Raw genomic sequence first — 114936 nt, 5'->3', positions numbered from 1 at the left:
GTCATCTGCACCGACCCGCGCCACAAGCAGCGCCAGGGCTGATCCACGCCCGCCGGCCGGCGACGAGCCGGTGTGGCGGGGGAGTAGGTCCGGGCCGCAGATCCCGTACAACAACACAAGCTCGTCCCAGCCGCGAGCAGCGAGATCGCCAAGCGAGAACGCGTCGTGGCCCACCCCCGGTCGGAGGCCGGGGCCCGCAGGTTTGGGCAGGCGGGGTGGGGCGGGTCCAGACCTCCGTGAACACTTTCGAGGAGTACGCCCGCACATGGCACGGCTAGCCGGCGTCGATCTTCCCCGCGAGAAGCGGCTGGAGATCGCGCTCACCTACATTTTCGGGGTCGGTCGGACCCGCGCGGCGGAGACGCTCGCCGCCACCGGCATCTCCCCCGACAAGCGCGCCAAGGACCTCACGGACGAGGAGCTGGTCCAGCTCCGGAACCACATCGAGGCCAACTACAAGGTAGAAGGCGACCTGCGCCGCGAGGTCGCCGCTGACATCCGCCGCAAGGTCGAGATCGGCTGCTACGCGGGTATCCGGCACCGCCGGGGTCTGCCCGTCCGTGGTCAGCGGACCCGTACCAACGCGCGGACCCGGAAGGGCCCGAAGCGGACCGTCGCCGGCAAGAAGAAGCCCGGCAAGAAGTAGAACTGAACCGGAAGCCGGGTCGGCGTCCGCCGAGGTGGGCCGGACTCCGACCCGCACCGGAAAGTTCTCCGGAATCCGGGTCGGCGTCCGCCGAGGTCAGGCCGGACTCCAACCCGCACCGACGAGTTACCCGGGTGACCGGCCGGTTCTGTCGAACAGAGCCCCCCGGTCCGGAAATGTCAACTAGGAGCGCACAGACTCATGCCACCGAAGGCTCGCGCCGGAGCCGCCGTCAAGAAGGTCCGGCGCAAGGAACGCAAGAACGTCGCCCACGGGCAGGCGCATATCAAGAGCACGTTCAACAACACGATCGTCTCCATCACGGACCCGACCGGTGCCGTCATCTCCTGGGCCTCCGCCGGCCAGGTGGGCTTCAAGGGTTCCCGTAAGTCGACTCCGTTCGCCGCGCAGCTCGCCGCCGAGGCCGCCGCGCGCCGGGCGATGGAGCACGGCATGCGCAAGGTCGACGTGTTCGTCAAGGGTCCCGGCTCCGGCCGGGAGACCGCGATCCGTTCGCTGCAGGCCGTCGGCCTCGAGGTCGGCCAGATCGCCGACGTCACGCCGCAGCCGCACAACGGGTGCCGTCCGCCGAAGCGTCGTCGGGTCTGAGAGGTAGACGAAGAACATGGCTCGTTACACCGGTCCCGACTGCCGCCGTTGCCGTCGGGAGAAGATGAAGCTGTTCCTCAAGGGCAGCAAGTGCGATGGCCCGAAGTGCCCGTTCGAGTCCCGGCCGTTCCCGCCCGGACAGCACGGCCGCGGCCGCACCAAGGAGACCGAGTACCTGCTCCAGCTCCGGGAGAAGCAGAAGGCCCGCCGGGTCTACGGCGTCCTGGAGAAGCAGTTCCGGGGGTACTACGAGGAGGCCGTCGCCAAGAAGGGCAAGACCGGCGAGATCCTCCTGCAGATCCTCGAGTCCCGGCTCGACAACGTCGTCTACCGGGCCGGCCTGGCGAAGTCGCGGGACCACGCGCGGCAGCTCGTCAAGCACGGCCACCTGACGGTGAACGGCCGCAAGGTCGACATCCCGTCGTACCGGGTGAAGGAGCACGACATCGTCGAGGTCCGGGCCAAGTCCAAGGAGATGACGCCGTTCATCGTGGCGCAGGCCGAGGCCGGCTCGAAGACGGTGCCGGCCTGGCTGGAGGCGATCCCCAGCCAGATGAAGGTGCTGATCCACACGCTTCCGGCCCGGGGTGTCATCGACACCCAGGTCCAGGAGCAGCTGATCGTCGAGCTCTACTCGAAGTAGCGGTTCCTGGCGCTCCCGCGCCGACTGCCGGCCCTGCCGCCGGAAGTCGGCGCGGAGCGCCGGACACCTACCGGCGCCGCCGAGCGCCGGAGGAGAAGTTTGGGCATCAAATAGCGGGTGCCCCGAACGAAAAGGAAACAACATGCTCATCACCCAGCGGCCGACCCTCACCGAGGAGTCGATCAGCGAGACCCGGTCCCGGTTCACCATCGAGCCACTGGAGCCGGGCTTCGGGTACACCCTGGGCAACTCGCTCCGGCGGACCCTGCTCTCCTCCATCCCGGGCGCGGCGGTCACCTCGATCAAGGTCGACGGTGTGCTGCACGAGTTCACCACCATCCCGGGCGTCAAGGAGGACGTGGTCGAACTCGTCATGAACGTCAAGGAGCTCTGCGTCAGCTCCGACCACGACGAGCCGGTCAGCATGTACCTGCGCAAGCAGGGCCCCGGCGACGTCACCGCCGGCGACATCCAGCCGCCGGCCGGTGTCTCCGTGCACAACGCCGACCTCAAGCTCGCCACCCTGAACGGCAAGGGCCGGCTCGACATGGAGCTGACCGTCGAGCGGGGTCGCGGCTACGTCACCGCCGCGCAGAACAAGCAGGCCGGTGCCGAGATCGGCCGGATCCCGGTCGACTCGATCTACTCGCCGGTGCTGAAGGTGACGTACCGCGTCGAGGCGACCCGGGTCGAGCAGCGTACCGACTTCGACCGGCTGATTATCGATGTCGAGACCAAGGCGTCGATCGGGCCGCGTACCGCGCTGGCCTCGGCCGGCTCCACCCTGGTCGAGCTCTTCGGCCTGGCCCGGGAGCTGGACGAGAGCGCCGAGGGCATCGACATCGGCCCGTCGCCGCAGGACGCGCAGCTCGCCGCCGACCTGGCGCTGCCGATCGAGGAGCTGGACCTCACCGTCCGGTCCTACAACTGCCTCAAGCGCGAGGGCATCAACACGGTCGGCGAGCTGATCGGGCGTACCGAGGCCGATCTGCTGGACATCCGCAACTTCGGTCAGAAGTCGATCGACGAGGTCAAGATGAAGCTCGCCGGCATGGGGCTGGGGCTGAAGGACTCGGCACCCAACTTCGACCCGGCGCACGTCGTCGACTCCTTCGGCGAGGCCGACTACGACACCGACGACTACCGCGAGACCGAGCAGCTTTAGTCCGGGGCTAGCCGGATTTCCGGCCACCCACTGGAAATCCGGCCACCCACTATCGAGGAGCACCAAGAATGCCCACGCCCACCAAGGGCCCCCGCCTCGGCGGTAGCCCCGCGCACGAGCGGATGATCCTGGCCAACCTGGCCACCGCGCTGTTCCAGCACGGCCGCATCACCACCACCCAGACCAAGGCCAAGCGGCTCCGCCCGCTCGCGGAGCAGCTCATCACCAAGGCCAAGCGGGGAGACCTGGCCTCCCGGCGTCGGGTGCTGACCGTCGTACGGGACAAGGACGTGGTCTTCACCCTGTTCGACCAGATCGCGCCCCGGTTCGCCAACCGCCCCGGCGGCTACACCCGGATCGTGAAGACGGTCCCGCGCAAGGGTGACAACGCGCCGATGGCCATCATCGAGCTGGTCGAGGAACTGGTCGAGGCCCCGGCGGCACCGGCCAGGAAGACCGCCGCCCGCAAGGCGGCGCAGCAGGACAAGGTCGAGGCGCTCGCCCCGGACGAGGAGACCCCGCGCTCCTCCTCGTCGGACGACCAGGATGCCGAGGCGCCGGAGTCGCGATCCGGCGACACCCCGGCCGCCCGGGAGGACACCGACGAGGCCGACACCAACGAGGCCGGCACCAAGTCGGACAACAAGTAACACCGAGGAACGACGCCGGCCCGGCATCCCCGTGGGGGTGCCGGGCCGCGGCATATCGGGAGCTGGTCGTGGAGTACGAGGTGGATGAGGAACGGACCCGGGTACGCCTGGACGTCGCCTACGACGGCGGGGACTTCTCCGGCTGGGCGGTCCAGCCCGGTCGGCGTACCGTCGCCGGAGTGCTGGTCGAGGCGCTGACCAGGATCGTCGGGCCGGACCGGGTCAGCGGGCTGACCGTTGCCGGGCGTACCGACGCCGGGGTGCACGCCAGCGGTCAGGTCTGTCACCTCGACCTGCCGGGCCCGGTGTGGCGGCAGTCCGCCGGAACCCTGCTGCGCCGGCTCGCCGCCGTGCTTCCGCCGGACGTGCGGGTACGCGCCGTGACCGAGGTACCGGTCGAGTTCGACGCCCGGTTCTCGGCCACCTTCCGGCGCTACGAGTACCGGGTCACCGACGCCCCCCACGGCGCCGAGCCGCTGCGCCGGCACGACGTGCTGGCCTGGCCGCGCCCGCTCGACCTGGCGGCGCTGAACGGGGCCGCCGCCGGGCTGGTCGGCGAGCACGACTTCGCGGCGTACTGCCGGCGCAAGGAGAACGCCACGACGGTGCGCGAGCTGACCCGGCTGGACTGGCGGCGGGAGCCGGACGGCGTGCTTGTCGCCACGGTGCAGGCCGACGCGTTCTGCCAGTCGATGGTGCGCAGCCTGGTCGGGGCGATGCTGGTGGCCGGGGACGGGCGGCGCCCGGTCGACTGGCCCGGTGGCCTGCTGGGGCGCCGGGAGCGGGCCAGCGAGGTGAGCGTGGCACCCCCGCACGGGCTGATCCTGGTCGCTGTCGGCTATCCCGCCGACCCCGCCGGGTACGCCAGCCGCGCGCAGCGTACCCGCCGGCTCCGGGTGACCGCCTCCTCTGCCTGAACGGCGCCGACGAGCCCTACTGGCCGGGGCTCGGCTGCCCGGAGGGGGCGATGATGCGCTGGTCCAGCACCTTGCCGCGCAGGTACACCTCGATCATGTCGGAGAGGATCTGCCGGGCGAAGAGGTCCTCCTCGCCGATGGTCTTGCCGTCGCTCTTCGCCACGACGCAGTAGATCAGGAAGTGGCCGCGGACGTGCCAGCCGGCCTGCGCCGAGGCGGCCGTGACAGCTTCGGTGCCGCGTCCGGCGGCCAGTCCCAGGAACCGCCCCTTCCGACCGTCCACGATCGGTTTGATCTTCTCCCGGGCGGCGGTCGCGGCTGCCTCGTCGGTCAGGTTGACGATGCCGGCGGTGGCGACGTAGAGGCCGGTCGGGGAGCGTACGGTGCCACGGACGAACTGGCTGCACCCCGCGTCCCGCAGCACGGTGGCGATCTGGCCGTCGGCGGCGAGGTCGCAGTCCTCCGCCTCCTGGGTCTTGAGCAGCTCGTACGGCGTCTGCTCCGGGTCGACCTGCACCTCCTTGCCCGGGAAGACCTCCTTGACGGTCAGCGGCACCGGGTCGACGGCCCGGGAGCTGATGTCCCGGGGCGCGGCGGCCGCACCGACCCCGTCGGCGGCCCGGGAGTCCCGACCGACGGGTTCGTCGACCATGAAGAAGTACGAGCTGAGCCCGCAGATGCCGAGCATCAGCAGTACGCCCAGCGAGCCGATGATCAACTGCCAGGTGCGCTTGGCGCTGCGCGGCGGTGGGCTGCTGGCCTTGTCGGACGTAGCCGGGAGGGTGGCGACCGACGAGCCGGCGGTCGGCTTACCTGGTGACTTGACCGGCTTTGGCCCGACCGGCTTTCCGGCCGGGGCGGTCGGCTTTCCGCCCGGCGTTGCCGCCGGGGCGGAGACGGGCGGGGCGCTCACGGCCGACCGGGGTGCCCGTTCCGCAGCCGGGACACGGGCCGGAGAGACCGGGGCGGCGCCGCCCGCCGGCCTGGTACGCCCACCCTGCGCCGACGGCCCCGACCGGCCCGTACCGACTGGTCCGGGCCGCCCGGCGCCGGGCGGCCCGGAACGTGGTGCGGCGGGTGAGCCCGCAGCCCGGTCGTGTGGTGGCCCGGAGCGCGGGCCGGCAGGTGATCGTGGTGCGCCCTCGGGTGCCGGTCCGGGGCGGGAGCCGGAGGCCGGGCCCGGGGTACGGTCCACGGGCGCGCCACCCGGCGACCGGCCGGGCGGCCCGGCCGGCGACCGTGGTGCGCCCTCGGACGCCGGTCCGGAGCGAGGGCCGGCTGATGAGCCCGGAGTGCGGTTCCCAGGTGGCCCGGACCGGGGGGCGACGAGTGGCCCGGACCGGGGCGCGATCGGTGGCCCGGATCGGGGGTCTACGGGTGGGCCGGATCGGGGGCCGGTGGCTGGGCCGGAGAGCCGGTCGCCGCGTGGGCCGGGGACCCGGTCGCCGGGTGGGCCGGAAAGAGGGCCGGCCGGTGAGCCGGGTACCGGTCCGCCGGGCCGGGAGCGGCCCGGGGGGCCGTCCGGCCCGCGCCTGCCCGGCTCGGTGCCGGGTCGGCGAGCGGCGTCCGCACCCGGATCTCCCGGTCGGGGGCGAGGCGACACCGTGGACGCACCGCCGGGCCCGGATGGCTGGCCGGGGCGGCGGGTACCGGGTCGGCCGGCGGGTGGTTCCGCAGCGGGTCCGCCCGGCCGTCGGGCGGCCGGATCCTCCGGTCCCGGCCGGGAGGGCATGACGCGGTCCAACGGTGCCCGACTCCGGTCACCCCGACGCTCCGCCGGGATCTCGTCCGGTCGGTCGGCGGGTCTGCGCCGCCCACCGGGTCCGGCGGCAGGGTCGGGGAGGCCGGTCCGGGACGGCTCCTGGTCGGCGGAGGAAGCGCGTCGTTGGCGGGGCACCGGGGCGGACCGTGGTGCGCCGGGCGGTCCCTCCCCGGGGACCGGCCGGTACGGTCCGCCGGGATCGGCAACGGGATCGGGCTGGGCGCGGCGGCGCCCGCTCGGGGTACGGTCCCGCGAGTCCGTCTCCGGGGACGCGGCCGGCCCGGACGCGTCGTGTGCTGGCCCGGACACGCTGTGTGCTGGCCCGAACGGTCCGGGACCGGCCGGCACCGGTCGGCCCCGGGCGGCCGGACGATCCGAGCGGCCGGGTGGGCCCGGCCAGCCAACGGATCCGGGCGGATCCTCGGCGGGCATCCGGGTGCCGGGTGCCGGTCGGCTGCCCGGGGCCATCCGGTCGCGGGGCCCGGGGCGGCCACCGGCAGCCAGGCCGGCCGGTCCCGGCAGGTCGTCGGCGGGCATCCGGCCACGGGAGCCGGTCCGGTCGCTGTCGCCCGGTCGTCCGTCGCCCCGTCGTCCACCGGCCGGTCGTCCGTCGCCCGGTCCCGGTCGGGTGCCAGGGGCGGCCGGCATGCCTGCGCCGGGAAGTCTTGCGTCGGTGCCGGGAAACCTTGTGCCGGCTCCGGAAGGTCTGTCGTCGGGAGCGGCCAGGTGGCGACCGCCATCGGACGGGCGTGGCGTCCGCACCGGGCCGCCCGGAGGAAGCCGGTCCTGGGCGGGACGGTCCGGCGAGATCCGGTCACCGGTCCGGCCGCCGCCGGAGCGGCCGGGCAGGTCAGTGGCCGGCCCGCCCACCGGCGGGTAGCCGGCGTCCGGCCCGGGGGCGTCGAACTCGGCGGCGCCGTGTCGGGCTCGACGGGACCGACCCGGGGTGTCCACGGAACGCGACGGGCGGTCCGGCGCATGCCCGGACGGCTCTTCCGGGTACCTGCCGCCCGGTCCGTCCGCGTGCCGGCTGCCGCCCGGTCCGCCCGGGTGCCGGTTGCCGAGTGGTCCGTCCGCGTGCCGGCTGCCGCCCGGGTGCCGGTCGCCGAGCGGTTCGCCCGGGTACCTGCCGCCTGCTCCGTCCGGGTGGCGGTCACCGGAAGGTCCGTCCCGGTATCTGTCCTCCGACCCGGCTGGGAATCTGCCGCCCGGTCCGGCCGGGTATCTGTCCTCCGACCCGGCCGGGAATCTGCCGCCCGGTCCGGCCGGGTGCCGGTCACCGCCCGGTCCGGCGGGACGCCGGCTGCTCCGGGGACCGTCACCGGGTCGGCCGGCGGGCCCGTCCACGGGCCGTTCCGCTGCGTTCCGGTACCGGCCGGGGTCGTCGGGGGAGTACCCGGAAGCCGCCGAGTGGCCCGGAACTGCCGAATGCTCTGGGGTTGCCAGCTGGCCCGGATGGTCGGTCGGGCGTCCGGGCCCGTCGCCGGGCCGGCCGAACGAAGGGCCGGGGCCGGTGGATTCCTCCATGGACGGTCGGAAGCGGGCGGCCGCCGGTAACCCCTCCGGCCGGTCGGCTCCGGCCCGGCGTCGACCGGCCCGTCCCGGCGGCTGACCGGCCGCCGAGTCCGTACCGGCGGGAGGCTGGTCGGCGGGATCTCGTCGGGACCGCGGCGGTCCACCGCCCGGCCCGGGTCCACGCCCATAAACCATGTCGCACAGCGTAACGGAAATGCGGATCGGCGCGCCGCCGTGCCGGAGTCACAGTTTGGTGAGAGAGTAGCCATTTGCCCGGAACCCGGGCAGGGTCCGGGACGCGGCCACCGGCGAGGGCACCGCAGCGGTAGGCGAGAATGCGTGACGTGACCGGCGACCACTACTTCAGCACCGAGCCCGCGACCAGCGCCGACCGGCGTACGGTGGTGTTCTCCGTCGACGGGTACGACTACTCGCTGACCTCTTCGGCCGGAGTCTTCTCAGCCGACCGGCTCGATCCGGGCACCGCCGTACTGCTGCGCAAGGCCGAGCTGCCCGGACCGGGGACCGGTGGAGTGCTGCTCGACCTGGGCTGCGGTTACGGGCCGATAACCTGCGTACTCGCCAGCCGGGCGAGTACGGCCACGGTCTGGGCCGTCGACGTCAACGCCAGGGCCCGGGAACTCACCGGCGAGAACGCCCGGCAACTCGGCCTCGCCGACCGGGTACGCGTCGCCGCGCCGGACGAGGTGCCGGCCGACCTCACCGTCGACCAGATCTGGTCCAACCCGCCGATCCGGGTCGGCAAGGAGGAACTGCACGGCATGCTGCGGCGCTGGCTGCCGAGGCTGGCACCGGACGGCGTGGCCTGGCTGGTGGTGGCCCGGCACCTCGGCGGCGACTCGCTCCAGCGCTGGCTGGTCGAGTCTGGCTGGCGGGTGGAGCGGCACGCCAGCCAGAAGGGCTACCGGATACTCCGGGTGACCCGCTGAGTACCCCGCATCGGTCGAGGGGGAGCCGACTGAAACCCGGTGTCGGTGGACCGGGTGGTTGGGGCAGTATGCCGACGTGGGATACGTGGACGTCGCCGGAGTCGGGCACATCCTGCCGGACGGGCGGCAGCTCTTCGCCGACGTCTCCTTCCGGGTCGGCGAGGGTGCCAAGGTCGCCCTGGTCGGGCCGAACGGTGCGGGCAAGACCACCCTGCTGAGGATGGTCGCCGGCGACCTGCCGACCCGCGCCGGAGTCGTCGCCCGCTCCGGCGGGCTGGGCGTGATGCGCCAGTTCATCGGCATGATCGGCGACGAGTCCACGCTGCACGACCTCGTACTGTCGCTCTCGCCGCCGCCGGTGCGCGCGGCCGGGCAGCGGCTGGCGGCGGCCGAGGCGGCCCTGCACGCCGCCGAGGTGCGCGGCAAGTTCAGCAGCGCCGCCGGCAGGGCCCAACTGGCGTACGCGGAGGCGCTGGCCGGCTGGGGCGAGGCCGGAGGCTACGAGGCGGAGGTGCTCTTCGACACCGTCGCCACGATCGTCCTCGACCTGCCCTGGGAGAAGGCCCGGGACCGGCCGGTTCGCACCCTCTCCGGTGGACAGCAGAAGCGGTTCGCGCTGGAACTGCTGCTGCGCGGCGTGGACGAGGTGCTGCTGCTCGACGAGCCGGACAACTTCCTCGACGTGCCGGGCAAGCGCTGGCTGGAGGGGCGGCTGCGGGAGTCGGCGAAGTCGGTGCTCTACGTCTCGCACGACCGGGAGCTGCTGGCGCGCACCGCCGACCGGGTGGTCGCGGTGGAGGGCGGCAGCGCCTGGGTGCACCCGGGCGGCTTCGACAGCTGGCACGAGGCGCGGCTGGCCCGGCACGACCGGCTGGAGGAGCAGCGCCGCCGCTGGGACGAGGAGCACCAGAAGCTGCGCGAGCTGATGCTGATGTACAAGCAGAAGGCGGCGTACAACGACGGGATGGCCTCCCGCTACCAGGCCGCGCAGACCCGGCTGCGCAAGTTCGAGGAGGCCGGGCCGCCGCCCGTACCGCCGAAGGACCAGGACATCCGGATGCGGCTGACCGGCGGGCGTACCGGCAAGCGGGCCGTCGTCTGCGAGCAGGTCGAACTGGACGACCTGACGTTCCCGTTCGACCTGGAGGTCTGGTACGGCGACCGGGTCGCCGTGCTCGGCGCGAACGGCACCGGCAAGTCGCACTTCCTCCGCCTGCTGGCCAGGGGCGGCACCGACCCGGATCCGGCGAACGGCCCGGTCGACGGCGGGCCCGCCCTGGCGCCGGTCCGGCACGCCGGGGTGGCCCGGTTGGGCGCGCGGGTCCGGCCCGGCCACTTCTCGCAGACCCACGACCGGCCGGAGCTGCTCGACCGGACCCTGGTCGAGGTGTTGTGGCGCGGCGACGACCACCGGGCCGGAATGGACCGGCACACCGCGATGAAGGCACTGAACCGCTACGAGCTGGCCGGCCAGGGCGACCAGCGGTTCGGCACCCTCTCCGGTGGACAGCAGGCCCGCTTTCTGGTGCTGCTGCTGGAACTCTCCGGCGCGACCCTGCTGTTGCTCGACGAGCCGACCGACAACCTGGACCTGGCCTCGGCCGAGGCGCTGGAGGCCGGGTTGCGGGCCTTCGAGGGTACGGTGCTGGCGGTCACCCACGACCGCTGGTTCACCCGGTCCTTCGACCGCTTCCTGCTCTTCCGGGGCGACGGTGAGGTGGTCGAGACCCCGGAACCGGTCTGGGACGTGGGCTGAACGACCTCGACCGACGCCGCGTGGCTCTGCGGATCGGGTGAGTCACCCAGAGTATCGTCCGTGTCGTGGTGCCGCCCGGGACAGGCAGTTGGCGCCTGGCCGGGCGAGCCGTCCAGGTGGCCCTGACCGGGGCTCTGCTCGGCCTGGTCGGCTGGTCGGTGGCACGGCGCTGGGACGAGGTGCCCGGCGTACTCGACGAACTGTCCGGGCCGGGACTGCTGCTGGCCGGCCTGGCCGCCGTCGCGGGTGGACTCGGCGGCTGCCTGGCCTGGCGGGCCATCCTGGCCGACTTCGGCGCCGTGCTTCCACTGCGCGGCGCGGCGCGGATCTTCTTCGTCGGACAGTTGGCGAAGTACCTGCCCGGCAAGGTCTGGCCGATCGTGGTCCAGGCCCGGCTGGGGCAGGCGTACGGGGTGCCGGGGCGGGCATCGGCGGCGGCGGCGTTACTGGCGATGCTCGTCACGCTCGGCACCGGCCTGCTGCTCACCGCCGCCGCCCTGCCGGTGCTCGGCGACCGGGCGGTGCGAAACTACTGGTGGATCCTGCTCGCCGTACCGCCCGCGCTGCTGCTGCTCTGGCCCCCGCTGGTCAACCGGGTGCTCGGCGGGCTGCTCCGGCTGACCCGCCGCGAGCCGATGCCCCGGCCGCTCTCCGCGCGCGGCATCGCCGGAGCCGTCGGCTGGTCGCTGGTGACCTGGCTCGGCTACGGTACGCACCTCTGGCTGCTCCTGGTCGACGCCGGCGCGGGCGGCGGCCCGGAACTGCTGCTCGGCGCGATCGGCGCCTTCGCCGGCTCCTGGTCGGTCGGGTTCCTGCTGGCGGTGGCGCCGGCCGGGCTGGGTCCCCGGGAGGCGGCACTGCCGCTGCTGCTCGGTCCGACCGTCGCCGGACCGGCCGCGCTGGTCGCCACCGTGCTGTCCCGGCTGCTGCTGACCCTGGTGGACCTGCTGCTCCCGGCGGTCGCGATCACGCTGACGTCGCGGTGGTCGCCCCGGCTTCCGTGCCGGTGGTCGCCCCCGTTTCCGTTCCGGCTTCCGCTCCGGTGGTCGTCAGGTCGGCTGCCCCGGCAGTCGACACCGGCCGGGTCGTCGTCGACGCCGGGCCAGTCGGCCGGCTCCGCGACGCGCCAGTCGTGACGACGCAACGTGGCGAAGGGCGTACGAGGGGTTACGCTGCTGCTCGTGCGCTGGCTGGTCTTCGGCAGCTACGACGTACGCCGACATCCCCGGGTCGGCGTACTCGTCGAAGGGCTGCGGGCAGCCGGTGACGAGGTGACCGAGCTGAACGTACCGCTGGACCTGGACACCGCCGGCCGGATAGCCGTTCTCCGGCAGCCGTGGCGGCTCCCGCTGCTCGCCGGCAAGCTGGCCCGCTGCTGGACCCTGCTGGTCATGCGAACATCGCGCACCCTGCGGCAGCGGCGGGCCACCGGCAGCGGCCCGGTCGACGCCGTGCTCGTCGGCTATCTCGGGCACTTCGACGTGCACCTGGCCCGGCTGCTTTTCCGCCGTACGCCCATCGTGCTCGACCATCTCGTCTCCGCCGCCGGCACCGCCCGGGACCGGGGACTCGCCGGTGCCGGAGGTCTCCGGGACTCGCTGATGCGGGCGATCGACGCCGCCGCGCTGCGCCGGGCCGACACCGTACTCGTGGACACCGCCGAACACCTCGACACACTGCCGGCGGCGGCCCGGGAACGGGGGATCGTGGTACCCGTCGGAGCCGGCGCGGACTGGTTCGCCGCTGGTGCGCGTACCGCCGGGAAGTGCTGGACCGGCGAACGGGCCGGCGGCGGCCGGCGGCGGCTGCGGGTCGTCTTCGTCGGACTGTTCACCCCGCTGCACGGCACCCGGACCCTCGGCGCGGCACTGGCCGCACTCGCCGACGACGACTCGGTCGAGGTGACAGTGGTCGGCACCGGCCAGGACCATCCGGCCTGCCGCCAGGCCGCCGCCGGCAACCCCCGGGTGACCTGGTACGACTGGTTCCCGGCCGGAGAGCTGCCCGCGCTGGTCGCCCGGCACCAAGTGTCGCTGGGCATCTTCGGCGAGACGACGAAGGCCCGTCGGGTGGTGCCGACGAAGGTGTTCCAGGGCGCCGCCGCCGGCTGCGCCATCGTCACCTCCGACACCGCACCGCAACGCCGGGCGCTCGGCGAGGCGGCCGTCTTCGTGCCGGCCGGCGACCCGCTCGCCCTGGCCGGCGCGCTGCGCGAGCTGGCCCGGGACCCGGACCGGCTCGCCGGACTCCGGTCGGCCGCCCGGCACCGGGCCGCCGAACACTTCTGGCCGGCGACCGTCGTCACACCGATCCGGCACCGGATCAGCCGTCCCGGCCAGCCGAACTCCGCGGCACCCACCCCGCCGCCGGACGGGTCCGGTGCCTCGACGCCGGCCGGCGGCACGCTGGGGTCCACTCCGACGCCGGCCGGCGGCACGCTGGGGTCCACTCCGACGCCGGCCGGCGGCACGCTGGGGTCCACTCCGACGCCGGCCGGCGGCACGGTGGGGTCCACTCCGACGAGGCGGCGCGGATGACCGCGTTGATGGCCGACCCGGCGCTGCCGCCCCGGGCGGCGCTGCGCTGGCACGTGGTGCGCCCGATCGTCGCGCGGTGCCAGCCGGGGACCATCCTGGAACTCGGCTGCGGGCTCGGCTCCGTCGGCACCCGGCTGGCCCGGCTGGCCAGCTACACCGCGGCCGAACCCGACCCGGGCAGCTTCCGGACCGCGCACGACCGGATCACCCCGCTGGGCGGGACGGTGCTGAACGGGGACCACCGGCAGGTGCCGGCCGGCGCGGGCTACGACCTGGTCTGCGCGTTCGAGGTGCTGGAACACATCGCCGACGACCTGCCGGTGCTGGCGGAGTGGCTGACCCTGGTCCGGCCCGGTGGCCGGCTCCTGCTGTCGGTCCCCGCCGATCCGGAGCGGTTCGGCGCCTGGGACACCCTGGTCGGGCACTACCGGCGGTATTCCGCCGGGCAGCTTCGGCAACTGTTGCTCGACGCCGGTGCCGTCGACGTCACCCTGGTGCACTACGGCTGGCCGCTCGGCTACCTGCTGGACTCGGTACGCGACCGCTGGGCGGCCCGTCCGGCCGAACCGACCGGCGGGACGGCGGAGGAGCGGACCTCGACCTCGGGGCGGATCCTGCAACCGCGCGGAGCACTCGCCGGCGAGATGATCCGGGTGGCGGTCTCGCCCTTCGCGCTCCTCCAGCGGATGCGCCCGGATCGGGGCCCGGGGCTCGTCGCCGTCGCCACCCGCCCCTGAGCTGAGCTGGGCGCATCGGGCTCAGCCGGCAGCGGCGGCGTCGAGTGCGGCGACCGGTTCGTGAGCTGGGCCGGGCGGGGCTCAGGAGCCGGTGAGGGCGTCGAGTGCGGCGACCGGTTCGCGAGCTGGCCGGGCGGGGCTCAGGAGCCGGTGAGGGCGTCGAGTGCGGCGACCGGTTCGCGAGCTGGGCGGGCGGGGCTCAGGAGCCGGTGACGGCGTCGAGTGCGGCGACCGGGACGAGCGCGTACGGGCCGTCCTGCGCCACGGCCGTCGACCCGATCGACCCGGGGAGCCACTCCGGGCGCTTGTCGAGGTTGACCAGGACCAGGTCCCCGGGACGGGTCGGTGCGGTGCGCAGGTTCGCGGCGGTGAGCTGCTGCGGCTTGAGCCGCCAGTAGTAGGCGAGCCAGCGGGCACTGGTCGCACTCTCGCCGGCGATCCAGGCATACTGCTGCCCGGCCGGCGGCGGGTGTCCGGAGACGAGCCTGCCGGCGCGGGCGGGCTCGTCGACCAGACGCTGCCGGTCCGGGCCGGCGACCAGCACCCCCAGGTACGCCGCCAGCGCCGTCCCGGCCAGTACCGCCGACGCCACCCGAACCGGCCGCCGTGCCAGCCGCTGCGCCGGCCACTGTGGCGCGGTGCTCAGCAGCAGGTCGGTGAGCCGGTCCAGCAGTACGCCCGCGCCGACCAGCCCGACCACCAGGACGGGATAGGACCAGTACGAGTGCACGAAGGCGCCGTTGCTGAATCCGAGGATCCAGGCGACGGTGAAGCCGGCCGCCACCGCCAGGTAGACCCGGGTACGCCGGTCCCGCAGCCCGGCCAGCACACCGGGCGGCAGTGCGGCGAGATACCAGACCGGCAGCAGTTCGGACACGTGCCCCCACTGCCGGCGGAGGAACTGCGGCACCGTGTACCCACCTCCGGCGCTGCGCAGCTCGGCCTGCCCGCCGAGCAGGGCCAGCCCGGTCACCCCGACCACGTAGCCGAGGCTGATCGCGACCCCGGTGAGCATGCTCGCCCCGACCAGTACCGTCACCCGGTCGAGCCGGCGGGCCGCCAGCAGCCACAGCCCGAGTACGGCAGCGAAGCCCACCCCGGGCCAGGAGACCAGGGTGCTGAGCAGCGCGGCGACGCAGGCGGCGGCGACAAGTCGGCGGCCCGGATCCGGCCGGGCGCGCAGCCGTACCACCAGGGCGGAGAGTGCCAGGATCGGGCCCAGGTCGAACATCAGCGGGCTGTACACCCAGTAGAACGGGGTGGCGACCGTCAGGCCGAGCGCCAGCAGCGTCGCCGACCAGCGCAGGCCGAGCCCGCGCAGCAGTGCGGCGCCGGCCGGGATGATCAGCAGGGCCAGCAGGTACGCCGGCAGCCACACCTGGTGTTCACCGTCGCCCGGCAGCAGGCCGGTCAGCGCGGTGAGCAGGTTGAACAATGGCGGGTGGTGCGCGTACGGCGTCGCGGCGTACGGCAGCCAGTCGGCACCGAAGTGCGAGCCGAGGACACCCTGCTCCTGGAGGTTCCGCAGGTGCAGGGCGTACCGGCCGACGATCCGGCCCAGGTGGTTGTCGCCGTACGGCATGCGCAACAGCGGGAGCCAGGTCAGCGCCACGACGCCGGTGATCGCGGCGACAGCTGCCCAGCCCCGCCGCTCGACCCGGCGAGTCGCCGCGTCAGCTACCTGAGCGGTTGTCTCGGGTACCTGGGCGGTTGTGTCGGGTACCTGGGCGGTTGTCTCGGGTACCCGGGCGGAAGTGTCGGGTACCCGGGCGGAAGTGTCGGGTACCCGGGTGGAAGTGTCGGGTACCCGGGCGACGGTGGACTGGAGGTCCAGGCCGCTGTCCCGGAACCGCAGCAGCGCGGCGGCGGTCGGCACCGCCCATCTCACGAGCGGTTTCCTGGTGGCCAGTCGATCCTGGACCGCACGATCAGGTCGGCGAGCAGCGCCACCGCGCCGACGATCAGGCCGGCGCAGAGCAGCAGCACGGTGTTCGTGGCGATCCGGACCGGATGCGCGACCAGGTCGTAGACGATTTTGCCGGTGCCGACCGTGAGCAGCAGCAACGACGGCGGCATCAGCACCTTGAGCGGGTTGAAGTACATCACCATCCGGAGCACCTGGAGGAGATAGCGGTAGGCGTCCCGGACGAAGTGGAACTTCGACGAGCCCGACCGGCGGGCGTAGGAGATCGGCACGTAGCGCACGTCGTGCTGGTTGTGCAGGAACGCCATCGTGATGGTGGTCACGCAGGAGAAGCCGGGCGGGAGCAGCCGAAGATAGGGCAGCGACACGTCCCGGCGGAAGGCGCGCAGCCCCGAGTTGAGGTCCGGGATGCGGGTGCCGGCCAACCACTCGGCGACCTTGCGGATGAACCACTTCGCGGGTACCCGGAGGAGCTTGTGGCTGCCCTGCTCGCTCGTCCGGGCGCCGACGACCTGGTCGACGTGCGGGTCCCGGAGCAGCAGCCGGACGAACTCGGGAATCCGCTCGTTCGGATAGGTCATGTCCGCGTCCGTCCACACCACGATGGAACCGCGCGCCTGTTCGGTGCCGATCCGGCGGGCGGTGCCGGAACCGCCGTTGCGGTGGAACGCCAGCAGGCGCAGGCGGGGGAATCGGCCGGCGGCTCCGCGTAGGACCTCCAACGTGTCGTCGGTGGAGGCGTCGTCGATCGCCAACAGTTCGTAATTCAGGCCGCTGGTGTCCAGCGCCGCGCAGATGCGTTCGATCTCCGCCAGTACGTGAGACTGCTCGTTGTAACAGGGTAGTACGACGGTCACCTCGACCGGTGCGTTGCTCTCCCTGCTGACCTGGGCGGGTACGACCGAGACCTCCGTGCCCGGCCGGTCGAATCGGCCGTTCACCGCCATGTGAGCCCGCCTTCCGCCGCCTTGTCGCGACGACCGTGAACGGCGCGGAAATCGCACGGGTCGCCGTATCCGTGCTCACGGTATAGCAGTTTCCGGCCTGCGCACGCGACGCGCCATAACGCCGGTCGACTTTACGGATGTGAATCGGCGCCGAATCCTTTTCTCGAATGAGGGTGTCGAACGGAGGTACCGTATGGACCGGTGGAATTGACCCGTCGATTGGACCCGTCGATTGGACCCGTCGAATGGGCGTGGCGCTGCGGGTGGGCGTACCGCTGCGGGTGGGCGGAGTGCGGTGTGGGCACCGGGCCGCTGCCGGCGGCATAGGGTTGATCTCGTGACTGAGATGACCTACCGCCGGCTGGGCGAATCCGGGCTCGTGGTGTCCGTCGTCGGGATCGGCTGCAACAACTTCGGCCGCAAGCTCGACGCCGCCGGCACCCGCGCCGTGGTCGACGCCGCTCTCGAGGCCGGGATCAACTTCTTCGACACCGCCGACATCTACGGCGAACCGCACGGCGGGTCGGAGGAGCAGCTCGGCGCCGCGCTGCGCGGCCGGCGGGACGACGTCGTGCTGGCCACCAAGTTCGGCATGAGCATGTCCGGGATGAACGGGCCGGACCACGGCGCCCGGGGCGCCCGTCGCTACGTCGCCCGAGCCGTCGAGGCGTCGCTGCGCCGGCTCGGCACCGACTACATCGACCTCTACCAGATGCACGAGCCCGACCCGGGTACGCCGATCGAGGAGACCTTGGGTGCGCTCGACGACCTGGTCCGGGCCGGCAAGGTCCGCTACCTCGGCAACTCCAACTTCGCCGGCTGGCAGATCGCCGACGCCGCCTGGACGGCGCGTACCCGGGGCTGGACGCCGTTCGTCAGCGCGCAGAACGAGTACAGCCTGCTGCACCGGGCGGTGGAGACCGAGGTGGTGCCGGCCGCCCGGCACTTCGGGCTCGGCCTGCTGCCGTTCTTCCCGCTCGCCGACGGGCTGCTCACCGGCAAGTACAAGCGGGGCGCGCAGCCGCCGTCGGACAGCCGGCTCGCCGGCACGAGCCCGAGGTACGCCGCCCGGCTGGCATCCGCGCCGTGGGACACCATCGAGGCACTGGAGAAGTACGCCGCCGAGCGCGGGCGCAGCCTGCTCGACGTGGCGATCGGTGGCCTGGCCGCCCAGCCGGCGGTGACCTCGGTGATCGCCGGTGCCACCACCCCCGACCAGGTACGCGCCAACGCCGCCGCCGGCCGCTGGCAGCCCACCCCCGACGACCTCCGCACCCTCCGCACCCTCCTCTGACCCATCCCCCCCCGGCCCTTGGCACGCCGTCGCCCCTCGTCGCGCCGCCGTGCCCCGGCGTGCCGCCGTGCCCCGGCGTGCCGCCGTCCCTTTGTCGGGGCCTCCGTCGACCTGGACAACAGAGGCGTTACGACGCCCGGATAACGCCTCTGTTGTCCAGGTGAGTGGGTTGCCGCATGCCGGCCGGGCCGAACCTTCCGTGTGTTGCACCGGGTCGGTGAGAACGGCGGGGCGTGGCTCAGCGCGGGCGGGGGGAACGCTCCCGGATCGCCTGGGTGACCTGGGCGAGCAGGCGGGTGGGGTGACGCAGGACGTCGTCGGCGGTGAATCGGAGCACGACCCAGCCGGCGGCACGCAACTCGTTGTACCGGGAGACGTCCTGGCGGAAGTGTGCCCGCTCGCGGTGGTGGTCACCCTCGTACTCCAGAGCGATCCGCAGTCCCGGGTACGCCAGGTCGACCCGGGCGACGAAACGCCCCCGGCCGTCGTACACCTCGTACTGGGCGGTCGGGGGCGGCAGTCCGGCGTCGACGATCAGCAGCCGCAGGCGGGTCTCCATCGGTGACTCGCTGAGCGGTTCGGCCAGGCCGAGCACCTCGCGCAACAGGGGCACGCGGGGCCAGCCGGGGCGCACGGCAAGACAGTCGGCGAGTGCGGCGGGCTTCACCAGCCGGCGGTACAGCAGTGCGTCAACGGCCACCACCGCCTCGGTGCGCGGTGCCCTACGCCCCAGGTCGAACGCCGTCCGCAGCGGCGTGGTGACCGGCAGCCCGGCGAATCTGGTCACGTCACCGGCGGGCAGGTTGGCGAGGGCGTAGCGCACCCGTGGCCGGGCGCGGGGTCGGTTGGCACCCGGCACCAGCACGCTGACCGGAGCGTCCCGGGGCAGCAGGTCGACGCCCCACAGGTAGGCGGCGCTCAGCCCGCCGATCGCGGCGCCCGGCGGCAGGGCCAGAGCGACGGCGTCACACCACATCCGGTGGTCACCGGGCCGGAAGCCGTCGCGGTGTACGTAGATGTCGGGGAGTAGCCGACGCCAGGCCGGTCCCCGCAGCATGCTCCGGGTCAGCAGCCCTTCCGCCACGGCCGTCCGGGCGGAGAACGGAAGGAACGCCAGCTGCGCCGGAACGCGAGGCGGACGAGGCATCGAGCCAGCTTGCCGCACTGCACCGACGCTCGCTGCCCCGCATTCCACCGACGTTCACTGCTCCCCACCACCGACGTTCACTGCTCCGCACCACCGACGCCCGCCACCCACCGCCCGGCGCCCACCCTCGCCGCCGGGCCGCCGCGCCGCCGGGTCGCCGCGCCGCCGGGTCGCCGCGCCGCCGGGCCGCCGGGCCGCCGGGCCGCCGCGCCGCCGGGCCGCCGCGCCGCCGGGCCGCCGCGCCGCCGGGCCGCCGCTTGACCGCCGACCTGGACAACAGAGGCGTTATCCGAGCGGGGTAGCGCCTCTGTTGTCCAGGTGAGCAGGGTGCTGGCCATGCGGAGACGGTGGTCACGGTGAAAATGGCACCGGGGCAGTGGCGGGGCGGGCGCGGTGGCGCGGTGGCGGTGGCGCACAGCGGTGGCGGTGGCGCACAGCGGTGGCGGTGGCGCACAGCGGTGGCGGGGCGGGGCGGGGCGGTGGCGCGCAGCGGTGGCGCGGTGGGGCGGTGGTGCAGCGGCGCGGGTGTCAGGGTTGGCGGGGGCGGCGGATGCGTACCAGGAGGGCGCCGAGGGTGGCGACGGCGGCGAGGGCCACCGCGGTGCCGGCCACCCACCACAGCCAGGTGGTGCCGGCAGAATCCGATCCACCGGCCGGGGCTGGCGCGGGTACCGGTGGGGCGGCCTGGGCGGCCCGGGCCTGCACGACGACGCGTACCTCGGCCGGGGTCGGCTTGGGTGCGCTGACGGTGACCTGCCAGGATCCGGGCGTGAGGATCGGTCCGGTGCTGTAGAAGCCCTTGCCCTCGCCGGCCGGGCTGAGCTGGACCGGGCCGACGCTCCGGCCACCCTCGCCGGTGGCGGTCAGCACCAGTCGTACGCCGGTCTCCACCGGATGCCCGTCCTGGTAGCTGGCCTGCACGGTCACTCCGGTGGACCCGTCGCCGGCGACCAACAGCTTGATCTTGTCGCCGTGCGCGGCGGCCGGGGCCGCCGGCACCAGCCCGGCGGCGAGGAAGAGGGCACCGAACAGCAGCGGTACGAGCGCCCGGACCCCGGAAATCCGCCGGAGGGCTCGCACGGGTCGACGTCGCATTCGGGTACTCCTTCCCGGCGGACACGCCCGCCGGAGTTGTCCCGGCGGACACGCCCGCCGGGGTTGTCCCGGCGGACACGCCCGCCGGGGTTGTCGCGGCAGGCTCGCCTGCCGGACTCTTGCCGACGAGCGAGCCTGCCAATCTTGTCCGGCAGCGAGCCTGCCGGACGGGTGCGGGGGCGGTCGCCTGTCGGTGACCGCCCCCGCGCTTACCTGACGTGCCGGAGGTTCCGGCTCAGAGCCGGCTGCCCCGCTTCACCCGGGTCGGGTCCTCGACCAGCCGGCCGGTGCCCTGCACCGACTTGCCGTCGTTGGCCCTGACCCCGGCGGCGCTGGGGTCGCCACCGAGCCGCACGATCATCGCGTCGGCGTCCCGGATCATCACGTCCCGGATCTCCGCCTCGGCGACCAGCCCGGTGTCCGCGGCGAGCGCCTTGAACTGGCCGAGCTGCTTGATCGCCTTGTTGTCGTTGCCGTTCGCCTCGGCCTGGCGGACCGTGTCGAGCTTGTTCGACAACTGCTTGTGCCCCTTGGCCGAGAGCCGACCCGTCGCCTTGAACCGGTCCAGCAACTGTTGCATGTCCCGGAACGAGGTGGTGACGAAGAACCGTACGGTCGAGGTCGTCGTGTTGCCGGCCTTGTCCGTCGCGGTCACGGTCAGCTCGTGCAGGCCGAGCGTCAGCTCGTACATCGCCTGCAGGGTGTTCGGCTGGTAGGGGCGGCCGTCGAGGGTGCCGACCGTCGCCTTGATCCCGGAGGTCGGGTCGACGGCCGACCAGTTCACCCGGACGTCCTGGCTGTCCCCGTAGAGCTGGCCGTCGGCCAGCCCGGAGACCAGTACGGTCGGCTTGTCGCCGTCGATCTTCAGGATCGCCGACTTGAGCGTCTCGACGTTGCCGGCGGCGTCGGTGGCCCGGTAGAGCAGCTCGTGCTGCCCGTTTCCGGTCACGTTCACCGGCTCGGTGTACGCCGTCCAGGGGCCGCCGTCCAGCGACCACTCCAGCTTGGCCACTCCGGACCCGGCGTCGGTCGACGACAGCGTCACCGGGATGGTGCCGCTGTGCCAGCCGTCGTCGGTCGGCGGGGCGAACTCGGCGGTGCTGACCGGCGCGGTGGCGTCGATCTTCACCTCGACCGACTTCGTCTCCTCGACGTTGCCGGCCTCGTCCACCGACCGGAACCGGACGGTGTGCGTGCCGTCCCCAGCGACCGGAACCGGCTCCGAGTAGGCCGTCCAGGTCGTCGCGGTGTCGAGCTGGTACTCGGTGCGGGCCACCCCGCTGCCGCCGGCGTTGTCGGTGGCGGCCAGGGTCACCGTCACCGGGCCGGTGTACCAGCCGCCGGTCGGGGTCCCCGACACGGTGGCGGTGGTCACCGGGGCCACCTCGTCGGCCGCCTCCGTGCTGAGCCGGAAGTAGTCGAACGAGACGGTCTTCGACGCGGTCTGCGCCCCACCGAGGCTGAACAGCCCGATCCGCGGCGTGGCGCCGACGGCGGCGTTGGTGAGCGACTCGAACTCCGTCCAGGTCGTCCCGTCCGCCGAGTACGACGCCGTGTAGGTGTCACCCGACTTTGCCAGTCGCAGCTGCCACACCGAGTCGGTGAGGTCGGTGACCTGCGGCTGCGGGTCCTGCACGGTGGCGTCGATCTCGCTGCGGAACTCGATCCGCCGGCTGACCGGCTGACCCACCTGGTTGTCGGCGATGAAGTCGAGCTTCAGGTAGTTGTCGTCGTCGCCGTAGACGAGCAGACCGGCCTGCTGGTACTGCTCGTCCAGCTTGCTGCCGTCGACCTTCGTCTCGATCGTCCAGTCACCCTCGGGAGCGGTCTGGAGTACGAAGTTCGTCGGCCCGGTGTTGTTGCCGGTGTAGATGTCGCCGTTCGGCACGTCGACGTGCAGCGCGCCGTCGGCGACCCGGTACGCCGCCGGGTCCTCCCGGACGATCCCGTCCCACCGGCACTTGTCGAGGGTGGTCCCGGTGAACTCGTCGTTCGGGGTCACCTCGCCGGCCGGCTCGTCCGGGCTGACCTGGAACCAGTCGAAGCTGGCGTCCACCACGGGTGCGGTGGTGCCGCCGTTCAGCGCGAACAGCCCCACCTTCGGGTCGGTGATGCCGGCCAGCGCCGCCGACCGGCCGACCGGGGTGAAGGTCTGCCCGTCGGCCGAGAAGGCCGCGGTCAGATTCACCCCGTCGCTGGTCAGCCGCAGGTAGACCGAATCACCGGCCGGTGCGGGCGCCGAGTCGCCGCTCTCGTTGCGCGGGGTTCCGGCGGTCTCCCTGATGAACTCGACCACCCGGCTGCCGTTGTACAGCAGGTCCAGTTTGGCGTAGTTGTCGTCGTCGCCGTACACGATCAGGCCGGCCTGCTGGTAGTTCTCCGCCACCGTCAGGCTGAGCTTGGTGGTGGCCTGCCAGCTGCCGTCCGGCGCCGGTTGCAGGACGACGTTCGTGGCGTCGTTGCGGGTGCCGTACAGGTCGCCGGAGGCGGTGGGCAGCACGAGGGAGCCGTCCCGCACACCGTAGAGCTGGTTCTCCCGGAGCACCGTCGACCAGCGGGCCTTGTCCAGCTCGCTGCCGTCGAAGTCGTCCGAGCGGGCCCCGAAGCACGAGTTGTTCGGTGCCTCCACCCGCACCGGCACCGTGGCGTACGCGGCGGCGCCGCGCGAGTCCGTCACGGTAAGGGTCGCGGTGAAGTTGCCCGGGGCGGTGTACGTGTGCGTGGCGTCCAGGGTGTCCGCCGTGCCCCCGTCCCCGAAGTCCCAGGCGTACGTGAGCGGCTCGTCGCCCTCGGCGTCGCTGGCGGTGCCGTCGAAGCTCACCGCGACCGGCGCGGTGCCGGTGCTCGGGGTGGCGGTGGCGGTCACCGTCGGCGGCGCGTTGTCGGTGACGCCACGACCGACGAACTCGACCCAGTTGACGTTGACGATCGCACCCGTGCCGGTGGCCCCGACCGGGTTCCTGGCCACGAAGTACAGCGGCCCGCTCGTCGTGCTGGGGGTCGCCAGCTCGGCGGTGGCGTTCGTGAAGGCCTGCCAGCCGCCGGTGTCCGGCACCGTGGCGGTGGCCAGCACCGGGCCGTCGGCCGCGCCGGACCGTACCTCGATCCGGGCGCCGCCGCCGGCCGAGGAGGCCCGGAACCGGAACCCGGTGATGTTGGTCAGGTTCGTCGGGTCGAAGGTCCAGTAGTCGCCGTCCTCGACGAACGCGATGTTCTGGAAGCCGCCCTCGACGTCGGAGGTGGTCTCGGTCTGCACGCCCGGGTCACCGCCGCCGACGCCGTCCGGCGCCCGGCCGGTCGCCGAGAAGTACTCGGCCTGCTTCCGCTTCGGCTGCAACTGCTCGATCGCCCGGCCGGTCAGCGCGTTCGACCCGCCGGCTCCGCCGCCGTCGGTGTAGCTGGCCTCGAAGACCGCGAAGACGTCGGCGTCGGCGCCGTGCCCGGAGGCGAGCGAGGTCTGCACCGTGCCGGTGCAGCCGGTCTGGTCGTCGAGCGGGTGGGCGTGCTCGTCGTGGCCCAGGTAGTACTGCAGGACCACCCGGTCGCAGTCGATCTCCCCGTCCTCCGGGTCGGTCACCTTGACCGTGTACTTCACCTGGTCGCCCCAGTCGAAGAAGCCGCCGTCCGGCGGGAACTCGATGGTCACCGTCGGGGCGGTGTTGCCGACCGTCACCGGTACGTTCGCCACCGCCGTCCGGCCGGTGTCGCCGGTGACGGTGAGCTGGGCGGTGTAGTTGCCGGCCGCCGCGTAGGTGTGCGTCGGGTTCGGCTCGGTCGAGGTGCCGCCGTCGCCGAACGCCCAGGCGTAGGTGATCGGGCCACCGTCCGGGTCCCGGGAGCCCTCGCTGGAGAACGCCACGGTCAGCGGGGCCGGGCCGGAGGTCGGCTCGGCGCTGGCGACCGCGATCGGTGCCCGGTCGCCGGCGATGTAGTCGATCCGGTAGACCCCGGAGTTGTCGTTGTTGCCGCCGAAGCCGCTGCCCCACTCGATGAGGTAGAGCGCGCCGTCCGGGCCGAACTCGAAGTCCATCGGCCGGAGGAAGGTCATCCCGGTGAGCATCTGGTTGATGTCGACCAGGGACTTTCCGTCCGCGGCGACCTGGAAGGCGTACATCTTGTTCTGGTTCCACTCACCGAACATCGCCTTGCCGTCGTAGTACGCCGGCCACTTGCGGTCGGAGGTGTTCGCCGGGTCGTACCGGTAGACCGGGCCGCCCATCGGGGCACCGCCGCCGCCGATCTCCGGGAAGAGCGGGTTGCCGCTGTAGTCGTAGTCGACGGTGGCCGGGATCGCCGGCGGCAGGTTGGTCAGGCCGGTGTTGTTCGGCGAGTCGTTCACCGGGGCGGCACAGTCGAACTTCGCCCCGCTCGGCCCGGACGGGAACTGGTAGTCGTTGTAGGCGTAGTTCGCCCCGTGGCAGTACGGCCAGCCGTAGTTGCCGGCCTCGGCGACGATGTTCCACTCCACCGTCCCCTCCGGACCGCGGTTCGGGTTCGCCGCTCCGGCGTCCGGGCCGTAGTCGGCCACGTAGAGGGTGTCGGTCTCGGGGTCGATGCCGATCCGGAACGGGTTCCGGAAGCCCATCCCGTAGATCTCCGGCCGGGTCTTCTCGGTGCCCGGCGCGAAGAGGTTGCCCTCCGGGATGGTGTACGTCCCGTCGTCCTCGGGGTGGATCCGGATCACCTTGCCGCGCAGGTCGTTCGTGTTGCCGGCGCTGCGCTGCGCGTCGTAGTCCTGCCGGCCCGGCCGCTCGTCGATCGGGGTGAAGGAGTTTGACTCGAACGGGTTGGTGTTGTCGCCGGTGGCCAGATAGAGGTTGCCGGCGCTGTCGAAGGTCATGCTGCCGCCCGCGTGGCAGCAGGTGTTCCGCTGCGTCGTCACCTCCAGCACGATCTTCTCGCTGGCCAGGTCGATGGTGTCACCGGCGACCGTGAACCGGGAGAGGTAGTTGCGCGGGCCGCCGCCGTTCGGGGCGTAGTAGAGGTACACCCACTTGTTGCTGGCGAAGTCCGGGTCGAGCCGGAGGCCGATCAGCCCGTCCTCGTTGCCGGTGAAGACGTCGAGGTCGGCGGCGGTGACCGTGGTGCCGGTGTCCGGCTTGACGATCTGGACCCGGCCGTCCCGCTCGATGTAGAAGACCCGGCCGTCGGGGGCGACGTCCAGCTCCATCGGGTTGTTCGTGTTGCTGTCCAGCGTGATCTTTTCGAAGCTGCTGGTGAGCGAGGCGGAGCAGTCGGCCTCGACGGCACCGGCCGCGGTCTGGATGCCGCCGAGCAGGTGGTCCAGGAACTCCGGCTCGGCGTACGACTGCTGGGTGTGGCCGCCGGCCGTGTACCAGGCCCGGCCGCCGTCGTAGTCCTGGCACCAGGCGAACGGGTGGTCCGCGCCCATCGCCCCGGCACCCGGGGTGTAGCTGCGCTCGTCGAGCGAGGCGAGTACGTGCACGTCGCCGCGCGGGTTCTCGCGGAAGTTGTACCACTCGTCGTAGCGGGACCACTGCGCCGGCAGGTCGTTCGTGGACTCGTGCGCGGGGTCCTCGACCTTGATGGTGGCCTGCTGGTTGGCCGGGTGCGAGGCGAAGTACGCCCCGACCAGGTCGCCGTACCAGGGCCAGTCGTACTCGGTGTCGGAGGCGGCGTGGATGCCGACGTACCCGCCGCCGGCCTGGACGTACCGCTCGAACGCGCCCTGCTGTTCCGCGTTGAGTACGTCGCCGGTGGTGGAGAGCCAGATCACCGCCTGGTACCTGTCGAGGTTGGCGTCGGTGAACGCGGCGGAGTCCTCCGTGGCGTCGACGGTGAAGCCGTTGTCGGCACCGAGCTGCTGGATCGCGGCGATGCCGGCCGGGATGGAGTCGTGCCGGAAGCCGGCCGTCTTGGAGAAGACAAGCACGCTGAACGGCTCGGCGGCGATCGCGGGTGCGTTCCGCGCCGGAGCCTGCGGAAGCGCCGCCGGGGCGGCTGAGGCCGGGGTCGGGGCCAGCGCCGTGGTGCCGAGCAGTACGGCCGCGGTGGCGCCGACCAGGCGACGGAAGAGTCTCGGGCCGTGCGGGCCGGAAGCGAGTCTGCGGTGGGGGTGCGGGGGGTGCGAGGTGCCGCCGGGGCGGCCGGGAGTGGACACGGAGGATCTCCTTGGTCCGGGAAGGACAGAGGGATCCCGCGCGGACGCCGAAGCCGCCACGGGGGTGGTGGTACGCCCGGCGCTCGCCGAAGCACCGGCCGTCGAGGTCTTGCCTGTGGTCAGGGCCTGCCTTGTGGTCGAGGGCTTGCCTGTGGTCGGGGGTTTTGCCTTGTGGTCGAATTTTGCCTTGTGATTGAACAAATTAGGGCCGGGTGCTGGCCGGTCGGAATACGACGGTGAGGTTAATTCGGGTAACGGTTGTGTAACGGGGCGGAATCATCCGGATAGGACAGACAAATCCCTCCGCTGCCGCTCAGCCGCTGCGGAACGGCGGCACGTGCTTCGATGTCGGCCCTGTGCGCTAGGTCACGGCTCTTTACGGATCCGTGACCGCCGACGTACGCTCGCCGACAAGTAACCCACGGGAGCCCGGTGGACCGGGCTGAGAGGGGGGCTGCGAGCCCCCGACCGTCGAACCTGATCCGGGTAATGCCGGCGCAGGGAGGAGTGTTGCCGTGCTATCCATCGGACGACTTCACCTCATCACCGACACCCGGCCGGGGCGGGACCCGCTCGCCGTGGTCGACGCGGCCCTGGCGGTCGCCGGCCCCGAGCTGGTCGTGCAGGTCCGGGTGGAGGACGACGCCGACGACCGGACCGGGTACGAACTGGCCGCCGAGGTCACCGGCCGGTGCGCCGCGGTCGGGGCGACCTGCCTGGTGAACGACCGGCTGCACCTGGCCCTGGCGGTCGGGGCGGCGGGCGGGCACGTCGGCGCCCGGGACCTGCCGGTCGACGTCGCCCGCCGGGTGCTCGGCCCGGACGCCGTGCTCGGCGCGACCGCCCGGGACCCGGAGACCGGCGCGGCGGCGGTCGCGGCCGGTGCCAGTTACCTCGGCGTCGGCCCCTGCCACGCCACCTCCACCAAGGACGGCCTGCCCGCCCCGATCGGCCCGGACGGCATCCGCCGGGTCGCCTCGGCGGTCCCGGTACCGGTGATCGCGATCGGCGGGATCACCGCCGAGCGGGTACCCGCGCTGCTGGCCGCCGGGGCGTACGGGGTGGCCGTGGTCGGTGCCGTCGCCAACGCCGCCGACCCGTCCAGAGCCGTCGCCGAACTGCTGACCGCACTCGCCACCGTTGCGCCCCCACCCCTGCCGGACCGGGGACCGTCGCCGGGGTGGGACCCCCGGCGGGGATCCCCGACCTCCGCCCGGGGTGCGGGGGCGGCGGGATGGTAGGCACCGGCCGGGCGGACGTCGCCGTGGTGGGCGGCGGGCCGATCGGGCTCGCCGTCGCCTGGCGCTGCGCCGCCCGGGGCATGCGGGTCGAGGTGTACGACGACGACCCCGGCTCGGGCGCCTCCGACGTGGCGGCCGGCATGCTCGCCCCGGTCGCCGAGACGTACTTCGGCGAACGGGTGCTGACCGGACTGCTCGTCGCCTCGGCGGACCGCTGGCCGGGATTCGCCGCCGAACTCGGCGAGTACACCGGGATGGACCTCGGCTATCGGACCGAGGGGACGCTCACCGTCGCGCTCACCTCGGATGACCTGGCCGAGGCGGAGCGGCTCTGGACGTACCAGCGGGATCTCGGACTGCCGGTCACCCCGCTGCGCCCGGCGGAGCTGCGCAAGCGCGAACCGTTGCTCGCCACCCGGCTGCGCGGCGGCGCGTTCGCCCCCGGTGACCACCAGGTCGACCCGCGCCGGCTGGTCGCCGCGCTGCGGGTCGCCGCCGAGCGCGCCGGGGTGAACCTGGTGCCCCGGCCGGTCCGGCAGCTCGCCGAGCTGGACGCGGCGGCCACGGTCGTCGCGGCCGGCTGCGGCACGGCGGCGCTGACCGGCCTGCCGGTCCGGCCGGTGAAGGGGCAGATCCTGCGGCTGCGCGCCCCCGGCGGCGCGACACCCGGCTTCCGGCACGTGATCCGGGGCCACGCCGACGGCCGGGGCGTCTACCTGGTGCCCCGGACCGACGGCGAGGTGGTGGTCGGGGCCACCGTCGAGGAGCGCGCCGACCTGGCGGTCACCGCCGGGGCGGTGTTCGAGCTGCTCCGGGCGGCCACCGAGGTGATCCCGGAACTGACCGAGTACGAGCTGGTGGAGGCGCGCTCCGGGCTGCGCCCCGGTACGCCGGACAACGCGCCGCTGCTCGGCCCGCTGCCGGACCGGCCCGACGTGCTGGTGGCGGCCGGGCACTTCCGGCACGGCATCGTGCTCACCCCGCTCACCGCCGACCTGGTGGCCGACCTGCTGACCACCGGGGTACCGGACCCGGCGCTCGCGCCGCTGTCACCGGCCCGGTTCGCCGAGGTTCCGCCGCCCGCGGCGCGAGCGGGTGGGGTGGGCCCGGAGGTTCCGCTGCCGGCGGTGCGAGCGGGTGGGGTGGGCCCGGAGGTTCCGTCGCCGGCAGCGCGAGCGGGAGGGCCGGGCGCGGCGGTGCCGCCGACCCGGGTGGACGAGGAAGACGGGACGAGCAGGGGTGGGAGGACGCGGTGGAGCTGACCGTTAACGGCGTCGCGCAGCGGCTGCCCGGCGAACTGACCGTGGCGGACCTGGTGCGGCGGATCACCGGCGCGCACCGGGGAGTGGCGGTGGCGGTGAACGGCGAGGTGGTGCCCCGGGGTGGCTGGCCGGCCCGGCACCTGCGCGACGGCGACCGGGTCGAGGTGCTGACCGCGGCACAGGGCGGGTGACCGGCATGACCCACGGACTCACCGAACGCGGACCCGCCGTCGATTCCGGTGCCGATTCCGAACCCGACACCGGTGTGCGGCGCGACGCCGGGTTCGTGCTCGCGGGGGAGCGGTTCGGCTCCCGGCTGATCCTCGGCACCGGCGGCGCGACCAGCCCGTACGTGCTGGAGCAGACGATCCGGGCCAGCGGCAGTGAACTGGTCACCGTGTCGCTGCGCCGGATCGACAGCAGCGCCACCATGGGCGGCGGAATCCTGGAGGTGCTCTCCCGGTGCGGCGTACGGCTGCTGCCGAACACCGCCGGGTGCCGCACCGCCGCCGAGGCGGTCACCGTGGCGCAACTCGCCCGGGAGGCGTTCGAGACGTCGTGGGTCAAGCTGGAGGTGATCGGGGACGACCGCACCCTGTTGCCGGACGCGGTCGAGCTGGTCACCGCCGCCGAGCGGCTGGTCGACGACGGTTTCACGGTGCTGCCGTACGTCACCGACGACCCCGTGCTGGCCCGCCGGATGGTGGACCTCGGCTGCCCGGCGGTGATGCCGGCGGGTGCCCCGATCGGTTCCGGGCTGGGCATCACCAACCCGCACAACCTGCGGCTGCTGCGGCAGAACGTGGACGTACCGGTGATCCTGGACGCCGGTGTCGGCACCGCCTCGGACGCGGCCCTGGCGATGGAGCTCGGCTGCGACGCGGTGATGCTGGCCAGCGCGGTGACCCGGGCGGCCGACCCGGTGCGGATGGCCACCGCCATGCGGTACGCGATCGAGGCGGGCCGGCTGGCCGCCGGTGCCGGGCGGATTCCCCGGCGCTTCCACGCACTCGCCTCCACCCCGGACGAGGGGCGGCCCGAGCTGTGACCGGGCCACGCGGGATCGTGCTGGTCACCGACAGGTGGCAGGCGAACCGGCCGCTCGACGAGGTGGTCGGGGCGGCGGTCGACGGCGGGATCCGGTGGGTGTTGCTGCGCGAGCGGGACCTGCCCCGACCGGAGCGGCTCGACCTGGCCCGGCGGTTGCGGGCGCTGCTCGCCCCGGTGCACGGCACCCTGCTGGTCGCCGGGCCGGACCCGCTGGACGGCACCGCGGTGCACCTGCCGGCCGCCGGTCCCTACCCGCCGCCCGCCCTGCCGCTGGTCGGCCGCTCCTGTCACGACCTGGCCGAGCTGGGCCGGATCTCCACCGAGGACTACGTGACGATCTCGCCGGTCCTTCCGAGCCCGTCCAAGCCGGGATACGGCCCGCCGCTCGGGACCGCCGGTCTGGCCGGGCTGGTCGCCGACAGCCCGGTCCCGGTGCTCGCGCTCGGCGGCCTGGCCACCCCCGACCAGGTCGCCGCCTGCCTGGCGGCGGGCGCGGTCGGGGTGGCGGTGATGGGTGCGCTGATGCGCGCGGACGATCCGGCCGGCCTGTCCCGGGAACTGTGCGCGGTCGCCTCCGTCGAGCCTGGCATTCCGACGGCTGCGCCGGGCGATCCGGCGGTTGCGCTGGGCGTTCCGGCGGTTGCGCTGGGCGTTCCGGCGGTTGCGCTGGGCGTTCCGGCGGTTGCACCCGGCGTTCCGGCGGCCACCTCCGTCGGGGTCGGTGCTTCGGCGGTGCGCACCGCCGGAACGGGGTGGTTTCGGTGACGCCGCCGGTGGTGTTGACGGTCGCCGGGTCCGACTCCGGGGCTGGTGCGGGCATCCAGGCCGACCTGAAGGTCTTCGCCGCGCTCGGCGTGTACGGCACGTCGGTGATCACGGCGGTCACCGCGCAGAACACCGGCGAGGTACGGGCGGTCTTCCCGGTGACCGCCGAGATGGTGACCGCCCAGCTGCGCACCCTGGCCGAGGACCTGCCGCCGCTGGCGGTCAAGACCGGCATGCTCGGCGAACCCGAGGTGGCGGACGCGGTGGCCGAGGCTGCCCGGGACGGGCTGCTGCCGAACCTGGTGGTCGACCCGGTGCTCGTCGCCACCAGCGGAGCCCGGCTCGGCGTGGTCGGGGCGATCGAGCGGCTGCTGCCGTACGCCCTGGTGGCGACGCCGAACCGGGCGGAGGCGGCGGCGATCCTCGGCCGTGCGGTCTCCGGTCCGGACGAGATGGCGCAGGCGGCCCGGCAGCTCGCCGCGGGCGGTCCCCGGTACGTGGTGGTGACCGGCGGCGACAGCGACGACTCCGGGGCCGCGACCGGCGGCGGGATGGAGTTCGGCGGCGCGGTCGACGCGCTCTGGACCGGTACCGAGGTGCGGCTGCTGCGCCGGCCGTGGGTGCCGACCCGGAACACCCACGGCACCGGCTGCTCCTTCTCGGCCGCGATCGCCGCCCGGCTGGCGCTCGGCGACCCGGTGCCGGACGCGGTGGCCTTCGCCAAGGAGTACGTGACAGGTGCGCTGCTCGGCGCCCGTGCCTGGTCGCTGGGCAGCGGACACGGGCCGCTGGACCACTTCGGCTGGTCCGCCCCGACGGCGCCCGACCGTGACTCCGGTTCGTCCGGCGGCTCCGGATCCTCCGGCGGCTCCGGTCCATCCAACACAGGGAGGTTGTTGTCATGAACGCTCGGCGCAAGGTGTACGTGACGGGGGCACGACCGGACGTCCGGGTGCCGTTCGCGGAGGTCGAGCTGACCGGCGACGAACCACCGGTACGGCTCTACGACACCTCCGGCCCCGGCTCGGATCCGTCCGTCGGGCTGCCGGCACTGCGCGGGGCGTGGATCGCGGAGCGCGGTGACGTGGCCCCGGTACGCGGCGCCGGCACCCCGCTGGCCGGCCGGGACGGCGCCCGGCCCACCCAGCTGGAGTACGCCCGGGCCGGGATCGTCACCCCGGAGATGGAGTTCGTGGCGATCCGGGAGGGGATGCCGGCCGAGGTGGTCCGGGACGAGATCGCCAGCGGCCGGGCGGTGCTGCCGCTGAACGTGAACCACCCGGAGTGCGAGCCGGCGATCATCGGCAAGCGGTTCCTGGTGAAGGTCAACGCCAACATCGGTACGTCCGCGGTCACCTCGTCGATCGCCGAGGAGGTGGAGAAGCTCACCTGGGCGACCCGGTGGGGCGCGGACACCGTGATGGACCTCTCGACCGGCAAGCGGATCCACGAGACCCGGGAGGCGATCGTCCGCAACTCACCGGTGCCGATCGGGACCGTCCCGATCTACCAGGCGCTGGAGAAGGTCGGCGGCGACCCGGTGAAGCTTTCCTGGGACGTCTTCCGGGAGACCGTGATCGAGCAGGCCGAGCAGGGCGTCGACTACATGACGGTGCATGCCGGGGTACGCCTCGGCTACGTGCCGCTGGCGGTCAACCGGGTCACCGGGATCGTCTCGCGGGGCGGCTCGATCATGGCGGCCTGGTGCCTGGCGCACCACCAGGAGAACTTCCTCTACACCAACTTCGCCGAACTCTGCGAGATCCTCGCCCGATACGACGTCACGTTCTCGCTCGGCGACGGACTGCGGCCCGGCTCGATCGCGGACGCGAACGACGAGGCACAGTTCGCCGAGCTGCGTACCCTCGGGGAGTTGACCTCGGTGGCCTGGGAGCACGGCGTACAGGTGATGATCGAGGGGCCGGGGCACGTGCCGATGCACAAGATCAAGGAGAACGTGGACCTCCAGCAGGAGCTCTGCCACGAAGCCCCGTTCTACACGCTAGGGCCGCTGACCACGGACATCGCTCCGGCGTACGACCACATCACGTCGGCGATCGGCGCCGCGATGATCGGCATGTTCGGCACCGCCATGCTCTGCTACGTCACCCCGAAGGAACACCTGGGTCTGCCCGACCGGGACGACGTCAAGGCCGGGGTGATCGCGTACAAGATCGCGGCACACGCGGCCGACCTGGCCAAGGGGCACCCCGGGGCGCAGGCCTGGGACGACGCGCTCTCCAAGGCGCGGTTCGAGTTCCGCTGGGAGGACCAGTTCAACCTGTCGCTGGATCCGGAGACCGCGCGGGCGTACCACGACGCAACCCTGCCGGCCACGCCCGCCAAGACGGCGCACTTCTGCTCGATGTGCGGCCCGAAGTTCTGCTCCATGAAGATCACCCAGGAGCTCAGGGAGTACGCGGCGCAGGGCATGCAGGAGAAGTCGACCGAGTTCCTGGCCTCGGGTGGCAAGGTCTACCTGCCACTCGCCTGAACCGTCCGACCTGGACATCGGAGGCGTTACCGGCGGGAAGCGCCTCCAGTGTCCGGGTCAGTCGGCGTGGTGGCGGCCGGTCGAGCGCAGCGAGCGTCGTACGCTCCGGTCCGGGCCCACGTCGTCGGCGCTCGGGTCGGGTTCGCTGAGCCCGCTGACCCAGTCGACGTACTCCGCGTCGCGGGCCGGGACCGGTTCCTCCGTACGGTTCCGGCCCTTCGCGTCGCGCTGCTTCGGCTCGCCCTTCTCGGTCTCGGTGGTGTCGGTCTGCTCGGGGTCGCCACCGCCCCGGTTGCGCCGGAACAGACCGCGACGGATCCGTCCGGTCCGTCGCTCCGCGTCCCCGGATCCGGTCTCGGCCCCGGCCGCCACTCCAGCTCCGGTTCCGGCGCCGGGGGCTCCGGTCTCGGTCCCGTCGGCTTCGGTCCCGTCGGCTTCGGTTCCGATGGCTCCGGTCTCGGACTTCGTCCTGGTCTCAGGGGCGGTCCTGGCCTTGGCGTTGCTCTCGGTCTTGGCGTTGCTCTCGGTCTTGGCGTTGCTCTCGGTCTTGGCGTTGCTCTCGGTCTTGGCGTTGCCCTCGGTCTTGGCGTTGCTCTCGGCCTTGGCCTTGCTCTCGGCCTTGGGCTCGGGCTCCGTCGTGGTCCCGCTCGTCGTCCCGGCGTCGGCGGTGGTCCAGGTGTGGGGCTGACCCCCGGGCCGAACCGCTGACCTGGCGCCGGTGGTGGGCTCGGCCGGGGTCTCGAACCTGACGTCGATCCCGGGCTCGGCCCAGGTCTCGGGCTGGCCCCCGGTCGCGGCTCGGGGTCCGGGACGGTACGTCGTCTCTGCCGTCTTACCCGGGTCGGATTCGGCCGTGGACGTGCCACGATCCGACGTCGCCGGCATCGGAGGGTCGGTCGCCGGGACCGGAGAGTCACCGGAGACCACCGGGATGGGCAGGATCCGCCCGGTCCGGTTCGTGTCCGCCGAGGTAGCGCCCTGACCCGGCTGGTTGACGGGATCCGTCGCTGCCTCGCGACGGTCTTCGGAGCGAGGCCGGAGCACCGGCGCGAAGGCGTCCCAGGTGGCGCCGCCAGGGGCCGGTCTGACGACCGGTGGCGGCGTGACGGGCGCGGGCGGCACCGGAGGCGGCAGCACCGGTTCCGGCGTGGGTCTGGTCGTCGACTGTGCCGGAACCACCGGCCGGGCGGAAGTCGACGGCGGCGCCGGAGCCCGCGGTGCCGCAGGTGGCGGAGGAGCTTGCGATACCGCGTGTTGCGGCGCCGGAGCTTGCGGCACCGCGGGCGGCGCCGCTCCGGCCGGAGGCTCCGGGGCCGTCGGTGTGTTCACCGCCGCAGAAGTGCCCGCTGCCGTTCCCGAGGACGGCGACGGCGTGGTCGGCCAGAAGTCTTCGGTACGTGGTCGGCGCGATCCCGCCCAACCGGCCGGAAATCCGGCATCCTCCGACGCCGTACCCGTTCCGCTACCCGCACCGCCGTCGGCCGGGCTGGTCGGTTCTGCGCTGCTGCTCCATCGGCCGGTGTCGGGGGCGGCGGCCGAGTCGGACGGACCGAACCGCTCGGTGTGCCTGGAGGAGTACTCGGTCGGGACGCGCGGTGTGGGGATCGAGATGTCGAACGACCAGGTGCTCGGGCTCGACTCCGGCTCCCGGGACGGTCCCGGCGACTCGTCGCCCGGCTGCCTCCCGGCCACCGGACCGGATGGCCAACTGCCTGCCGGGGTCGTTCCGGTGCTCCGGTCACCGCCGGTTCCGCTTCCGGTGCCGACCGTCGGAGACCCGCTACTCGGCAGGTCCAACCGCCAGGTCTGCTCGGCCGGGGGAACGGCGGCACCAGTCCTGCTGGTCGGACGGCCGTCGCTCGGCGCGTTCCCCGTCGGCAGGATCTCGGTCGGCGAGTCCGACGCCGGCAGGGTCGCGGCCGGCGTGCTTCCCGTCGGCAGGATCGCAGTAGGTGCGTCCCCCGTCGCCAGGCTCGCGGTTGGCGCGTCACCGGAGTCGTTGCCGGCCGCCCTCGGTCCGGTTCCGCTGCTGATCGGGCTCGGTCCGCTGCCGGACGGGCCGGTTCCGCTGCCGCTGCCGGACGGGTCGGTTCCGCTGCCGCTGCCGGATGGGTCGGCTCCGACCGTGGACGCGACCCCGGAGGTCGAACCGGCCTCGGCGCTCTGCGCCGGAGTGGGCGTGGTCAGCGGCCAGCGGGCCCAGGCTGCCAGCGCCGAGCCCAGCGCACCGGTGGCCACGGCGATCAGGGCTCCCCAGTACGGTGCCGCCTGGTAGGCGTCGGCGGAGTCGCCGCGGCCGGCGACGACGTACGCCAGGGCGAGCGTCGCCGGACCGGCGGCTCCGCAACTGGCGACCGCCGGCAGCGGCAGGTGGCGGGACCGGGCGAGCGCACCCGTGAGGGCGCCCGCGACCAGGGCCAGCGCCGGCAGAACGACGAAGGCCAGCCGTTGGCTCGTGCCGGCGCCCAGCCAGCTCGGATCGAGCCCGCCGAGCCGGACGGCGGGCAGCGGATCGGTGGGACCGAGCGAGGGCAGCACGGAGAGTACGGCGAGGAACCAGGCTGCCCCGGTCAGCGCCGTGACGTTCCAGGCCACCGGGCGTTGGCTGAGCGCGGCGAGGGCGGCGAGGAAACCGACCCCGGCACCGACCACCGCGGCGACGCCGGTCAGGGCCACCGGGTCGCCCGAGGCCAGTTGGGCCGCGCGGGCGGGCTGCATGCAGAGCGGAGCGACCGCGAGTGCGCCGAGGGCGGCGAGTGCGGAGACGGCCGCCCGGGTGCCGAGCGTGCCGGGCAGGGCGAACCTGCGGGCGAGCCGGTCCGCCAGCAGTGCGCCGAGCACGGCCGCGACCGTGGCGAACCAGCCGACCCAGGCGAGCTGGGCGGGCCACTGGTTCACCTCGCCGGCGACGAAGCCACGGTCGAAGCGGACGAGGCCGAGCCCGTACGCGATCCCCAGCTGGCCGGCGCCGCTGACTATCCCGCCGACGAGTGCGGCGAGCAGCACCCTGCCCCAGGTCCGGTAGGCCATGCCGGGCACGTTACGCACCCCCATCCGCGCTCGCCACTCTGGGCTGGACGCCGGGCGTCGGTGGGGTGGTCGACCGGCTACCTGCGGTGACTGACCGTCGGATCAGTGCTGTTGTTCGCCCTGGCCGCTGCCGCTCAGGGCCAGGCCGGGGCCGTTGCCCGGATGGTCGAGCAGGAGTTCGTGCAACTCGGCGCTGGTCCGGGCGACGTCCTCGAAGTGCGCGTTGCGGCCCAGCGAGCGCGGGCGCGGGATGTCGATGCCGAGCACCTTGCGGATCCGCCCGGGTCGGGGGCTGAGCACGACCACCCGGTCGGCGAGCAGCACCGCCTCGTCGATCGAGTGGGTGACGAAGAGGATCGTCGCCGAGTGCTCCATGTGGATCCGCTGGAGTTCGACCGACAGCTCCTCCCGGGTCAGCGCGTCGAGCGCGGAGAACGGCTCGTCCATCAGCAGCACCTTCGGCTGCTGGATCAGGGCCCGGCAGAGCGACACCCGCTGCTGCATGCCGCCGGAGAGTTCGTGCGGGAGCCGCTTCTCGAAATCGCTCAGCCCGACCATCGAGAGCAGGTCGCGGGCCCGGTCGCGGTGTGCGGCCTTGCCCCAGCCGAAGATCTCGGTGGGCAGCAGTACGTTGTCCAGCACCGACCGCCAGGGCAGCAGCGCGGGGCGCTGGAAGACCATGGCGATGTCCCGACGCGGTCGGGTGACCACCTCGCCGGCCACCTGGATCTCGCCCTCGGTCACCGGCAGCAGCCCGGCGACCAGGCGGAGCAGGGTCGACTTGCCGCAGCCGGAGCGGCCCACAACGGCGAGGAACTCGCCCTCGGCGATGTCGAGGTCGATGCCCCGCAGCGCCTCGACGGAACCGGACCGGCCACCGAAGGTCCGGGACACTCCGGAGAGTCGGATCATCGCTTGGCCACCTCATTCGACAGGCCGACAGTGTCGACAGGCTATCCCGGACGCCCGCCGGCGGCGAGAACTCGTTTCCCGCCGCCGGGTCGGCTCGTTTCCCAGCGGGCCGGCCGGCGGTCAGCCCGCCGGCGGTCAGCCCGCCAGGCGCCAGCGGCCGCCGCGGGCGACCAGCAGGCTCAGCGCCTGGGGCATCAGGCCGGAGTGGTTCTCCGGAGTCATCCGGATCGGGCCGGAGAGGCCGTCGGTCTCGGCGGTCTCCAGCAGGCTGCGGATGCGGGCCCGGTCCGGCTCGCCGCTCTTGCCGCCGGCCCGTACCGCCGCGTCGACGAGCAGTTGCAGCGCGTCGGCGGCGAACGAGGAGTACCCGTAGTAGCCGCCGAACCGGGCGGTGTAGTCCCGGAACCACTGCTTGCTCGCCGCCTTGGCCGGGGTGGTCGCGATCACGTCGTCGATCACCATCGTCTGGGTGAACACCATCGTGGTGTTCTCCGCCGCCCGGCCGCTGTTGCCGATGAAGAGGTCGCCGGCGGCGACCGCGTCGAAGAAGACCTGGCCCTTGAAGCCCTCGGAGCGCAGGCTGCCGATGGCCAGGTTGGCCTGGTCGGCAGGGGTCCACACGATTATCGCGTCGGGCTCCTCCTCGACCAGCGCGCCGACCGCCTGGCTGACGTCGGTGTCGGTGACCTTCACCGACCGCTTCGCCAGGATCGGGATGTCGGTCGCGTCCTCCTCGGGTCCGACGAGTTCGTTCGACAGGGTCGCCGCGCCCTCTTCGCCGTATTTGTCGGCGGTGTGCAGCAGTGCCACTGTCTCGATCTGTCGGGTACGCAGTTCGGCGGCGATCGCACCGACGTTGTCCCGGGCGTTCGGACCGAGTTTGAACATGTATTCCCGATCCGCACCGGCAGCCACGTCACCGGCCGGAGCGAGCGCGATCGTCGGTACCTGCTTGCTCTTCACCGTCTTCGCCGCACCGATGGCACACTCGTTGCAACTGCCCATGATGATGCCGCTGATCGCCGGATCGGCGGTGAAATCGCCGATGTTGGTCGCCGAGATGCTCGGGTCGAACTTGTTGTCCCGGACGTCCAGCCGGACCCGGCGACCGCCGAGCGCACCGGACTCGTTCAGTTGTTCGACCTTGAGTTCCAGCGCCCGCTGGTAGGCCTTACCCACCTGCGGGGCGGCGCCGGACAGCTCCAGGTCGGCGCCGATCACGATCTCCCCTGACTCCTCCTCCGGCGCGCCGAACTGGCAGCCGGTCAGCGAAGTTGCCAGGATGGCCGACGCGAGCAGCGCGGGTATCGCGGAGCGGATGGGCCTCAACTCAGTCCTCCAGGTATGGCGCGGGCGGGGGGCTTGCCCGGCCGCCGATCTAGTCGTCCACAATGGATGGGCAACGATCTGCCGTACGGTTCACACGAAGCCTTCAAACCCGCAAAACCTTGCCAATGCCAGCCGCCCGGGTCAAGCGCGGGATAGCCGGCCGGTTTCGGGATGACGGGTCTCACATAGTGATAAGAGGGGGTACGGGTGCGGGATAACTTTCCAGATGCAAGTGACCACTCTAGAGATATATGTGCTGATCAGAGACTTGCAGATTCATCGATCTCGTGGACCCGAGGGTAGTCGACGGCCCATGATGGACCTTTGCTTCCCTCCCGTCGCTTCCCAAAGCGGCCTTCTTCTGATGAAATCGCGGCCGTGCCGCGTGCGGCTCGATCCGCTGCAGCAGGCATCGGTCGACGGGTCACGTATCGAAACGACGGAGGCGATGTCGTGAGCACCGGACCTACGACCCTGCCCGCGAAAGGTTTGCGGGCGGGCGCCGTACCGCGCCGCTGGCTTCCCCGGCTGAGGGACACCCGGATCCGGTCCAAGCTCGCGCTCCTGCTGGTCGTCCCGGTCGCCGCGGTCCTCGCGCTCGCCACGATCCGACTCGTCGACATCGGACAGGGCGCCTACCAGGCCGGTGTGCTCCGGTCGCTCACCGAGCTCTCCGCCGACGTCTCGGCGCTCACCCAGGACGTGCACAAGGAGCGGATCGCCGCCGCCCGGCTGCTGGCCAAGTCGAAGGAGACGACGCCCGAGGTCTACGACGCGTACGTGCAGCGGACCGATGCCCGGATCGCCGCGTACAACGACCGGCGGGCGCAGGTGAGTGACGTACCGGCCTCGGTGGAGGACCGGTTGCGGGTCATCGACGACCGGCTGGCCACCCTCAACGGGACCCGGCAGGAGGTGCTGGAACGCCCGCAGATGCCCCCCGGCGAGGCGACCCTCCGGTACGGCATGATCATCGGTGAACTCGTGGCGTACGGCGAGGCGCTCGGCCAGATCTCCGGCGAGAGCGCGGTCGGCGACAGCCTGCGTACCCTCTCCGCGCTCGCCCAGGCCAAGGAGGCGGTGGCCGAGGAGGAGGCGGTGGTCTACAGCGCCCTGGCCGTCGGCGGGGTGCTCGACCAGGAGCAGTTCTCCGCCTTCATCGCGACCCTGACCAGCCAGCAGGAGGCGCTGCTGGCCTTCGGCGCCTCCGCCAACTCCCGGCAGGAGTCGGTGGTCAACGGCGCCGTCACCGGCGACGCGGTGATCCTCGCCGACAAGGTTGCCCGGGACCTGACCCGGTCGGTCGGCCAACGGTCCCCGGTCAGCGCCAGCTCGGCGGCGATCGCGATCGGCTCGATCAACGACCTGATGCGCTGGGCCGAGACCCTGCTCGAACGCGACCTGCTGGACCAGGCCGAGGCGGCCCGGGCCGAGGTCGTCCAGCAGGCGATCGTCGAGTCGGTCGTGGTACTCCTCACACTGATCATCGCGCTGGCCCTCGCCGTGGTGCTGGCCCGGTCGCTCAACCAGTCGCTGCGCCGGCTCCGCGAGGGCGCGCTCTCGGTGGCCAACCACGACCTGCCGGAGGCGGTCCGCAGGCTCCGTGACGTCGGCACCATCGGCGAGGGCGGCGTCGACGAGATCGTCCGGCAGGTGCGGGACCCGATCCGCCTGAACAACAAGGACGAGGTGGGTCAGGTCGCCCTGGCGTTCAACGTCGTACACAAGGAAGCGGTCCGGATCGCGGCCGAGCAGGCCGCCCTGCGGACCAGCGTCTCGGCGATGTTCCTCAGCCTGGCCCGGCGAAGCCAGACCCTGGTCGACCGGATGATCGGCGAACTCGACGCGATCGAGCGGGGCGAGGAGGACCCGAAGCGGCTGGCCCAGCTCTTCGAGCTCGACCACCTGGCCACCCGGATGCGCCGCAACGACGAGAACCTGCTGGTGCTGGCCGGCGCCGACTCGACGGCGCCGCGCCGGGACGACGCGCTGCTGATCGACGTGCTGCGGGCCGCGCAGTCCGAGGTGGAGCTCTACAACCGGATCGAGTTCGGCACCGTCGACCCGGACATCTCCGTCGCCGCGCACGCGGTGAACGACGTGGTCCGGCTGGTGGCCGAGCTGCTCGACAACGCCACCCGGTTCTCGCCGCCGCACACCACCGTGGTCGCCGACGCCCGCCGGATCCGCGACTACGTGCTGATCCAGGTCGAGGACCGGGGGCTCGGGCTCAGCGAAGAGCAGATGGACGCGCTCAACCGCCGGCTGGCGGAACTGCCGGCCGTCGACGTGGCGGCCTTCCGGCTGATGGGTCTCGCCGTCGTCGGTCGGCTGGCGCACCGGCACGAGATCCGGGTCGACCTGCGCCGCAACGTCGAGGGTGGCACGGTGGCCCAGGTCACCCTGCCGGCCAGCACGGTGGTGCTGCCCGGTCCGCGTGGCCGTGACCAGATGCTCGCCCGGCAGCGGCAGCCGCTCGCCGTCGAGCCGGGACCGGTCGGGACCCGCCCGCAGGCGGGGGCGGCCTGGCAGGAGACGCTCTCCCCGGTCGGCGCGGCGCGGTCCGGCGGCACCCTGACCGACCAGTGGCGCAGCGCGGGCAACCAGTGGCAGACCGCCGGTGACCCGACCGGCGCGATGCCGGCCGGTGCCCCGGGCGGCAACAACCACCTGGCCGGTGCCCCGGTCAACAGCCACCTGGCCGGGGGGCAGCTGCCGGCCACGCCCACCCCGGGCTACCAGCAGCACATGACGCCGAGCTACCAGACCCCGGCGTCCACCGCACCGCCCGCGCAGACCGGGCTGGCCGGCGCGGGGATGAGCTCGCCGACCGTGCAGTACCCGACGGTCGCGTCGTCGCTGCCGCAACGCGGCGCGGCGGGCTCCGGCCCGGCCTCGACGCACGCCGTGACCCCCTCGGCGGGGGCACCGCCCGGCCTGCCCTCCGGCCCGGTGGCCGGTGCGCCGGTCAACGCCGCCTCGGCGGTCGCGCCCCGGGTGGAGGACACCGGCGAGGCGCCGATCTTCCGGGAGATGGAGGCGGTCTGGTTCCGTTCGCACGGATCCGACTCGACCGCGATCTTCACCGTGCCGCCGGGCGGCTACCAGACACCGCCGACCGGCTACCAGGCGTCGCCGACCGGCTACCAGGCGCCGCCGAGCGCGGCGCCGTCCCCGGCGGCGACTCCGGGCCGTACCCCGCTGACCCCCCGCACTCCGGGACGGTCCGCGCCGCCGCCGGCCCCCTACACCCCACCGACACCGCCGCCCGCTCCCGTGCCGGCACCCGCTGCCGCACCACCGCCGGTGCCGGCGCCCGCGCCGGCCGCCACCCCGGCACCGGCCGCGCCGGCCGGGACCGAGGGATCCTGGCAGACGGCGGCGGACGAGGGCTGGGCCCGGGCCAGCCGGGCGGCGGAGCCGGCCAGCGGCGGTACGACCCGGTCCGGCCTGCCCAAGCGGGTACCCCAGGCACAACTGGTGCCCGGCGGCGTCGAGACCAGGAGCGGGCGTGAGCGGAGCAGGCGTACCCCGGACGAGGTGCGCGGTCTCTTGTCGGCCTACCACCGTGGCGTACAGCGCGGTCGGACGGCCGGTTCCGAGCAGAACGGCATGATCTCAACCAAGGAGACGAGCGGATGAACAGGCCAGCAGCGATGCAGGACATGGGTTGGCTGCTCAGTAACTTCGCCGACAGCGTCGCCGGCATCGCACACGTCGTCGCGGTCTCGGCGGACGGCCTGCTCCTCGCCTCCTCCCGGGACCTGCCGCCGGACCGGGCCGACCAGCTCGCCGCGATCACCTCCGGCGTGGTCAGCCTGACCGACGGCGCGTCCCGGATGTTCAGCGCCGGCGGGGTGCTGCAGACGGTGATCGAGATGGACAGTGGTTACCTGTTCCTGATGTCCATCAGCGACGGTTCGTCGATGGCCGTGCTTGCCGCCCGCAGTTGTGACGTGGGCCAGGTCGGCTACGAGATGGCGTTGCTCGTCGAACGGGTCGGCGCGGCCCTGGTGCCGTTGCCGCGCGAGGCCGTCTCGCGTCCCTGACCCGGCAGACCAAGGATGGCATCGGTGCGGCCGCGACCCGAACCTGAGGAGGTGACCACGGTATGGATGGACGACGCGATGACCCGCGTGGCGCGCTCGTCCGACCGTACGCGGTCACCCGCGGCCGTACCGAGCCTCGCCAGGACATCGCGCTCGAGGCGGTGCTCGTGGCGAGTCCGGCCGCGGTCGTCGAGTCCCGGTTCGCCGGCCACGACAAACACCGCATCGCCACGATCTGCGAGGGCCGGGCGCAGTCGCTGGCGGAGATCGCCGCGTACACCCGGCTGCCGTTGGGTGTCGCCCGGGTGCTGGTCGCCGACATGGTGGCGGACAGCCTGCTGACGCTGCACAATGCCGCTCCACCGTCTGAGGCGTACGAGGAGCGGATGGAACTGCTTGAGAGGGTGCTAAGTGGACTTCGCAGGCTATGACCCGGCCAGGCCGCGTCGCGGCGGTGGCGGCGGTGGCGGCGGTGGTGGAGGCGGTGGTGGCGGGATCACCTCCGCGAAGATCGTCATTGCCGGCGGCTTCGGGGTCGGCAAGACGACGCTCGTGGGTGCGGTCTCGGAGATCACTCCGCTGACCACCGAGGCGGTGATGACCGCCGCGGGGGTGGGCATCGACGACCCGTCGAAGGTGCCGGGCAAGGAGACCACCACGGTCGCCATGGACTTCGGCCGGATCACCATGGCCCAGGACCTGATCCTCTATCTGTTCGGTACCCCCGGGCAGACCCGGTTCTGGTTCATGTGGGACGAGATCATCCGGGGTGCGGTCGGCGCGGCGGTGCTCGTCGACACCCGGCGGATCACCGACGCGTTCGCCCCGCTGGACTACTTCGAGAACCGGCACCTGCCGTACGTGGTGGCGTTGAACTGCTTCGACGGCGCCCCGCAGTACGAGCCGGAGGAGGTACGCGAGGCGCTGGCCATCTCCCCGCACGTGCCGCTGGTGATGTGCGACGCCCGGCAGCGCGAGTCGGTCAAGCACGTGCTGGTGAACGTGGTACAGCACGCGATGGAGACGCTGCGCGCGGAGCACGGCCGGGGGCAGCCCACCCCGGTCGGCTGACCCTCAGCGGTTGAGCAGGCTTGCCGGGCCCGGGGAGGCTCCGCGGTTCAATCCTGCACAACGAGAGGGACGGACATGCCACAGCACGATGGCCCCGATGGCGGCTGCGTGGTCGTCATCGGGGGTACCTCCGGCCTGGGCCGGGACGTGGCCGAGTACTACGCGAAGCGGGGACGCGAGGTCGTCGTCACCGGCCGGGACACGGCCCGGACCGTGGCGGTCGCCGCCGAGATCGGCGGCCGGACGACGGGGGTGGCGGTCGACCTCGCCAAGCCCGACTCCATCGCCGCCGCCCTCGCCGGGATCGGCGAGGTCGAACACCTGGTCCTCTCCGCCTTCGTCCGGGACGTGAACAAGGTCTCGGACTACCAGATCGACCGGGCGGTCAGCCTGGTCACGGTCAAGCTGGTCGGCTACACCGAGGTGGCGCACACCCTGGCGGGGCGGCTCTCGCCGACCGGTTCGGTGCTGCTCTTCGGCGGCGGCTCCAAGGACCGGCCGTTCCCCGGCTCGGCGACCGTCTCCACGGTGAACGCCGGGGTGGTCGGCCTGGTGAACGTGCTCGCCTCCGAGCTGCGGCCGGTCCGGGTCAACGCCCTGCACCCGGGGATCGTCGCCGACAGCCCGTTCTGGGCGAAGCAGCCGGCGCAGGTGCACGAGACCTACCGGGGGCGTACCCCGACCGGCCGGCTGACCACGATGGCCGACGTCACCGACGCCGCCGTGTTCCTGCTGGAGAACCCGTCCGTCAACGCGGTGAACCTCGACCTCAACGGCGGCGCCGGGCTCGCCTGACCCACTGCAAGGAAGGGCCCCTTCTTTTTGAGAAAGCGATAAGAAGGGGCCCCTTCCTTGCACCGGGGTCAGGCGGAGATCTTGCGGGCCCAGGGCACCACGAGGCGTTCGGCCAGCACCACGGCGTAGAAGACGCTGATCCCGATCACCCCGGTCAGGGTGATCGCGGCGAACGCCAGCGGGGTGTCGAAGGTCTGCTGCGTGCTGTAGATGATCGCGCCGAGGCCGCTGTTCAGGGTCTGCAACTCGGCCACCACCGCGCCGATCAGCGAGAGCGTGATGCCGAGCTTCAGCCCGACGAAGACCTGGGGCAGCGCCCACGGCAGGCGTACCTTCAGATAGGTCTTCAACCGGGAGGCCGAGAGCGACCGGGTCAGCTCGTAGAGGTCCGCCGGGGTCGAGGTGAGGCCAGCCATGGTGGCCACCATGATCGGGAAGAACGCGATGAGTACGACCAGGGCCAGCTTGGTCCGCGAGTCGTAGCCGATCCAGAGGATCAGCAGCGGGACGAGCGAGACCTTCGGCACCGCGTTGAACGCGACGATCATCGGCAGGGTGGCCTGCTCGAGCAGGCGTGAGCTGGTCAGCAGCAGCGCCGCGACCATCCCGCCGAGCGCGGCGATGCCGAAGCCGACGAGCGTGCCCCAGAGCGTCGACCAGGCGCCCTCGAAGAGGTACTCGGGCTGCTTTCCGAAGGCGTCGACGACCTCCGGCGGGGAGGGCAGGAAGAGGGTCTCGACGTCGAAGACGATGGTCACCAGCCACCACAGGGCGACCGCGACGACGGTGCCGACGACCGGCAGCGCGATCCGGGTGCCGGTGGAGAGGTTCCGCCGCCGGTTCATCGGTGCCGCCGGGCCGGATGTGCGGGGCCGGCGGGATCGGTGCGCCGGCGGGGCGGGTCGGGCAGGTCCCGGACGTCGCCGGCCGGACGGGTACGGACGCGCAAAGTGGTTTCCTCCTCTGTCGTGTTCGGCGTTCAGCTCGGCGGCGTGCGTCGAAAAGGGGACGGCGAGTGGCTCTCCACTCGCCGTCCCCGGGGCGTCCCGCCGTAGCTCAGGCCTTCGGCGCGACGGAGAAGTCGATGACCTTGTCCGGGGTGAGACCGGCCGGGATCAGCTCGGCGCCCTGCAGGATCGCGATGGCCCGGGCGGCCCGCTGCTCGTCGAGCGCGCCGACGACGCTGCCCGGCGCCGAGGTGACGTACGGCGTCATCAGCTTGATCTCGGCCGCCGCGCCCTGCTCGTTCACGTTCGGGTTGTTCGCCTTCATGATCTTCGCGGCCTCTTCGGGGTTCTCCACCGTGTACTTGAGGCCCTTCATCGCCGCGTCCTTGAACCGCTTGACGATGTCCGGGTTCTCCTGGGCGTACTTGGCGGTGGTGGTGAGCCCGGTGCCGAGCAGGTCCCGCAGGTAGTCGGTGAGCGGCATGACCGTCATCTGCTGCTTGGTCACCGTCTCCACGGTGTTGCGGGTGATGACGAAGGTGCTCAGCACGTCGACCCGCTTGCCGACCAGCAGGCCGACCAGGTTCTGCGGGGTGGCCTCGACGAACTGGAGCTTGCTGGCGTCGAAGCCGGCCAGCTTGCCGTACGCCGGGAGCAGGGTCTTGGTGATCGAGCCCTGCGCGACGCCGACCCGCTTGCCCTCCAGGTCCTTCGGCTTGGTCACGCCGGACCCGGGCGGCGCGAAGATCGCGACCAGGGTGCTCTGGTGCACCGCCGCGATCACCCGCATGTCGGTGACCTGGCCCTTGCCGGTCTGGATCATCAGCTGGGTCACGTCGCTGTAGGTGAACTGGGCCTTGCCGGAGAGCAGACCCTGGTTGTTGGTTGCCGGGGCGCCCTGCTGGATGGTGACGTCGAGCCCCGCCTCCTTGAAGAAGCCCTTGTCCTTCGCCACCCACGCGAATGCGTCGTGGCCACCGGTGCCGAACCCGGTGAGGTATGTCACCTTGTCCGGGTTCTTGCTGCCGGCGTCACCGCCGTCGGAGTCGTCCGAACCGGAGCAGCCGGCGGTGACCAGCATGGCTGTGGCCATTGCCGCGGCGGCCAGCACGCGTATACGCCTCGTCATTCCTACCTGTCCTTCGAGGAGAATCCATTGAGGATGTGGATCGGTCGCCCGGTTCAGGATCGGCCGCGTCCCGCTGGTGGCGCCACGGGTGCTGATGATGCCGGCCGGCTCGCCATGGCCGGTGCCCGTCATGATCGTAATGCCTTGCCCGATGTTCCCGGCAGTCCTCCTGACGCGTTCGCGAGCAGGGTGTGACGCGATCCGAAATGTTTCCGCCAGGGCGACGAGGCGCCTCCACCTGTCCCCTGTGCACAGACCCGGAGGGCAGTTTACGGGCGCTTCCGGGACGTTGCGGCCTTACCCTGCCAACCGGCTGTCCGGCAGTCAAGGGATCAAACCGAGCCGATACCCAAGCTTCATGCGGACCGGCCCCAGCTCAGTCCGGGTCAGGTGAGGAGCTCCGGAACGTGCTCAGTCGACCGGGAGCCGGTAGCCGCGTTTGACGACCGTCTGCACCACCCCGGGGGTACGCAGTCCGGCCCGCAGCCGGGCCACCGCCATCTCCACGGCGTGCTCGTCGGCGCCCCGGGGCAGGGTGCGCAGCAGGGCGGCCCGGGACATCACCCGGCCGGGCGTACTGGCCAGGGCGCGGAGCACCGCCATCGGGGCGGGTGCGAGTGGACGCAGCTCACCGTCCAGGATGGCCGCGTGCCCGCGCAGGGTCAGCAGGTGACCGGCGACCTTGACGCTTATCGCGCGCTGCGGCAACTCGTCCACGATGGTCCGGACCAGGGCGCCGAGCCGGGCCCGGTTCGGCGCCACCACGGGTACGCCGTGCCGGCGCAGCGGTGCGGCGGTGACCGGCCCGACGCAGGCGGCCAGTACGTCCGTGCGCAGCGCGTCCAGCACCGCCTCGGTGCTCGGGCCGGCGGCCCGGAGCAGTGCGGTTACCGCCGGTGCGGAGGTGAAGGTGACCGCGTCGACCAGCCGGCCGGCGATCAGGTCGACAAGCCGGTGCAGCGGGGCCGGGTCGGTCGGCGCCGCCCAGCGGTAGACCGGCACCTCCAGCACGCTCGCCCCGGCCGCCTCCAGCGCGGCGGTGCACTCCGGCTGCCGTTCCCCGTGCAGCTGCATCGCGATCAACTGGCCGCGTACGCCGCGCTGCCGGAGGTGCTCGATCACCTCGTCGCAGCTCTCCGAGGCCGGTGACCACTCGTCGTGCAGCCCGGCGGCCCGGATCGCGCCCCGGGCCTTCGGCCCCCGGCTGACGATGTAGGCCCGGGATAGGACGGTGCGCAGCGGTTCGGCCAGCCCCCATCCCTCAGCCGCCTCCAGCCAGCCGCGCATCCCGATCCCGGTGTTCGCCATCAGCACGTCCGGCGGGTTGTCCAGGCAGGCCCGGGTCGCGGCGCGCAGCTCGGTGTCGTCGGCCAGCGGCACGATCCGCAGGGCCGGGGCGAGCACCACCCGGGCGCCGCGTCGCTCCAGCATGGCGGTGAGTTCGTCGCGGCGCCGGTCGGCGGTGACCCCGACCGTGAAGCCGGACAGCTCGCCGGCCATCAGCGGTCCCCGGCCGGCCGGGGCGCCACCTCGACCAGCCCGTCCCGGCAGCGCACCCGGTAGGTCGGCACCGCCACCCCGGGCACGTCGAGGCAGTCGCCGGTGCGCAGGTCGTAGACCTGTTTGTGCAGCGGGGAGGCGACCGTCGGGATCTCGCCGCGGCTGCCGACGATGCCCCGGGCCATCACGTTGGCGCCGGCGATCGGGTCCCGCTGGCCGATCGCGTAGAGCGCGCCGTCGTGGGTGCGGAAGACCGCCACCTGCTCGCCGTCGACAAGTGCGGCCACCCCGCGCTCCGGCTCCAGCCGGGGGTACGGGCAGACGGCCGTCCAGCTCACGTCGTCGTTGATCGTGATGTCGAGAGTCAACTCGGTACCCCCATGGTCGTCGGGAGGCCGAGCGACACCGGTCGGCGGTCTCCCAGGGCCGGAACGGGCTGTCCCCGTTCCACCTCGAACGTGATCGACGGGTCGGGTACGCCGGGCGCGTTGACGAAGGAGGTGAACCGGCGCAGCCGCTCCGGGTCCTCCAGCGTGTCCCGCCACTCGTCGGAGTACGCCCCGACGTGCCGGGCCATCGCGGCGTCCAGCTCGGCGCAGAGCCCGAGGGAGTCGTCGACGATCACCGCCCGCAGGTGCTCCAGGCCGCCCTCCATCGCCTCGATCCACGCGGCGGTGCGCTGGAGCCGGTCGGCGGTGCGGACGTAGAACATCAGGAAGCGGTCGACGTACCGGACCAGGTCCTCGGTCGACAGGTCCTGGCCGAAGAGTTCGGCGTGCCGGGGCCGGAAGCCGCCGTTGCCGCCGAGGTAGAGGTTCCAGCCGGTCTCGGTGGCGATGATCCCGAAGTCCTTGCTGCGCGCCTCGGCACACTCCCGGGCACAGCCGGAGACCGCTGACTTGATCTTGTGTGGGGCGCGCAGCCCCCGGTAGCGCAGCTCCAGGGCGATGGCCAGGCCGACCGAGTCCTGCACCCCGTACCGGCACCAGGTGGAGCCGACGCAGGACTTGACCGTACGCAGTGCCTTGCCGTAGGCGTGCCCGGACTCGAAGCCGGCGTCGACCAGCCGGCGCCAGATCTGCGGCAACTGCTCCACCCGGGCACCGAACAGGTCGATCCGCTGCCCACCGGTGATCTTGGTGTAGAGGTTGAAGTCCCGGGCCACCTCACCGATCACGATCAGCTTCTCCGGGGTGATCTCGCCACCCGGTATCCGCGGCACCACCGAATAGGTGCCGTCCCGCTGGATGTTGGCCAGGAAGTGGTCGTTGGTGTCCTGCAACGACGCCTGCTCGCCGTCGAGCACGTAGCCGCTGCCGAGCGAGGCGAGGATCGAGGCGACCGCCGGCTTGCAGATGTCGCAGCCCCGGCCCTGGCCGTGCTCGGCGACCAGCCGGGAGAAGGTGCGGATGCCGCGCACCCGGACGATCTCGAACAGCTCCTGGCGGCTGTGCGCGAAGTGCTCGCAGAGCGCCTTGCTCAGCTTCACCCCGGAGACCGCCAGCAACTGCTTCAGCATCGGTACGCAGGAGCCGCAGCTCGTCCCCGCCCGGGTGCACGCCTTCAGCGCCGGTACGTCGGTGCAGCCCTCGGCGATCGCACCGACCAGCTGGTCCTTGGTCACGGCGTTGCAGGAGCAGACCTGGGCCGAGCCGGGCAGCGCGGCGATCCCGGCCCCGGTGCCGGCACCGTCACCGGCCGGGGCGAGCAGCGCCAGCGGCGGGCCGGGCAGCGCACCGCCGACGCTGGCCCGCAACGTCGGGTAGGCGGTCACGTCGCCGACCAGCACTCCGCCGAGCAGGGTCTTCGCGTCGTCGGAGAGGACCAGCTTGGCGTAGACCCGGGTGGCCGGGTCGGTGAAGGTGACGTCCAGGCAGCCGGGGGTACGGCCGTGCGCGTCGCCGAACGAGGCGACGTCCACGCCGAGCAGCTTCAGCTTGGTGGAGAGGTCGGCGCCGGGGAAGGTCGCCGTGCCGCCGAGCAGCCGGTCGGCCACCACCTCCGCCATCGCGTAGCCGGGGGCGACCAGGCCGTAGCAGGTGCCGTCGACGGCGGCACACTCGCCGATCGCCCAGATCCGCTCGTCGGCGCTGCGGCAGCTCTCGTCCACCAGGATGCCGCCGCGCTCGCCGAGGGTGAGCCCGGCACTGCGGGCCAGCTCGTCCCGGGGCCGGATCCCGGCGGCCACCACCACCAGGTCGGTGGGGAGCCAGCCGCCGTCCGAGAGGGTCAGCCCGGCCAGCTCGCCGTCCCGGCGGGACCGGATCGCGGTGGTGGCCACCCCGAGGTGCGCCACCACGCCCAGCTCCTCGACGTAGCGGCGCAGCATCGCGCCGCCGGCCTCGTCGATCTGCACCGGCATCAGCCGGGGGGCGAACTCCACCACCGAGGTGGCCAGGCCGAGCAGCCGCAGCGCGTTCGCCGCCTCCAGACCGAGCAGCCCGCCGCCGATCACCGTGCCGGTGCGCCGGCCCTTGGCGAAGTCGCGGATCGCCGCCAGGTCGTCCAGGGTGCGGTAGACGAAGACACCCGGCCGCAGCTCCGGGGTGGGCCCGGGGGCGTCCGGACCCCGGTCGACGTACGCGCCGTCGATCGGCGGGACGAACGGGTACGAGCCGGTGGCCAGTACCAGGGCGTCGTAGGGGTACTCGCCACCGAAGGTGAGCACCCGCCGGCCGGCCCGGTCGATCTCCAGTACCGGCTCGCCGAGTCGCAGGTCGACGCCGTCGTCGGACTGGTGCAGGCTCAGCTCGTCCGCGTCCACCCCGTCGAAGAACGCCGAGAGCCGCACCCGGTCGTACGCCGGCCGCCCCTCCTCGGCCAGCACGGTGACCTGCCAGCGGCGCCCGGTGTCCCGGGAGCGCAGCGCCTCCACGAAGCGCTGCCCCACCATGCCGTTGCCGACCACCACGAGTCGACGCTGCTCCGCCGTCATGCCGCCACCTCTGCTTCCACCGGGTCTGGAGTGTCGATCGAGGAGAGCCAGCCGAGGATGCCCTCGACGGCGTCCCGGCAACTGCCGCAGCCGGTGGTGGCCCGGGTCGCCGCGACCATCTCGGGCAGCGACCGGGCGCCCGCCCGCCAGCAGGCCACCAGCGCGCCCTTGCGGACCGTGTTGCACTGGCAGACCGTCGCCGCGTCCGGCATCAGCGCCGGTGACTCCACCGGCGCCGGGGCTCCGGCGTCCCGGCTGCGGCCGAGCAGCAGGGTGCGCCGGTCGAGCGGCACCGGGGTGCCCCGGTCGAAGATCTGGATCACCGTGCCGACCGCCGGGTTGTCGCCGAGCATGATCGCCCCGGTCAGCCGCTCGCCGACGATCCGCAGCCGGGCGTAGGTGCCACGGACCGGGTCGGAGAAGCTCAGCTCCTCGACGTCCGGGGCGGGGCCGGCGGCGGCGTCGCCCATCGCGGCCAGGTCGATGCCGGCGGCCTTGAGCCGGGTGACCGGCGGCTGCGGCCGGTAGCGCGCCCGCGGGTCGTGCCCGGCGAGCAGTTGGGCCAGCACCCGGGCCTGTTCCCAGGCCGGCGCGACAAGCCCGGTGACCGTACCGGCGTGCTGGGCGCAGTCGCCGATCGCCGAGATGTGCCGGTCGCTGGTGCGCAGCCGGTCGTCGACCACCACCCCCCGGTCCACGGCGAGCCCGGCGGCCCGGGCCAGCGCCGTGTCGGGGCGTACCCCGCAGGAGAGCACCAGCAGGTCGGCGTCGAGGACCCGGCCGTCGGAGAGGGTCAGGGCGACCCCGTCCGGCTGGGCGTCGACGGCGGTCGCCGCCACGTCCAGGTGGGTGGTGACGCCGAGCCCGCCGAGGGTACGCGCCAGCACGGCGCCGGCCGTCGGGTCGAGTTGCCGTTCCATCAGGTGCCCGACCGGGTGCACCACGTGCACGTCCAGTCCCCGGGCGGCGAGCCCGCGGGCCGCCTCCAGGCCGAGCAGCCCGCCGCCGAGCACCAGCGCCCGGCGTGCTCCGGCGGCGGCGGCCAGGATCCGCCGGCAGTCGTCGAGGGTGCGGAACACCGCCACCCGGTCCGGCAGCCGCTCCCGGTCCAGCCCGGACAGCGGCGGCACCAGGGCCTGCCCGCCGGTGGCCAGCACCAGGTGGTCGTACCCGATCAGGTCGCCCTGCCCGGTCGTCACCGTGCGGTTCGCCCGGTCCACGGCGGTGACCGCCACCCCCGGGCGTACGTCGATGCCGTGCCCGGCCGCCTCGGCCAGCTCCACCCCGGCCTCGTCCACCTTGCCGGCCAGCAGGCTGGAGAGCATGATCCGGTTGTACGCCCGGTGCAGCTCCGCGCCGAGTATCGTGATCTTCGCGTCGCCGAGCCGGGCGGCGAGTTCGGCCGCGAGCCGGGCGCCGGCCATGCCGTGCCCGACGATCACGAACCGGTTCCCTGACCCGTCCACCGTCTCCTCTGTCGTCATGCCGTCCCCTCGGTCGTCATGGCGTCTGCTCCGGTCGTTCCGGCGTCGCCTCGCCGGCGCTCACTGCCGCGTCCCCGACCGGCACTGTCCGTTCGGCGGGCACCGCGTCGTCGACCCGCACGTCCTGCTCTGTCGGCTCCGCCCTCTCGACCCGGACCGCGCAGACCTTGAACTCCGGCATCCGCGAGACGGGGTCGAGAGCGTCGCTGGTCACCGAGTTGATCCGGGCCGCGCCCGCCCAGTGGAACGGCGCGAAGACCGTGTCCGGGCGGATCGTCGTAGTGAGCCGGGCCGGGGCGCGCATCTCGCCCCGGCGGCTGGTCACCAGCACCTCGTCGCCGTCGTCCACCCCGAGCCGGGCCGCCAGGTCGGGGTGCAGTTCGACGAAGGCGTTCGGGGTGGCCCGGCGCAGCGCCTCGACCCGCCGGGTCTGCGCGCCGGACTGGTACTGCGTCAGCACCCGCCCGGTGGTCAGGTAGACCGGGTACTCCGGGCAGACCTCCTCGGCGGCGGCCCGGTGCTCCACCGGCAGGAACCGGGCCCGCCCGTCCGGGGTCGGGAACCGGTCGGCGAAGAGTCGCGGCGTGCCCGGGGCGTCCTCGGCGGGACAGGGCCAGAAGACCCCGTCCTCGGCGTCGATCCGCGCCCAGGTGATCCCGGCGTAGTCGGCGGTGCCGCCGGCCGAGGCCCGGCGCAGCTCCGCGAAGACCCGCTCCGGTGCCGCGGGGAAGCGGTCCCGGCCCGACCCGGCCACCCCGTCCACGTGGTCGAGCCGGTCGGCGAGGTCGGCCAGCAGGTCGAGGTCGGTGCGTACCCCGGGCGGTGGCGGGCGGAGCGCGCGGCGGCGCAGCACCCGGCCCTCCAGGTTGGTCATCGTGCCGTCCTCCTCGGCCCACTGCGCGGTCGGCAGCACCACGTCGGCGATCTCCGCCGTCTCCGAGCGGACGAAGTCGGCCACCACCAGCAGGTCGAGGTCGCGCAACCGGCCCTCCACCCGGGCCGCCCGGGGCGCCGAGACGACCGGGTTGGAGCCGAACACCAGCAGCCCCTTCGGGCCGGCGTCGGTGCCGAGCGCGCTGAGCAGCTCGTACGCCGAGACACCCGGACCGGGCAGCGCGTCCGGCCGCACCCCCCAGACCTCGCCGACGTGTGCCCGGGCGGCCGGGTCGTCGATCCGGCGGTAGCCGGGGAGCTGGTCGGCCTTCTGCCCGTGCTCGCGCCCGCCCTGCCCGTTGCCCTGCCCGGTGAGGCAGCCGTAGCCGGAACCGGGCCGGCCGGGCAGGCCGAGCGCCAGGGCCAGGTTGATGAAGGCGGTCACCGTGTCCACGCCCTTGGCGTGCTGCTCGGCGCCGCGTGCGGTGAGGATGATCGCCCGCCCGGCGCCGCCCAGCGCGCGGGCGGCGGCCTCCAGGTCGGCCACCGGCACCCCGGAGAGCCGTTCGGCGCGGGCCGGCCAGTAGCCGGCGGCGACCCGCCGCACCTGGTCGAACCCGGTGGTCCGGGCGGCCACGTAGTCCTTGTCGACAAGCCCCTCGGCCAGCGCGATGTGCAGCAGCGCGTTCGCCACCGCCAGGTCGGTGCCGGGGGTCGGTTGCAGGTGCATTGTCGCCTGCCGGGCGGTGGCGGTGGCCCGGGGGTCGACCACGATCAGCGTCCCGCCGCGCTCCCGCTGCTCGTTGAGATAGCGGACCAGCGGCGGCATCGTCTCGGCGACGTTCGCGCCGACCAGCAGCAGGGTGTCGGCGGTGCCGAGGTCGGCGAGCGGGAACGGCAGCCCCCGGTCGACGCCGAAGGCACCCATCCCGGCGGCCGCCGCCGAGGACATGCAGAACCGCCCGTTGTAGTCGATGTTGCGGGTGCCGAGGGCCACCCGGGCGAACTTGCCGAGCGCGTACGCCTTCTCGTTGGTCAGCCCGCCGCCACCGAAGACGGCCACCGCGTCCCGACCGTGCCTCCCCTGGATGTCGCGGATGCCGGTCACCACCCGGTCCAGCGCCTCCGGCCAGCTCGCCGGGCGCAGCGGCCCGCCGGGGCGGTCCCGCAGCAGCGGGGTGGTCAGCCGGTCGGGGTGGTCGAGCAGCTCGGCGGCGGTCCAGCCCTTCTGGCAGAGCCCGCCCCGGTTGGTCGGGAACTGCCGGGGCAGCACCTCCACCCGGTCGCCGGTGCGGCGCAGCGTCATCCCGCACTGCAGGGCGCAGTATGGGCAGTGTGTGACGACGTCCTGGGACACATCCTCCGAATGCGTCGCAGTGCGTGCACCGTCTGTCATGTCCGAAGCGTGCCGGTGCCCGGTTTCGCTGCCGGGTCCCTTCTGTTTCGGGCCTGTCAAGAGCCGCTCACACACCAACCGCTTCGCGGGTCGGCTCGGCGGGTTCGTCCCGGTGCCGTCCGGGGGAGTGGATCTATGATCGGTCCGGTCGGTGAACTGGACGGTCGGCGCACAATCTAGGAGGCACTCCGTGGCCGTGGTGTCGCTCTTCGACGCGGTGGCCGGGTCGTACGACGAGTCCCGCCGCCGGCTGGTGCCGTGTTTCGACGACTTCTACGGCACCGCCGTCGAGGTGGCCGCCCCGCCGCTGCGCCGGGCGCTCGCCTCCGGGCGGGTACCCGCCGTACTCGACCTCGGCGCCGGCACCGGGCTCCTCTCGATCCTGCTCGGCGCCGCCGTACCCGGGGTGCGGACCACCCTGCTCGACGGCGCCCCGGCGATGCTCGCGGTCGCCGAGGGGCACCTTAGCCGGCGCGGGGTACCGCACGAGACGGTGGTCGCCGACCTGACCGCCCCGCTGCCGCCCGGCCCGTACGACGCGGTGGTCTCCGCGCTCGCCATCCACCACCTGCCGGACACCGACAAGCGCGACCTCTACCGGCGGGTCCGGCAGGTGCTGGTCCCCGGCGGGGTCTTCGTGAACGCCGAACAGGTCTCCGGCGGCACCCCCGACCTGGACTCCCGGTACGACGAGGTGTGGCTGGCCCAGGTCACCGCGCTCGGCGCCACCCCCGCGGAGATCGCCGGAGCCCGGGAGCGGATGCGGCACGACCGCCCGGCGCCGGTGCCGGACCAGTGCCGCTGGCTGGCCGAGGCCGGCTTCGTCGGGGTCGACTGCTTCTACAAGGCGTGGCGGTTCGCCGTCTTCGGCGGTCGCCGTGAACTGGACTGAGTCTTCGGCGGTCGCCGCGAACTGGACCCGGTCTTCGGCGGTCGCCGGGAACTGGACTGACCCGGTGGGCGGGCGGGACATCTCACTATCCGCCGGGGGCGGCCGTGCGCCGACCGTTGCCGGGCCGACTCGGAGTGCGAACCGCCGGGAAACCCCGGGCTCCTACGTTCCGGGGGCATGACTAGTACTGCCACCGCCAGCGGCCCGACGGCCGAGCCCGGGCCCGACAGCACGGCCGCCGCCCCGCCGGCGGCCGGCCTCGGCACCCTCCCGCCGCCGCGGGCCGGCACCGCACCGGCTCCGCAGACCAGCGCCTCGCCGGCCGGCCGCCGGCACCGGCTCGACGACTGGCACCCCGAGGACCCGGAGTTCTGGCGTACCACCGGAGCGCCGATCGCCCGGCGCAACCTGATCGTCTCGATCGCCTCCGAGCACATCGGCTTCTCGGTGTGGAGCCTCTGGTCGGTGATGGTGCTCTTCCTCGGCCCGCAGTACGGGATCGACCCGGCCGGGAAGTTCCTGCTCACCGCCGTACCGGCGGCGCTGGGTGCGGCGCTGCGGCTGCCGTACACCCTGGCGGTGGCCCGGTTCGGCGGGCGGAACTGGACGGTCGTCAGCGCCCTGCTGCTCCTGCTGCCGGCGGTGCCGATGGCGATCCTGATCGAGCCCGGGGTGTCGTACGGCACCCTGATGGTGCTGGCCTGCCTGGCCGGGGTCGGCGGCGGCAACTTCGCCTCCTCGATGGCGAACATCAACCTCTTCTACCCGCAGCGGCTCAAGGGCTGGGCGCTGGGCCTGAACGCCGGGGGCGGCAACATCGGGGTGGCCGCCGTGCAGCTCGTCGGGCTGGCGGTGCTGGCCACGGCGGGCGCCGCGAACCCGCGCCTGGTGCCGGCGGTGTACATCCCGCTGATCGTGCTCGCCGCGCTCGCCTCGGCCCGCTACATGGACAACATCACCGGGGCGCGCAACGAGCCCGGAGCGCTGCGCGAGGCGGCCCGGGATCCGCACACCTGGGTGATGTCGGTGCTGTACATCGGCACCTTCGGCTCGTTCATCGGCTTCGGCTTCGCCTTCGGGCAGGTACTCCTGGTGCAGTTCGCCGACCGGTTCGCCACCCCGCTCGACGCGGCGTACCTGACCTTCCTCGGGCCGCTCGTCGGCTCGCTGATCCGGCCGGTCGGCGGGCACCTGGCGGACCGGTTCGGCGGGGCCCGGATCACCTGGCTGACCTTCGCCGGCATGGCGGCCGGGGCCGGGCTGGTCTACTACGCCTCCCGGGAGCGCTCGCTGACGCTGTACCTGGTCGGGTTCGTCGGGCTCTTCGTGCTCTCCGGGGTGGGCAACGGATCGACGTACAAGATGATCCCGGCGATCTTCCGGGCCAAGGCGACCCGGTCGGTGGCCGACGGCGAGCTGGACCCGGCTGCCGCCCAGCGCCGGGCGTGGCGGCTCTCCGGTGCCCTGATCGGCATCGCCGGTGCGGTCGGCGCGTTCGGGGGCGTACTGGTCAACATCGCCTTCCGGCAGTCGTTCCTGGTCTACTCCTCGGCCGACGCCGCCTACCTGGCCTTCATCGCCTGGTACGCCCTCTGCCTGGTGGTGACCTGGGCGGTCTACCTCCGCCCCTCCCCCCACCGCCTCCCCGGCGTGTGACAGGTGTTGTGACAGATGTAAGGAAGGGCCCCCGCATATCGTTTTCTGTTGTAGCGGGGGCCCTTCCTTACACCCCGTTTTGACCCCGGTGCGGGCGAGCGGGTATCGTTGCCTGCTGTTGTGTGACACCCAAGTTTTCACGTGACATCCGCGGGCGTGCCCTTCCCGGGTACGCTTGGTCGTTTGTGCGTGCCTGGCGACCGGTGCGCGACCCCAGACCGACGACGAGACAAGGTAGACCTGTGCGTACGTACAGCCCGAAGCCGGGTGAGATCGAGCGTCAGTGGCACGTCATCGACGCGTCAGACGTCGTGCTGGGCCGTCTGGCCACCCACGTTGCCACGCTGCTGCGCGGCAAGCACAAGCCGACTTTCGCGCCGCACGTGGACACCGGTGACTTCGTCGTCGTCGTGAACGCCGGCAAGGTGGCGCTGACCGGCAACAAGCGCCAGCAGAAGATCGCCTACCGGCACTCCGGCTACCCGGGCGGCCTGAAGCAGGTCGGCTACGAGGAGCTGCTGGCCAAGCGCCCCGACCGGGCGATCGAGCTGGCCGTCAAGGGCATGCTCCCGCACAACAAGCTCGGCCGTAAGCTGATCAAGAAGCTGAAGGTCTACGCCGGTGCCGAGCACCCGCACGCCGCGCAGCAGCCGGTGCCGTTCGAGATCAAGCAGATCGCGCAGTGAGCGCGGGCGAAGGAAACAGCATGACCGACACCATCGCGACCGCCGAAGCCCCGGTGCCCGCCCCGGTGGCCCGGGCTCCTCGTGGCGACCGCCCGATCCAGACCGTTGGTCGCCGCAAGGAGGCGATCGTCCGGGTCCGGATCGTCGCCGGTAGCGGCAAGATCACCTGCAACGGGCGCGACCTGGAGGCGTACTTCCCGAGCAAGGTGCACCAGCAGCTGATCAAGGAGCCGCTGGTCACCGCCGAGAAGGCCGAGGCGTTCGACATCATCGCCAACCTGCGCGGCGGCGGCACCACCGGCCAGGCCGGCGGACTGCGGCTGGCCATCGCCCGGGCGCTGATCGCCAACGACCCCGACGACCGCCCGGCGCTGAAGAAGGCCGGCTTCCTCACCCGGGACGCCCGGGAGAAGGAAAGCAAGAAGTACGGCCTCAAGAAGGCCCGCAAGGCGCCCCAGTACTCCAAGCGCTGATCAACGGCAACACCTTGTACGTCTGACGTACGGCCGGAGACCGTCCCCTTCCGCGGTGGCGGTAGCCGGCCGTTTCGTCTTCCACTGGTGCGCTTTCCGGAGGTTTCGCGCATGGGGCGGCTGTTCGGCACTGACGGCGTACGCGGACGCGCGAACGCCGACCTCACCCCCGAGTTGACCCTCGCGGTCGCGGTGGCGGCGGCGCACACCCTCGCCGAGTCCGACCGCAGCCACCCGCCGCTCGCGGTGGTGGGCCGGGACACCCGGGCCAGCGGCGAGATGCTGGAGGCGGCGGTGGTGGCCGGGCTGACAAGTGCCGGCGCCAACGTGGTCCGGGTCGGCGTGCTGCCGACTCCCGGCGTCGCGTTCCTGGTCGGCGAGGCCAAGGCCGACTTCGGGGTGATGCTCTCCGCCTCGCACAACCCGATGCCGGACAACGGGATCAAGCTCTTCGCGGCCGGCGGGCACAAGCTCCCGGACGACGTCGAGCTGAGGATCGAGGCCGCGGTCGAGGCGAACGGCGCGGCCGGCTGGACCCGGCCGACCGGTGCCGGCGTGGGCCGGGTGCACGACCTGCTCGACGGCGCCGAGCACTACGTGCAACACCTGGTCGGCACCATCCCGCACCGGCTGGACGGGCTGAAGGTCGTGGTCGACTGCGCCAACGGCGCCGCCTCCGAGGTGGCCCCGGTGGCGTACCAGGAGGCCGGCGCCGAGGTGATCGCGATCCACGCCGCACCGGACGGGCTCAACATCAACGACGACTGCGGCTCGCAGCACCTCGACAACCTGCGCGCCGCCGTCCTCGAACACGGCGCCGACCTCGGCATCGCGCACGACGGCGACGCCGACAGGTGTGTGGCGATCGCCGCCGACGGCAGCGAGGTGGACGGCGACCAGATCATGGCGGTGCTGGCGCTGGCCATGCGGGAGGCCGGCACACTTACCCAGGACACCCTGGTCGCGACGGTGATGAGCAACCTCGGACTGCGGCTGGCGATGTCCGCCGCCGGCATCCGGCTGGTCGAGACGAAGGTCGGCGACCGGTACGTGCTGGAGGAGCTGCGCGGCTCCGGTTTCGCGCTCGGCGGCGAGCAGAGCGGCCACCTGGTGCTGCCGGCGTACGCGACCACCGGCGACGGCATCCTCACCGGGTTGCACCTGATGTCCCGGGTGGCGGCCACCGGCCGTACCCTCGCCGAGCTGGCCTCGGTGGTGACCAAGCTGCCGCAGGTGCTGATCAACGTGCCGGTCGGCGACCGGACCGTGGGTGCCGGTGCGCCGGCCGTGCTCGGCGCCGTGCAGCGGGCCGAGGCCGAGCTGGGCGAGACCGGTCGGGTGCTGCTCCGCCCGTCGGGCACCGAGCCGCTGGTCCGGGTGATGGTGGAGGCGAGCACGCTGGAGCTGGCCCAGGAGGTCGCCGAGCGGATCGCCACCGAGGTGCGTACCGCCAGCCCGGTCCCGGCGTAACGCTCCGGCAGCCCGGCGCGGCTGCGTCGGTCGGCTGCGTCGGCCGGCTGGTGTCGACCGGCTGGTGTCGACCGGTCAGGCGGCGTCGAGAGTGCGCAGCCGGGTGACGGCTTCGGCGAGCACCTCCTGGCGCTTGCAGAAGGCGAACCGGACCAGCCGGCGGCCCGCCTCGACGTGGTCGTAGAAGACCTGGGTCGGCACGGCCACCACGCCGCAGCGCTCCGGGAGCGAGCGGCAGAACTCCACCCCGTCCCGCCCGCCCAGCCCGGTGATGTCGGCGGTGACGAAGTAGGTCCCCTCCGGCACCAGTACCTCGAAACCGGCCTCGACCAGCCCGGCGGCGAGCTGGTCGCGCCGGTCCTGGAGGTCGGCCCGGAAATCCTGGTAGTAGCCGTCCGGCAGGGCCAGCGCCACCGCCACCGCCGGTTGCAGCGGAGCGCCGCCGGTGTAGGTGAGGAACTGCTTGACCCGCGTCGTCGCGCTGACAAGCGCGGCCGGGCCACTGGCCCAGCCGATCTTCCAGCCGGTGCAGGAGAACGTCTTGCCGGCCGAGGAGATCCGCAGGGTGCGCTCCCACATTCCCGGCAGGGTGGCCAGCGGGACGTGCGGGCTGCCGGCGTCGGTGAAGACCAGGTGCTCGTAGACCTCGTCGGTGACGGCCAGCACGTCGTACTCCTGGCAGAGCCGGGCGATCAGCGCCAGTTCGTCGGCGTCGAAGACCTTGCCGGTCGGGTTGTGCGGCGAGTTGAGCAGCACCAGCCGGGTCCGGGGTCCGAAGGCGGCCCGCAGCTCCGCCGGGTCGAAGGCGTACCGGCCGCCGTCGACCGGGCGGAGCGTGACCGGCCGCCGGACCGCGCCGGCCAGTGCGATCGAGGCGGCGTACGAGTCGTAGTACGGCTCGAAGCAGACCACCTCGTCGCCCGCCTCGCAGAGCCCGAGGATCGCCGCCGCGATCGCCTCGGTCGCCCCGGCGGTGACCAGCACCTGCCCGTCCGGGTCGTAGTCCAGTCCCCAGAACCGGCGCTGGTGCGCGGCGACCGCGGCCCGCAACGCCGGAATGCCCGGACCGGGTGGGTACTGGTTCTGCCCGCCGCGCAGCGCATCGACCGCCGCGGCCAGCATCTCGGGCGGCCCGTCCGTGTCCGGGAAGCCCTGACCCAGGTTGACCGCGCCGGTGCGCACCGCCAGCGCCGACATCTCGGCGAAGATCGTGGTGCCGAACGGGCGCATCCGGCGGACCAGGGGGTCGGAGTCGGCTGTCGTCGTCACCCCGTCACCCTAGAGGCGCGGTGCGGCGTCGCGGCAGATCCCGCCCCCGGAGCCGACAGCTCAGAACCCGAAGTCGGAGCAGGTGACGGTCGCGTAGGTGCCGCTGGAGCTTTTCGACGCGGTTGCCTTGCCGTCGACTGTGATCTTGCAGGAGACGTCCCCGGAGCCGCCACCGGTGCGGATCGCCACCACCGTCTTCAACTCGTCCTCGGGGAGCTTGACCTCCTTGCGCCACGGCAGGTCGACCGAGGGCACGTGCACCTGCTTGCCGGCACCGTCGATGTAGGAGAGTGCGACCCGGCCGTCCCCGGTCACCTCGTAGACCACGGTCTGGCCGCTGCTGCCCGGGGCGCCGCCGTCCGTGCTGTCCGAGGTGGACGGCGGCGGGGTGACGTCCAGGCTGGTCTCCACCGTCTCCCGCATCCGGTCCATGAACGCCAGCGGGCCGAGGCAGACGCCGACGCAGGCCAGCAGCACGACCACCACCACCGCCACGATCACGATGATCATCGTCTTGTTGCTCTTCTTCGGCGCTGCCGCCGGGAACGGCCCGCCGGGGTAGCCCGGCTGTCCCGGCTGTCCGGGGTATCCCGGCTGTCCCGGGTATCCCGGCTGTCCGGGTTGTCCGTAGCCGGGGTAGCCGCCGGCCGCCGCGTACGGGTCGGACGGTCCGGACTGCGGCGGTCCGGACTGCGGCGGTCCGGACTGCGGCGGTCCGGACTGTGGCGGGTATACGCCGTAACCCGCGTCCTGCTGGTTCGGCGCCCCGCTGGTCGGGTATGGCGTGGCTGGCGGGCCGGACTGCGGCGGGTACGCCGGGCCGGCACCGTAGGCCGGGGCCGGCGGCTGGCCCGGGGCGGGCTGCTGCGGCGCGGCGTACGGGTTGGGCTGCTGCGGTTGCTGGCCGTACGGGTTGGGCTGCTGCGGCTGGCCCCAGGCCGGCTGCCCGTACGGGTTGTCCTGCGGCGGCTGTCCGTACGGGGCGCCGGACTGCGGCGGCTGGCCGTAGCTGCCGGGCTGTGCCGGCTGTCCGTACGGGGCGCCGGACTGCGACGGCTGGCCGTAGCTGCCGGGCTGTGCCGGCTGCCCGTACGTGGTCGGCTGCGCGGGCTGTCCGTAGCCGCCGGACTGGGGCGGCTGGGGTGGGGCGTACCTCGTCGTCGGGGCGTCCTCCTCCTCGGCCGGCTCCTCCGGCCGGGGCTGCTGCGGCGGGCCGTACTTCGTCGTCGGCGGCTCGTACTCGGCGGAGGGGTCGTACGGGTTCTGCGGGGGCGGCGAGTCGGTCATCGGGTCTGGGCTCCAGATATCGCGGACAGCAGGGGTACGGCGACGGGGAGAGGGGGCGCCGGGAAGATGGCAGCGAATGCGCCAGTCACGGTACCGCGTCCTCGCTGGCCGCGATGTACCGGTGAAGCCTGGCCAGGCCGGTCCGGGCGTCTTTCGCCCGGTCGGCGTCTCCGGCCGGGTCCGGGGGCGGTCCGCACTCGGTGTCGCCGTTCGTCCGGCTGAGGAGGTGGGATCGAAAATTGAGCATGCACAGTGATTGAATGAGCACCTTTCGAGCAGGCCATCTGAGCGAACTTAGGTTAGGCTGCGGGCCATGTGCGGAATCGTGGGTTACGTCGGCGCCAGGCCGGCGCTGAGCATCGTGCTGGACGGGTTGCGGCGGCTGGAGTACCGCGGCTACGACTCGGCCGGGGTGGCGGTGGTCGCCGAGGGCGAGCTGCTGACCGAGAAGAAGGCCGGCAAGCTGGCCAACCTGGAGAAGGCGCTGGCCGAGCGGTCGGCCCCGGGCGACGACGTGGTACCCGGCATCGGCGCCGGCGCCACCGGCATCGGGCACACCCGGTGGGCCACCCACGGCGGGCCCACCGACCGCAATGCCCACCCGCACCGCGCAGGCGACCGGGTGGCCGTGATCCACAACGGCATCATCGAGAACTTCGCCAAGCTCCGTGCCGAGCTGGAGGCCGAGGGCGTCGAGTTTACGAGTGACACCGACACCGAGTGCGCCGCGCACCTGCTCGCCGGGGAGCTGGCCCGGCTGCGCTCGGCCGGCGAGCCGGACGGCCCGGAGTTGCTGGCCACCGCGATGCGGCAGGTCTGCCAACGGCTGGAGGGCGCCTTCACGCTGCTCGCGGTGGACGCCGCGATCCCCGGCGCGGTGGTCGGGGCCCGGCGCAACTCGCCGCTCGTGGTCGGGCGCGGGGTCGGGGAGAACTTCCTGGCCAGCGACGTCTCGGCGTTCATCGAGCACACCCGGGAAGCGGTCGAGCTGGGCCAGGACCAGGTGGTGCTGATCACCGCGGACGCCATCGAGATCACCGACTTCACCGGCGCCCCGGCCACCGGCAAGGACTTCCACATCGACTGGGACGCCTCGGCCGCCGAGAAGGGCGGCTACGACTACTTCATGCTCAAGGAGATCGCCGAGCAGCCGCAGGCGATCGCCGACACCCTGCTCGGCCGGCTCAAGGAGAACGGCGAGATCGTCCTCGACGAGGTCCGCCTCTCCGACCAGGACCTGCGGGACGTCGACAAGGTCTTCATCGTCGCCTGCGGCACGGCGTACCACGCCGGGATGGTGGCGAAGTACGCGATCGAGCACTGGACCCGGATTCCCTGCGAGGTCGAGCTGGCCAGCGAGTTCCGCTACCGCGACCCGGTGCTGGACCGGTCCACCCTGGTGGTGGCGATCTCCCAGTCCGGCGAGACCATGGACACCCTGATGGCGCTGCGGCACGCCAAGGAGCAGAAGGCCCGGGTACTGGCGATCTGCAACACCAACGGCTCCACAATCCCGCGCGAGTCCGACGCGGTGCTCTACACCCACGGCGGCCCCGAGGTGGCGGTCGCCTCCACCAAGGCGTTCCTCACCCAGCTGGTCGCCTGCTATCTGATCGGCCTGCACCTGGCCCAGGTGCGCGGCATCAAGTACGCCGACGAGGTGGCCGCGGTGGTCGCCCAGCTCCAGGAGATGCCGGACAAGCTGCGCGAGCTGCTCGACGGCATCGAGCCGGTCCGCGAGCTGGCCCGGGACATCAGGACGGCCCCGACGGTGCTCTTCATCGGCCGGCACGTCGGCTTCCCGGTGGCCCTGGAGGGCGCGCTCAAGCTCAAGGAACTCGCCTACATGCACGCCGAGGGCTTCGCGGCCGGCGAACTGAAGCACGGCCCGATCGCCCTGATCGACCAGGGCACCCCGGTGGTCTGCGTGGTGCCCTCGCCGGCCGGGCGCGGGATGCTGCACGACAAGATCGTCTCCAACATCCAGGAGATCCGGGCCCGGGGCGCCCGCACCATCGTGATCGCCGAGCAGGGCGACGAGGCGGTGCGGCCGTACGCCGACCACCTGATCTACGTGCCGCGTACCCCGACCCTGCTGGCCCCGCTGGTCACCACCGTGCCGTTGCAGGTGCTCGCCTGCGAGATCGCGTCAGCCCGGGGGCACGACGTCGACCAGCCGCGCAACCTGGCCAAGTCGGTCACGGTGGAGTGAGTCACGCCGCCCGCCGGTAGGGTGGGGCGGGTGATCGTCGCAGTCGGCATCGACGTCGTTCTCGTCGACCGGTTCGCCAGGGCGCTCGCGCGCACCCCGCTCTTGGCCGACCGGCTCTTCACCGAGGCGGAACGGGTCACCGGGTCGGGCAGTCCGCGCTCGGCCGAGTCGCTCGCCGCCCGGTTCGCCGCCAAGGAGGCGGTGGCCAAGGCGCTCGGCGCACCGGCCGGGCTGCACTGGCACGACTGCGAGGTGGTAGCCGACCCGGACGGGCGGCCCTGGCTCACCGTCGCCGGCACGGTCGCCGCGGCGGCCACCCGGCGCGGGGTGCGACGCTGGCACCTCTCGCTGTCCCACGACGGCGGCATCGCCTCGGCGATGGTGGTGGCGGAGCGGTGAGGACGACGCCGTGCACGGCGGGGTTGGCGAGCGTGCCGGCACGGGAGGCTGACCGGGTGGGCGTGGCGCTGCGGGAGGCGGAGCGATGAGGACGGCGTGGCGGGTGGCGGACGTACGCGCCGCCGAGCGGGCCCTGCTGGCCACCGTGCCGGCCGGCACGCTGATGCGGCGGGCGGCCGGCGGGCTGGCCGGGCACTGCGCCCGGCTGCTCGCCGAGCGGGGCGGGGTCTACGGCTCCCGGGTGCTGCTGCTGGTCGGCTCCGGCGACAACGGCGGCGACACCCTCTACGCCGGTGCCCTGCTGGCCGGCCGGGGCGCGGCGGTCGGCGCGCTGCTGCTGGCCCCCGACCGGGTGCACGCCGGTGGCCTGGCCGCGCTGCGCTCCGCCGGTGGCCGGCTGGTCGAGCGACTGCCGGAGCGCGCCGACCTGGTGCTGGACGGGATCGTCGGGATCGGCGGCTCGGGCGGGCTGCGCGAGCCGGCGGCCGAGCTGGTCGCCGCGCTGCCCCGACTGACCGGCCGGTCCGGGGGCCGGGCGGCGGTGGTGGCGGTCGACGTGCCGAGCGGGGTCGAGGTGGACACCGGCGGGGTGCCCCGGCCCGGCAACCTGCCCGGCACCGTGACCGCCGACCTGACGGTGACCTTCGGCTGCCTGAAGCCGGCCCTGGTGGTCGGGCCGGCCGCACCCCGGGCCGGGCGGGTCGAGCTTGTCGACATCGGGCTCGGCCCGTGGCTGCGGGGCACCCCGGCGGTACGCGTTCCCGAATGGTCGGACGTGTGCGAATGGTGGCCGCGGCTCGGCCCGGAGGAGGAGAAATACAGCCGTGGGGTGGTCGGGCTGGCCACCGGCTCGGCGACGTACCCGGGTGCGGCGGTGCTCTCGACCGGCGGCGCGGTGGCCGGGCCGACCGGCATGATCCGGTACGCCGGTGGCGCCCGTGCCGAGGTGCTGCGCCGCTATCCGTCAGTGGTCGCCGCCGAGCGGGTCAACGACGCCGGCCGGGTGCAGGCGTGGGTCTGCGGCTCCGGGCTCGGCACCGACTCCCGGGCCGCCACCGAGCTGCGCTGCGTACTCGCCGCACCGGTGCCGGTGGTGCTGGACGCCGACGCGCTCACCCTGCTGGTGGACGGTTCGATGGCGGAGCGGCTGCGGGAGCGGGACGCGCCGATCGTGGTCACCCCGCACGACCGGGAGTACGCCCGGCTCTGCGGCGAGTCGCCCACCGACCGGATCGGGGCGGCACTGAAACTCGCCAGCTGGATGAACGCGACGGTGCTGCTCAAGGGGGACCGGACCGTGGTCGCCACCCCCGACGGGCGGGCGTTCGCCAACCCGACCGGCACCCCGGCGCTGGCCACCGGCGGCACCGGCGACGTGCTGGCCGGGTTGCTCGGCTCGCTGCTCGCCGCCGGGCTGCCGGCCGAGCGGGCGGCGGCGGCTGCGGCGTACCTGCACGGGCTGGCCGGGCAGGAGGCGGCCCGGCGCGGTCCGGTGACCGCCGACGACGTGGCCGCCGCGCTGCGCCCGGTGATCGCCCGGCTGCCCCGCTGACCGGTGTCCCGGTGACCGGCGAACTGTCCTGGTCACGCCACCTGGGACCGGCGGGATCTACCGGACAGTAGGCTGAGGGCATGTGGCAGGCCGAGGTACGCGTCGACCTTGACGCGATCCGCGACAACGTCTCCCGGCTGCGGGCCGGGACCGGCGCCGAACTGATGGCCGTGGTCAAGGGCGACGCGTACGGCCACGGCATGCTCCCGGTGGCCGGTGCGGCGCTGTCGGCCGGTGCGGACTGGCTTGGCGTCTGCACCCTGGACGAGGCGCTGACGCTGCGTCGGGGCGGGGTCACCGCTCCGGTGCTGGCCTGGCTGCTCGCCCCCGGGCTGCCGCTGCACGACGGGGTGAGCGCCGACGTCGACCTGGCCGCCGCCAGCGTGGGTCAGCTCGCCGAGCTGGTCGCCGCCGCCGAGCGGGCCGGCCGGCCGGCCCGGGCCCACTTCAAGATCGATACCGGCCTGTCCCGGGGCGGCGCGACGGTCACCGACTGGCCCGAGCTGCTCGACGCGGCGGCGAAGGCACAGGCCGACGGGCTGGTCGAGGTGGTCGGACTGTGGAGCCACCTGGTCTATGCCGACGCGCCCACGCACGCCACCACCGACCGGCAGCTCGCCGTCTTCGCCGAAGGGCTGGCCCTGGCCGAGCGGGCCGGACTGCGCCCCCGCTACCGGCACCTGGCCAACTCGGCGGCCACGCTGACCCGCCCCGACACCCACTTCGACCTGGTCCGCCCCGGCATCGCGATGTACGGGCTGTCGCCGGTGGCCGGCGAGCGGTTCGGGCTGCGCCCGGCGATGACCGCACGGGCCCGGGTGACCCTGACCAAGCGGGTGCCACCGGGCACCGGTGTCTCGTACGGGCACACCTACCACACCGAGCGGGAGAGCACCCTCGCCGTCGTGCCGCTCGGCTACGCCGACGGGGTTCCCCGGCACGCCTCCAACGTCGGCCCGGTCCAGCTCGCCGGTGCCCGGCGCCGGATCGCCGGCCGGGTCTGCATGGACCAGATCGTGCTGGACTGCGGCGACGATCCGGTGGCGCCGGGCGACGTGGCGACGCTATTCGGCGACGGTGCGGACGGCGCACCGACCGCCGACGACTGGGCCGAGGCGATCGGCACCATCAACTACGAGATCGTCACCCGGTTCGGCGGGGTCCGGGTGCCCCGGGTGTACGACGGAGCAGCATCGTGAGTGCGAGGAGTGAGCCGGGTTTGCGAGCCCCGCAGTCACGAACGGAAGGCGGGCTCCGGGGTGCGAGGAGTGAGCCGGGTTTGCGAGCCCCGCAGTCACGAACGGAAGGCGGGCTCCGGGGTGCGAGGAGTGAGGCGGGTTTGCGAGCCCCGCAGTCACGAACGGAAGGCGGGCTCCGGGGTGCGAGGAGTGAGGCGGGTTTGCGAGCCCCGCAGTCACGAACGGAAGGCGGGCTCCGGTGAGCCCCGGCCGCCGGCTCGCCCCGCCCCGGGTACCCGCACAGCGGCAGCCGTCCCGGCGTACCCCGGCCCGGACCGGGCTGTTCCGGGTGGCCGGCATCATCGGCGCGGCGGCCGGGGTGGCGGCGGCCGGCATCGCCGCCGGGGTGGCCGCCGAACGGGCGGTGGTACGCCGTTCCAAGGCCGCACCCGGCGACCGCTACGCGACGGAGCCGTTCGGAGCGTTGCCCTACGACGAGTCCTGCACCGTCACCACCGCTGACGGCACCGACATCCACGTCGAGATCGTCGGGCGGCCGCCCGGCCGGGGGCGGCCGACCCTGGTCTTCGTGCACGGCTTCTGCCTGGACATGGGCACCTTCCACTTCCAGCGCCGGGTCCTCACCGAGCGGGGCGAGGACCGGATGGTCTTCTACGACCAGCCGGGACACGGCCGGTCCGGCCGGCTGGAGTCCGGCGAGTACCAGCTCCAGGCGCTCGCCGAGACGCTCCGGTCGGTGCTCGACCGGACCGCGCCGACCGGACCGCTGGTGCTGGTCGGGCACTCGATGGGCGGGATGACCATCATGGCGTTCGCCGAACGCTATCCGGAGCTGTTCGCCGAGCGGGTGGTCGGCACCGTGCTGATGGCCACCTCGGGCGGGCTGGTGGCGGAGACGAAGTTCGGGCTGCCGACTATCGTCGCCCGGGCCGGCACCCCGCTGCTCCCGGTGGTGGACAACGCGACCCGGCTGACCGGCAGCGTGCTCGACCGGGCCCGCCGCGCCTCGGCGAACCTGGCCTGGCTGCTGACCCGCCGGTACGGCTTCGGCACCCCGACCCCGAGTCCGGCCCTGGTTTCCTATGTGGAGAGAATGAACTCGCGGACCTCCACCGAGACGGTGGCCCGCTACCTGCGCACCATCTACCTGCACGCCCGCTATCCGGTGCTCGCCGCACTGCGCGACAGGCCGACCCTGGTCATCGTGGGCGAGCGCGACATGATCACGCCGGTGACCCACTCCGACGAGATCGTCCGCTGGCTCCCGGAGGCCGAGTACGTGAAGGTGCCCGACAGTGGGCACGTGGTGATGCTGGAACACGCCGACGAGGTCAACACGGCACTGCTGGACTTCCTCGACCGGCTGCCCGGCCGAGGAGAGAACTGAGCTGTGGAAGGGATAGCCACCCGGATGAGCGACTCGTCACCCGGCCCGCACGGCAGTCCGGAACTGGTCCGCGAGCTGCCCACGGTGGCGGACACCCACGGGTTCGGTCGGCAGCTCGGCGGGCTGCTCCGCACCGGGGACCTGCTGGTGCTGACCGGCCCGCTGGGCGCCGGCAAGACCGCCCTGGTGCAGGGGATCGGCGCCGGACTGGGCGTGCTCGGCGAGATCACCTCGCCGACCTTCGTGATCGCCCGGGTGCACCGCCCCGATCCGGCCCGGGGCGGCCGGGTCACGCTCGTGCACGCCGACGCGTACCGGCTCGGTGAGGCGGTCGACCCCCGGGCCGAGATCGACGACCTCGACCTGGACGCGTCGGTGGACGAGGCGGTCACCGTCGTCGAGTGGGGCGAGGGCATGGTCGAGCACCTGGTCGACACGCACCTGCGGGTGCTCATCGACAGGCGGGACGACGACACCCGGCGGGTCGAGCTGGTGCCGTTCGGCGGCGACTGGGCCGAGCGCCTCTCCGCACTGCGCTGATGCCGCGGGCTGCCGGAGCCGATGTCCCCGGTGTCGTACCGGACTTCTAGAGTGCGGGAAACGTCCTGGCGTTCGAGAGGTTACCGATGACCCTGGATCTTCCGGCCCTGCTGCCGCCGGCCTGGCGGGCGGCGCTGGACCCGCACCTCGACCCGGCCCAGACGGCCGCGTTGGGCGAGTTCGTCGCCGGGGAGTACGCCTCCCAGACCGTCTTCCCGCCGCTGGAGGACCTCTTCGCGGCCTACCGGCTCTGCGCGCCGGAGGACTGCCGGGTGCTGATCCTCGGTCAGGATCCCTACCACCGGGCGGGCCAGGCGCACGGGCTCAGCTTCAGCGTCCGGGACGGCGTCGCCGTGCCGCCGTCGCTGCGCAACGTCTTCAAGGAGCTGGCCGACGACCTCGGGGTGCCGGTGTCGCGCAGCGGCAACCTGACCCGCTGGGCGAGCCAGGGTGTGCTGCTGCTCAACGCGGTGCTGACCGTCCGGCAGGCCACCCCGGGCTCGCACGGCAACAAGGGCTGGGAGGCGTTCACCGACGCCACGATCAAGGCCCTCGACGCCCGCCCGGAGCGGATCGTCTTCCTGCTCTGGGGCGGCTACGCGCGCAAGAAGGCCGCGCTGGTCGGCAACCCGGCGCACGTGGTGCTGGAGGCCGGCCACCCGAGCCCGATGAACCCCCGGGGATTCCTGGGCAGCCGCCCGTTCAGCGCCTGCAACAAGGCGCTTGCCGACGCCGGTCGGCCCACCGTCGACTGGGACCTCGCAGCCCGCTGACGTCTCTCGACCCGCTGGTGCCGCTCCAACATCGCCACCGTCGGTGCCCGCACCCCCTGCTCGATCCGGGTGACCGCCGCCGTGGACAGCCGGGCGGGGGCCCGGTGCCGATGGCAGTCCGGTTAGGGTGCCTATGTGCTCGTACTCGTGCTGGATTCCTCGACCCCGGCGGTGACCGCCGCGCTGGCGGAGATCACCACCGACGCGGTCGTGCCGCGTGGCGAACGCAGCGTCGTCGACGCGCGTGCCCATGGCGAACTGCTGGCGCCGCAGGTCTCCGAGGTGCTCGCCGGGGCCGGCGCCCGCCCGACGGACCTGGCCGCCGTGGTGGCCGGGGTCGGACCCGGGCCGTTCACCGGGCTGCGGGTCGGCCTGGTCACCGCCGCCAGCATGGGACAGGTGCTCGGCATCCCGACCTACGGGGTGCCCTCGCTCGACGCCATCGGCCACGCCGCCACCCACCCCCGCTCGGGCGCGGTGCCGGAGGGCGGGCCGGTGCTGGCCGCCACCGACGCCCGGCGCCGGGAGATTTACTGGGCCGTCTACGACCTGGCCGGCGAGCGGTTGGCCGGCCCCGAGGTCGACACCCCGGCCGCCGTCGCGGAGCGGGCCCGCGAGCTGGGCGTCCGGGTCGCGGTCGGCGAGGGTGCCCACCGGTACGCCGACATCCTCGGCCTGCCGCCGCGAGCCGGCCTCGACTACCCACCGCCGTACGCGCTCGCGGAGCTGGCGTCCGGGCGCGTCCGGGCCGGCGCCCCCGGCGAGCAGCTCACCCCGCTCTACCTGCGCCGCCCGGACGCGGTGGCGGCGGCCGGCCGCAAGCCGGTCTTACAGTGAGGGTCCCAGGGTGATGCCGGCGGTCGACGGGGGCAGTGCCCGGACGATCCGGCTCGGGCCGTTCCGCTGGTGGCACATCACCGAGGCGCTGCCGATCGAGGCGGACCTGTTCGGTGCCGAGCAGTGGTCGGCGGCGATGTTCTGGAACGAGCTGGCGAACGGGCACCACTACCTCGCGGCGCTCGACGGCACCGACGCGCTTGTCGGGTACGCCGGGCTGGCCGTCGCGCCGCCGGACGAGGCCTGGGTGCAGAACGTGGCCGTACGCCGGGACGTCCAGCGCGCCGGGATCGGCCGGATGCTGCTTGTCGAGCTGCTGGCCGAGGCGACCCGGCGGGGCGTACGCCGGGTGCTGCTGGAGGTGGCGGTGGACAACGCACCGGCCCAGCGCCTCTACGCGGCGTACGGATTCGAGCCGGTCGGGGTGCGGCGCGGCTACTACCAACCGAGCAACACCGACGCGCTGGTGATGCAGGTCGAACTGGAACGGGCGGAAAATGGCTGACGAACCCCTGATCCTCGGGATCGAGACCTCCTGCGACGAGACCGGCGTCGGCGTCGTACGCGGGCACACCCTGCTCGCCGACGCGCTGGCGTCCAGCGTGGACGAGCACGCCCGGTTCGGCGGGGTGGTGCCGGAGGTGGCCAGCCGGGCCCACCTGGAGGCGATCGTGCCGACCATGCGGCGGGCGCTCGACGACGCCGGGGTGACCCTGGCCGACATCGACGCGATAGCGGTCACCGCCGGCCCGGGGCTGGCCGGCGCACTGCTGGTCGGGGTGGCCGCGGCCAAGGGCTACGCACTGGCCGCCGAGAAGCCGGTGTACGGGGTCAACCACCTGGCCGCGCACGTCGCGGTGGACACCCTGGAACACGGCCCGCTGCCCGAACCGGCGATCGCGCTGCTGGTCTCCGGCGGGCACTCCTCACTGCTGCTGGTGGACGACCTGGCCAACGGGGTCACCCCGCTCGGCGCCACGATCGACGACGCCGCCGGGGAAGCCTTCGACAAGGTGGCCCGGCTGCTCGGGCTGCCGTTCCCGGGCGGCCCGCCGATCGACCGGGAGGCCCGCTCGGGCGCACCGGACGCGATCGCCTTTCCGCGCGGGCTGACCGCACCGAAGGACCTCGCCGCGCACCGCTTCGACTTCTCGTTCTCCGGGCTCAAGACGGCGGTGGCCCGCTGGGTCGAGGCGAAACAGCGGGCCGGCGAGCCGGTGCCGGTGCCGGACGTGGCCGCCTCGTTCCAGGAGGCGGTCTGCGACGTGCTCACCGGCAAGGCGGTCGCGGCCTGCCGGGACCGGGGCGTCGACACCCTGGTGCTCGGCGGCGGGGTGGCCGCCAACTCCCGACTGCGGGCGCTGGCCGAGGAACGGGCGGCGAAGCACGGCATCCGGGTCCGGGTGCCCCGGCCGAAACTCTGCACCGACAACGGGGCGATGGTCGCCGCACTCGGCTCGCACCTGGTCGCCGCCGGGGTCGCCCCGAGCCGGCTGGACCTGCCCGCCGATTCCGCGATGCCGCTCACGATCGTGAGCGTGTAGTGTTCCGGCGGCGTCTGGGGCGGTGGGGAGAGTGACGACCGACGTGATCGTACGGATGTGGGAGGTACGCGCCGAGCGCGCCGGCTTCGCCGACCTGATCTCGTGGGTCTGCGACAGCGCCCTGCCGGAGCTGGAGCACAACCCGCTGCACATCTCCAGCGAGGTCTTCTCGTCCACAGACAACCGGCTGGTGGTCATCTCGAAATGGCGGGCCAACCCGGTCTCGCTGCCCGACCCGCCGGCCCGGATGCTGGCCCGTACCCCACACGTCTGGGACTTCACCCAGGTCGACCGCTGACCCGAGGTGCCCGCCCGGCAGGCCGGCCGAGTTCAGGCGCGGCGCAGGAAGGCCACCAGCTTGTCGACCGACTCGAACGGCTTGACGACGCTGACCAACTCCCAGCCCCACTGGCTGAGTATCTCGACCGCGACCAGGATGCCGGTGGTCCTCGGCATCGGAAGGCTACTGTCTGCCACCACCGCGAGGTGTCGGTACGGATAGTTGCGCAGGTCGCATCGGCCGTTGATCAGGGCCGCCGCGTCGACCTCGCGGGTGTGCGCAATCTGCTGCGCGGCCTGGAAAGGGTGCATGCGGCATACCGTACTCACCTGACGCGATGGCGTCGACTGCTCACGCAGCGCGAACGGGTTGGCGCGTATCGGCTACGATCTGGCCCTCGGAATAACGAGGTGGCCGGCCGGAGGATAGACCCGAAATCGGGTCCAGGTGGCGGGCCAACCCGGTCTCGCTGCCCGACCCGCCGGCCCGGATGCTCGCCCGTACCCCACACGTCTGGGACTTCACCCAAGTCGACAGCTGAGCCTCCGAACGGACGAGCTACCGACGGAAGTTGACCTTCTGTCGTGACAACGACCACCCACCGTGTCGCCTCTGTGTGTCATCATGGCCGGATGCAGCCGGCAGGCAAACGTGTCTATCTCTCGGTCGGGCACCAGCGAGGGCTTGTGGGCCGCTATTTGCTCGTGCTCGTGTTCGGCGGTGCGGTCGCCATTGTCGCCGTCATCGCCGGCTTCCGCCTTGGCGGGTTGCTGGTTCGCACGGTGGGCGAGGGCGTGGATCCGCTCAACGCCGGGCCGTTCTCCCTGCCGTTCTTGACGGGCGGGCTTTTCGGCATTGGGACGTGGTTCCTCCTGCGGCTTGCAATCCGGCGTGTGTTTTCCGGAGCATGGTTGGACGGCACCCGACTGACCGTGCAGGACGGACGGCGTCAGGCCGTCGAACTGACGACGGCCCGGGCAATATCGCTGCAGGCGAGCGCCGAGCGGCTCGCCACGTCGGCTCCGGCTGGCGTACTGGGGGCACCACCGACGGTTCCGCTGCTGGTGGTGGACGCCAACGGACGGCAGATCCGGCTCCGCCTGGCCAGCCGTGACAGGGTGCTGCTGCCTCCGGACCAGTTATTGACCCTGGCCAACGTCCTATCCTTCGCACGCTGCCCGGGCGTCGCGGAAATCGTCGGTTGGCTCCGCGCCATGGCGGCGTGGCCTCGCTGAAAGCTGCACCGTCCGTACGATTCGACGAATTCCTGGGGAGCCAGTGAGCATTACAGACAGTCTCGATGAGCTTCGGGCCGGCGCCGAGCGGCTTGCCTGGCAGTTGGACCATTCCGGCTTGAGCGGTGTAGGCGCGGACGAGTCACGGACCGTGCGGGTGCATCTGGACGACGCGGGGCGCGTCCAGCGAATCGACATCGATCATGCGTGGTGGCGCGATCCAGGGCCGGATCGGTTGGCCGACGCGGTCGTCACTGCGGCGAACCAAGCGGCCGTGAACCGTATAAGTGCCTGGTCGGAACGGGTAGCCGAACGGGCTGGTGCCGAACCGCCGGCCGATTGGCGGGGATCGCTGCGCCAACGCCAGGACGAGGAACCTCACGACGGCCGGGGCACCGCACCGGCCGGCGATCGTGACAGCAGGACGGAGGCGTTGCTCCGGCTGTCGGAGGTAACCGAAGCAGCGCTGTCGGAGATGGATGACTACCGCCGTCGAACAGAGGCACGGGCACACCAGCAGGTGCTGGGACGGTCTCGTTCCGATCGCGTGACTGTCACCTATGCAGGCGACCAGCTCTCGCAGGTGGAGGTCGACCGACGTTGGCTGCGGAGCCATCCGAGTGGTCAGGCTATGGGGAGCGAGTTGGGTGAGGCATGCCAGGACGCGTACGACCGGATGGCGCAAGAAAGGCAGGCCATACTGGGTAGCCTGCCGGCCTTGACCGCACTGCGTGAGCTCACCGCCGATCCGGTGACCCTGGTCCACCGCTTGGCCGCACCACGCTGACCTACAAGGCAAGAAGGGACGAGGAGTTGGCCGAACCGGATGCGGCGACCGTGAGAGTGGCCCGCGATGCGCTCATGAGCGACGCGGCGACCTGGCATGAGGCCGCGGAGGTCATGACAAAGGCTGCGCACGAGGCAGCATCCCTGGGACTCGGTGGGTTCCACATCGGATATCTGCCCAGCCGGCTCGGCGCTGGGCAGCGTTACACCGAGGCGCAGGAATATTTCGTTCGGGTGCTGCGGGAGGGCGCCCTCACGATGACGGAAATGGCGACCAGGCTACGAGCGGTACTGGAAGACTACGACCGTTCGGACCAGGGGGCGTCAGTACGCATGCAGCGAGCGGGGGAGTAACGATGACCGCAGCGGGAGCGAGCTGGCTGGAACAGGTCGCCGAGCGCTCACAGCTAAACGTCAGCGAGGGCCTCGAACGGGTCCAGCAGTTGACCGTGGAGTTGGCGGACCGGCTCAACGACGTCATGCGTCTTCTGCCGATGGGCATCGGGGCCGAGGTGATCGAGAGGGAGTGGCGGCGATTCCTCGAGCTGAAGGACCGGATATTCGACGAGCTACAGCGGTTTGCCGAGGAACCGGGCTTCCCTCCGGCGCTCTGGCGCATCGGCGAGTACTGGAATGTACGGGTGGGCGCACCTGTGAGTGGTCTGCAACAGAAGCTGTCACCGCACGGGTTGGAATCCCCCCGGCTATGGACCGGCATGGCCGCCGATGCCTACCGGGATGCGGCGCTCGCGCAGGCAGACGCTATCGCGACCATCGGGCCGGCCGCCGAGAAGGTCCAGGCTGCCTTGGATGATCTCGGCTGGGGCCTTCTCGCCTTCTGGGCAGCCCTCGCTGCAGCGGTGACGACCCTTGTCACCACCCTGGCCGGTGCAGTCGGGTTGACCTCTGCCGTCGTAACTGCCCCGGCCGCGCCGCCGGAGGCATGTGGTGGGGCTGCGGCCACGATCTCGTTGATCATCGCCGCAGCGGTGGCGCTCGTGGAGTACGTCGATCGGTTTGACAGTTCGATGACGGCGATGGCCCAGGTGCTGAACGACAATACCGGTATGGTCGAGCAGCCGGGCGGAACCTTCGGCTGGCCCATCATGGACGCACCCGGCAAGTGGTCCGTGCGGTCGGAGTGACAGTCACTCCTTGTCGAAGACCCTGGCGATGCCCCGTGATCCGGACGGCATCGAGATGTGGAGTTTCCTGCCGTTCGTGATAGCCGGGGACTTGGTGCCCTGGTCATCGTCTACACGGCTCTGGAGGCTGCGCGTTCCGGCGTCCCGCGCCGGAGTGATCGGGGCCAGCGTGGATTCGTTGACGTTCGCTAACCTTCTGTCGAAATCCTGACCGCTCTACGTGTCGCCCCTGTCTGTCATCATGGCCGGGTGCATCCAGGGATTTATCGATATCATCTCTCGGTCGGCTTCCACGGCACTCGTGCGTTGCGGGTGGTGTTTGGGGTGGTGCTAGGCGGGATGGCCGCACTGGCGTCCGGCTGTCTCGGATTCATCGTGGGTATGATGCTGCTCTGGGTGATACCCGACCGCCCCAGCAGTCAGATACCGCTCGGCTACCTGCCGCTTGTGACGGCTGCAGTATTTACCCTGGGTGTCGTTGTGTATGTGGCGCTGGCGATCACCTTCGGTGTTCGGCTGGCCGCCTGGCTGGAAGGAACTCGGTTGACCGTGCGGGGCCTACGGCAGCGGAGCGTTGAGCTTGCGGACGCCCGATCGGTGGTGTTGCGTCAGACCAACCAGAAACTCGTCGGTCCGGTACGCCACAGCGGGGTCATCGGTCCGGCCCAACCGGTGTCGGTGCTCGACGTCGCTGATGGCAACAGCAGCGTGCGGCTGCGTCTGGCCAGCCGTGAGGCAGTCCAACTACCACCGGAACAGCTACTCGCACTTGCCAGTGCGCTGTCGACGGCTCGGTGCCGGGGCGCGGCAGATGTCGTGGCGTGGCTGCGCGGCACCGCGGCGCTTGCCCAACGTGGTTGATTTAGATCATTGCATCCGTCAACTCGTGTAACTGCGCCGTAGGCCTCCGAGGGTATTCGGGCCAGAGGCCTACGGCGTGACTGGTGTTATCGGATCGAGGTGACGAAGCGCCGCCAGGCGGGCGCAGAGAAGGCCAAGGCAGGACCGGACGGATTCTTGCTGTCGCGTACGCCGACGACGCCGGGCAGGTTGTCGGAGACCTCGACGCACGCCCCGCCCGATCCGTTGCTGCGGCTGCTCTTGCGCCATCTGGCGCCGGTCAGGTCAGTCATCGCTGGACTCCTTGGCGATCCGCGCTATCAGGTCGGCCGACTGCGATGGATCGAGTGACGAGAGTTCGAGCATCCTCCATGCCCTAGCGTACGCCGCGATCTCGATCGGTCGGTCCAGGTAGATGGCGCCCGTCAGCGACTCGCTGTAGATCGTCGTCGGCTCCGGAGCGCGGAGTCCGGTCGACGGAAAGTCGAGGATGATGAAGTTGCCACCGGTCAGCGCCCAGTTGGGCTGCGCGGTCAACGGCAACACTCTGATCGTCGCAATCTCGCTGCTTGCTACCGATTGCAGGTGGGCGAGCTGGCCCGCCATCCCGGGCGCCCGACGGCGGAGGGTGACCTCGTCAACGATGACTTCCAGGCGGGGCGGCGCAGGCTTCTTGCGGCGGAGGATCTGCTGGCGTTCCAGTCGAACCTCCACCCGGCGCTCCACCTCCACATCGGGAAGATCCGGCTGGGAACGCAGCAGGTGTGTGGCGTACTCCCTGGTTTGCAGCAGGCCGGGAACTGTGAACGGCTCCCAGTGGCGGAGGCGGGAGGCGGCGGCTTCCAGGCCGACGTACAGCTCGAACCAGGAGGGGATGGCGTCGCCGTAGGAGTGCCACCAGCCTGCTGCCTTGGTCTGGGTCGCCAGGCCGATGAGTGCCTCGGTCATCTCGTTCGACACCCCGTACGTGGTGCACATGGCGAGGACGTCGGCCTTGCGGACGGAAGTGCCGCCGCTCTCTATCCGGTACATGGTCGTCCTGGAGACCTCCAGCTCCTGGGAGGCGGCCTCCAGGCCGAGCCCCGCCTGCTCGCGCGCGATGCGTAGGTGCCGTCCGAGTTGGCGGCGCGGCACCGATGATCCGCTGTCGGTCATGTCATCCCCCTGCTTCAATTTGATACGGAGAACCGTTCAGGATGAAACGGTCGGCCGATCACCATTCGAAATAGCGGCCAATCGGTTCGACTTATCGACACTAGGCATTTTTGCCGGCGGATTCCAGCCGCGACTGTTCGCGATTCTGAGCCCGTAAGTCGGCGATCAGGAGGCGGCCAGGGCCCGGAAAACCCGTGGCGATCGTGGCGATCGGTTTCATAGCGTCGCCGGGTGCGCTCCTTACCTGTCGCCGATCCCGGCGTGCCCGACCGGCGCTCGGCGACCAGGTTCCTGCTCTGGCTCGCCGCCCGGATCTGGCCCACCCTCGCCTGGGGGATGGGGCTGGCCGTCGTCTCCTTCGTCGGTCAGGCGCTGATGCCGGCCGTGCTGGGCCGGGCGATCGACGCCGGCCTGGTCGCCCGGGACACCGACGCGCTGCTGCGCTGGGGCGGGGTGTTGTTCGCCCTCGGTGTCGGGCAGGCGGTCGTCGGGATCGTCCGGCACCGGTTCGCCACCTTCAACTGGCTGGCCGGGGCGTACCGGACGGTGCAGATCACAGTCGACCACGCCAACCGGCTCGGCGCGACCCTGCCGAAGCGGCTCGCCACCGGCGAGGTGGTGAGCATCGGCACCGCCGACATCAACCACATCGGCGGGGTGCTCGACATCCTCTCCCGGGGCACCGGCTCGATCTTCGCGGTGCTCACCATCACCGCGATCCTGCTCGCCACCTCACTGCCGCTCGGCCTGGTGGTGGTACTCGGCGTACCGCTGCTGATGGCGGTGGTCGCCGTACTGATCCGGCCGCTGCACCGCCGGCAGGAGGCGTACCGGGACCAGCAGGCGACCCTGACCACCCGGGCCAGCGACATCGTCGCCGGGCTGCGGGTGCTGCGCGGGGTCGGCGGCGAGTCGGTCTTCTCGGCCCGCTACCGGGCGGAGTCGCAGGCGCTGCGGCACGGCGGGGTACGGGTGGCCCGGGTGGAGGCGCTGCTGGAGGCGACCCAGGTCCTGATGCCCGGCATCTTCCTGGTGCTGGTGACCTGGCTCGGCGCCCGGTTCGCCCTGCGTGGCGAGATCAGTGTCGGGCAACTCGTCTCGTTCTACGGTTACACCGTGTTCCTGGTCGGTCCACTGCGGATGCTCACCGAGCTGATCGACCACATCACCCGGGGGCACGTCTCGGCCCGCCGGGTGGTGGGCATGCTCGACCTGCGGCCGGACATCACCGACCCGGAGCACCCGGTCGAGCTGCCGGCAGGGCCCGGCGAGCTGGTCGACGTCGAGTCCGGGGTGACGGTGCGGCCCGGCCGGCTGACCGCGCTGGCCGCCGCCGCGCCGGAGGAGGCGGTCGCCGTCGCCGACCGGCTCGGCCGGTACGTCGACAGCGAGGCGACGCTGCGCGGCGTACCCCTGCGGAAGCTGGCGGTGGCCGCGGTCCGGCGCCGGATCCTGGTGGCCGACAACGACGCGCGACTCTTCTCCGGCCCGCTCCGCACGGAGCTGGACCCGCACGACCGGGCCGACGACGCCACCGTGGCGGCTGCGCTGGAGGCGGCCAGCGCCACGGACATCGTGGCGGCGTTGCCGCGCGGGCTCGCCGGCCGGGTCGCCGAGCGGGGCCGGGAGTTCTCCGGCGGCCAGCAGCAGCGCTTGCGGCTGGTCCGGGCGCTGGTCGCCGACCCGGAGATCCTGATCCTGGTCGAGCCGACGAGCGCGGTCGACGCGCACACCGAGGCCCGGATCGCCGACCGGCTCGGCCCGGCCCGGCGAGGCCGGACCACGGTGGTCTGCACCACCAGCCCGCTGCTGCTGGACCGGGCCGACCACGTCGTCTTCGTCTCCGACGGCAAGGCGGTGGCCGAGGGCAGGCACCGCGAGCTGCTCGACACCGAGCCGCGCTACGCCGCGGTGGTCAGCCGGGCCGAGGGGGAGTGAGATGAGCGAGCGTCCCGCACTGCCGGTCGCCGACGCGGCGCAGGTGCGCCGGTACGCCCGCAGCCTGCTCCGCAGGCATCCCCGGGCGCTGGCCGGGGCGCTCGGGCTGCACGCACTGGCCGCGGTGACCGGGCTGGCCGCGCCCCGGCTGCTCGGCGACCTGGCCGAGGCGATCTCGGCGGGCACCAGCACGGTGACGGTGGACCGGGTGGCGCTGGCGATCGCCGGGTTCGTGCTGGCCCAGGCGGTGCTGATCCGGTTCGCGCACTTCGCCTCGGCCCGGTTCGGCGAGCGGGTCCTCGCCGAGCTGCGCGAGGAGTTCGTCGACCGGATCCTGGCCATCCCGCTGCCCACGGTGGAGCGGGCCGGCACCGGTGACCTGCTGACCCGGAGCAGCCGGGACGTATCGGCGCTGTCCAGGTCGGTCCGGTTCGCCGTGCCGGAGACCCTCATCGCCGTGGTGACGGTGCTGGCGGTGATCGGCGCGATCCTGCTGACCAGTCCGCTGTTGCTGCTGCCCGCCCTGGTCGCGGTGCCGATCCTGACCGTGGCCACCCGCTGGTACCTGCGCCGGGCCACCCCCGGCTACCTCGCCGAGAACGCCGCCTACTCCGACATCACCGACGGGATCAGCGAGACGGTGGAGGGGTCGCGGACCACCGAGGCGCTTCGCCAGCAGGCCCGGCGCCGGGCCCGCACCGACGCCGACATCACCCGGTCGTACGCGGCCGAGCGGTACACCCTGTTCCTGCGTACCGTCTATTTTCCGCTGGCCGAGACGGGTTACGTGCTGCCGGTCGTGGCGACCCTGGTCTGCGGCGGCTGGTTCTATGTCGAGGGCTGGGTGTCGCTGGGCGAGGCGACCGCGGCCACCCTCTACGTGCAGCAGTTGACGGACCCGGTCGACCGGCTGCTCTCCTGGCTGGACGAGGTGCAGGTCGGTGGCGCCTCCCTGGCCCGGCTGCTCGGGGTGGCCCGCCGACCCGACGACGTACCGGCCGACGACGCACCGGCCGACGACGCACCGGCCGACGACGCACCGGCCGGCGGCGTGCCGGCGTCCGGACCGGTCGGCGAGGCGGCGGTGTCCCACCCGGCCGACCGGCGGCTCGTCGCCCGGGACGTCCGGTACGCCTACCAGTCGGGGCGGGACGTGCTGCACGGCGTGACCCTCGCACTGCGCCCGGGGGAGCGGCTGGCGATGGTCGGCCCGTCCGGCGCCGGCAAGTCCACCCTCGGCCGGCTGCTCGCCGGGATCCACCGGCCCCGGCAGGGTGCGGTCACCGTCGGCGGCGTCCCGCTTGCCGACCTGCCGCTGGCCGAGCTGCGCACCGAGGTCGCGCTTGTCACCCAGGAACACCACGTCTTCCTGGGTACGCTGCGCGACAACGTCAGCATGGTCCGGCCGGACGCATCCGACGAGCGGGTACGCTCCGCGCTCGCCGCCGTCGACGCGCTGGACTGGGCGGAGCAGCTTCCGGACGGGCTGGAGACCCGGGTCGGCTCGGGTGGGCATCCACTCTCGGCCGCCCAGGCGCAACAGCTCGCGCTGGCCCGGCTGGTCCTCGCCGACCCGCACACCCTGGTACTCGACGAGGCCACCTCGCTGCTCGATCCCCGGGCCGCCCGGCACCTGGAGCGATCGCTGGCCGCCGTGCTGCGCGGCCGTACGGTGATCGCGATCGCGCACCGGCTGCACTCGGCGCACGACGCGGACCGGGTGGCGGTGGTGGAGGACGGCCGGATCACCGAGCTCGGCCCGCACGCCGAGCTGGTCGCCGCCGGTGGCTCCTACGCCGCGCTCTGGCGCTCCTGGCACGGCGACCGAAGCTGACTTCCCGGCGCCCCCCGACCGCCCCGCCCCGACCGCCCTGCCGCTCCGACCGCCCGGCGGCCAGGTAGTTCCGGTCCTGGAGCCCCGGGGTAGTTCCGGTCCTGGAGCCCCGGGTTGGGCGGTCCGGGAGGCCTCAGCGGCCCGACCGCCGGGCCGACAGGTAGTCCGACGTGCAGACTGTCGAGCTGCCCCGGCTGTGCGCCCACCAGCCCAGCCAATCTCCGGACCGCGCCCGCCCCGTCTGATATCCAGCCCAGCTACCCCACACAATCTCCGCGCAGCCTGTGCCCCGGCTGTGCGCCCAGCTCGACAGTCTCCGCAACGAACCTGGCCCGGCCGGCGAAGGGGGCCCCGATCAGCGGGCGACTCCGATCAGCGGGCGACTCCATCAGCGGGCGACTCCGATCGGCGGAAGGCTCCGGTCGGGGAAGGTCGGCGGAAGACCCGGGCCGTCAGCGCGCCACCTCTACTCGGCCGCTTGCAAAGAAATCTTTGCAAGCTTAGCGTTGCAAACATGTCTAGGGATGAAGTTCGGCTGAGTGCCACCTCGCTGCGCGGCCTCGCCCACCCGCTGCGGGTGCGGATGCTCAACGCGCTGCGCGAGCACGGGCCCGCCACCGCCACCCTGCTCGCCGAACGGCTCGGCCAGTCCACCGGTGCCACCAGCTACCACCTGCGGCAACTCGCCCAGTACGGCTTCGTGGTCGAGGAGCCGGAGCGCGGTGCCGGCCGGGAACGGTGGTGGCGGGCCGTGCACCGGAACACCCGGCTCGACCGCGAGGTGGGCCGGGACGCACAGCCGGAGGTCGAGACGTACCTGCGCGCGGTCGCCGCGCTCTACGCGGAGCGGGTCGACCGGTGGTTGAACGAGCTGCCCCGCCTGCCGGAGGAGTGGAGCGGGGTGTCCACCCTGAGCAACTGGCAACTCCGGCTCACCCCGGCCGAGGCGCGGGAGTTCTCCGCCGGCCTGCACGAGCTGATCGGACGCTACCGGCGGGACGAGCCGGGTGTGGCGGCACCGGCGGACGCCGAGCCGTTCGTGGTGCAGGCACAGCTGATGCCCTTCGTCCGGACCGGCGACGACGGCCCGGAGACTGGTCCGTCATCGGAGAGCGGCGGCGAGTCGACGGGGGCGGCCTGATGGACCGGGAGCGCCGGCCACTGGTGGGACTGCTGGTCGCTGAGTGGATCTCCCTGGTCGGCAGCCGGATGAGCATGGTCGCACTGCCCTGGTTCACCCTGGTGCTCACCGGCAGCGCCGCCCGGACCGGGGTGGTCGCGTTCGCCGAGATGCTGCCGTACGTGCTCGCCTGCGCGCTCGGCGGGCCGCTCATCGACCGGATCGGCGCCCGCCGCACAAGCGTGCTGGCCGACCTCGGCAGCGCGGCGGCGCTGGCCGGCGTTCCGCTGCTGCACCTGGCCGACCGGCTCTCCTTCGGCGCGCTCGTCGGCCTGGTCGCGGTCGTCGGGCTGCTGCGCGGGTTCGGCGACACCGCCAAGCGGGTGGTGTTCCCGGAGACCGTTGCGGCGGCGGGCCTGCCGATCACCCGGGCGACGAGCATCCACGACGGGCTCAGCCGGCTCGGCACCCTGCTCGGTGCGCCGCTCGCCGGGCTGCTGATCGCCGTGCTCGACGCCCCGCTGGTGCTGCTCCTCGACGCGGGGACCTTCCTGGCCGGAGCGGTGCTGCTCGCCGTCACCGTGCCGCAGACGCTCGCCGGCACGGCAGCCGCGACGGAATCCGGCCCGCCGTCCCCGGCACCGGAGCGGGAGCCCTATCTGGTCGCGCTCCGCTCCGGTCTGCGCTATCTGCGGCGGGACCGACTCGTACACGGCATCGTGCTGATGCTGCTGGTCACCAACCTGGCCGACGCGGCGTACACCTCGGTGCTCGCGCCGGTCTGGGCCAGCGAGGTGGTCCGGTCGTCGACCGCGCTCGGCCTGCTCACCGCGAGTTTCGCCCTGGGGGCGGTACTCGGCAACGTGGTCTTCACCGTGGTGGCCGACCGGGTGCCCCGGTTCGCCGTCTTCGCCGTCGGGTTCCTGCTCGCCGGGGCGCCCCGGTTCGTCGCCCTCGCCGTACTGGACCGGCTCTGGGTGGTCTATCTGGTCTCGTTCGTCGCCGGGGTCTCCATCGCGGCGGTCAACCCGATCCTCGGCGCGGTCAGCTTCGAGCGGATTCCGCAGCAGCTCCGGGCCCGGGTGCTCGGGCTGGTGCACGCCGCGGCCTGGGCCGGCATCCCGCTGGGCGGGCTGCTCGCCGGGCTGGCCGTGCAGGGGTTGCGGCTGCCGGTGGCCTGCCTGCTCTTCGGGACGGCTTACCTGCTGGTAACGCTGCTGCCGTTCGTGATGCCGGTCTGGCGCGAACTCGACCGGCCACCGAGCCCGCCGGTCACCCCCGAGTCGGCGCCGGCCGGGGCGCCGGTCAGCGGGTGACCTCTATGAAGACCGCCAGCAGCAGCAGGGTGGCGACGGCGACCGCGAAGACGACAAGCAGCTCCGGGCGGCCTCCGGCGTTGCCGCCGGCACCGGCCGACCCGGCGGTCTCCGGCGCCGCCGGCAGGTCCCGGACGACGGTGGCCAGCTCGCCGAGGGTACGCGCGGACCAGACCGCGCCGACCCGCTCGGAGAACTCGTCCAGGCTCAACCGTCCCTGCTCGGTGTGCCGTTGCAGATCGGCGACGACCCGTTGCCGGTCGACGTCGGAGGCACGCAGTTCCCCGTCCACGCCGGACAGCGTACGCCCGCCTCAGCCCGCGTCGAGGGGGTCGGCGAGCAGGTGCTCGAAGGCCAGTTCGGCGGCACCGACGAGTGCGGCGTCCTCGCCGAGCTGCGGGGTACGCAGCCGTACCTGCTCGCGCGGGGTGGGCAGGGCCAGCGAGTTGAGTCGGCTGCGTACCCGGGCCGCCGCCGCGAGGTAGACGTCCCGGAGGGTGCCGCCGAAGATGACCACACCGGGGTTGAAGATGTTCACCAGGTTCGCCACGCCGAAACCGAGCCAGTCGCCGACCTGCCGGATCGCCGCCTGGGCGTTCGCGTCCCCCCGGGCGGCGGCGTCGACCACCCGCAGCGCGGCCTCCCGACCGGCGGCGCCACCGCGGCCGGCGGCCTGGAGCATGGCGTACTCGCCGATCTCGGTCTCCCAACAGCCGTACGAGCCGCAGTCGCAGGGGCTGCCGCCGGGGTTCACCACCATGTGCCCGACCTCCCCGGCGTACCCGCCCTGCCCGGTCAGCCGCCGCCCACCCACGATGATCCCGGCATCGATTCCGACGTCCCGGTGCAGGTAGACGACGTCGTCGTGGCCGCTGGCGGCGCCCCGGGCGTGCTCGGCGACCGCGCTCGCGTCGGCGGCGTTGCTGACCAGCACGGGCCGCTCCTGCGGCAGCAGTTCCCCGAGCGCCTCGGCCAGCGGCCTGTCCAACTCGCCGCTGCCGGCCCAGGCGGTGCTCGCCGGCCGGAGGTGCGCCGCCTCCTCCGAGCGGCGCAGTCGCCCGCAGACCGCCACGCCGCTACCGACGTAGACCGAGCCGTCCGGCACCGCCTGGTGCATCTCCTTGACGAAGCCGGCCAGCAGCGGCAGGCACTCCACGGCGGACAGCCCCGGCGGCCGTTCGGCCTGCCGACGGTCCAGCACCTTTCCGCCGAGCCCGATCCGGGCGGCCCGCAGCCGGTCCACCTCGATGCTGTACGCGTACGCGAAGACCCGCCCGGACTCGGGCCGGACGACGAGCGACGGTCGTCCGGCCCGCCCGGTCTCCCGGGGTGCCCGTTCGCTGACCAGGCCGGCGGCGGCCAGTTCGGCGGTGAGCGCGCCGATGGTGCTGCGGTTCAGCCCGAGCGAGGTGGTCAGCTCCGCCCGGGAGGTGGCGCCGTGGATGTGCACGTACCGCAGCAGCGCGCCGAGATTCTGCCGGCGAATCTCCTCCTGGCTCGGCCCCGCGCGCATGCCGCCCCTTATCGGTTACCGCTCGCGGCGGCCCGCCGTCGGGACAACGCGTCCACACTGGCGGCGAGCAGCAGCACCAGGCCGGTCACCACGAAGGTGAAACCGGAGCTGCGGCCGAGCAGGCCCATCCCGTTGTCGATGACCGCGATCACCGCCCCGCCGAGCACCGCGTCCACGATCCGGCCCTTGCCGCCGAAGAGGCTGGTGCCGCCGATGACCGCCGCGCCGACCGCGTAGAGCAGGACCTTGCTGCCTCCGGTGTTGGCGTCGACCGAGGTGGCCCGGCTGGCCGCCACGATGCCGCCGATCGCCGCCATCGAGGAGCAGATCACGAAGACGGAGATCCGGATCCGGTCCACGTTGATGCCGGCCCGGCGGGCCGCCTCCCGGTTGCCGCCGACCGCGTAGACGTGCCGGCCGTACGCGGTGCGTTGCAGTACGAAGGTGAGCGCGACGAGCAGCACCACGATGATCGGTGCGACGATGGGCACGCCCTTGAGCGAGACGAGCGCGTTGCGGCTGCGCTCCTGGTTGAGCAGGTACACCGCCGTGCCGACGATCACCGCCAGCCCGCCGATCCGGATCAGCACCACGGCGAGCGGTTCGGTGACCAGCCCGAGTGTGCTGCGGTTGCGGTGCCGCAGCAGTTGCACCGCGGCGTAGCCGGCCACTCCGAGCAGGGTCAGCGCCCAGCCGAGCCACGGCGGCATGTTCCGGTTGGCGATCGCCACCAGCACGCTGTCCCGGACCGAGACGTTGGTGCCGCCCTTGATCAGCAGCAGCACGATGCCCTGGAAGGCGAGGAAGGCGGCGAGGGTGACCACGAAGGACGGGATGCCGACCTTGGCCACCAGGAAGCCGATCACCAGCCCGATCACCACGCCGGTGACGATCGCGGCGGCGACCGCGACCCACCAGGGATAGCCCCGCAGGGTGACCAGCTGGGCGAGTACGGCCGCGCAGACTCCGCTGGCGAAGCCGGCCGAGAGATCGATCTCGCCGAGCAGCAGGACGAAGACCAGCCCCATGGCGATAAGCATCACCGCCGCGCCCTGGGTGAAGAGGTTGGCGAAGTTGCCCTCGGTCATGAAGTTCGGGCGCAGCGCGGTGAAGACGGCGCAGAGCACGATCAGACCGAGTACGGCGGGCAGCGCGCCCATGTCGCCGCCGCGTACCCGGGCGAGGTAGTCCCGGAAGTGGCTGCCCACCGTGGGCACCGGTGCGCCCGGCACCTCGGCCGGCGGCACCACGGTGGTGGTGGGGGCGGCGCTCATCTGTCGGCTCCTGCACTCGTCGTCTCGGTGGTGGGTGGGGTGTCGTGCCTGCCGTTGCCGTTGCCGTTGCCGTTCTCGGCGGTCAGCCCGAGGCCGCCGCTGCGCCCGGCGGTGATCAGCTCGACCACCTGGGCGTGCGTGACGTCGCTGGTGCGCAGCTGCGCGACCATCTGGCCGAGATAGAGCATGGCGATCTGGTCGGAGACGGCGAAGACGTCGTTCATGTTGTGCGAGATGAGCACGACGGCGAGGCCGTTGTCGGCCAGCCGCCGGACCAGTTCGAGCACCTGGGCGGTCTGTGCCACGCCGAGCGCGGCGGTCGGCTCGTCCAGGATCACCAGCCGGCTGTTCCAGAGCACCGCCTTGGCGATCGCAACGGTCTGGCGCTGCCCCCCGGAGAGGCTGGAGACGTGCTGCCGCAGCGACTTCACGGTCCGTACGGAGAGCCCGGCGAGGGTCTCGGCGGCCATCTGTTCCATCGTCGGCTCGTCCAGGACGAGGCCGCTGCGCTTCTCCCGACCGAGGAACATGTTCTGCACGATGTCGAGGTTGTCGCAGAGCGCGAGGTCCTGGTAGACGACCTCGATGCCGAGGGTGGCGGCGTCCCGGGGGTTGTGGATCTGTACCGGCCGGCCCTCGAAGAGGATCTGGCCGCCGTCGGCCGAGTGGATTCCGGCGACGCATTTGACCAGGGTCGACTTGCCGGCGCCGTTGTCGCCGACGAGTGCGGTCACCTCGCCGGGGTTGACCGAGAGGTCGACGTCGCGGAGGACCTGGACGGGACCGAAGCTCTTGTCGATCCCGCGCAGTTCCAGCAGGGGTGTCGCGGACACGGGTTGGTCTCCTTTACACGGGGTGTCCGGTCGCGGGTGCCGATCGCGGGGTAACCGATCACGGGTCCGGTCCAGTCGTCTGCGGGGCGCGGACGCCGCCCGGCACGGATGGTTCCGTACCGGGCGGCGTCCGCGGCGGGCCGATCGAGCCCAGTGTCGTACTCGGGTCAGCTCAGGCCGGCCTCGGCGCACGCGGCGGCGAAGGCGTCCTTGCAGAGTTCCGCCTTGCTGACGTAGCCGTCGTCGACGACGTCCTTGACGTTCTCCTTGTAGATGGCCTTCGGCTCGAGCAGCACCGCCGGCACGTCCCGGTTGCCCTCCGGGTCCTTCACCGTGGTGGGTGCGTCCTTCCGCTCGCCCTTGGCCAGCGCGATCGCCAGTTCGGCGGCGGCGTCGGCCTCCTTCTTGACCGCCTTGTAGACGGTCATGCACTGGTCACCGGCGAGGATGTTCTGCAGACCCTGCACGGTGGCGTCCTGGCCGGTCACCGGGACCTTGCCGTTGAGCTTGTTCCGCTTCAGCACGGAGATGACCGCGTTGCCCAGCCCGTCGTTCGCGGCCAGTACGCCGTCGATCTTGCCGTTCTGCTGGGTCATCATCTGCTCGAAGATCGTGCCGGCCTGGGTGTTGTCCCAGGCGGGCACCCACTGGTCCGGCCCCTTGACGTACTCCTTGGCGTCGTACTTGGGCTGGAGGATGCTGTCGTAGCCGTTCTTGAACAGGGTGGCGTTGTTGTCGGTCTCCGAGCCGTTCAGCTCGGCGATGACCGGGTTCTTGGCACCCTTGTCGGTCAGGCATTTGACCAGACCCTCGCCCTGGAGCTTGCCGACCGCCTCGTTGTCGAAGCTGACGTAGTACTCGGCGGAGCCGCCCAGGGTCAGCCGGTCGTAGTCGATGGTGAGTACGCCCTGGCTCTTGGCCTTGTCCAGGACCGCCTTGCCGGTGCCGGAGTCCAGGTTGACGATCATCAGGACGTTGACGCCCTCGGTCATCATCTGGTCGGCGATGGTCTGGAACTGTGCCTTGTCGCCCTGGGCGTTCTGGATGATGGACTTCACGCCGGCGGCGTCGAACGCCTCTTGCAGGTACTTGCGGTCCGCGGTCTCCCAGCGGACCGAGGAGGCGCTGTCCGGAAGGATGACGCCGATCTTCGGCTCGGCGGCTTTGCCGCCGCCGTCGCCGGCGTCGTCACCGCAGGCGGCGAGCCCGCCCGTGGTCAGCAGCCCCACGGCAGCGATGGTGAGGATCCCTCTGCGCATTGCACGGGTCCTTTCGGGGTGGGTGTGGTGTCTCGGGTTCAGCGGTGGTACACCGGAACGGGTCGCCGTGCTGCCCGGTGGCCTCCCCCCGTTGGGCTGCCCCGAGCGTCTCCGCCGGATGCCGGTCCGGCGGCGGGTCAGGTGGGCTGCGGCGACCGCCCGCCTCACTTTTGTTGTGTCCGGCAACGTATTTCGCGGGAAGTCGTTCGGGCAAGGTCACCGAGGCCACGAGTTTGTTGCTGGGGATAACAATTCAGCAACGTGAGGGACATCCCGGCATCGGCTGGTGGCAATAAGCCGGAAATGTGGCAACCCGGCTGCGAGCCCGGCGGGCCGGGGCACGGCACGCGGTGCTGAACCGCCGGTTCAGCGCACGGAGCCGGTCGGCTCAGGTCGCGGAGCCCGCCCGGTCAGCGCACGGAGCCGGCCGGGTCAGGGTGCGGCGACCGGCGGGTCAGGGTGCGGCGACCGGCGCGGTGGTGGCGGAGGTGAGCCGGATCAGGTCGGCCGGAGCGAGTTCGAGTTGCAGCCCCCGGCGGCCGGCCGAGACGTAGACGGTGGGGAAGCGCTCGGCCGAGGCGTCCAGCACGGTGGGCAACGCCCTGCGCTGTCCGAGCGGGCTGATGCCGCCCCGGACATAGCCGGTGGTGCGCTCGGCCAGTGCCCGGTCGGCGAGCGTCGCCCGCTTGCCGCCCACCGCGACCGCCAGTGCCTTGAGGTCGAGTTCCCCGGTCACCGGCACCACCGCCACCGTCAGCACCCCGTCGACGCTGGCGACAAGCGACTTGAAGACCCGCTCCGGCGCCACGCCGAGCGCCGCCGCCACCTCGGCGCCGTAGTTCGGGGTCTCCGGCGCGACGTCGTACGGATGCAGGGTGTGCGCGACCCGCTGCCGGGTCAGCAGCGCGGTCGCCGGTGTGCCCCTGCCTGCCACGACCGCGCAGCCTACCCGCTCGACGCGGTCAGGTCGGGGGCCGGCACCGGACGGCAGAGCAGCACGGTGGGTGCACCGGCGACCCGGGTCAGCACCAGACTGATCGCCGCACCGCCGGCCAGCCGCAGGTCGCGGCGGAGCCGCTCCGGCTCCAGCGCCGAGCCCCGCTTCAGGATCTCCGCCCGGCCGACCCCCAGCTCCCGCAGCCGGGCGCGCAGCCGTTTCAGCGAGAACGGCAGCGCCTCGACCAACTCGAGGCACCGGGCGTACGGGGTGGGCTGGGCGGTGTCGGCGTAGACGTACGCGATCTCGGGGTCGGCGAGGGTGCCGTCGACCGTACCGGCGAACTCGGCGACCAGGTGGGACCGGACCACCGCCGGGTCCGGGTCGTACAGGTAGCGCCGGAGCGGGCCGACCGGCGCCGGCCGGGTGCCGTCGCCGGTGAGTTCGTGTACCGCCGACCCGACCAGCAGGGTGGCCCGGCGCGGCACCGTGCCGAGCGGGCCGGAGCCGAGCGGGCCGGACCAGACGGTCGCCTCGACCAGGTCGCCGTCGACGCTCACCCACTCGCCCTCGGCACCCGCCGGCAGCAGCCGGTGGTCGATCCCGGGGGCGACCTTGAAGACCGTCCGGGGCACCCGGCCGGCCAGGTCGAGCAGGAAGTCCCAGGGCGGCGAGTAGGCGGCCGGGTCGAAGATCCGCCGGCCGGTGCCGGCCCGCCGCCGGGCCGGGTCGCAGAACACCGCGTCGACCGGCCGCCCCTGCACGGCGGTGACGTCGAACCGCGTCGCGTCGCCGAGCGTGACCGTGAAGGCGTCGGCCACTCCGGCCGCCCCGGCGTTCGCGGCGGCCATCGCCGCGGTGAGCGGGTCGGCCTCCACGCCGTACACCCGGATGCCGGCGCGGGCGGCGGCGATGGCGTCGGCGCCGAGGCCGCAGCCGAGGTCCACGAGCGTGCCGACCCCGGCGGCGCGCAGCCGGGCGGCCCGGCGGGCGGCGACGACGGCCCGGGTGGCCTGCTCCAGCCCGGCCCGGGTGAAGAACATCCCGGCGGCCTCCGGGCCGAACTTGGGCACCGCCCGGCGGCGCAGCCCGGCCTGGGTCAGCGCGGCGGCGGCCAGCCCGGCCGGCAGCCCGGCCGCGCGCAGCGCCGCCGCCGCGGCCAGCGGGTCGCCGTCGGCCAGTTCGGCGGCGGCGGCCAGCGCGGTTCCCCCTTCCGGGGTACGCAGCGCGGCGAACTGCTCCAGGTCCACCGCAGCATTGTGCCGGCCGACGCCGGGAAAGGGCGTGTCGGGTTGGCACTCTCCTTGACGGAGTGCTAGCCGCCGGCATAACCTGCGGTTAGCACTCTCAAACCGAGGGTGCCAGCTTCCGGGCGGTTGTCCGGGAGTTGAACGCCAGGCGGACCGGCACCCGCGACGACGGCCCCGCCCGGTGGCATGTGGCAGATTGACGCTGGTCGGCTCGCCGGCCGGCACAGAAACCAGTACCCCAGGAGGGTATGCCCGTGACTACCGCGACCAAGGTTGCGATCAAGCCGCTCGAGGACCGGATCCTGGTCCAGGCGAACGAGGCTGAGACGACCACGGCGTCGGGCATCGTGATTCCCGACACCGCCAAGGAGAAGCCGCAGGAGGGCACCGTCCTCGCTGTCGGCCCCGGCCGCTTCGACGACGACGGCAACCGGATCCCGGTTGACGTGAAGGTCGGCGACACGGTCATCTACTCGAAGTACGGCGGCACCGAGGTCAAGTACGCCGGCGAGGAGTACCTGGTGCTCTCCGCCCGCGACGTCCTCGCCGTCATCGAGAAGTGATCTGACTGATTTCAGTGACGCTGCCCCGGACCGGCCCTGCCGGGCCGGGGCAGCGCTGCGTGAAGGGACCCTGTTAACACAATGGCGAAGATTCTGAGCTTCTCGGATGACGCCCGGCACCTGCTGGAGCACGGTGTCAACACGCTCGCGGACACGGTCAAGGTCACTCTCGGCCCGCGCGGGCGCAACGTCGTCCTGGACAAGAAGTTCGGTGCCCCGACGATCACCAACGACGGCGTGACCATCGCCAAGGAGATCGAACTCACCAACCCGTACGAGAACCTCGGCGCGCAGCTGGTCAAGGAGGTGGCGACCAAGACCAACGACGTCGCCGGCGACGGGACCACCACCGCCACCGTGTTGGCCCAGGCGATGGTCCGGGAGGGCCTGCGCAACGTGGCCGCCGGCGCCGGGCCGGCCGCGCTGAAGCGGGGCATCGACCTGGCCGCCGCGAAGATCTCCGAGGCGCTGCTGGAGAAGGCCGTCGAGGTGGGCAGCCGGGAGTCGGTCGCGCACGTGGCGACGATCTCGGCCCAGGACGCCACCATCGGCGACCTGATCGCCGAGGCGATGGAGAAGGTCGGCCGGGACGGTGTGATCACCGTCGAGGAGGGCTCGACCCTGGCCACCGAACTGGAGGTCACCGAGGGCCTCCAGTTCGACAAGGGCTTCGTCTCGCCGAACTTCGTCACCGACACGGAGTCGCAGGAGGCGGTGCTCGAGGACGCGTACATCCTGATCACCACCCAGAAGATCTCCTCGATCGAGGAGCTGCTGCCGCTGCTGGAGAAGGTCCTGCAGAGCGGCAAGCCGCTGCTGATCGTCGCCGAGGACGTGGAGGGGCAGGCGCTCTCCACCCTGGTGGTCAACTCGATCCGCAAGACCGTCAAGGTCTGCGCGGTGAAGGCGCCCGGCTTCGGCGACCGGCGCAAGGCGATGCTCCAGGACATGGCGATCCTGACCGGCGGCGAGGTGGTCGCCCCCGAGCTGGGCTACAAGCTCGACTCGGTCGGCGTCGAGGTGCTCGGCACCGCCCGCCGGGTGGTGGTCGACAAGGACAACACCACGATCATCGACGGCCGGGGCCGGGACAACGACGTCACCGAGCGGATCAGCCAGATCCGCAAGGAGATCGAGGCCTCCGACTCCGACTGGGACCGGGAGAAGCTCCAGGAGCGGCTGGCCAAGCTCTCCGGCGGCATCGCGGTGATCAAGGCCGGTGCGGCGACCGAGGTCGAGATGAAGGAGCGCAAGCACCGCATCGAGGACGCCATCGCCGCGACCAAGGCCGCGGTCGAGGAGGGTACCGTGCCGGGCGGCGGCGCCGCGCTGGTGCAGATCGCCTCGGCGCTCGACGGTGACCTCGGGCTGACCGGCGACGAGAAGGTGGGCGTCTCGATCGTCCGCAAGGCGCTGGTCGAGCCGCTGCGGTGGATCGCCCAGAACGCCGGGCACGACGGCTACGTGGTCGTGCAGAAGGTCGCCGAGCAGGGTTGGGGCACCGGCCTCGACGCCGCCACCGGCGAGTACAAGGACCTGGCCAAGGCCGGCATCGTCGACCCGGTGAAGGTGACCCGCAACGCGGTCACCAACGCGGCGTCGATCGCCGGGCTGCTGCTGACCACCGAGAGCCTGGTGGTGGAGAAGCCGGAGAAGGCCGAGCCGGCCGCCGCCGGTGGGCACGGCCACGGCCACGGGCACGGCCACCAGCACGGTCCGGGCTTCTGACCGGTCCATGCTTCTGACCGGTCCGGGGTTCCGACCGGCTTCGGCTGGATCCGGGCCGATCCGCTCCGCCCGGCCGACCAATTGGTCGGCCGGGCGGCGGTAACTCCGCGGCGCCCGTACCGGAAACACCGCGGTGCCGGTCTTACGAACCCCTGACGCGACTTCCCGGCACGAGCGCGGCCGGTGAACACTTGTCGGATGGACGCGAGCCCCCGGCAGATCCGAGCGGAGCCGGCAATGGTCCCGATCCGGCGTGGCGTTCCGGCTCGCCGTTTCGGCGCGCTCGCCGGGGTGGCCGCCGCGGCGGTCGCCCTCGGCGCGGCCGAGGCCGTGGCGGTGCTCACCGGGCCACGCTCCGCACCGCTGGTCGCGGTCGGCGGCGTCGTGGTGGACCTGGCGCCACCACCGCTCAAACAGTTCGCCGTCGACGTCTTCTACGTCTACGACAAGATCGCTCTGCTGGTCGGCACCTCGCTGCTGCTGGCCGTCTTCGCCGCCATGGTCGGGCTGGTCGCACTCCGCTCGGTGTTCCTCGGGTACGCCGGGATCGCCCTCTTCGGCGCGGTCGGCGTGCTGGCGGCGCTCACCCGTCCCGGAGCCGGCCCGGTTGCCGCGCTGCCGTCGCTGGTGGGCGCCGGACTGGCGGCCGGGGTGCTCTGGCTCCTCGTAGCCGGCCCGCTCGGCCGGTCACTGGCCGTGCCGACGCCTCCGGACGGCGGTGTTGCCGCACATCCGGGCGAGTACGCGCGGCGGCGGTTCCTCACCGGGGTCGGGCTGGCGTTCGGCGGTGCGGCGGTCGGCGGCTTCGGCGGGCGCTGGCTCTCGACCCGCCGGGGTGTCTCGGCCGCCCGCGAGGCCGTCAGGCTGCCTGCTCCGGCCAGCGCGGCGGGGCCGGTGCCGGCCGGGGTCGATCCGGCGGTGCCGGGGCTGTCGCCGTACGTGACGCCGAACCGGAGCTTCTACCGGATCGACACCGCGCTCGTGGTGCCGCGGGTGGACCCGGAGACATGGCGGCTGCGGATCACCGGCCGGGTCCGCAATCCGATGACGCTGAGCTATGCCGACCTGCTTGCCCGGCCAATGATGGAACGCCACATCACCCTGGCATGCGTCTCGAACGAGGTCGGCGGTGACCTGATCGGCAACGCCCGCTGGCTTGGCGTGCCACTGGGCCCGCTGCTCGCCGAGGCCGGCCCACTGGACGGAACGGACCAGGTGGTGGGGCGCTCCGCCGACGGCTGGACCTGTGGCAGCCCGACCGCGCTGCTCACCGACGGCCGGGACGCGATGCTGGCCGTCGGGATGGACGGCGAACCGCTGCCGATCGAACACGGCTTTCCGGTCCGGATTGTGGTGCCCGGCCTGTACGGCTACGTCTCGGCCTGCAAGTGGCTCGTCGAACTGGAGTTGACGAGCTTCGCCGACTTCGACGCCTACTGGGTGCCCCGGGGCTGGTCGGCGCGGGGGCCGATCAAGACGCAGTCACGGATCGACACCCCACGGGCGGGCCGGGAACTGTCGGCCGGCGAGGTCGCCGTCGCCGGGGTGGCATGGGCGCAGCACGTGGGGATCCGGCAGGTCGAGGTACGCGTAGACGACGGAGACTGGCAACCGGCGACGCTGGCCCCGGCGGCCTCGACCGACACCTGGGTGCAGTGGTCCTGGCGGTGGACCGCCGACCCGGGCGAGCACACCCTGCGGGTGCGGGCGACGGACGCCACCGGCGCGGTGCAGACCGGCCAGTCCCGTCCGGTCGCTCCGGACGGCGCCACCGGTTGGCACACGGTCCGGGTCACCGTCTCCTGAGCAGCCGGTCGGCGGTTCCGTTCCAGGCGCCGTCCCGGAGTGACACCTGTTGGCCTCCTGCCGGCCATGTCGGTGACACCTTCCGTACACCATCGAAGACCTTCGCGGTGCCTAGATTGTCTCTCCGGGTTACCTCGGCTACCGCTCGCCGGCGCGTCGGTGGTGACCGTCACGGGGACGGCACGGGGGTGCGGTATGCGGGACGGCCAGTTCGTGATGAGCACGCGGGACAAGCCGCCAGCGGAGCGGCTCGACCACTGGCGCGAGATGTTGTCCATGTCACTGGGACGGGTGCAGGTCTGGTCCGAGCGACCGGCCGACTTCATCGCGTCGGTCCGGACCGTCTGCCTCGGTGCCATCGACTTCTCCGTCTACACGCTCCCGTCGCTGCGCATGGCGCGTACCCGGAGGATGATCCGATCCTCGGACGCCGAGTACTACAAGATCAACATGGTTCTGCTCGGCAGCGGTCTTGTCGAGCAGAACCGCAACACCAGCGTGCCCGGCCCCGGCCAGCTCAGCTTCCTCGACACGTCGAGTCCGCACGACATCAGATATGCGGAGGATCCTGGCGGTAGGGGCGGCGTCGCCCTGACCGTGCGGGTCCCCCACGCGCTCCTACCGATCCCGGTCGACAAGGCGAGACGGCTGTACGGGACCTGCCTGGACCCGCGGCACGTTCCCCTCGGTGCTGTACTCGCCAACCATCTCACCGGCCTCGCCCGACATGTGGACCGGCTCGCGCCCGCCGACGCGATCCGGCTCGGGGCCGTCACCCTCGACCTCGTCGCGGCCGTCTCCGCCCACCGGCTCGAACTGGGCGCCACGCTCCCGTACGAGACCCGGCAGCAGGCCACCTACCGGCAGATGCTGACCTTCGTCGAGTCCCGACTCGCCGACCCGGCGCTGTCGCCCGCGGTGATCGCCACTGCTCATCACATCTCCCTGCGCAGCCTGCACCGCCTCTTCGAGGCCGACGGGCAGACCGTCGCCGGCTGGATCCGCCGCCGCAGGCTCGATCGCTGTCGCCGCGATCTCGCCGACCCCGAGCTTGCCGGCCTCCCCATCCAGGCCATCGCCGCCCGATGGGGATTCCCGAGCGGCGGACACTTCACCCGGCTCTTCACCTCCGGCGTCGGGATGAGTCCACTGGCCTACCGTCGGCTACACCAGAGCGTCCGACCGGCCGGTGTCGGCGTATCGGCGCCCCGAGGGCGGTGAACCGGGGCGGGCGGGATCCCTGGGCGACGCCCGCCGACGGTGCGGATGACGCCGGCGGCGACGACTGGCACGGATGTTCAACCGCCCGGCACGGGTTGGCATTGACGTATTTGATCGCCCGGGCCATGATTCTCCGGAATCACGGAAGCGGGCGCCCCCTCGGGGGTCCCGTTTCGCGGCAGCGCATCCGGAGCCGTCTTGCGGGGAGCTTTATCCGACTCGCGGCCCGACGTCCGGGAACCGAAATCTCCGAACACCATACGAGGGTGAGGGAAATACGGTGCGTTCATCGACAGGCGAGCCTGTGTCGGCAGGGGTGCCAAAACTGAGGGTACTACGCGGGTTGGTCGCAGTCGCCTCGATGGTGCTGCCCGTTGGAATCGTCCTGGTTCCGGCCGCACCTGCCGCCGCCAATCCGAATCCGGCCAGGATCACGGACGCTTCCTGGTGGCTGATGCAGGAGTTGCTGAAGCTGGATCCCGGTACGCAGAACGGCGGCATCTACGCCAACAAGCCCGGCTACCACAACACTCGCGCGGCGAACAGTTCGAACGACTACTCGGTGCGGGATGCCGAGGACAAGGGAGGGCCGTCCGACAAAGCCGCCGCGTACGACTGGACTTTTCCCGAGGCCCAGGGCCTTCTTGCCGCCGGGCAGGTGGCGATCGAGGTCGAGGGTTCCGCCGACAGCGACCATTCCGGACAGGTCGACGGAAGCGGCGCTCCGGGCAGCCAGGCCCTCGCCGCCGACTACAGCAACATCGCCCGGTTCTCCAGCCGGCTGCTGGCCTCCGGCAGGGACTCCAACGATCCTCGCCTGGACGGGTGGCGGGAGTTCTACGGGCAGGCTGACAACGACAGCGCCGTGGAGGGCTGGGACTTCCGGTACGACCGCGCGGTCTCGTCGGACCAGTCGCACCTCTGGCACATCCATCTGAGTGAGGACCGGGACAAGGTCACCAGCATGGAGAACAAGCGGGCCCTGCTGAGCGTACTCCGGGGCGAGACCGTGGCGGAGTGGCGCAACGGGGGCGGCGGCAGGACCGCCGGAGTCGACTACGACGGCGATCGTCGCAGTGACCTGGCCCTGTACCGGCGGGATGCCCAGTCGGGTTCGTCGTGGTGGGTGAAGAGTGTGACGGGCGCCCAGTTGTTCGCCGACCACAAGTACGGCGGTTCGACCGATATCCCGGTGCCTGGCGACTATGACGGCGACGGGCGTGCTGACCTGGCGTTGTTCCGGCGGGACTGTACGAACGGTTCGTCGTGGTGGGTGAAGCTCGCCACCGGGGCCCAGTTGTTCGCCGACCACAGATACGGTGGCTGTGCCGACATCCCCGTGCCGGGTGATTACGACGCCGACGGACGCAGCGATCTGGCCCTGTACCGGCGGGATGCCCAGTCGGGTTCGTCGTGGTGGGTGAAGAGTGCGACGGGCGCCCAGTTGTTCGCCGACCACAAGTACGGCGGTTCGACCGATATCCCGGTGCCCGGTGACTATGACGGCGACGGGCGTGCTGACCTGGCGTTGTTCCGGCGGGACTGTACGAACGGTTCGTCGTGGTGGGTGAAGCTCGCCACCGGGGCCCAGTTGTTCGCCGACCACAGATACGGTGGCTGTGCGGACATCCCGGTTTCGGGTGACTACGACGGCGACGGGCGGGCTGATCTGGCGTTGTTCCGGCGGGACTGTGCGAATGGTTCGTCGTGGTGGGTGAAGAGTGCGACGGGCGCCCAGTTGTTCGCCGACCACAAATACGGCGGTTGTGCGGACATCCCGGTTTCGGGCGACTATTCCGGTGACGGGCGGGCTGATTTCGCGTTGTTCCGGCGGGACTGTGCGAATGGTTCGACGTGGTGGGTGAAGGATTCGGCGTCGGGTGCGCAGTTGTTCGCCGACCACCGGTACGGCGGCTGTGCCGACATTCCCGCCGCCAGCAATCCCGCCACCACCTGATTCGCCGGGCCACCCGTCGACGGGGTGGCCCGGCCCCCTTGCACCCGGCTGAATCCCCCCGGTCCGACAAGGAGCCCCGCATGAAAGTCGTCCGCTACGCCGTGCTCACGGCGCTGGCAATTCTCGGCACCCTCGTGGTCCAGCCGCCCGCCGCCCGGGCGGCGGTCGTCCCGGACTGCACCTCCGCCGCACCGACCAGCGCGGACGCGGAGTTCGCCGCTCGCGTCAAGCCAACTCTGACGCGCACCATGTCCCAGAGCTTCAATGCCAGCCGGGCAGCCTGCGTCCGGGTCATCGTGCTGACGGTCAAGAACCGCGGCCTGCCGTCCCACGCCGCCACCCTCGCCATCACCACCGCGATCGTGGAGAGCGGTATCCAGAACCTCAACCACGGCGACCGGGACAGCCTCGGCCTCTACCAGCAGCGCCCCAGCCAGGGTTGGGGCACGGAGAGCCAGATCCTCGACCCGGTGTACGCCACGAACGCGTTCCTCGGCGCGATGCTGCGCAAGTTCCCGAACAACAGCTGGCTCACCAGGCCGGTGGGTGAAGTGTGCCAGGCCGTGCAGATCTCCGCGTTTCCCGAGCGCTACGGCGAGCAGGCCGGCGACGGGGCGAAGATCGCGGCCGCCGCCTGGGGCGGCCACTCGGGCGCGGCGGTGGACTACGACGGCGACCGCCGGGCGGATCTGGCGCTGTACCGGCGGAACGCTCAGACGGGTTCGTCGTGGTGGGTGAAGTCGGTGTCGGGTACCCAGTTGTTGGCCGATCACAGGTACGGCGGTGCGTCGGACATTCCCGCCCCGGGTGACTACGACGGTGACGGGCGTACGGACCTGGCGTTGTTCCGGCGTGACTGTGTCAACGGTTCGACCTGGTGGGTGAAGGCCGCGTCGGGTACGCAGTTGTTGGCCGATCACAGGTACGGCGGGTGCGAGGACGTTCCCGCCCCGGGTGACTACGACGGTGACGGGCGTACGGACCTGGCGTTGTTCCGGCGTGACTGTGTCAACGGTTCGACCTGGTGGGTGAAGGCCGCGTCGGGTACGCAGTTGTTGGCCGATCACAGGTACGGCGGGTGCGAGGACGTTCCCGCCCCGGGTGACTACGACGGTGACGGGCGTACGGACCTGGCGTTGTTCCGGCGGAACGCTCAGACGGGTTCGTCGTGGTGGGTGAAGTCGGTGTCGGGTACCCAGTTGCTGGCCGATCACAGGTACGGCGGTGCGTCGGACATTCCCGCGCCGGGGGACTACGACGGTGACGGGCGTACGGACCTGGCGCTGTACCGGCGTGACTGCGCCGAGGGGTCGTCGTGGTGGGTGAAGCCGGTGTCGGGCACCCAGCTGTTCGCCGATCACAAATACGGCGGGTGTGCGGACATCCCCGCGCCGGGTGACTACTCCGGTGACGGGCGTACCGATCTGGCGCTGTACCGGCGTGACTGCACTGACGGTTCGTCCTGGTGGGTGAGGAACTCGGCCACCGGTGCGAACCTCCTCGCCGACCACAGGTACGGCGGCTGTGCCGACATCCCGGCCGCCAGCAACCCCGCCACCACCTGATCGAGCGAAGGAATCGGCCGGCGCCGTCCCCTCCGCAGGGGCGGCGCCGGCCGGCCCGTCGCGGTGGTCGGCCCGTCGCGGTCAGGCCGACCGTTGCATCGGCACCGTCGAACGGAAGGGTCGGCCGAGTCGGGCTTCCAGGCGGGCGATGTCGACCCGGTGCCCTCGACGGTCGGCGAGGTCCTCCCAGCCGAGGGCGAGCAGCCGGAGCCGCTCGGACTCGCTGAAACCACCCCACACCCCGTACGGCTCGCGTACGGCGAGCGCGTGGGCGGCGCACTCGGCCCGAACCGGACAGGCTCCGCAGACCGCCTTGGCGTTGGCCTCCCGGCGGTTGCGGGACGAGCCGCGCTCGCCGTCCGGGTGGAAGAACTGGGCGCTGTCCCGGCCCCGGCAGGCGCCAAGCCGCTGCCACTCCCACAGATCGACGATGGGTCCAGGCAGCCTGCGTACGTTCGACATCAGCACCCTCCTTCCGCGCGGCACCGCGAGAAACGCTCCGGTCGGGATCCGGGCGGCGGGCCGCGCAGGCGCACCGTTCCGACCACGGGTCCCGTTACCCCAGGCACGGACGACTCACACGTACTTGATCGCGAACTTCTGGCCACGAAGCCGATCGGTGCGGCGAATCGTCCAAAAAGTTTGTGGTTCATCCGGGGAAACTCATCATGATCATTCGACGGCGTGGTCTCCTCGTTGCGGAGAGGAGAGCACCGTGCGCACCGTTCTTGTCTGCGTCCGGACCCCGCTCGCGGCCCAGAACGTCGCGGCAGCGGCGGCCCGGCTGGGGTTGGCCGCCGCGGTCCGTACCGCGGTGTCCGATCCCGAGGCCATGCTCCGGCTCGCCGAGCGGCCGGCGGACGTCGTGCTCGCGGACACCGCGCTCACCCGTCCGGACAGCGTCGGCTTCACCCGGCGGGTCCTGGCCCGGTCGCCCGGAGCGGCGATCCTGCTGCTCGGCACCGAGGATCCCGGGGTCGCCGCGGCGACCATCGCGGCCGGCGCCCGGGGACTGATCCAGGGCAGCGACCACGACCTGGTGAGCGTGGTCGCGAAGGCGATCCTGCTGCTCGGCGGCAGATCCGGCCGGGGCGGTGCCACGCTGGCCGGTGGCGCGCTGGCCGGCGGCCAGGCGGGCGGCCCGGTCGGCGCCGGGCGCGGCGGCGAGTCCGGCGACGCGGGTGGCCATCCGGGCGCCGGGCAGCGGCTGGGCAGCGCGGTGCGGGCACCGACCGGACCGCGACCGGAAAACCCGGCAGGTGACGGATCCGGCGGCGGTCGCCCGACGGCGGACGAGTCGACGGTACGCCGCCGCGACGACCCGGAGTCGCGGGTCGGCACCGGCGAGACGGGCGGGGAGCAGCCGACCGGGCCGGCGATGGTGCCCGCCCAGCGTGGCGACGACCCCAACGCCCCGACCGAGCCGGCTCCCCCGGGCGGCACGGGGCCGGCGTACCCGGCGGAGCAGGGCGGCCCGGACAGGCCCGGCGGCGCCGCCGGGCAGCAGCCGCGCGGCGGCGACGGCACGGACGGCACCGGTCGCCCGGTAGCACCACGCCGGCCGGTGCTCACCGAGCGCGAGATGCAGGTGCTGGTCGGGATGGCGGACGGGAAGAGCAACGCGGAGATCGGCCGGGAGCTCTTCGTCTCCGAGGACACCGTGAAGACCCACGCCCGGCGGCTGTTCCGCAAACTCGGCGCCCGGGACCGGGCCCACGCCGTGGCGGCCGGCTTCCGCGCCGGCCTGGTCGCCTGACCGACTCCGTCCGGAGCCGACCAGATGCTCCGGGGCTGTCGGCAGCCGGTCGCGGGGCGACCCGCTCAGCGCGGCGTCTCGGCCTCGCCGTCGTTCTCCTCGGCGGTCTCGGTCAGGGTGTCGTGCACGCCGTCGGCGTAGCCTCGGGCGTACTCCCAGCTGACGTAGTGGTCCGGGTCGGGATCGTAGGCCGGCTCGTGCACCCGGGGCCGGCCGGAGTTGAGCAGGTGTCGCAGGTTGCCCCGGAGCAGGTCCCAGTCGAAGTAGTGCGGCTCACGGCAGTCCTCGCACTCGATGACGAGGCCGCGTACCCCGACCGGGCCGAGCAGCGCCTGGTAGATCTCCAGGTCGGCGAGGTCCTCGAGCACGTCCTGCCGCTCGACCTCGCTGAGCGGGTCGAGGTCGGCCTCCTCGCCCGGGTCGTCGAGGCCGGCGGAGGGATCGGCGGGGTCACCGTTGAACGGGTCGATCGGCTCCTCGTGCACCCCTCCACCGTAGTCCCAACAGCGCCCGGCGTGGTCACCCGTTCCTCGCCTGTACCGCGCCATTCCCGCGCCCGCGACGCCCACCCGGCACGGATGGGTACGATGAACCATCGCGCCGTACCCGGGGCGAGCCCTGACACCGCCCTGCCGCCAGGCAGCCTGTCCGACCAGCCCAGCGCCGAGGCGACCCGCGTCGGCGGTGGTCGCGCCGCGTCGGCGGTGATCGTCAACCACAGCACCGTCAAGCAGAGCAGCGTCAAGCACAGCACCGTCAACCACAGCAGCAGGGGACACATCGTGGAGAACCGACCCACCAACGACCTTCCGCTGGCCACCGACGCCGACCAGCTCGCCGGGCACCTGCCCGAACTGCCGGCCGGTTCGGCCCGGGTGGTGCCGCTCGGGTTGACCTTCGACGACGTGCTGCTGCAACCCGGTGAGTCCGAGATCATCCCGAGCCGGGTGAACACGATCACCCGGCTCAGCCGCAACGTCGAGCTCTCCATCCCGCTGGTCTCCAGCCCGATGGACACGGTGACCGAGGCCCGGATGGCGATCGCGATGGCCCGGCAGGGCGGCATCGGCGTACTGCACCGCAACCTCTCGATCGAGGACCAGGCGCTCCAGGTCGACCTGGTGAAGCGCTCCGAGGCCGGCATGGTCACCCACCCGGTCACCTGTGGGCCCGACGACACCCTGCGGGACGTCGACGCGCTCTGCGGCCGGTACCGGATCTCCGGGGTGCCGGTGACCGACGCCCAGGGCACCCTGGTCGGCATCGTGACCAACCGCGACATGCGGTTCGTCACCGACGGCGACACCCCGGTCCGGCAGATCATGACCCGGATGCCGCTGGTCACCGCCGAGGTGGGGGTGACCAAGGAGGAGGCGCTCGACCTGCTGCGTCGGCACAAGGTCGAGAAGCTGCCGATCGTCGACCCGGACGGGCGGCTGCGCGGCCTGATCACCGTCAAGGACTTCGCCAAGAGCGAGCAGTACCCGCTGGCCACCAAGGACGACGCCGGCCGGCTGCGGGTGGCCGCCGCCGTCGGGGTCGGCGAGGACGCCTACAAGCGGGCCCGCGCGCTCGTCGACGCCGGGGTCGACGTGCTGATCGTGGACACCGCGCACGGGCACCAGCGGGCCGTGCTGGACATGGTCGGCCGGCTCAAGCGGGACACCACCGTCGACGTGATCGGCGGCAACGTGGCCACGTACGCCGGGGCCAGGGCGCTTGTCGAGGCGGGCGCCGACGCCGTGAAGGTCGGGGTCGGTCCGGGTGCCATCTGCACCACCCGGATCGTCGCCGGGGTGGGCGTGCCGCAGATCACCGCGATCATGGAGGCGGCCCGGGCCGCCCGGCCGGCCGGGGTGCCGGTGATCGCCGACGGTGGCATCCAGTACTCCGGCGACATCGCCAAGGCGCTGGTGGCCGGCGGCGACACCGTGATGCTCGGCAGCCTGCTGGCCGGCTCCGAGGAGAGCCCCGGCGAGCTGATGTTCATCAACGGCAAGCAGTTCAAGGCGTACCGGGGGATGGGGTCGCTCGGCGCGATGCAGTCCCGTGGGCAGGCCCGCTCGTACTCCAAGGACCGCTACTTCCAGGACGACGTGACAAGCGAGGAGAAGCTGGTGCCGGAGGGTGTCGAGGGGCAGGTGCCCTACCGCGGCCCGCTGGCCCGGGTCGCCCACCAGCTCATCGGCGGCCTGCGGCTGGCGATGGGGTACGTCGGCGCGGAGACCATCCCCGAGCTGCACCGCCGGGGCCAGCTCATCCGGATCACCGCCGCCGGCCTGAAGGAGAGCCACCCGCACGACATCCAGATGACGGTCGAGGCGCCGAACTACCACACCCGCTGACGGTCGCCGCCTTCCCGCCACCACCCCCTTTCTACTCTGGAGTGACCCATGCGTGACGTGGTCGAGATCGGGCTGGGCAAGACCGCACAGCGCGGCTACCACCTGGACGACATCGCGATCGTGCCGAGCCGGCGTACCCGGGACGTGGACGACGTCTCGACGGCCTGGCAGCTCGACGCGTACCAGTTCGGGATCCCCTGCGTCGGGCACCCCTCGGACGCCACCATGAGCCCCGCCTCGGCGGTCGCGCTGGGCCGGCTCGGTGGGCTCGGGGTGCTCAACGTCGAGGGCCTGTGGACCCGGTACGAGGACCCGGGCAAGGTCCTGGAGGAGCTGTCCCGGCTGGAGGAGGGCTCCGCCGCCACCCGCCGGCTCCAGGAGGTGTACTCCGAACCGATCCGCCCCGAGCTGATCGCCGAGCGGGTACGCCAGATGCGCGAGGGCGGCGGCACGGTCGCCGTCCGGGTCTCCCCGCAGCACACCCTGGCGCTGGCCCCGGTGATCCTGGACGCCGGGGTGGACATCCTGGTGATCCAGGGCACGATCGTCTCGGCCGAGCACGTCTCCACCACCGACGAGCCGCTCAACCTCAAGGAGTTCATCGCCGACCTCGACCTGCCGGTCGTCGCCGGTGGCTGCACCGACTACAAGACCGCGCTGCACCTGATGCGCACCGGCGCGGCCGGGGTGATCGTCGGGCTCGGCGGCGACGACTGGTCGACCACCGAGTCGGTGCTCGGCATCCGGGTGCCGATGGCCAGCGCGATCGCGGACGCGGCGGCGGCCCGCCGGGACTACCTCGACGAGACCGGCGGCCGGTACGTGCACCTGATCGCCGACGGCGACCTGCAGACCTCCGGCGACATCGCCAAGGCGCTCGGCTGCGGCGCCGACGCGGTGATGCTCGGCGAGCCGCTCTCGCTCTGCGCCGAGGCACCGGCCGGGGGTGCCTGGTGGCATCCGGCGGCCAGTCACCCCAAGCTGCCGCGCGGGGCGTACGGGGTGGCCGACGAGCCGCTCGGCTCGATGGAGAAGCTGCTCTTCGGGCCCTCGGACGACCCGGAGGGGCAACTCAACCTGTTCGGCGGGCTGCGCCGGGCGATGGCGAAGTGCGGCTACCGGGACCTGAAGGAGTTCCAGAAGGTCGGGCTCGTCCTCGACCGGTGAGCGGTGGCCGCCACCGTGACCGCGGAGGCGTGATGGAGAGGTCGTCGAGGCGGCCGGGGCTGGCCGGCGTACCGCCGGCGCTACTGGCGGCGTTGTCGGCGACCCTGCTGGTGGTGGTCTCGGCCGGCGCCTGCACCGGCAGCCGCCGGGACGACCGGCCGACCGCCGGGTTCCGGCCCGGCGCACCCGGGGTCGGCGACCCGTACTTCCCGACCTACGGCAACGGCGGCTACGACGTCGCCGGCTACCACCTCAAGGTCCGGTACGACCCCGCCACCGACGAGCTGACCGGCGACGCCACAATCGAGGCGACCGCGACCCAGGAGCTGTCCCGGTTCAACCTCGACCTGGCCGGGCTGACCGTGGCGTCGGTGCAGGTGGACGGGGTCGACGCCGGACACGCCCGGACCGAGGACGAACTGGTGGTCACCCCGGCGACCGGCCTCGGCAAGGGCAGGAAATTCGGGGTACGGGTGCGCTACTCCGGTAGGCCGGCCCCGATCACCAGCCCCGAACTGGGCAGCGGCGGCCTGCTGCACACCTCGGACGGCGCGATCGCGCTCGGCCAGCCGGAGTCGGCGAGCACCTGGTTCCCGGTCAACGACCATCCGCAGGACAAGGCGACGTACCAGATCGAGGCGACCGTGCCGGCGGGGCTGGCGGCGCTGAGCAACGGCGTACCGGACGGCCGCAGCATCGCCGCCGGCTGGACCACCTGGCGCTGGGCGGAGCGGGTGCCGATGGCCAGCTACCTGGTCACCCTGGTGATCGGGAACTACCGGGTCAGCACCGGTACGCACGCCGGCCGGCCGATCGTCACCGCGATCGCGGCGAGCCTGCCGCCCGGCGGCCCCGCCGAGCGGTCCCTGGCCCGCACCGGCGAGATCGCCGACTTCCTGGCCACCCGGTTCGGCCCCTACCCCGTCGAGGCGTACGGCGGGATCGCGATCGCCGAGGAACGGATCGGGTACGCCCTGGAGACCCAGTCCCGCCCGGTGTACGGCCCGGCGTTCTTCACCGACGGCCCGGACCTGGCGGTGGTGGCGCACGAGCTGGCCCACCAGTGGTTCGGCAACAGCGTCTCGATCCGGCGCTGGAGCGACCTCTGGCTCAACGAGGGCTTCGCCACCTACGCGGAGTGGCTCTGGACCGAGCACGACGGCGGCCCGAGCGCGCAGGAGATGTTCGAGCGGCTCTACGCTGGCATGGACTGGGCGGCACCGGCGCTGGACCCGGGCCGGACGCAGATCTTCAGCCGGGCGGTCTACAAGCGCGGCGCGCTGGCCGTGCACGCGCTGCGGCGTACGGTCGGCGACGAGGCGTTCTTCCGGATCCTGACCACCTGGACGGCGGAGCGGCGCAACGGAAACGCGACCACCGAGGATCTGGTCGCGCACGCCGAACGGATTTCCGGAAAGAAGTTGCGGCAGTTCTTCGACGACTGGCTTTCCGGCGCCACGGCACCGTCGGTACCCTGATCGCCCAACGGGAAACCGCTGTGGCCCGACCGTCGGGCCACAGCGGTTTCCACCAGTTGTCGCGCTAGGCGGCGACGTAGTCGTTGAACACGTGGACCCCGTCGAATGAGCCGTCCGCGTTCGCCCGGTTCGTGTTGAAGTACAGTTTGCCGTCGCTGATTCCCACGCCCTCGATCTCGAACAGGGTCGAGTATTTCGAGGACGTGATCCGGAAGGAGAGGTCAGTGGCGGCGGGCGCTGTCCCGGTCGTGGTCGGCAGGACGTTCCGATAGACCAGCACGATGCTGCGGTTGGCCTTGGTCAGCGGGTAGTAGAGCATCCTCTTTCCCGCGTCGTAGAAGAACCCCTGGTTGGTGAAGGTGTTCAGGTCCGGCACCGTGGCACCGTTTACCAGGGCGCCGTCGACCTGCAGGGTGAACGCGGTCGTCAGCTCGATGGTCCCGGAGTTGGCACGCAGCGGAAGGCTGCCGTTGTAGACCGTCCGGCCGCTCTTGAACATGAACGCGATCGTGGTGCTGCTTACCGAGACCCGGCTGATCCCGGACGGCGTCGCCACCGCCCCGTTCAGCCGCAGCTGGTACGACCCGGCGTGGTAGTAGGTGGTGCCGTCGTAGCGCAGCTTCACGAGCTGCGCGCCGCTGTCCTTCATGGTGACGACGAACATGTGGTGCTGTGCGTCGATGTCGACGATCGTCATGTCGTTCGCGTGCCCGAGCCACGGGTTCGTCGTCCCGCCGTTCGTGCCGTTCGTCATCAGCACCCGCGCACCGCTGGTCTTGTGCACTCGGTAGATGACGGAGGTGTCGTCGTAGTTGGTGCGGTTCTTGATGGAGTAGAGGTAGGTGGAACCGGCGGCGAAGCCCTGCGCCCCGGTGCAGCAGCTCGTGTTGGGGGTGCTGGCTATGTCGCTGTACGTGTTGTAGTAGGCGGCCTGGGCCGGATTTCCGGACAGGACCAGAAAACCGGTGACCATCGCGGCCAATAATGTCAGTCTTTTACCGAAGCGCACGTTGTTCCTCCCCGTCGTCGACGACCTGGAGCCGGATGCCCCGGAGATCATCGAGTGCAGGCTATTGCTCGACGGTGGGACGGTCAAGACAACGACAAGCCCACTGAAGTACGCCGAAGCCTTAGCGGCACCCGCCGTAAAAGACCACCAGAAACGGTCACGCCGCCGCCCAGGTGCTCCCACCGCCGGGGCGGAGCCTTTGTGCGCAGTGGATGTCGTGACAGCGACAGTCACTGCGCACAGAGTGTCCTCAGAACGGGTGGTCAGGTCTTGATCACGAGTTTCGGGTTGGCCGTCAGGTAGGCGTCGGCCCGGCCGGCCCGCAGTTCGGTGATGAACTTCCTGCCCACCGAGGTGAGTTGCTCGCCCCGGTAGGAGCCGCCCCGGCCCACGCCGCTGCCGGGGAGGGCGACCAGGGTCATCGTCTCGGGGCGGAGCCGGCTCAGTGCGTACCCGAAGTCGACGATGTCCGAGCCGCTGCCGCTGACGAAGGTCAGCGCGTCGCCGAGGCTGCGGACCACCTGGCGTACCCGGTCGGGGTCCCGGGCCAGGTCCTGACTGAGGATCTGCGCCAGCATCGCCTTGATGAGCTGTTGCTGGTGCCGCTGCCGGGTGTAGGCCCCGCCGCTCGTGTAACGCTGCCGGGCGTAGTCCAGCGCCTGCCAGCCGTTGAACGACCGGCGCCCCTTCTCGTAGACCATCTGCGGCCCGACGTACCCGCCGCCGCGCAGCGCGCGGTGCGTACCGTCCGGTTCCCGGTGCTGCGAGACCACCCGCTGGTCGACGTAGAGCCGTACCCCGCCGAGCGCGTCGACCAGGTTGTCGAAGCCGCCGAAGGTGAGTACGGCACCCGCGTCGAACCGCTTGATCCCGGTGTACGCGCTGACGGTCGCGGAGAGCAGTTCGAAGCCCTGCGCGGTGTTCGGCTGCTTCTTCTTGCCCGGCACCCGGCTGCCGTAGCTCATCGCGTGGGTCAGCTTGGTGCGCTCGCCGGGGAACTTCGCCTTCGGGAAGCGCGGGATGTCGACCACCAGGTCGCGGGGGAGCGCGAACAGGTAGGCCCGGTCGAGTTCCTTCGTGACGTGCAGGATCAGTACCGCGTCGGCGTGCGGCTCCCAGCCCGGCTTGCTGATCCGGGTGTCGACGCCGACCAGCAGCAGGTTGAGCGGCCCCTCGATGTCGGCGCCGGGTTCCGGGGTCGGGCTCGGCGTCGGCGTCGGTGCCGCCGTGGTCGGTGCCGGCGTGCCGGGCCCCGCCGCCGGGGGCGGATCTCCGCCTCCGCCCCAGAACCGGTTGGCCGCGTACGCCGTGCCGGCCAGCAGCACCGCCAGCGCGACGATCGCGGCGACCCAGACGATCCGCCGCCGCCCCGGCCGGCCGCCCTCGCCGGGTACCGGCTCGCCGCCGTTCCCGGGTACGCCGTCGGGCTTTCCCCCGCTGTCTGCCACCCGTCCACTTCCCCTCGGCCGTGCGGTCTGCCAGGACCGGCCGTAACTAACAGACGCATCGTCGGCCCGCCGACGTTGCACCGCCGTGAGCGCGGCAGCAGGAAATGATGGCGCAGTCACACCCTGGTGCGATAGCTACTCGTCGGTAATGATGGCCGGCATGGGACGACCGCCCACCCCCGCCGCCATCCCCGCCGCCGATGTCGACTTCGACGTCGTCGTGGTCGGGTCCGGCTTCGGCGGCAGCGTGGCGGCGCTGCGGCTGGCCGAGAAGGGCTACTCGGTCGCCGTCCTGGAGGCCGGGCGGCGGTTCGCCGACCACGAACTGCCGGAGACCTCCTGGCGGATCCGCCGTTTCCTCTGGGCGCCGGCCCTGCGCTGCTACGGCATCCAGCGGATCAGCCTGCTCCGCTCCGCCGGCCGCCGACGTTCCACCGGCCAGGGCGGCACGGCCCCGGCGAAGGTACTGGTCCTCTCCGGTGCGGGTGTCGGCGGCGGCTCGCTGGTCTACGCCAACACCCTCTACGAACCGCCGCCGGCGTTCTACGACGATCCACAGTGGAGAGGGATCACCGACTGGCGGGCCGAACTCGCCCCCCACTACGACCAGGCGAAACGGATGCTGGGCGTGACGACGTACCCGAAGGAGACCGGCGCGGACCGGGCGATGCGGGCGGTCGCCGACCGGATGGGGGTCGGGCACACCTTCCGGGCCACCCCGGTCGGCGTCTACCTCGGCCGGCCGGGGCAGCGGGTCCCCGACCCCTACTTCGGCGGGGCCGGGCCGGAGCGCACCGGCTGCCTGCACTGCGGCGCCTGCATGACCGGCTGCCGGCACGGCGCCAAGAACAGCCTGGTCAAGAACTACCTCTGGCTGGCGGAGCGGCTCGGCGCCGAGGTCCGGCCGCTGACCACGGTGACCGCGGTCCGGCCGGCGCCGTCGGGCAACGGCTACGAGATCGAGACGGTACGCACCGGTGCCTGGCCGGTCCGGCACCGGCGCCGCATCCGGGCCGGTCAGGTGGTCCTCGCGGCCGGCGCGTTGCAGACCCAGCGGCTGCTGCACCGGATGCGCGCCGACGGGGCGCTGCCGCACCTGTCACCCCGGCTCGGCACCCTGACCCGGACCAACTCGGAGGCGATCCTCGGCGCCACGGTGCCGCTGCGCGCCGCCCGCCGGGCCGGCGTCGACTTCACCGAAGGGGTGGCGATCACCAGCTCCTTCCACCCCGACCCGGCCACCCACGTCGAGCCGGTCCGCTACGGCCGGGGCGCCAACGCGATGGGCCTGCTCCAGTCCGCCCTGGTCGACGGCGGCCCGCACCGGGTCCGGCGCTGGCTCGGCACGCTGGCCCGGCGACCGCTCACCTATCTGCCGCTGCTCTCGGTCCGGGACTGGTCCCGGCGTACCGTGATCGCGCTGGTCATGCAGTCGGTGGACAACTCCCTCACCGTGCACCTGCGGCGCGGGCGGCTCGGCCGGAACCGGCTGGCCAGCACCGCCGGGCACGGCGCCGCCAACCCCACCTGGATCCCGGCCGGCAACCGGGCCGTCCGGCTGCTCGCCGAGCAGCTCGGTGGCATCCCCGGCGGGTCGGTGACCGAGCCGTTCGACATGCCGGTCACCGCACACCTGCTCGGCGGCGCGGTGATCGGGGTCGGCGCCGCCGACGGGGTGGTCGACCCGTACCACCGGGTCTTCGGGCATCCGGGGCTGCACGTGGTGGACGGGGCGGCGGTCTCGGCCAACCTGGGGGTGAACCCGTCGCTGACCATCGCGGCCCAGGCGGAACGCGCGATCTCGTACTGGCCGAACCGGGGTGACCCGGATCTCCGGCCGCCGCCCGGCGCGCCGTACGCCCGGATTCCCCCGACACCGCCGCGCTCCCCGGCGGTGCCGGCGCACGCTCCAGGCGCGCTGCGCTGGGTGTGAGGAACGGCCCTGCTTATCGCTTTCTGTATATGAGGGGCCCCCTCCTTACACCTCATCCCCGGCGGGGCGTGGTGCGGTGGTGGCGGGGTCTGGCTACCGGTCGGGGCTGGGTAGGCTTCGTACACATGAACACGCCGCGCCCGGTCCTGGTGGTGGACTTCGGAGCCCAGTACGCCCAGCTCATCGCCCGCCGGGTCCGCGAGGCCCGGGTCTACTCGGAGATCGTCCCGCACTCGATGCCGGTGGCCGAGATGCTGGCCAGGGATCCGGCCGCGATCATCCTCTCCGGCGGCCCGGCCAGCGTCTACGCGCCGGGCGCCCCGCAGGTCGACGGCAAGCTCTTCGACAGCGGCGTGCCGGTCTTCGGCATCTGCTACGGCTTCCAGGCGATGGCCCGGGCCCTCGGCGGCACTGTGGCGCACACCGGCGGCCGGGAGTACGGCGGCGCCGTCCTGCGGGCCAGGCCCGACGCGACCGACGCGACCGCCCTGCTCCGCGACTTGCCGGCCGAGCTGTCGGTCTGGATGAGCCACGGTGACTGTGTGACGGAGGCGCCGGAGGGGTTCACCGTGACCGCCGAGTCGCCGGGTGCCCCCGTGGCGGCGTTCGAGGATCTCGCCGGACGGCGGGTCGGCACCCAGTTCCACCCGGAGGTGGGGCACACCGAGCACGGCCAGCGGATGCTGGAGCGCTTCCTCTACGAGGTGGCCGGAATCGAGCCGACCTGGACGCCGGAGAACATCATCGCCGACCAGATCGCCGAGATCCGCGCCCGGGTCGGCGACAGGGAGGTCATCTGCGGCCTCTCCGGCGGTGTCGACTCGGCGGTCGCCGCCGCGCTCGTGCACCAGGCCGTCGGCGACCAGCTCACCTGCGTCTTCGTCGACCATGGCCTGCTCCGGGCCGGCGAGGCCGAGCAGGTGGAGTCCGACTACGTCGCGGCCACCGGGATCAAGCTCAAGGTGGTCGACGCGGCCGACCGGTTCCTCGGTGCGCTGGCCGGGGTGACCGACCCGGAGCAGAAGCGCAAGATCATCGGTCGGGAGTTCATCCGGGTCTTCGAAACGGCGGCCCGGGAGGTCGCCGCGAGTGGTGACGTGGAGTTCCTGGTGCAGGGGACCCTCTACCCCGACGTGGTGGAGTCCGGCGGCGGCAGCGGCACCGCCAACATCAAGTCGCACCACAATGTCGGCGGCCTGCCGGAGGACCTGAAGTTCGCGCTCGTCGAGCCGCTGCGCACGCTCTTCAAGGACGAGGTACGCCAGCTCGGCCTGGCGCTCGGCCTGCCCGAGGCGATGGTCTGGCGGCACCCGTTCCCCGGCCCCGGGCTGGCGATCCGGATCATCGGGGCGGTGGACCGGCAGCGGCTCGACCTGCTCCGGGCGGCCGACCTGATCGCCCGGGAGGAACTCACCGCCGCCGGCCTCGACCGGGACGTCTGGCAGTTCCCGGTGGTGCTGCTCGCCGACGTACGCAGCGTCGGGGTGCAGGGTGACGGACGCAGTTACGGGCATCCGGTGGTACTCCGGCCGGTGTCGAGTTCCGACGCCATGACGGCGGACTGGTCCAGGCTGCCGTACGACGTCATCGCCCGGATCTCCACCCGGATCACCAACGAGGTCGCCGAGGTCAACCGGGTGGTGCTCGACGTGACGAGCAAGCCGCCGGGCACCATCGAGTGGGAGTGACCGTGCGCCCGGTTCAGGCCGGGTAGCGCGGCTCCGGCGGCGGGTTACCCGGCACCTCCGGCTGCTCGTCCCCGCGCGGCTGCGAAGCACCCGTCGTCCCGGCAGGTGCACCGGGCGGTGGCGGGGCAGGGGTGCCGGGCGTGCGGAAGGGCCAGGTCGGCGGCCAGACCGGGCCGGTGCCCGGTGGGTGCGGCCAGGCGGGCGCGTCGGCCGGCTCCTCCGGCATCAGGAACCAGAGCACCGGGTACGCCAGCAGGCCGAGCCCGCCGGTGAAGACCGCGATCGCGGCGAAGACCACCCGGACCAGGGTCGGGTCGACGTTGAAGTAGCGGCCGAGCCCGCTGGCCACACCGGCGATCATCCGGTCCGTGGTCGGCCGGCGGAGCTGCTTGTACGGGGGCTGACTGAGCGGAATCTGCGTCATGTCTCCACGGTCCGCCCCGAGCGCCGTACCGTCCTCGGTGACCGCCCGGATAGCGACCCTGACCCTCCCCTGACGGCCCCTCCACCACCGGATCACGGACAGGGCGGAGTGTCAGGAATCCGACTCTTTTCGTGGCCGGGTCGGATGATCGAGGGAGAATTTGGTCCTGTGACCCCCGCGCTGGAACCGATCCGCAAGATCGCCGCGTACGCGATCTGCACCGATCCAACCGATCGGGTGCTCCTGGTCCGGGCCTCCTCGAAGTCCGGAACGCCCGGCGTCTGGTCGCTGCCCGGCGGCGCCGTCGACCACGGTGAGGACCCCAACCACACGGTGGTCCGCGAGACCGCCGCCGAGACCGGACTCTCCGTCTCCGTCGTCGGCCTGCACGACGTGCTCGCCGACATGAGATCGCTGCCGCACCGTGGCGTCACGATCCACACCGACCGCCTGCTCTACCAGGTCTCCGTGCGCGGCGGCACACTCTGCGACCGGGTCGGCCAGCCGACCGACCTGGCCCGCTGGCACACCCTGGCGGAGGCGGAGAAGCTGCTGCTGCGGCCGTTCACCGCACGCGCTCTGGGGCTGCCCAGCGGGCCGATCGACCTCTGTCCGGAGGAGGCGCCCGACTTCCCCTCCTTCCACGCCGTACCGGGGCCGGACGGGTTGCACCGGGCGCAGCGCTTCGCGGCGTACGCGGTTGCCACCGACCCGGACGGCCGGGTGCTGTTGACCCGGGTCGCCGACGGCTATCCGGGAGCGGGCTGCTGGCACCTGCCGGGTGGCGGCACCGACTACGGCGAGCAGCCGGGCGCGGCACTGATCCGGGAACTCGTCGAGGAGACCGGGCAGCGTGGCCGGCTGATCGAGTTGATCGGGGTGGCGAGCCACCGGGACGCCGCCTCGCTCGGCCCGGAGGGCTATCCGATCGACTGGCACGGCGTACGCGCCTTCTACCGGGTGATGGTCGACTCGCCCGCCCCGCCGACCGTCGGTGACGTGGGCGGATCCACCTCGGAGGCGCGCTGGTTCGGCCGGGAGGAGTTGGAGGCGCTGCCGGTCGACCGGCTGACCGAGGTGACCGCCGAGGCGGTCCAGGCGGCCCGGCTGGGCTGACCGCCACCGGGGATCCTCTCCCGGCAGCCGGGGAGCACCGCCCTGTCCCTGGGGCACCGCGCCGTCGCCGGGCCGTCGCCCTGTCGCCGGAACATCGCCCTGTCCCTGGGGCACCGCGCTGTCGCCGGAACATCGCCCTGTCTTCCGGTTCCACCCTGGCTGGG

At 72.4% G+C, this 114936-nt stretch carries 94 protein-coding genes, 5 pseudogenes and 1 riboswitch (1 of these 100 running past the window's edge); of the genes and pseudogenes, 64 read left to right on the top strand and 35 right to left on the bottom strand.

Going from position 1 to position 114936, the window contains the following annotated elements:
- From rpmJ to truA, 7 genes are all read left to right on the top strand, one after another.
- A protein-coding gene (gene rpmJ, locus ACN28A_RS08815) for a 50S ribosomal protein L36 (protein WP_012184307.1) crosses the window boundary here: on the top strand, positions 1-42 show its 3' portion. Its footprint begins 72 nt before the window's first position; only the last 42 of its 114 coding nucleotides appear in the window; its start codon lies off the left edge, out of view; the stop codon is at positions 40-42.
- 223 nt (positions 43-265) lie between these two features.
- Complete coding sequence (rpsM, locus tag ACN28A_RS08810) at positions 266-646, top strand: 30S ribosomal protein S13 (protein ID WP_278064256.1); 381 nt, start codon at positions 266-268, stop codon at positions 644-646.
- A gap of 201 nt (positions 647-847) precedes the next feature.
- Positions 848-1255 (top strand): 30S ribosomal protein S11, encoded by a 408-nt coding sequence (rpsK, locus tag ACN28A_RS08805; RefSeq protein WP_030329919.1) that lies wholly within the window; start codon positions 848-850, stop codon positions 1253-1255.
- A 16-nt stretch (positions 1256-1271) separates the two neighbouring features.
- Positions 1272-1898 carry a 30S ribosomal protein S4 gene (gene rpsD / locus ACN28A_RS08800; RefSeq protein ID WP_278064254.1) on the top strand — a complete coding sequence of 209 codons (627 nt, stop codon included), beginning with the start codon at positions 1272-1274 and terminating at the stop codon, positions 1896-1898.
- A 142-nt stretch (positions 1899-2040) separates the two neighbouring features.
- Entirely contained in the window at positions 2041-3063 is a 1023-nt protein-coding gene (locus tag ACN28A_RS08795) for a DNA-directed RNA polymerase subunit alpha (RefSeq protein WP_101368124.1), read from the top strand.
- Positions 3064-3131: 68 nt separating this feature from the next.
- Positions 3132-3713: a 50S ribosomal protein L17 gene (gene rplQ / locus ACN28A_RS08790; protein ID WP_421393993.1), complete on the top strand. Its 582-nt coding sequence runs from the start codon at positions 3132-3134 to the stop codon at positions 3711-3713.
- 80 nt (positions 3714-3793) lie between these two features.
- Positions 3794-4630, top strand: coding sequence for a tRNA pseudouridine(38-40) synthase TruA (gene truA, locus ACN28A_RS08785; RefSeq protein WP_421393991.1), 837 nt, complete (start codon positions 3794-3796; stop codon positions 4628-4630).
- Between the two features lie 16 nt (positions 4631-4646).
- Here truA and ACN28A_RS08780 read toward each other — a convergent pair whose 3' ends face one another.
- Positions 4647-5543, bottom strand: a complete 897-nt coding sequence (locus tag ACN28A_RS08780) for a hypothetical protein (RefSeq protein WP_421393988.1) — start codon at positions 5541-5543, stop codon at positions 4647-4649.
- A gap of 2708 nt (positions 5544-8251) precedes the next feature.
- Between ACN28A_RS08780 and ACN28A_RS08775 the strand changes: the two genes are divergently transcribed.
- From ACN28A_RS08775 to ACN28A_RS08755, 5 genes are all read left to right on the top strand, one after another.
- On the top strand, positions 8252-8857 hold the full coding sequence (locus ACN28A_RS08775; RefSeq protein WP_421404252.1) for a class I SAM-dependent methyltransferase: 606 nt from the start codon (positions 8252-8254) through the stop codon (positions 8855-8857).
- A 76-nt stretch (positions 8858-8933) separates the two neighbouring features.
- The gene (locus ACN28A_RS08770) at positions 8934-10613 is read left to right on the top strand and encodes an ABC-F family ATP-binding cassette domain-containing protein (protein WP_421393986.1); all 1680 of its coding nucleotides are present in this window, start codon (positions 8934-8936) and stop codon (positions 10611-10613) included.
- 65 nt (positions 10614-10678) lie between these two features.
- Positions 10679-11749, top strand: a complete 1071-nt coding sequence (locus tag ACN28A_RS08765) for a lysylphosphatidylglycerol synthase domain-containing protein (protein WP_421393985.1) — start codon at positions 10679-10681, stop codon at positions 11747-11749.
- 45 nt (positions 11750-11794) lie between these two features.
- Complete coding sequence (locus tag ACN28A_RS08760; RefSeq protein ID WP_421393983.1) at positions 11795-13150, top strand: glycosyltransferase; 1356 nt, start codon at positions 11795-11797, stop codon at positions 13148-13150.
- The gene (locus ACN28A_RS08755; RefSeq protein WP_421393981.1) at positions 13147-13887 is read left to right on the top strand and encodes a class I SAM-dependent methyltransferase; all 741 of its coding nucleotides are present in this window, start codon (positions 13147-13149) and stop codon (positions 13885-13887) included. Before ACN28A_RS08760 ends, ACN28A_RS08755 begins: the two co-directional genes overlap by 4 nt.
- Before the next feature lie 199 nt (positions 13888-14086).
- Here ACN28A_RS08755 and ACN28A_RS08750 read toward each other — a convergent pair whose 3' ends face one another.
- On the bottom strand, positions 14087-15775 hold the full coding sequence (locus ACN28A_RS08750) for a hypothetical protein (RefSeq protein WP_421393978.1): 1689 nt from the start codon (positions 15773-15775) through the stop codon (positions 14087-14089).
- Positions 15772-16758, bottom strand: coding sequence for a glycosyltransferase family 2 protein (locus ACN28A_RS08745; protein WP_421393976.1), 987 nt, complete (start codon positions 16756-16758; stop codon positions 15772-15774). Before ACN28A_RS08745 ends, ACN28A_RS08750 begins: the two co-directional genes overlap by 4 nt.
- A gap of 346 nt (positions 16759-17104) precedes the next feature.
- Here ACN28A_RS08745 and ACN28A_RS08740 point away from each other — a divergent pair, with 346 nt between their 5' ends.
- Positions 17105-18052, top strand: coding sequence for an aldo/keto reductase (locus ACN28A_RS08740; RefSeq protein WP_421404251.1), 948 nt, complete (start codon positions 17105-17107; stop codon positions 18050-18052).
- 238 nt (positions 18053-18290) lie between these two features.
- Here ACN28A_RS08740 and ACN28A_RS08735 read toward each other — a convergent pair whose 3' ends face one another.
- The 4 genes from ACN28A_RS08735 to ACN28A_RS08720 form a co-directional block, all read right to left on the bottom strand.
- On the bottom strand, positions 18291-19199 hold the full coding sequence (locus ACN28A_RS08735) for a DUF559 domain-containing protein (protein ID WP_421393975.1): 909 nt from the start codon (positions 19197-19199) through the stop codon (positions 18291-18293).
- 77 nt (positions 19200-19276) lie between these two features.
- Entirely contained in the window at positions 19277-19537 is a 261-nt protein-coding gene (locus ACN28A_RS08730) for a hypothetical protein (RefSeq protein WP_421393972.1), read from the bottom strand.
- A 190-nt stretch (positions 19538-19727) separates the two neighbouring features.
- A complete protein-coding gene (locus ACN28A_RS08725) occupies positions 19728-20294 on the bottom strand; it encodes a hypothetical protein (protein ID WP_421393970.1) in 567 nt (188 codons plus the stop codon).
- Between the two features lie 235 nt (positions 20295-20529).
- Positions 20530-26319 carry a ThuA domain-containing protein gene (locus ACN28A_RS08720; protein ID WP_421404249.1) on the bottom strand — a complete coding sequence of 1930 codons (5790 nt, stop codon included), beginning with the start codon at positions 26317-26319 and terminating at the stop codon, positions 20530-20532.
- 507 nt (positions 26320-26826) lie between these two features.
- Positions 26827-26936: riboswitch (TPP riboswitch) on the top strand.
- On the opposite strand from ACN28A_RS08720, the pseudogene thiE reads away from it, so the two are divergent.
- From thiE to thiC, 7 genes and pseudogenes are all read left to right on the top strand, one after another.
- A pseudogene (thiE, locus tag ACN28A_RS08715) lies at positions 26931-27554 on the top strand (thiamine phosphate synthase); the annotation flags it as partial. (Overlaps the previous riboswitch by 6 nt.)
- Before the next feature lie 95 nt (positions 27555-27649).
- A pseudogene (thiO, locus tag ACN28A_RS08710) lies at positions 27650-28712 on the top strand (glycine oxidase ThiO); the annotation flags it as partial.
- Positions 28713-28908: 196 nt separating this feature from the next.
- Positions 28909-29109, top strand: coding sequence for a sulfur carrier protein ThiS (thiS, locus tag ACN28A_RS08705; protein ID WP_421393969.1), 201 nt, complete (start codon positions 28909-28911; stop codon positions 29107-29109).
- Between the two features lie 5 nt (positions 29110-29114).
- Positions 29115-29966 (top strand): thiazole synthase, encoded by an 852-nt coding sequence (locus ACN28A_RS08700; protein ID WP_421393966.1) that lies wholly within the window; start codon positions 29115-29117, stop codon positions 29964-29966.
- Positions 29963-30733 carry a thiamine phosphate synthase gene (locus tag ACN28A_RS08695; RefSeq protein WP_421393964.1) on the top strand — a complete coding sequence of 257 codons (771 nt, stop codon included), beginning with the start codon at positions 29963-29965 and terminating at the stop codon, positions 30731-30733. The genes ACN28A_RS08700 and ACN28A_RS08695 overlap by 4 nt, the downstream gene beginning before the upstream one ends.
- A pseudogene (gene thiD, locus ACN28A_RS08690) lies at positions 30730-31545 on the top strand (bifunctional hydroxymethylpyrimidine kinase/phosphomethylpyrimidine kinase); the annotation flags it as partial. The gene ACN28A_RS08695 and the pseudogene thiD, both read left to right, overlap by 4 nt.
- Before the next feature lie 89 nt (positions 31546-31634).
- Complete coding sequence (gene thiC / locus ACN28A_RS08685; RefSeq protein ID WP_421393961.1) at positions 31635-33227, top strand: phosphomethylpyrimidine synthase ThiC; 1593 nt, start codon at positions 31635-31637, stop codon at positions 33225-33227.
- Between the two features lie 57 nt (positions 33228-33284).
- Here thiC and ACN28A_RS08680 read toward each other — a convergent pair whose 3' ends face one another.
- The 3 genes from ACN28A_RS08680 to ACN28A_RS08670 all read right to left on the bottom strand — a co-directional run bounded on the left by ACN28A_RS08680 (position 33285) and on the right by ACN28A_RS08670 (position 38498).
- Positions 33285-36257, bottom strand: a complete 2973-nt coding sequence (locus ACN28A_RS08680; protein ID WP_421393959.1) for a hypothetical protein — start codon at positions 36255-36257, stop codon at positions 33285-33287.
- Between the two features lie 102 nt (positions 36258-36359).
- Positions 36360-37169: an ABC transporter ATP-binding protein gene (locus tag ACN28A_RS08675; RefSeq protein ID WP_421393956.1), complete on the bottom strand. Its 810-nt coding sequence runs from the start codon at positions 37167-37169 to the stop codon at positions 36360-36362.
- Between the two features lie 135 nt (positions 37170-37304).
- Positions 37305-38498 (bottom strand): ABC transporter substrate-binding protein, encoded by a 1194-nt coding sequence (locus ACN28A_RS08670; protein ID WP_421393955.1) that lies wholly within the window; start codon positions 38496-38498, stop codon positions 37305-37307.
- Positions 38499-38951: 453 nt separating this feature from the next.
- Here ACN28A_RS08670 and ACN28A_RS08665 point away from each other — a divergent pair, with 453 nt between their 5' ends.
- The 5 genes from ACN28A_RS08665 (at position 38952) to ACN28A_RS08645 (ending at position 44413) form a co-directional block, all read left to right on the top strand.
- Positions 38952-42140 carry a nitrate- and nitrite sensing domain-containing protein gene (locus ACN28A_RS08665; protein ID WP_421393954.1) on the top strand — a complete coding sequence of 1063 codons (3189 nt, stop codon included), beginning with the start codon at positions 38952-38954 and terminating at the stop codon, positions 42138-42140.
- Positions 42137-42547 carry a roadblock/LC7 domain-containing protein gene (locus ACN28A_RS08660; protein ID WP_101368105.1) on the top strand — a complete coding sequence of 137 codons (411 nt, stop codon included), beginning with the start codon at positions 42137-42139 and terminating at the stop codon, positions 42545-42547. The genes ACN28A_RS08665 and ACN28A_RS08660 overlap by 4 nt, the downstream gene beginning before the upstream one ends.
- Before the next feature lie 62 nt (positions 42548-42609).
- Positions 42610-42978 (top strand): DUF742 domain-containing protein, encoded by a 369-nt coding sequence (locus ACN28A_RS08655; protein ID WP_278064234.1) that lies wholly within the window; start codon positions 42610-42612, stop codon positions 42976-42978.
- The gene (locus tag ACN28A_RS08650) at positions 42959-43618 is read left to right on the top strand and encodes a GTP-binding protein (RefSeq protein ID WP_421393953.1); all 660 of its coding nucleotides are present in this window, start codon (positions 42959-42961) and stop codon (positions 43616-43618) included. Before ACN28A_RS08655 ends, ACN28A_RS08650 begins: the two co-directional genes overlap by 20 nt.
- A 75-nt stretch (positions 43619-43693) precedes the next feature.
- Positions 43694-44413, top strand: coding sequence for an SDR family NAD(P)-dependent oxidoreductase (locus tag ACN28A_RS08645; RefSeq protein WP_421393952.1), 720 nt, complete (start codon positions 43694-43696; stop codon positions 44411-44413).
- Positions 44414-44481: 68 nt separating this feature from the next.
- On the opposite strand, the gene ACN28A_RS08640 is transcribed toward ACN28A_RS08645, so the two are convergent.
- The 7 genes and pseudogenes from ACN28A_RS08640 to ACN28A_RS08610 form a co-directional block, all read right to left on the bottom strand.
- Positions 44482-45258: an ABC transporter permease gene (locus tag ACN28A_RS08640; RefSeq protein WP_421393950.1), complete on the bottom strand. Its 777-nt coding sequence runs from the start codon at positions 45256-45258 to the stop codon at positions 44482-44484.
- Between the two features lie 211 nt (positions 45259-45469).
- Positions 45470-46489, bottom strand: a complete 1020-nt coding sequence (locus ACN28A_RS08635; RefSeq protein ID WP_421393948.1) for an ABC transporter substrate-binding protein — start codon at positions 46487-46489, stop codon at positions 45470-45472.
- Positions 46490-46900: 411 nt separating this feature from the next.
- Positions 46901-47989, bottom strand: coding sequence for a uroporphyrinogen-III synthase (locus tag ACN28A_RS08630; RefSeq protein ID WP_421393947.1), 1089 nt, complete (start codon positions 47987-47989; stop codon positions 46901-46903).
- Positions 47989-48357 (bottom strand): nitrite reductase small subunit NirD, encoded by a 369-nt coding sequence (gene nirD, locus ACN28A_RS08625; RefSeq protein ID WP_421393945.1) that lies wholly within the window; start codon positions 48355-48357, stop codon positions 47989-47991. The genes ACN28A_RS08630 and nirD overlap by 1 nt, the downstream gene beginning before the upstream one ends.
- A complete protein-coding gene (gene nirB, locus ACN28A_RS08620) occupies positions 48354-50924 on the bottom strand; it encodes a nitrite reductase large subunit NirB (RefSeq protein WP_421393944.1) in 2571 nt (856 codons plus the stop codon). The genes nirD and nirB overlap by 4 nt, the downstream gene beginning before the upstream one ends.
- Entirely contained in the window at positions 50921-52408 is a 1488-nt protein-coding gene (locus ACN28A_RS08615) for an FAD-dependent oxidoreductase (RefSeq protein ID WP_421393942.1), read from the bottom strand. The genes nirB and ACN28A_RS08615 overlap by 4 nt, the downstream gene beginning before the upstream one ends.
- A gap of 130 nt (positions 52409-52538) precedes the next feature.
- A pseudogene (locus ACN28A_RS08610) lies at positions 52539-54587 on the bottom strand (molybdopterin oxidoreductase family protein); the annotation flags it as partial.
- 280 nt (positions 54588-54867) lie between these two features.
- Here ACN28A_RS08610 and ACN28A_RS08605 point away from each other — a divergent pair.
- The 5 genes from ACN28A_RS08605 (at position 54868) to glmM (ending at position 59854) form a co-directional block, all read left to right on the top strand.
- Positions 54868-55569: a class I SAM-dependent methyltransferase gene (locus ACN28A_RS08605; RefSeq protein WP_278064226.1), complete on the top strand. Its 702-nt coding sequence runs from the start codon at positions 54868-54870 to the stop codon at positions 55567-55569.
- A gap of 177 nt (positions 55570-55746) precedes the next feature.
- On the top strand, positions 55747-57225 hold the full coding sequence (locus tag ACN28A_RS08600; RefSeq protein WP_421393941.1) for an MFS transporter: 1479 nt from the start codon (positions 55747-55749) through the stop codon (positions 57223-57225).
- A gap of 242 nt (positions 57226-57467) precedes the next feature.
- Positions 57468-57911, top strand: coding sequence for a 50S ribosomal protein L13 (gene rplM, locus ACN28A_RS08595; RefSeq protein ID WP_421393939.1), 444 nt, complete (start codon positions 57468-57470; stop codon positions 57909-57911).
- Between the two features lie 20 nt (positions 57912-57931).
- Positions 57932-58384: a 30S ribosomal protein S9 gene (rpsI, locus tag ACN28A_RS08590; RefSeq protein WP_278064223.1), complete on the top strand. Its 453-nt coding sequence runs from the start codon at positions 57932-57934 to the stop codon at positions 58382-58384.
- A 111-nt stretch (positions 58385-58495) separates the two neighbouring features.
- Positions 58496-59854 carry a phosphoglucosamine mutase gene (glmM, locus tag ACN28A_RS08585; protein ID WP_421393937.1) on the top strand — a complete coding sequence of 453 codons (1359 nt, stop codon included), beginning with the start codon at positions 58496-58498 and terminating at the stop codon, positions 59852-59854.
- Between the two features lie 75 nt (positions 59855-59929).
- Here the strand turns inward: glmM and ACN28A_RS08580 are convergent, their stop codons facing one another.
- The 3 genes from ACN28A_RS08580 to ACN28A_RS08570 form a co-directional block, all read right to left on the bottom strand.
- Positions 59930-61123, bottom strand: a complete 1194-nt coding sequence (locus ACN28A_RS08580; RefSeq protein ID WP_421393935.1) for a pyridoxal phosphate-dependent aminotransferase — start codon at positions 61121-61123, stop codon at positions 59930-59932.
- A 60-nt stretch (positions 61124-61183) separates the two neighbouring features.
- Positions 61184-62410, bottom strand: coding sequence for an MmpS family transport accessory protein (locus ACN28A_RS08575; protein WP_421393933.1), 1227 nt, complete (start codon positions 62408-62410; stop codon positions 61184-61186).
- 85 nt (positions 62411-62495) lie between these two features.
- Positions 62496-62657 carry a hypothetical protein gene (locus ACN28A_RS08570; protein WP_421393931.1) on the bottom strand — a complete coding sequence of 54 codons (162 nt, stop codon included), beginning with the start codon at positions 62655-62657 and terminating at the stop codon, positions 62496-62498.
- 66 nt (positions 62658-62723) lie between these two features.
- Here ACN28A_RS08570 and glmS point away from each other — a divergent pair, with 66 nt between their 5' ends.
- The 11 genes from glmS (at position 62724) to ACN28A_RS08515 (ending at position 73151) form a co-directional block, all read left to right on the top strand.
- A complete protein-coding gene (glmS, locus tag ACN28A_RS08565) occupies positions 62724-64622 on the top strand; it encodes a glutamine--fructose-6-phosphate transaminase (isomerizing) (RefSeq protein ID WP_421393928.1) in 1899 nt (632 codons plus the stop codon).
- A gap of 30 nt (positions 64623-64652) precedes the next feature.
- The gene (locus ACN28A_RS08560) at positions 64653-65021 is read left to right on the top strand and encodes a holo-ACP synthase (protein WP_421393926.1); all 369 of its coding nucleotides are present in this window, start codon (positions 64653-64655) and stop codon (positions 65019-65021) included.
- An 85-nt stretch (positions 65022-65106) separates the two neighbouring features.
- Positions 65107-66573 (top strand): NAD(P)H-hydrate dehydratase, encoded by a 1467-nt coding sequence (locus ACN28A_RS08555; protein ID WP_421393924.1) that lies wholly within the window; start codon positions 65107-65109, stop codon positions 66571-66573.
- A gap of 80 nt (positions 66574-66653) precedes the next feature.
- Positions 66654-67772, top strand: a complete 1119-nt coding sequence (alr, locus tag ACN28A_RS08550; RefSeq protein ID WP_421393922.1) for an alanine racemase — start codon at positions 66654-66656, stop codon at positions 67770-67772.
- A gap of 319 nt (positions 67773-68091) precedes the next feature.
- Positions 68092-69159 carry an alpha/beta fold hydrolase gene (locus tag ACN28A_RS08545; protein ID WP_421404247.1) on the top strand — a complete coding sequence of 356 codons (1068 nt, stop codon included), beginning with the start codon at positions 68092-68094 and terminating at the stop codon, positions 69157-69159.
- 24 nt (positions 69160-69183) lie between these two features.
- The gene (gene tsaE / locus ACN28A_RS08540; protein WP_421393920.1) at positions 69184-69699 is read left to right on the top strand and encodes a tRNA (adenosine(37)-N6)-threonylcarbamoyltransferase complex ATPase subunit type 1 TsaE; all 516 of its coding nucleotides are present in this window, start codon (positions 69184-69186) and stop codon (positions 69697-69699) included.
- 86 nt (positions 69700-69785) lie between these two features.
- Positions 69786-70472, top strand: coding sequence for a uracil-DNA glycosylase (gene ung, locus ACN28A_RS08535; RefSeq protein ID WP_421393919.1), 687 nt, complete (start codon positions 69786-69788; stop codon positions 70470-70472).
- A gap of 135 nt (positions 70473-70607) precedes the next feature.
- Positions 70608-71309, top strand: a complete 702-nt coding sequence (gene tsaB / locus ACN28A_RS08530) for a tRNA (adenosine(37)-N6)-threonylcarbamoyltransferase complex dimerization subunit type 1 TsaB (RefSeq protein WP_421393917.1) — start codon at positions 70608-70610, stop codon at positions 71307-71309.
- A gap of 13 nt (positions 71310-71322) precedes the next feature.
- Positions 71323-71814, top strand: a complete 492-nt coding sequence (gene rimI / locus ACN28A_RS08525; RefSeq protein WP_421393916.1) for a ribosomal protein S18-alanine N-acetyltransferase — start codon at positions 71323-71325, stop codon at positions 71812-71814.
- Positions 71807-72853: a tRNA (adenosine(37)-N6)-threonylcarbamoyltransferase complex transferase subunit TsaD gene (gene tsaD / locus ACN28A_RS08520; RefSeq protein ID WP_421393914.1), complete on the top strand. Its 1047-nt coding sequence runs from the start codon at positions 71807-71809 to the stop codon at positions 72851-72853. The genes rimI and tsaD overlap by 8 nt, the downstream gene beginning before the upstream one ends.
- A gap of 43 nt (positions 72854-72896) precedes the next feature.
- Positions 72897-73151 carry a hypothetical protein gene (locus ACN28A_RS08515; protein ID WP_318396093.1) on the top strand — a complete coding sequence of 85 codons (255 nt, stop codon included), beginning with the start codon at positions 72897-72899 and terminating at the stop codon, positions 73149-73151.
- A 32-nt stretch (positions 73152-73183) separates the two neighbouring features.
- Here ACN28A_RS08515 and ACN28A_RS08510 read toward each other — a convergent pair whose 3' ends face one another.
- Complete coding sequence (locus tag ACN28A_RS08510) at positions 73184-73444, bottom strand: transcriptional regulator (RefSeq protein ID WP_421393912.1); 261 nt, start codon at positions 73442-73444, stop codon at positions 73184-73186.
- Positions 73445-73765: 321 nt separating this feature from the next.
- Here ACN28A_RS08510 and ACN28A_RS08505 point away from each other — a divergent pair, with 321 nt between their 5' ends.
- From ACN28A_RS08505 to ACN28A_RS08485, 5 genes are all read left to right on the top strand, one after another.
- Positions 73766-74368, top strand: coding sequence for a hypothetical protein (locus ACN28A_RS08505; protein WP_421393910.1), 603 nt, complete (start codon positions 73766-73768; stop codon positions 74366-74368).
- Positions 74369-74411: 43 nt separating this feature from the next.
- Entirely contained in the window at positions 74412-75155 is a 744-nt protein-coding gene (locus ACN28A_RS08500; RefSeq protein WP_421393909.1) for a hypothetical protein, read from the top strand.
- A gap of 26 nt (positions 75156-75181) precedes the next feature.
- Complete coding sequence (locus tag ACN28A_RS08495) at positions 75182-75508, top strand: hypothetical protein (RefSeq protein ID WP_421393908.1); 327 nt, start codon at positions 75182-75184, stop codon at positions 75506-75508.
- A gap of 2 nt (positions 75509-75510) precedes the next feature.
- A complete protein-coding gene (locus ACN28A_RS08490) occupies positions 75511-76299 on the top strand; it encodes a hypothetical protein (RefSeq protein ID WP_421393906.1) in 789 nt (262 codons plus the stop codon).
- A gap of 249 nt (positions 76300-76548) precedes the next feature.
- On the top strand, positions 76549-77160 hold the full coding sequence (locus ACN28A_RS08485; protein WP_421393905.1) for a hypothetical protein: 612 nt from the start codon (positions 76549-76551) through the stop codon (positions 77158-77160).
- 86 nt (positions 77161-77246) lie between these two features.
- Here ACN28A_RS08485 and ACN28A_RS08480 read toward each other — a convergent pair whose 3' ends face one another.
- Together ACN28A_RS08480 and ACN28A_RS08475 are read right to left on the bottom strand one after the other, a co-directional pair.
- On the bottom strand, positions 77247-77432 hold the full coding sequence (locus ACN28A_RS08480) for a DUF397 domain-containing protein (RefSeq protein WP_421393904.1): 186 nt from the start codon (positions 77430-77432) through the stop codon (positions 77247-77249).
- A complete protein-coding gene (locus ACN28A_RS08475; RefSeq protein ID WP_421393901.1) occupies positions 77425-78294 on the bottom strand; it encodes a helix-turn-helix domain-containing protein in 870 nt (289 codons plus the stop codon). The genes ACN28A_RS08480 and ACN28A_RS08475 overlap by 8 nt, the downstream gene beginning before the upstream one ends.
- A gap of 231 nt (positions 78295-78525) precedes the next feature.
- Between ACN28A_RS08475 and ACN28A_RS08470 the strand changes: the two genes are divergently transcribed.
- The 4 genes from ACN28A_RS08470 (at position 78526) to ACN28A_RS08455 (ending at position 84502) form a co-directional block, all read left to right on the top strand.
- The gene (locus ACN28A_RS08470) at positions 78526-80232 is read left to right on the top strand and encodes an ABC transporter ATP-binding protein (RefSeq protein WP_421393899.1); all 1707 of its coding nucleotides are present in this window, start codon (positions 78526-78528) and stop codon (positions 80230-80232) included.
- 1 nt (position 80233) lies between these two features.
- The gene (locus ACN28A_RS08465; protein ID WP_421393897.1) at positions 80234-82066 is read left to right on the top strand and encodes an ABC transporter ATP-binding protein; all 1833 of its coding nucleotides are present in this window, start codon (positions 80234-80236) and stop codon (positions 82064-82066) included.
- Between the two features lie 514 nt (positions 82067-82580).
- The gene (locus tag ACN28A_RS08460; protein WP_421393896.1) at positions 82581-83207 is read left to right on the top strand and encodes an ArsR/SmtB family transcription factor; all 627 of its coding nucleotides are present in this window, start codon (positions 82581-82583) and stop codon (positions 83205-83207) included.
- Entirely contained in the window at positions 83207-84502 is a 1296-nt protein-coding gene (locus tag ACN28A_RS08455) for an MFS transporter (protein ID WP_421393894.1), read from the top strand. Before ACN28A_RS08460 ends, ACN28A_RS08455 begins: the two co-directional genes overlap by 1 nt.
- Here the strand turns inward: ACN28A_RS08455 and ACN28A_RS08450 are convergent.
- From ACN28A_RS08450 to ACN28A_RS08420, 7 genes are all read right to left on the bottom strand, one after another.
- Positions 84492-84794: a DUF1707 SHOCT-like domain-containing protein gene (locus tag ACN28A_RS08450; protein WP_421393892.1), complete on the bottom strand. Its 303-nt coding sequence runs from the start codon at positions 84792-84794 to the stop codon at positions 84492-84494. The two genes, ACN28A_RS08455 and ACN28A_RS08450, sit on opposite strands and share 11 nt — an antisense overlap.
- Positions 84795-84815: 21 nt before the next feature.
- Positions 84816-86015: an ROK family transcriptional regulator gene (locus ACN28A_RS08445; protein ID WP_421393890.1), complete on the bottom strand. Its 1200-nt coding sequence runs from the start codon at positions 86013-86015 to the stop codon at positions 84816-84818.
- Positions 86016-86023: 8 nt separating this feature from the next.
- On the bottom strand, positions 86024-87289 hold the full coding sequence (locus tag ACN28A_RS08440; RefSeq protein ID WP_421393889.1) for a sugar ABC transporter permease: 1266 nt from the start codon (positions 87287-87289) through the stop codon (positions 86024-86026).
- Positions 87286-88122: an ATP-binding cassette domain-containing protein gene (locus tag ACN28A_RS08435; RefSeq protein WP_421393888.1), complete on the bottom strand. Its 837-nt coding sequence runs from the start codon at positions 88120-88122 to the stop codon at positions 87286-87288. The genes ACN28A_RS08440 and ACN28A_RS08435 overlap by 4 nt, the downstream gene beginning before the upstream one ends.
- 167 nt (positions 88123-88289) lie before the next feature.
- Positions 88290-89381: a sugar ABC transporter substrate-binding protein gene (locus ACN28A_RS08430; RefSeq protein ID WP_421393887.1), complete on the bottom strand. Its 1092-nt coding sequence runs from the start codon at positions 89379-89381 to the stop codon at positions 88290-88292.
- Between the two features lie 454 nt (positions 89382-89835).
- Positions 89836-90315: a Cys-tRNA(Pro) deacylase gene (gene ybaK / locus ACN28A_RS08425; protein ID WP_421393885.1), complete on the bottom strand. Its 480-nt coding sequence runs from the start codon at positions 90313-90315 to the stop codon at positions 89836-89838.
- 11 nt (positions 90316-90326) lie between these two features.
- On the bottom strand, positions 90327-91568 hold the full coding sequence (locus tag ACN28A_RS08420; RefSeq protein ID WP_421393883.1) for a THUMP-like domain-containing protein: 1242 nt from the start codon (positions 91566-91568) through the stop codon (positions 90327-90329).
- 248 nt (positions 91569-91816) lie between these two features.
- On the opposite strand from ACN28A_RS08420, the gene groES reads away from it, so the two are divergent.
- From groES to ACN28A_RS08385, 7 genes and pseudogenes are all read left to right on the top strand, one after another.
- Entirely contained in the window at positions 91817-92131 is a 315-nt protein-coding gene (gene groES / locus ACN28A_RS08415; protein ID WP_199187625.1) for a co-chaperone GroES, read from the top strand.
- Positions 92132-92212: 81 nt separating this feature from the next.
- On the top strand, positions 92213-93859 hold the full coding sequence (gene groL, locus ACN28A_RS08410) for a chaperonin GroEL (RefSeq protein ID WP_421393882.1): 1647 nt from the start codon (positions 92213-92215) through the stop codon (positions 93857-93859).
- Between the two features lie 237 nt (positions 93860-94096).
- The gene (locus ACN28A_RS08405; RefSeq protein ID WP_421404245.1) at positions 94097-95665 is read left to right on the top strand and encodes a molybdopterin-dependent oxidoreductase; all 1569 of its coding nucleotides are present in this window, start codon (positions 94097-94099) and stop codon (positions 95663-95665) included.
- Between the two features lie 195 nt (positions 95666-95860).
- Entirely contained in the window at positions 95861-96886 is a 1026-nt protein-coding gene (locus ACN28A_RS08400) for a helix-turn-helix domain-containing protein (protein ID WP_421393879.1), read from the top strand.
- Between the two features lie 754 nt (positions 96887-97640).
- Positions 97641-97910: pseudogene (locus ACN28A_RS08395) on the top strand (hypothetical protein); the annotation flags it as partial.
- On the top strand, positions 97896-98843 hold the full coding sequence (locus tag ACN28A_RS08390; protein WP_421404243.1) for an FG-GAP repeat domain-containing protein: 948 nt from the start codon (positions 97896-97898) through the stop codon (positions 98841-98843). The pseudogene ACN28A_RS08395 and the gene ACN28A_RS08390, both read left to right, overlap by 15 nt.
- Positions 98844-98923: 80 nt before the next feature.
- On the top strand, positions 98924-100408 hold the full coding sequence (locus ACN28A_RS08385; protein WP_421393876.1) for an FG-GAP repeat domain-containing protein: 1485 nt from the start codon (positions 98924-98926) through the stop codon (positions 100406-100408).
- Between the two features lie 81 nt (positions 100409-100489).
- On the opposite strand, the gene ACN28A_RS08380 is transcribed toward ACN28A_RS08385, so the two are convergent.
- Positions 100490-100870, bottom strand: a complete 381-nt coding sequence (locus ACN28A_RS08380; RefSeq protein WP_421393874.1) for a WhiB family transcriptional regulator — start codon at positions 100868-100870, stop codon at positions 100490-100492.
- Between the two features lie 253 nt (positions 100871-101123).
- On the opposite strand from ACN28A_RS08380, the gene ACN28A_RS08375 reads away from it, so the two are divergent.
- Entirely contained in the window at positions 101124-102164 is a 1041-nt protein-coding gene (locus tag ACN28A_RS08375) for a LuxR C-terminal-related transcriptional regulator (protein WP_421393873.1), read from the top strand.
- 65 nt (positions 102165-102229) lie between these two features.
- Here the strand turns inward: ACN28A_RS08375 and ACN28A_RS08370 are convergent, their stop codons facing one another.
- The gene (locus ACN28A_RS08370; protein ID WP_278064192.1) at positions 102230-102649 is read right to left on the bottom strand and encodes a DUF5319 domain-containing protein; all 420 of its coding nucleotides are present in this window, start codon (positions 102647-102649) and stop codon (positions 102230-102232) included.
- A gap of 297 nt (positions 102650-102946) precedes the next feature.
- Between ACN28A_RS08370 and guaB the strand changes: the two genes are divergently transcribed.
- Genes guaB through ACN28A_RS08355 form a run of 3 tightly spaced genes read left to right on the top strand, consistent with a single transcriptional unit; the run spans position 102947 to position 107154 of the window.
- Positions 102947-104509 (top strand): IMP dehydrogenase, encoded by a 1563-nt coding sequence (gene guaB, locus ACN28A_RS08365; protein ID WP_421404241.1) that lies wholly within the window; start codon positions 102947-102949, stop codon positions 104507-104509.
- Between the two features lie 48 nt (positions 104510-104557).
- Positions 104558-105676, top strand: a complete 1119-nt coding sequence (locus ACN28A_RS08360; RefSeq protein ID WP_421393872.1) for a GuaB3 family IMP dehydrogenase-related protein — start codon at positions 104558-104560, stop codon at positions 105674-105676.
- Positions 105677-105708: 32 nt separating this feature from the next.
- Positions 105709-107154, top strand: a complete 1446-nt coding sequence (locus ACN28A_RS08355; RefSeq protein WP_421393870.1) for a M1 family metallopeptidase — start codon at positions 105709-105711, stop codon at positions 107152-107154.
- Between the two features lie 64 nt (positions 107155-107218).
- Here the strand turns inward: ACN28A_RS08355 and ACN28A_RS08350 are convergent, their stop codons facing one another.
- Together ACN28A_RS08350 and ACN28A_RS08345 are read right to left on the bottom strand one after the other, a co-directional pair.
- Positions 107219-108127 carry a hypothetical protein gene (locus tag ACN28A_RS08350; protein ID WP_421393868.1) on the bottom strand — a complete coding sequence of 303 codons (909 nt, stop codon included), beginning with the start codon at positions 108125-108127 and terminating at the stop codon, positions 107219-107221.
- 299 nt (positions 108128-108426) lie between these two features.
- Positions 108427-109503: an LCP family protein gene (locus ACN28A_RS08345; RefSeq protein WP_421404239.1), complete on the bottom strand. Its 1077-nt coding sequence runs from the start codon at positions 109501-109503 to the stop codon at positions 108427-108429.
- 268 nt (positions 109504-109771) lie between these two features.
- Between ACN28A_RS08345 and ACN28A_RS08340 the strand changes: the two genes are divergently transcribed.
- On the top strand, positions 109772-111544 hold the full coding sequence (locus ACN28A_RS08340) for an FAD-dependent oxidoreductase (RefSeq protein ID WP_421393866.1): 1773 nt from the start codon (positions 109772-109774) through the stop codon (positions 111542-111544).
- Positions 111545-111669: 125 nt separating this feature from the next.
- Entirely contained in the window at positions 111670-113232 is a 1563-nt protein-coding gene (guaA, locus tag ACN28A_RS08335; protein WP_421393863.1) for a glutamine-hydrolyzing GMP synthase, read from the top strand.
- Between the two features lie 13 nt (positions 113233-113245).
- Here the strand turns inward: guaA and ACN28A_RS08330 are convergent, their stop codons facing one another.
- Positions 113246-113656, bottom strand: a complete 411-nt coding sequence (locus tag ACN28A_RS08330) for a PspC domain-containing protein (protein WP_421393861.1) — start codon at positions 113654-113656, stop codon at positions 113246-113248.
- A 168-nt stretch (positions 113657-113824) separates the two neighbouring features.
- Here ACN28A_RS08330 and ACN28A_RS08325 point away from each other — a divergent pair, with 168 nt between their 5' ends.
- Entirely contained in the window at positions 113825-114772 is a 948-nt protein-coding gene (locus ACN28A_RS08325) for an NUDIX domain-containing protein (protein WP_421393859.1), read from the top strand.
- Positions 114773-114936 lie beyond the last annotated feature (164 nt).

This window comes from Plantactinospora sp. WMMB782 (assembly GCF_049179135.1).
GTDB lineage: Bacteria > Actinomycetota > Actinomycetes > Mycobacteriales > Micromonosporaceae > Plantactinospora.
Note: the sequence above shows the minus strand (reverse complement) of the source record. Positions and strands in the feature narration are given on the sequence as shown.

Excerpts from the sequence above, each read along its gene's own strand:
- ACN28A_RS08430 (WP_421393887.1), bottom strand. The coding sequence starts at position 89,381 with ATGCGCAGAGGGATCCTCACCATCGCTGCCGTGGGGCTGCTGACCACG.
- ACN28A_RS08465 (WP_421393897.1), top strand. The coding sequence starts at position 80,234 with ATGAGCGAGCGTCCCGCACTGCCGGTCGCCGACGCGGCGCAGGTGCGC.
- ACN28A_RS08730 (WP_421393972.1), bottom strand. The coding sequence starts at position 19,537 with ATGGCCAGCACCCTGCTCACCTGGACAACAGAGGCGCTACCCCGCTCG.
- ACN28A_RS08575 (WP_421393933.1), bottom strand. The coding sequence starts at position 62,410 with ATGACCGACTCGCCGCCCCCGCAGAACCCGTACGACCCCTCCGCCGAG.
- ACN28A_RS08460 (WP_421393896.1), top strand. The coding sequence starts at position 82,581 with ATGTCTAGGGATGAAGTTCGGCTGAGTGCCACCTCGCTGCGCGGCCTC.
- rpsK (WP_030329919.1), top strand. The coding sequence starts at position 848 with ATGCCACCGAAGGCTCGCGCCGGAGCCGCCGTCAAGAAGGTCCGGCGC.
- ACN28A_RS08475 (WP_421393901.1), bottom strand. The coding sequence starts at position 78,294 with ATGACCGACAGCGGATCATCGGTGCCGCGCCGCCAACTCGGACGGCAC.
- ACN28A_RS08405 (WP_421404245.1), top strand. The coding sequence starts at position 94,097 with ATGGTCCCGATCCGGCGTGGCGTTCCGGCTCGCCGTTTCGGCGCGCTC.
- ACN28A_RS08645 (WP_421393952.1), top strand. The coding sequence starts at position 43,694 with ATGCCACAGCACGATGGCCCCGATGGCGGCTGCGTGGTCGTCATCGGG.
- ACN28A_RS08330 (WP_421393861.1), bottom strand. The coding sequence starts at position 113,656 with ATGACGCAGATTCCGCTCAGTCAGCCCCCGTACAAGCAGCTCCGCCGG.
- ACN28A_RS08795 (WP_101368124.1), top strand. The coding sequence starts at position 2,041 with ATGCTCATCACCCAGCGGCCGACCCTCACCGAGGAGTCGATCAGCGAG.
- ACN28A_RS08660 (WP_101368105.1), top strand. The coding sequence starts at position 42,137 with ATGAACAGGCCAGCAGCGATGCAGGACATGGGTTGGCTGCTCAGTAAC.
- ACN28A_RS08655 (WP_278064234.1), top strand. The coding sequence starts at position 42,610 with ATGGATGGACGACGCGATGACCCGCGTGGCGCGCTCGTCCGACCGTAC.
- ACN28A_RS08735 (WP_421393975.1), bottom strand. The coding sequence starts at position 19,199 with ATGCCTCGTCCGCCTCGCGTTCCGGCGCAGCTGGCGTTCCTTCCGTTC.
- ACN28A_RS08630 (WP_421393947.1), bottom strand. The coding sequence starts at position 47,989 with ATGGCCGGCGAGCTGTCCGGCTTCACGGTCGGGGTCACCGCCGACCGG.
- ACN28A_RS08745 (WP_421393976.1), bottom strand. The coding sequence starts at position 16,758 with ATGGCGGTGAACGGCCGATTCGACCGGCCGGGCACGGAGGTCTCGGTC.
- rpsI (WP_278064223.1), top strand. The coding sequence starts at position 57,932 with ATGACCGACACCATCGCGACCGCCGAAGCCCCGGTGCCCGCCCCGGTG.
- tsaD (WP_421393914.1), top strand. The coding sequence starts at position 71,807 with ATGGCTGACGAACCCCTGATCCTCGGGATCGAGACCTCCTGCGACGAG.
- ACN28A_RS08615 (WP_421393942.1), bottom strand. The coding sequence starts at position 52,408 with ATGACGACAGAGGAGACGGTGGACGGGTCAGGGAACCGGTTCGTGATC.
- ACN28A_RS08510 (WP_421393912.1), bottom strand. The coding sequence starts at position 73,444 with ATGCACCCTTTCCAGGCCGCGCAGCAGATTGCGCACACCCGCGAGGTC.
- ACN28A_RS08350 (WP_421393868.1), bottom strand. The coding sequence starts at position 108,127 with ATGGTCACCGGTTTTCTGGTCCTGTCCGGAAATCCGGCCCAGGCCGCC.
- groES (WP_199187625.1), top strand. The coding sequence starts at position 91,817 with ATGCCCGTGACTACCGCGACCAAGGTTGCGATCAAGCCGCTCGAGGAC.
- ACN28A_RS08675 (WP_421393956.1), bottom strand. The coding sequence starts at position 37,169 with ATGATCCGACTCTCCGGAGTGTCCCGGACCTTCGGTGGCCGGTCCGGT.
- guaA (WP_421393863.1), top strand. The coding sequence starts at position 111,670 with ATGAACACGCCGCGCCCGGTCCTGGTGGTGGACTTCGGAGCCCAGTAC.
- nirB (WP_421393944.1), bottom strand. The coding sequence starts at position 50,924 with ATGACGGCGGAGCAGCGTCGACTCGTGGTGGTCGGCAACGGCATGGTG.
- ACN28A_RS08380 (WP_421393874.1), bottom strand. The coding sequence starts at position 100,870 with ATGTCGAACGTACGCAGGCTGCCTGGACCCATCGTCGATCTGTGGGAG.
- ACN28A_RS08505 (WP_421393910.1), top strand. The coding sequence starts at position 73,766 with ATGCAGCCGGCAGGCAAACGTGTCTATCTCTCGGTCGGGCACCAGCGA.
- ACN28A_RS08360 (WP_421393872.1), top strand. The coding sequence starts at position 104,558 with ATGCGTGACGTGGTCGAGATCGGGCTGGGCAAGACCGCACAGCGCGGC.
- tsaE (WP_421393920.1), top strand. The coding sequence starts at position 69,184 with ATGAGCGACTCGTCACCCGGCCCGCACGGCAGTCCGGAACTGGTCCGC.
- ACN28A_RS08490 (WP_421393906.1), top strand. The coding sequence starts at position 75,511 with ATGACCGCAGCGGGAGCGAGCTGGCTGGAACAGGTCGCCGAGCGCTCA.
- ACN28A_RS08680 (WP_421393959.1), bottom strand. The coding sequence starts at position 36,257 with ATGGCCTACCGGACCTGGGGCAGGGTGCTGCTCGCCGCACTCGTCGGC.
- ACN28A_RS08440 (WP_421393889.1), bottom strand. The coding sequence starts at position 87,289 with ATGAGCGCCGCCCCCACCACCACCGTGGTGCCGCCGGCCGAGGTGCCG.
- ACN28A_RS08480 (WP_421393904.1), bottom strand. The coding sequence starts at position 77,432 with ATGACTGACCTGACCGGCGCCAGATGGCGCAAGAGCAGCCGCAGCAAC.
- ACN28A_RS08740 (WP_421404251.1), top strand. The coding sequence starts at position 17,105 with ATGACCTACCGCCGGCTGGGCGAATCCGGGCTCGTGGTGTCCGTCGTC.
- glmM (WP_421393937.1), top strand. The coding sequence starts at position 58,496 with ATGGGGCGGCTGTTCGGCACTGACGGCGTACGCGGACGCGCGAACGCC.
- ACN28A_RS08635 (WP_421393948.1), bottom strand. The coding sequence starts at position 46,489 with ATGACGAGGCGTATACGCGTGCTGGCCGCCGCGGCAATGGCCACAGCC.
- groL (WP_421393882.1), top strand. The coding sequence starts at position 92,213 with ATGGCGAAGATTCTGAGCTTCTCGGATGACGCCCGGCACCTGCTGGAG.
- rplQ (WP_421393993.1), top strand. The coding sequence starts at position 3,132 with ATGCCCACGCCCACCAAGGGCCCCCGCCTCGGCGGTAGCCCCGCGCAC.
- ACN28A_RS08400 (WP_421393879.1), top strand. The coding sequence starts at position 95,861 with ATGCGGGACGGCCAGTTCGTGATGAGCACGCGGGACAAGCCGCCAGCG.
- glmS (WP_421393928.1), top strand. The coding sequence starts at position 62,724 with ATGTGCGGAATCGTGGGTTACGTCGGCGCCAGGCCGGCGCTGAGCATC.
- ACN28A_RS08455 (WP_421393894.1), top strand. The coding sequence starts at position 83,207 with ATGGACCGGGAGCGCCGGCCACTGGTGGGACTGCTGGTCGCTGAGTGG.
- ACN28A_RS08555 (WP_421393924.1), top strand. The coding sequence starts at position 65,107 with ATGAGGACGGCGTGGCGGGTGGCGGACGTACGCGCCGCCGAGCGGGCC.
- ACN28A_RS08445 (WP_421393890.1), bottom strand. The coding sequence starts at position 86,015 with ATGCGCGCGGGGCCGAGCCAGGAGGAGATTCGCCGGCAGAATCTCGGC.
- ACN28A_RS08385 (WP_421393876.1), top strand. The coding sequence starts at position 98,924 with ATGAAAGTCGTCCGCTACGCCGTGCTCACGGCGCTGGCAATTCTCGGC.
- thiC (WP_421393961.1), top strand. The coding sequence starts at position 31,635 with ATGAACGCTCGGCGCAAGGTGTACGTGACGGGGGCACGACCGGACGTC.
- ACN28A_RS08640 (WP_421393950.1), bottom strand. The coding sequence starts at position 45,258 with ATGAACCGGCGGCGGAACCTCTCCACCGGCACCCGGATCGCGCTGCCG.
- rimI (WP_421393916.1), top strand. The coding sequence starts at position 71,323 with ATGCCGGCGGTCGACGGGGGCAGTGCCCGGACGATCCGGCTCGGGCCG.
- ACN28A_RS08600 (WP_421393941.1), top strand. The coding sequence starts at position 55,747 with ATGACTAGTACTGCCACCGCCAGCGGCCCGACGGCCGAGCCCGGGCCC.
- alr (WP_421393922.1), top strand. The coding sequence starts at position 66,654 with ATGTGGCAGGCCGAGGTACGCGTCGACCTTGACGCGATCCGCGACAAC.
- rpsM (WP_278064256.1), top strand. The coding sequence starts at position 266 with ATGGCACGGCTAGCCGGCGTCGATCTTCCCCGCGAGAAGCGGCTGGAG.
- ung (WP_421393919.1), top strand. The coding sequence starts at position 69,786 with ATGACCCTGGATCTTCCGGCCCTGCTGCCGCCGGCCTGGCGGGCGGCG.
- ACN28A_RS08700 (WP_421393966.1), top strand. The coding sequence starts at position 29,115 with ATGACCCACGGACTCACCGAACGCGGACCCGCCGTCGATTCCGGTGCC.
- ACN28A_RS08755 (WP_421393981.1), top strand. The coding sequence starts at position 13,147 with ATGACCGCGTTGATGGCCGACCCGGCGCTGCCGCCCCGGGCGGCGCTG.
- ACN28A_RS08340 (WP_421393866.1), top strand. The coding sequence starts at position 109,772 with ATGGGACGACCGCCCACCCCCGCCGCCATCCCCGCCGCCGATGTCGAC.
- ACN28A_RS08570 (WP_421393931.1), bottom strand. The coding sequence starts at position 62,657 with ATGCTCAATTTTCGATCCCACCTCCTCAGCCGGACGAACGGCGACACC.
- ACN28A_RS08355 (WP_421393870.1), top strand. The coding sequence starts at position 105,709 with ATGGAGAGGTCGTCGAGGCGGCCGGGGCTGGCCGGCGTACCGCCGGCG.
- rpsD (WP_278064254.1), top strand. The coding sequence starts at position 1,272 with ATGGCTCGTTACACCGGTCCCGACTGCCGCCGTTGCCGTCGGGAGAAG.
- ACN28A_RS08725 (WP_421393970.1), bottom strand. The coding sequence starts at position 20,294 with ATGCGACGTCGACCCGTGCGAGCCCTCCGGCGGATTTCCGGGGTCCGG.